At 67.1% G+C, this 115,343-nt stretch carries 92 protein-coding genes and 2 pseudogenes (2 of these 94 only partly in view); 46 read left to right on the top strand and 48 right to left on the bottom strand.

All coding sequences use genetic code 11. From position 1 onward, the window contains the following. Both CJ010_RS11630 and CJ010_RS11625 read right to left on the bottom strand, forming a co-directional pair. Positions 1–1,211, bottom strand: partial view of a DUF1329 domain-containing protein gene (locus tag CJ010_RS11630; RefSeq protein WP_141018180.1) — the 5' portion only. The gene continues 151 nt to the left of window position 1, outside the view; only the first 1,211 of its 1,362 coding nucleotides appear in the window; its start codon is at positions 1,209–1,211; its stop codon lies beyond the left edge, outside the window. Between the two features lie 12 nt (positions 1,212–1,223). Then, the gene (locus CJ010_RS11625; RefSeq protein WP_141018179.1) at positions 1,224–2,900 is read right to left on the bottom strand and encodes a DUF1302 domain-containing protein; all 1,677 of its coding nucleotides are present in this window, start codon (positions 2,898–2,900) and stop codon (positions 1,224–1,226) included. 469 nt (positions 2,901–3,369) lie between these two features. Here CJ010_RS11625 and CJ010_RS11620 point away from each other — a divergent pair, with 469 nt between their 5' ends. The 3 genes from CJ010_RS11620 (at position 3,370) to CJ010_RS11610 (ending at position 7,427) form a co-directional block, all read left to right on the top strand. Continuing rightward, on the top strand, positions 3,370–4,551 hold the full coding sequence (locus tag CJ010_RS11620; protein ID WP_141018178.1) for an acetyl-CoA C-acyltransferase: 1,182 nt from the start codon (positions 3,370–3,372) through the stop codon (positions 4,549–4,551). A gap of 7 nt (positions 4,552–4,558) precedes the next feature. Beyond that, complete coding sequence (locus CJ010_RS11615) at positions 4,559–6,583, top strand: acetoacetate--CoA ligase (protein ID WP_141018177.1); 2,025 nt, start codon at positions 4,559–4,561, stop codon at positions 6,581–6,583. A 136-nt stretch (positions 6,584–6,719) separates the two neighbouring features. After that, positions 6,720–7,427 carry a GntR family transcriptional regulator gene (locus CJ010_RS11610; RefSeq protein WP_141018176.1) on the top strand — a complete coding sequence of 236 codons (708 nt, stop codon included), beginning with the start codon at positions 6,720–6,722 and terminating at the stop codon, positions 7,425–7,427. A 265-nt stretch (positions 7,428–7,692) separates the two neighbouring features. Here CJ010_RS11610 and CJ010_RS11605 read toward each other — a convergent pair whose 3' ends face one another. From CJ010_RS11605 to CJ010_RS11595, 3 genes are all read right to left on the bottom strand, one after another. Then, on the bottom strand, positions 7,693–10,770 hold the full coding sequence (locus CJ010_RS11605; protein WP_141018175.1) for an efflux RND transporter permease subunit: 3,078 nt from the start codon (positions 10,768–10,770) through the stop codon (positions 7,693–7,695). Continuing rightward, positions 10,767–11,975 (bottom strand): efflux RND transporter periplasmic adaptor subunit, encoded by a 1,209-nt coding sequence (locus CJ010_RS11600; protein WP_141018174.1) that lies wholly within the window; start codon positions 11,973–11,975, stop codon positions 10,767–10,769. The genes CJ010_RS11605 and CJ010_RS11600 overlap by 4 nt, the downstream gene beginning before the upstream one ends. A gap of 343 nt (positions 11,976–12,318) precedes the next feature. Beyond that, on the bottom strand, positions 12,319–13,722 hold the full coding sequence (locus CJ010_RS11595) for an efflux transporter outer membrane subunit (RefSeq protein WP_205754943.1): 1,404 nt from the start codon (positions 13,720–13,722) through the stop codon (positions 12,319–12,321). Between the two features lie 159 nt (positions 13,723–13,881). On the opposite strand from CJ010_RS11595, the gene CJ010_RS11590 reads away from it, so the two are divergent. From CJ010_RS11590 to CJ010_RS11525, 14 genes are all read left to right on the top strand, one after another. Next, a complete protein-coding gene (locus tag CJ010_RS11590; protein ID WP_141018173.1) occupies positions 13,882–14,577 on the top strand; it encodes a response regulator transcription factor in 696 nt (231 codons plus the stop codon). Further along, on the top strand, positions 14,577–15,638 hold the full coding sequence (locus CJ010_RS11585) for an ATP-binding protein (RefSeq protein ID WP_141018172.1): 1,062 nt from the start codon (positions 14,577–14,579) through the stop codon (positions 15,636–15,638). Before CJ010_RS11590 ends, CJ010_RS11585 begins: the two co-directional genes overlap by 1 nt. A gap of 186 nt (positions 15,639–15,824) precedes the next feature. After that, complete coding sequence (locus CJ010_RS11580; RefSeq protein ID WP_141018171.1) at positions 15,825–17,399, top strand: methyl-accepting chemotaxis protein; 1,575 nt, start codon at positions 15,825–15,827, stop codon at positions 17,397–17,399. Between the two features lie 521 nt (positions 17,400–17,920). Then, positions 17,921–19,426, top strand: coding sequence for an aromatic/alkene/methane monooxygenase hydroxylase/oxygenase subunit alpha (locus CJ010_RS11575; RefSeq protein ID WP_141018170.1), 1,506 nt, complete (start codon positions 17,921–17,923; stop codon positions 19,424–19,426). Positions 19,427–19,492: 66 nt separating this feature from the next. Continuing rightward, positions 19,493–19,753, top strand: a complete 261-nt coding sequence (locus CJ010_RS11570; RefSeq protein WP_141018169.1) for a toluene-4-monooxygenase system B family protein — start codon at positions 19,493–19,495, stop codon at positions 19,751–19,753. Positions 19,754–19,798: 45 nt separating this feature from the next. Continuing rightward, positions 19,799–20,134, top strand: a complete 336-nt coding sequence (locus CJ010_RS11565) for a Rieske 2Fe-2S domain-containing protein (protein WP_141018168.1) — start codon at positions 19,799–19,801, stop codon at positions 20,132–20,134. A gap of 28 nt (positions 20,135–20,162) precedes the next feature. Beyond that, a complete protein-coding gene (locus CJ010_RS11560) occupies positions 20,163–20,576 on the top strand; it encodes an MmoB/DmpM family protein (protein ID WP_240794572.1) in 414 nt (137 codons plus the stop codon). A gap of 59 nt (positions 20,577–20,635) precedes the next feature. Further along, on the top strand, positions 20,636–21,622 hold the full coding sequence (locus CJ010_RS11555) for an aromatic/alkene monooxygenase hydroxylase subunit beta (protein WP_141018167.1): 987 nt from the start codon (positions 20,636–20,638) through the stop codon (positions 21,620–21,622). Positions 21,623–21,777: 155 nt separating this feature from the next. Further along, positions 21,778–22,797 (top strand): 2Fe-2S iron-sulfur cluster-binding protein, encoded by a 1,020-nt coding sequence (locus CJ010_RS11550; RefSeq protein ID WP_141018166.1) that lies wholly within the window; start codon positions 21,778–21,780, stop codon positions 22,795–22,797. A gap of 57 nt (positions 22,798–22,854) precedes the next feature. After that, the gene (locus CJ010_RS11545; protein WP_168224941.1) at positions 22,855–24,231 is read left to right on the top strand and encodes an OmpP1/FadL family transporter; all 1,377 of its coding nucleotides are present in this window, start codon (positions 22,855–22,857) and stop codon (positions 24,229–24,231) included. A gap of 108 nt (positions 24,232–24,339) precedes the next feature. After that, on the top strand, positions 24,340–27,228 hold the full coding sequence (locus tag CJ010_RS11540) for an ATP-binding protein (protein ID WP_240794571.1): 2,889 nt from the start codon (positions 24,340–24,342) through the stop codon (positions 27,226–27,228). Next, positions 27,225–27,851, top strand: a complete 627-nt coding sequence (locus tag CJ010_RS11535) for a response regulator transcription factor (RefSeq protein WP_141018165.1) — start codon at positions 27,225–27,227, stop codon at positions 27,849–27,851. The genes CJ010_RS11540 and CJ010_RS11535 overlap by 4 nt, the downstream gene beginning before the upstream one ends. A gap of 100 nt (positions 27,852–27,951) precedes the next feature. Beyond that, on the top strand, positions 27,952–29,478 hold the full coding sequence (locus CJ010_RS11530) for an NYN domain-containing protein (protein WP_141018164.1): 1,527 nt from the start codon (positions 27,952–27,954) through the stop codon (positions 29,476–29,478). A 254-nt stretch (positions 29,479–29,732) separates the two neighbouring features. Continuing rightward, a complete protein-coding gene (locus tag CJ010_RS11525; protein WP_141018163.1) occupies positions 29,733–30,179 on the top strand; it encodes a DUF1178 family protein in 447 nt (148 codons plus the stop codon). 6 nt (positions 30,180–30,185) lie between these two features. Here the strand turns inward: CJ010_RS11525 and CJ010_RS11520 are convergent, their stop codons facing one another. The 3 genes from CJ010_RS11520 to CJ010_RS11510 form a co-directional block, all read right to left on the bottom strand. Then, complete coding sequence (locus tag CJ010_RS11520) at positions 30,186–30,377, bottom strand: hypothetical protein (protein WP_141018162.1); 192 nt, start codon at positions 30,375–30,377, stop codon at positions 30,186–30,188. Positions 30,378–30,468: 91 nt separating this feature from the next. Then, positions 30,469–31,755 carry an alkaline phosphatase family protein gene (locus CJ010_RS11515; protein ID WP_371415697.1) on the bottom strand — a complete coding sequence of 429 codons (1,287 nt, stop codon included), beginning with the start codon at positions 31,753–31,755 and terminating at the stop codon, positions 30,469–30,471. A gap of 358 nt (positions 31,756–32,113) precedes the next feature. Then, positions 32,114–40,852, bottom strand: coding sequence for a GH36-type glycosyl hydrolase domain-containing protein (locus tag CJ010_RS11510; RefSeq protein WP_371415696.1), 8,739 nt, complete (start codon positions 40,850–40,852; stop codon positions 32,114–32,116). A 212-nt stretch (positions 40,853–41,064) separates the two neighbouring features. Between CJ010_RS11510 and CJ010_RS11505 the strand changes: the two genes are divergently transcribed. Next, entirely contained in the window at positions 41,065–42,117 is a 1,053-nt protein-coding gene (locus CJ010_RS11505; protein ID WP_141018161.1) for an AI-2E family transporter, read from the top strand. Positions 42,118–42,135: 18 nt separating this feature from the next. Next, entirely contained in the window at positions 42,136–43,587 is a 1,452-nt protein-coding gene (gene cls, locus CJ010_RS11500) for a cardiolipin synthase (RefSeq protein WP_240794570.1), read from the top strand. 93 nt (positions 43,588–43,680) lie between these two features. Here cls and CJ010_RS11495 read toward each other — a convergent pair whose 3' ends face one another. The 3 genes from CJ010_RS11495 to CJ010_RS11485 all read right to left on the bottom strand — a co-directional run bounded on the left by CJ010_RS11495 (position 43,681) and on the right by CJ010_RS11485 (position 44,859). Beyond that, the gene (locus tag CJ010_RS11495; RefSeq protein WP_141018160.1) at positions 43,681–43,995 is read right to left on the bottom strand and encodes a BON domain-containing protein; all 315 of its coding nucleotides are present in this window, start codon (positions 43,993–43,995) and stop codon (positions 43,681–43,683) included. A gap of 225 nt (positions 43,996–44,220) precedes the next feature. Continuing rightward, positions 44,221–44,427, bottom strand: a complete 207-nt coding sequence (locus CJ010_RS11490) for a hypothetical protein (RefSeq protein ID WP_141018159.1) — start codon at positions 44,425–44,427, stop codon at positions 44,221–44,223. Between the two features lie 99 nt (positions 44,428–44,526). Further along, positions 44,527–44,859 carry a YqjD family protein gene (locus tag CJ010_RS11485; protein WP_168224940.1) on the bottom strand — a complete coding sequence of 111 codons (333 nt, stop codon included), beginning with the start codon at positions 44,857–44,859 and terminating at the stop codon, positions 44,527–44,529. Positions 44,860–45,147: 288 nt separating this feature from the next. On the opposite strand from CJ010_RS11485, the gene CJ010_RS11480 reads away from it, so the two are divergent. After that, positions 45,148–45,306 (top strand): DUF3309 family protein, encoded by a 159-nt coding sequence (locus CJ010_RS11480; protein WP_141018157.1) that lies wholly within the window; start codon positions 45,148–45,150, stop codon positions 45,304–45,306. Positions 45,307–45,325: 19 nt separating this feature from the next. Then, positions 45,326–45,490 (top strand): DUF1328 domain-containing protein, encoded by a 165-nt coding sequence (locus tag CJ010_RS11475; RefSeq protein WP_141018156.1) that lies wholly within the window; start codon positions 45,326–45,328, stop codon positions 45,488–45,490. 136 nt (positions 45,491–45,626) lie between these two features. Here CJ010_RS11475 and CJ010_RS11470 read toward each other — a convergent pair whose 3' ends face one another. From CJ010_RS11470 to CJ010_RS11450, 5 genes are all read right to left on the bottom strand, one after another. After that, positions 45,627–46,019: a PRC-barrel domain-containing protein gene (locus tag CJ010_RS11470; RefSeq protein WP_141018155.1), complete on the bottom strand. Its 393-nt coding sequence runs from the start codon at positions 46,017–46,019 to the stop codon at positions 45,627–45,629. Between the two features lie 88 nt (positions 46,020–46,107). Beyond that, positions 46,108–46,293 (bottom strand): CsbD family protein, encoded by a 186-nt coding sequence (locus tag CJ010_RS11465; RefSeq protein WP_141018154.1) that lies wholly within the window; start codon positions 46,291–46,293, stop codon positions 46,108–46,110. 74 nt (positions 46,294–46,367) lie between these two features. Further along, positions 46,368–46,586 (bottom strand): glycine zipper 2TM domain-containing protein, encoded by a 219-nt coding sequence (locus tag CJ010_RS11460; protein ID WP_141018153.1) that lies wholly within the window; start codon positions 46,584–46,586, stop codon positions 46,368–46,370. Positions 46,587–46,647: 61 nt separating this feature from the next. Next, complete coding sequence (locus CJ010_RS11455; protein WP_141018152.1) at positions 46,648–46,971, bottom strand: hypothetical protein; 324 nt, start codon at positions 46,969–46,971, stop codon at positions 46,648–46,650. 135 nt (positions 46,972–47,106) lie between these two features. Next, positions 47,107–47,301 carry a hypothetical protein gene (locus tag CJ010_RS11450; protein ID WP_141018151.1) on the bottom strand — a complete coding sequence of 65 codons (195 nt, stop codon included), beginning with the start codon at positions 47,299–47,301 and terminating at the stop codon, positions 47,107–47,109. A 245-nt stretch (positions 47,302–47,546) separates the two neighbouring features. Between CJ010_RS11450 and CJ010_RS11445 the strand changes: the two genes are divergently transcribed. Both CJ010_RS11445 and CJ010_RS11440 read left to right on the top strand, forming a co-directional pair. Then, on the top strand, positions 47,547–48,281 hold the full coding sequence (locus CJ010_RS11445; protein ID WP_141018150.1) for a Crp/Fnr family transcriptional regulator: 735 nt from the start codon (positions 47,547–47,549) through the stop codon (positions 48,279–48,281). A 185-nt stretch (positions 48,282–48,466) separates the two neighbouring features. Beyond that, positions 48,467–49,174 (top strand): Crp/Fnr family transcriptional regulator, encoded by a 708-nt coding sequence (locus CJ010_RS11440; RefSeq protein ID WP_240794569.1) that lies wholly within the window; start codon positions 48,467–48,469, stop codon positions 49,172–49,174. Here CJ010_RS11440 and CJ010_RS11435 read toward each other — a convergent pair. From CJ010_RS11435 to CJ010_RS11425, 3 genes and pseudogenes are all read right to left on the bottom strand, one after another. Beyond that, positions 49,164–51,431 (bottom strand): bifunctional diguanylate cyclase/phosphodiesterase, encoded by a 2,268-nt coding sequence (locus tag CJ010_RS11435; protein ID WP_141018148.1) that lies wholly within the window; start codon positions 51,429–51,431, stop codon positions 49,164–49,166. The genes CJ010_RS11440 and CJ010_RS11435 overlap by 11 nt on opposite strands. A 12-nt stretch (positions 51,432–51,443) precedes the next feature. Then, complete coding sequence (locus tag CJ010_RS11430; protein ID WP_205754942.1) at positions 51,444–54,401, bottom strand: chemotaxis protein CheB; 2,958 nt, start codon at positions 54,399–54,401, stop codon at positions 51,444–51,446. Between the two features lie 154 nt (positions 54,402–54,555). Continuing rightward, a pseudogene (locus CJ010_RS11425) lies at positions 54,556–54,741 on the bottom strand (NAD(P)(+) transhydrogenase (Re/Si-specific) subunit beta); the annotation flags it as partial. 293 nt (positions 54,742–55,034) lie between these two features. On the opposite strand from CJ010_RS11425, the gene CJ010_RS11420 reads away from it, so the two are divergent. From CJ010_RS11420 to CJ010_RS11410, 3 genes are read left to right on the top strand one after another with little or no spacing between them, the layout of a single operon-like run. Then, the gene (locus CJ010_RS11420) at positions 55,035–55,529 is read left to right on the top strand and encodes a rhodanese-like domain-containing protein (RefSeq protein ID WP_141018146.1); all 495 of its coding nucleotides are present in this window, start codon (positions 55,035–55,037) and stop codon (positions 55,527–55,529) included. Positions 55,530–55,542: 13 nt separating this feature from the next. Beyond that, positions 55,543–56,493 carry a serine O-acetyltransferase EpsC gene (epsC, locus tag CJ010_RS11415; protein ID WP_141018145.1) on the top strand — a complete coding sequence of 317 codons (951 nt, stop codon included), beginning with the start codon at positions 55,543–55,545 and terminating at the stop codon, positions 56,491–56,493. 2 nt (positions 56,494–56,495) lie between these two features. Then, positions 56,496–57,143, top strand: coding sequence for a helix-turn-helix domain-containing protein (locus CJ010_RS11410; RefSeq protein WP_141018144.1), 648 nt, complete (start codon positions 56,496–56,498; stop codon positions 57,141–57,143). A 26-nt stretch (positions 57,144–57,169) separates the two neighbouring features. Here the strand turns inward: CJ010_RS11410 and CJ010_RS11405 are convergent, their stop codons facing one another. Beyond that, positions 57,170–58,114, bottom strand: coding sequence for a LysR substrate-binding domain-containing protein (locus CJ010_RS11405; protein WP_141018143.1), 945 nt, complete (start codon positions 58,112–58,114; stop codon positions 57,170–57,172). 505 nt (positions 58,115–58,619) lie between these two features. On the opposite strand from CJ010_RS11405, the gene CJ010_RS11400 reads away from it, so the two are divergent. The 10 genes and pseudogenes from CJ010_RS11400 (at position 58,620) to CJ010_RS11355 (ending at position 72,576) form a co-directional block, all read left to right on the top strand. Beyond that, the gene (locus CJ010_RS11400; RefSeq protein ID WP_305764636.1) at positions 58,620–59,627 is read left to right on the top strand and encodes a sigma-54-dependent Fis family transcriptional regulator; all 1,008 of its coding nucleotides are present in this window, start codon (positions 58,620–58,622) and stop codon (positions 59,625–59,627) included. Between the two features lie 586 nt (positions 59,628–60,213). Continuing rightward, complete coding sequence (locus tag CJ010_RS11395; RefSeq protein WP_141018141.1) at positions 60,214–60,858, top strand: TonB family protein; 645 nt, start codon at positions 60,214–60,216, stop codon at positions 60,856–60,858. A gap of 47 nt (positions 60,859–60,905) precedes the next feature. Next, positions 60,906–61,566 (top strand): annotated as a pseudogene (locus CJ010_RS11390) (MotA/TolQ/ExbB proton channel family protein); the annotation flags it as partial. 251 nt (positions 61,567–61,817) lie between these two features. Further along, a complete protein-coding gene (locus tag CJ010_RS11385; RefSeq protein WP_371415695.1) occupies positions 61,818–62,231 on the top strand; it encodes an ExbD/TolR family protein in 414 nt (137 codons plus the stop codon). Positions 62,232–62,252: 21 nt separating this feature from the next. After that, positions 62,253–62,681 (top strand): biopolymer transporter ExbD, encoded by a 429-nt coding sequence (locus CJ010_RS11380; RefSeq protein WP_141018139.1) that lies wholly within the window; start codon positions 62,253–62,255, stop codon positions 62,679–62,681. 67 nt (positions 62,682–62,748) lie between these two features. Beyond that, on the top strand, positions 62,749–64,098 hold the full coding sequence (locus CJ010_RS11375) for an MdtA/MuxA family multidrug efflux RND transporter periplasmic adaptor subunit (RefSeq protein WP_141018138.1): 1,350 nt from the start codon (positions 62,749–62,751) through the stop codon (positions 64,096–64,098). Then, positions 64,095–67,199 carry an MdtB/MuxB family multidrug efflux RND transporter permease subunit gene (locus tag CJ010_RS11370; protein WP_141018137.1) on the top strand — a complete coding sequence of 1,035 codons (3,105 nt, stop codon included), beginning with the start codon at positions 64,095–64,097 and terminating at the stop codon, positions 67,197–67,199. The genes CJ010_RS11375 and CJ010_RS11370 overlap by 4 nt, the downstream gene beginning before the upstream one ends. Next, positions 67,199–70,357: an efflux RND transporter permease subunit gene (locus CJ010_RS11365; RefSeq protein WP_141018136.1), complete on the top strand. Its 3,159-nt coding sequence runs from the start codon at positions 67,199–67,201 to the stop codon at positions 70,355–70,357. Before CJ010_RS11370 ends, CJ010_RS11365 begins: the two co-directional genes overlap by 1 nt. A gap of 20 nt (positions 70,358–70,377) precedes the next feature. After that, positions 70,378–71,850, top strand: a complete 1,473-nt coding sequence (locus tag CJ010_RS11360; RefSeq protein WP_141018135.1) for an efflux transporter outer membrane subunit — start codon at positions 70,378–70,380, stop codon at positions 71,848–71,850. 12 nt (positions 71,851–71,862) lie between these two features. Further along, positions 71,863–72,576, top strand: a complete 714-nt coding sequence (locus tag CJ010_RS11355; protein ID WP_141018134.1) for a cytochrome b/b6 domain-containing protein — start codon at positions 71,863–71,865, stop codon at positions 72,574–72,576. A gap of 323 nt (positions 72,577–72,899) precedes the next feature. Here CJ010_RS11355 and CJ010_RS11350 read toward each other — a convergent pair whose 3' ends face one another. From CJ010_RS11350 to CJ010_RS11310, 9 genes are all read right to left on the bottom strand, one after another. Further along, the gene (locus CJ010_RS11350; protein WP_141018133.1) at positions 72,900–73,814 is read right to left on the bottom strand and encodes a hypothetical protein; all 915 of its coding nucleotides are present in this window, start codon (positions 73,812–73,814) and stop codon (positions 72,900–72,902) included. 709 nt (positions 73,815–74,523) lie between these two features. Further along, positions 74,524–74,988: a cytochrome c gene (locus CJ010_RS11345; RefSeq protein WP_141018132.1), complete on the bottom strand. Its 465-nt coding sequence runs from the start codon at positions 74,986–74,988 to the stop codon at positions 74,524–74,526. 46 nt (positions 74,989–75,034) lie between these two features. Beyond that, complete coding sequence (locus tag CJ010_RS11340) at positions 75,035–76,030, bottom strand: dienelactone hydrolase family protein (RefSeq protein WP_205754940.1); 996 nt, start codon at positions 76,028–76,030, stop codon at positions 75,035–75,037. 44 nt (positions 76,031–76,074) lie between these two features. After that, positions 76,075–77,052 (bottom strand): SMP-30/gluconolactonase/LRE family protein, encoded by a 978-nt coding sequence (locus tag CJ010_RS11335; RefSeq protein ID WP_141018131.1) that lies wholly within the window; start codon positions 77,050–77,052, stop codon positions 76,075–76,077. Between the two features lie 216 nt (positions 77,053–77,268). Next, positions 77,269–77,949: a cytochrome c gene (locus CJ010_RS11330; RefSeq protein ID WP_141018130.1), complete on the bottom strand. Its 681-nt coding sequence runs from the start codon at positions 77,947–77,949 to the stop codon at positions 77,269–77,271. An 83-nt stretch (positions 77,950–78,032) separates the two neighbouring features. Then, positions 78,033–78,611, bottom strand: coding sequence for a peroxiredoxin (locus CJ010_RS11325; protein WP_141018129.1), 579 nt, complete (start codon positions 78,609–78,611; stop codon positions 78,033–78,035). A gap of 11 nt (positions 78,612–78,622) precedes the next feature. Continuing rightward, positions 78,623–79,003, bottom strand: coding sequence for a hypothetical protein (locus CJ010_RS11320; protein ID WP_141018128.1), 381 nt, complete (start codon positions 79,001–79,003; stop codon positions 78,623–78,625). Positions 79,004–79,112: 109 nt separating this feature from the next. Next, positions 79,113–80,570: a DUF1501 domain-containing protein gene (locus tag CJ010_RS11315; RefSeq protein WP_141018127.1), complete on the bottom strand. Its 1,458-nt coding sequence runs from the start codon at positions 80,568–80,570 to the stop codon at positions 79,113–79,115. Between the two features lie 26 nt (positions 80,571–80,596). Beyond that, positions 80,597–82,909: a DUF1549 and DUF1553 domain-containing protein gene (locus CJ010_RS11310; protein WP_141018126.1), complete on the bottom strand. Its 2,313-nt coding sequence runs from the start codon at positions 82,907–82,909 to the stop codon at positions 80,597–80,599. 640 nt (positions 82,910–83,549) lie between these two features. On the opposite strand from CJ010_RS11310, the gene CJ010_RS11305 reads away from it, so the two are divergent. Further along, entirely contained in the window at positions 83,550–86,318 is a 2,769-nt protein-coding gene (locus CJ010_RS11305; protein WP_141018125.1) for a TonB-dependent receptor, read from the top strand. A gap of 39 nt (positions 86,319–86,357) precedes the next feature. Here the strand turns inward: CJ010_RS11305 and CJ010_RS11300 are convergent, their stop codons facing one another. Further along, entirely contained in the window at positions 86,358–86,834 is a 477-nt protein-coding gene (locus tag CJ010_RS11300) for a rhodanese-like domain-containing protein (protein ID WP_141018124.1), read from the bottom strand. Between the two features lie 330 nt (positions 86,835–87,164). Here CJ010_RS11300 and CJ010_RS11295 point away from each other — a divergent pair, with 330 nt between their 5' ends. Beyond that, on the top strand, positions 87,165–88,727 hold the full coding sequence (locus CJ010_RS11295) for a PepSY-associated TM helix domain-containing protein (protein WP_141018123.1): 1,563 nt from the start codon (positions 87,165–87,167) through the stop codon (positions 88,725–88,727). Positions 88,728–88,778: 51 nt separating this feature from the next. Here the strand turns inward: CJ010_RS11295 and CJ010_RS11290 are convergent, their stop codons facing one another. After that, on the bottom strand, positions 88,779–89,213 hold the full coding sequence (locus CJ010_RS11290) for a DUF2703 domain-containing protein (protein ID WP_240794567.1): 435 nt from the start codon (positions 89,211–89,213) through the stop codon (positions 88,779–88,781). A gap of 95 nt (positions 89,214–89,308) precedes the next feature. Here CJ010_RS11290 and CJ010_RS11285 point away from each other — a divergent pair, with 95 nt between their 5' ends. The 3 genes from CJ010_RS11285 to arsA all read left to right on the top strand — a co-directional run bounded on the left by CJ010_RS11285 (position 89,309) and on the right by arsA (position 91,920). Beyond that, positions 89,309–89,668 carry a helix-turn-helix transcriptional regulator gene (locus tag CJ010_RS11285; protein WP_141018121.1) on the top strand — a complete coding sequence of 120 codons (360 nt, stop codon included), beginning with the start codon at positions 89,309–89,311 and terminating at the stop codon, positions 89,666–89,668. Between the two features lie 118 nt (positions 89,669–89,786). Continuing rightward, positions 89,787–90,158, top strand: coding sequence for an arsenite efflux transporter metallochaperone ArsD (gene arsD / locus CJ010_RS11280; protein WP_141018120.1), 372 nt, complete (start codon positions 89,787–89,789; stop codon positions 90,156–90,158). 13 nt (positions 90,159–90,171) lie between these two features. After that, positions 90,172–91,920: an arsenical pump-driving ATPase gene (gene arsA, locus CJ010_RS11275; protein WP_141018119.1), complete on the top strand. Its 1,749-nt coding sequence runs from the start codon at positions 90,172–90,174 to the stop codon at positions 91,918–91,920. Positions 91,921–91,981: 61 nt separating this feature from the next. Here arsA and CJ010_RS11270 read toward each other — a convergent pair whose 3' ends face one another. From CJ010_RS11270 to CJ010_RS11255, 4 genes are all read right to left on the bottom strand, one after another. After that, positions 91,982–93,223, bottom strand: coding sequence for an amidase (locus tag CJ010_RS11270; RefSeq protein WP_141018118.1), 1,242 nt, complete (start codon positions 93,221–93,223; stop codon positions 91,982–91,984). A 115-nt stretch (positions 93,224–93,338) separates the two neighbouring features. After that, positions 93,339–94,196, bottom strand: a complete 858-nt coding sequence (locus tag CJ010_RS11265) for a helix-turn-helix domain-containing protein (protein WP_141018117.1) — start codon at positions 94,194–94,196, stop codon at positions 93,339–93,341. A 375-nt stretch (positions 94,197–94,571) separates the two neighbouring features. Further along, complete coding sequence (locus CJ010_RS11260; RefSeq protein ID WP_205754939.1) at positions 94,572–95,582, bottom strand: sulfate ABC transporter substrate-binding protein; 1,011 nt, start codon at positions 95,580–95,582, stop codon at positions 94,572–94,574. 59 nt (positions 95,583–95,641) lie between these two features. Then, positions 95,642–96,325 carry a lectin gene (locus CJ010_RS11255; protein ID WP_141018116.1) on the bottom strand — a complete coding sequence of 228 codons (684 nt, stop codon included), beginning with the start codon at positions 96,323–96,325 and terminating at the stop codon, positions 95,642–95,644. 502 nt (positions 96,326–96,827) lie between these two features. On the opposite strand from CJ010_RS11255, the gene CJ010_RS11250 reads away from it, so the two are divergent. The 3 genes from CJ010_RS11250 (at position 96,828) to CJ010_RS11240 (ending at position 100,491) form a co-directional block, all read left to right on the top strand. After that, positions 96,828–97,115: a co-chaperone GroES gene (locus tag CJ010_RS11250; RefSeq protein WP_065340648.1), complete on the top strand. Its 288-nt coding sequence runs from the start codon at positions 96,828–96,830 to the stop codon at positions 97,113–97,115. Positions 97,116–97,167: 52 nt separating this feature from the next. Continuing rightward, entirely contained in the window at positions 97,168–98,811 is a 1,644-nt protein-coding gene (gene groL / locus CJ010_RS11245) for a chaperonin GroEL (RefSeq protein WP_141018115.1), read from the top strand. A gap of 270 nt (positions 98,812–99,081) precedes the next feature. Beyond that, positions 99,082–100,491, top strand: a complete 1,410-nt coding sequence (locus CJ010_RS11240) for a hypothetical protein (RefSeq protein ID WP_141018114.1) — start codon at positions 99,082–99,084, stop codon at positions 100,489–100,491. Here the strand turns inward: CJ010_RS11240 and CJ010_RS11235 are convergent. The 7 genes from CJ010_RS11235 to CJ010_RS11205 all read right to left on the bottom strand — a co-directional run bounded on the left by CJ010_RS11235 (position 100,464) and on the right by CJ010_RS11205 (position 107,606). Further along, entirely contained in the window at positions 100,464–100,934 is a 471-nt protein-coding gene (locus tag CJ010_RS11235) for a rhodanese-like domain-containing protein (protein ID WP_141018113.1), read from the bottom strand. The genes CJ010_RS11240 and CJ010_RS11235 overlap by 28 nt on opposite strands. A 159-nt stretch (positions 100,935–101,093) precedes the next feature. Then, positions 101,094–102,779 (bottom strand): family 2A encapsulin nanocompartment cargo protein cysteine desulfurase, encoded by a 1,686-nt coding sequence (locus CJ010_RS11230; RefSeq protein WP_205754938.1) that lies wholly within the window; start codon positions 102,777–102,779, stop codon positions 101,094–101,096. Further along, positions 102,754–103,683 carry a family 2A encapsulin nanocompartment shell protein gene (locus tag CJ010_RS11225; RefSeq protein WP_141018111.1) on the bottom strand — a complete coding sequence of 310 codons (930 nt, stop codon included), beginning with the start codon at positions 103,681–103,683 and terminating at the stop codon, positions 102,754–102,756. The genes CJ010_RS11230 and CJ010_RS11225 overlap by 26 nt, the downstream gene beginning before the upstream one ends. A gap of 183 nt (positions 103,684–103,866) precedes the next feature. Next, entirely contained in the window at positions 103,867–105,030 is a 1,164-nt protein-coding gene (locus tag CJ010_RS11220; protein ID WP_141018110.1) for a YeeE/YedE family protein, read from the bottom strand. A gap of 112 nt (positions 105,031–105,142) precedes the next feature. Next, entirely contained in the window at positions 105,143–106,078 is a 936-nt protein-coding gene (locus CJ010_RS11215; protein ID WP_141018109.1) for a sulfurtransferase, read from the bottom strand. A gap of 152 nt (positions 106,079–106,230) precedes the next feature. Further along, positions 106,231–106,695, bottom strand: coding sequence for a GNAT family N-acetyltransferase (locus CJ010_RS11210; RefSeq protein ID WP_141018108.1), 465 nt, complete (start codon positions 106,693–106,695; stop codon positions 106,231–106,233). Positions 106,696–106,709: 14 nt separating this feature from the next. After that, a complete protein-coding gene (locus CJ010_RS11205; protein WP_141018107.1) occupies positions 106,710–107,606 on the bottom strand; it encodes a LysR family transcriptional regulator in 897 nt (298 codons plus the stop codon). 133 nt (positions 107,607–107,739) lie between these two features. Between CJ010_RS11205 and CJ010_RS11200 the strand changes: the two genes are divergently transcribed. Together CJ010_RS11200 and CJ010_RS11195 are read left to right on the top strand one after the other, a co-directional pair. Then, positions 107,740–108,177, top strand: coding sequence for a DoxX family protein (locus tag CJ010_RS11200; RefSeq protein ID WP_141018106.1), 438 nt, complete (start codon positions 107,740–107,742; stop codon positions 108,175–108,177). Positions 108,178–108,194: 17 nt separating this feature from the next. Next, the gene (locus CJ010_RS11195; RefSeq protein WP_141018105.1) at positions 108,195–108,773 is read left to right on the top strand and encodes a ricin-type beta-trefoil lectin domain protein; all 579 of its coding nucleotides are present in this window, start codon (positions 108,195–108,197) and stop codon (positions 108,771–108,773) included. 34 nt (positions 108,774–108,807) lie between these two features. On the opposite strand, the gene CJ010_RS11190 is transcribed toward CJ010_RS11195, so the two are convergent. From CJ010_RS11190 to CJ010_RS11165, 6 genes are all read right to left on the bottom strand, one after another. After that, positions 108,808–110,424 (bottom strand): rhodanese-related sulfurtransferase, encoded by a 1,617-nt coding sequence (locus tag CJ010_RS11190; RefSeq protein WP_141018104.1) that lies wholly within the window; start codon positions 110,422–110,424, stop codon positions 108,808–108,810. Positions 110,425–110,606: 182 nt separating this feature from the next. Continuing rightward, on the bottom strand, positions 110,607–111,179 hold the full coding sequence (locus CJ010_RS11185) for a cysteine dioxygenase (protein WP_141018103.1): 573 nt from the start codon (positions 111,177–111,179) through the stop codon (positions 110,607–110,609). 38 nt (positions 111,180–111,217) lie between these two features. Then, complete coding sequence (locus tag CJ010_RS11180; protein WP_141018102.1) at positions 111,218–112,222, bottom strand: tripartite tricarboxylate transporter substrate binding protein; 1,005 nt, start codon at positions 112,220–112,222, stop codon at positions 111,218–111,220. Between the two features lie 61 nt (positions 112,223–112,283). After that, positions 112,284–113,039 carry an enoyl-CoA hydratase/isomerase family protein gene (locus tag CJ010_RS11175; protein ID WP_141018101.1) on the bottom strand — a complete coding sequence of 252 codons (756 nt, stop codon included), beginning with the start codon at positions 113,037–113,039 and terminating at the stop codon, positions 112,284–112,286. Then, positions 113,036–115,195, bottom strand: a complete 2,160-nt coding sequence (locus CJ010_RS11170; protein ID WP_168224938.1) for an acetate--CoA ligase family protein — start codon at positions 115,193–115,195, stop codon at positions 113,036–113,038. Before CJ010_RS11170 ends, CJ010_RS11175 begins: the two co-directional genes overlap by 4 nt. Then, a protein-coding gene (locus CJ010_RS11165; protein WP_141018099.1) for a ketopantoate reductase family protein crosses the window boundary here: on the bottom strand, positions 115,182–115,343 show its end. The gene runs 801 nt beyond the window's last position; 162 of the gene's 963 nt are visible here — the last part of the coding sequence; its start codon lies beyond the right edge, outside the window — the gene reads right to left on this strand; the stop codon is at positions 115,182–115,184. Before CJ010_RS11165 ends, CJ010_RS11170 begins: the two co-directional genes overlap by 14 nt.

The following is a 115,343-nucleotide window of genomic DNA, read 5'->3' as shown; positions in this document are numbered from 1 at the left end:
ATTACCGCCGGCACCTCGGGCATCACGATCGGCAGCATGAAAGGCACCCGCCAGAGCGCGCCGTTGGCATCCCAGCGGTCGGCCAGCACGGCGGTCCAGGTGTCTTCGTCCAGGTAGTAGCGGCTCTTCGGCGAGGTGTGGCGCTCGCCCTCCTTCAGCGTCGCCTCCACCACCCACACGCGGTGCAACTCCCAGCGCACATGGTCGGGGTTGAGGAAGTGGGCGCCGACAACGTCCGCATCCTTGGCCGGCACCAGGGTGCGATTGCTGTTGTACGGGATGTACATCTCCTGCTTGCCCACCAGCTTCCAGTTGAAGCGGTCCTTGCGCGCATTGAAGACGGTGACCTCGTCAAAGCTCACGATCCCCGCCGAGAAAGGCGTCGGCGTGTCGCAGCAGGAGTTCGGCAGCTTGCGGACCCGGCGCTGGCCGGTGAGATACACCCAGGTGCTGGTCTTGCTCTCGTCGAGGTTCTGGCGGCCGACGATGCCCTCGCCGGCACGGATCGGCGGCCCGGAGTTGAACGAGCGAACCAGCCAGTACTCGCCGTTGAACTGCTTCTCCCCATCCTTGAGGTAGTACGCGGTCTGCTCCTCGTTGGTCGATTCCAGCACCTGAACGGGACGCCCTTCCGCCGTCACCATGTAGCCGTGGAAGCGGTCGACCTGGAAGGACGGCGGTCGCCAGCGAAGCTCGTGATTCCAGACGGCTTCGATGCCGGACGACGGAATGGGAAAGGGAACGCCACCATACACGTTGGCCGGCTGCGGCCCCGCGCCGCCATCGACCAGCTTGCCTTCGGCCGCATTGCGTGCGGTGTTGTCATAGACCCACTGGGGGGCGGCCGCGGTACGCCGGGTCGGATAGACATCGAGCCGGAAGTCGGGGTACTTCTGCAGCATCGCCTTGATGCCTTCGGACAGCTTGCCTTCGTACTGCGCCATGTTCTTCGCGGAGATGGCGTAGAGCGGCTTGTCGGACGCGAAGGGGTCGATACGGCGCCCGGCGGCATTGATGCCCTCCTTGGAATTGCTGTAACCGCCTTCCCAGGCCGGAATGCTGCCGTCCTTGTTGCCCGCGCGTTCCGCGCCGAAAGGGGTCAGCGTGGCCTTGAGCTTCGCTGCGTCGGCGCCGTGTGCGACCGGCATTCCGATCGCCAGCCCCACTGCAGCTGCCACCGATACAAACGCGATGCGTGCCTTGCGTGTCATGTCTCCGTCTCCTCAGAAGCTGCGGTTCACCGAGAACGTGACGAAGTCGCGATCCTTCATGTACTGCTTGTAGCTGAAGGTGCTCGCGTCCGTCAGGAACTGGTCTGCCGCGCCGTAGTAATGGGTGTAGTTGAGGCTGATGCGCCACTGATCGAGATAGATGCCGTTGATGCCGAGCGAGATGTCGCCGCCACCGTCGGCCGGCATCACCCCGGGCCCCAGCGCCATCGAACGCGACCCTCTGGGCGAGTAACCGATACCGACAGGAACGCTGATGTCCAGACCGGGCAGCACCTGCCGATAGGTGGGTTCGAAGGTCATCCGCAAGGCAACCGCATCCCTCGTTGCGTTGGGGTCCAGCGCCGACTTGTTCTTGGTGACCTCGAGAACCCGGTTCCATGCGATCTCGCCGACGAAAGTCGCCTCGGGGAACAATTCGCTGGGCGGTACCGACCACAAGGCCGAAAGGTTTACATGGGCAGTCTTGCCCACCGCGTAGGCGGGATTGCTGCTGTTGTTGGTGGCCGCCCCACCGAGCGCGCTGGTATCGACGGCCTGGCTGCTCGCCAGGTCTTGATTACGGCGGACGGACGCCTCGCCGGCCAGGTTGAGGTCTCCGAATGTCCGGCTGAAACTCGCACCGAGTGCGGTGATGCCCTCGTGGTAATTCAGCCGGTACGAAACCGGCGTGACCGCCGGCCCCATCAGACCGAGATTGACGACCTGCTGAAAACTCTTGCTATGGAAGCGGACCAGATAGAAACCGAGGTCGGTCTCGCCCGCCCTCAATTTCAGTTGTACGCCGCCCTGCCCGGAATCCTTGGCCTCCTCGTCGGCAAGCTGCCGCGCATCGGCCGCGGCGAACGGGGGCACCGGCAGCCCAAGCAGCAGGCGCTCCCCACCGGTCGGCGCGGTATCGACGCCGGAAAAATAGCTGCCCGCCGCCGGCAGCCGGTTGGCCTCCCAGCGCAACTGGTAGTAGGCGCCGAGCGACACGTCGGACGACAGCTGGACCTGCCCGGACAGCTGGCTGACCGGGCGGATGGCCTCCTTGAACTGCGTGCTCGGCACCGAGGACAGCTTGACCACGTCGACCGGAGCCATGGCGCCGGCGATCGCGTTGGCCCCGAAGAAGAGGCTCTCGCCCCACACCTGGGCATGTCGGCCGAGCCGGACCGTTGTCGGTTTGTCGGCCAGATCGAATCGACCGAACACGAAGGCGTCGAGCAGCTCCGCCCTGCGCCCGTGAATGCGACGTGCACGATCGGTGAACTCGTCGTAATCAACCGAACCGGGGTTGTTGGTGCCGTCGTTGGGACGATCGTTATGCCCCATATAGACACTGTCGTACCACGCAGCGCCGGACAGACGCAGGCCGAAGTTGCGGTACACGACGTCGAGTTCGGACAGCAGGTCCAGTCGGTTGCTGATCAAGCCTCGATCGAAATTCAGATTTCCGTCATTGGCGTTCACCTGGTCCACCAAGCCGGCGTCCTGGCCCTTGACGCGCCACCCGGCGGTGTACTTCACCGTGTTGTCCCAACGTATTTGCAGATCGGGATCAGCCGTGTCGAGCTGGAAAGCGTGCGATGTAGGCACGCCTGCGCCGAACGACAGCACCCCCATCGCGACCGCCGTCAATACGCCCGACGACCGCGCGGCAAACCTCGTCTTCCTTCTTTCGTACATCTGTCTCCACCTCCACTGGTGCGCAGCCAGTTACAGCGCTGCGACGTGACGTGTTCGGGGCACAGTCAAGACAGGCGCGATGAATTGCTACCAACTGTCTTCCCTGCCCTGCCTCGTAGATGCGATCTCGCAGATCACACTTTTTTATCGATAATTTAGTTTTTTTTAACTTTTACACGATTTTTTACTTATAGCAAGACATCTAGCGACAATAATTGGCAAACACGGTCACTCGTGGACGAAGACGGCCTTCGCCGAGTCCTGTCATCCCCACTGGACAGCGGAACAGGGAGACCCAGGAACTCATCACTTCATGGGTTTCTATCCGGAAAGTTGACATGAGACATTTTTTATCGATAAATAAAAAATAACTATTATTTTATCGATCTTAAGTGCAACACCACCCACACCGCCGCGGCCGTTCCACCCCGGCACCATCAACGCGAGTCCCCAGTAACGGAGCTTCCGCATGACCGACGCCGTCATCGTTTCCTACGCGCGAACTGCGCTTACCAAGTCCTTTCGTGGAGGGTTCAATGCGACGCACGGCGCGACACTCGCCGCCGCCCCCATCCGGGCAGCCCTCGCCGCCGCGCGCATTGCCGCCGACGAAGTCGAGGACCTCATCCTCGGTTGCGGCTTTCCGGAAGGCGCAACCGGTCTCAACATCGCGCGCCAGGCCGTACATGCCGCCGGACTGCCGGATGGCGTTCCCGGCCTGACCGTCAACCGCTTCTGCGCCAGCGGCCTGCAGTCGGTGGCGCTCGCTGCGCAACGCATCGCCAGTGGTGAAGGCGAAACCTTCATCGCCGGCGGCGTCGAATCCATCAGTGCGATCGCGCCCCACATGAACCGCCACCTGCTCGAGGACAGTGCGTTGCGCGCGGCTCGCCCGGCGGTGTACTGGGGGATGCTCGAAACGGCGGAGGAAGTCGCGCGCCGCTATCGAATGAGCCGCGAGCGGCAGGACGAATACGGCGTGCGCAGCCAGCAGTTGGCCGCGGCCGCGCAGGCAAGCGGCCGGCTGGCCGAAGAGATCGTGCCGGTGCACACCCGCATGGACGTCTTCGATCCGAAGACCCGCGAGCCGGTCGGCCAGCGCGACCTCACCGTGACCGCGGACGAAGGCATCCGCGCCGACACGACACTGGCCGGCGTCAGCGACATCCGCCCGGCGATCGAAGGCGGCACCGTCGCCGCCGGCAACGCCAGCCAGTTGTCCGACGGCGCCGCGGCCGTGGTCGTCATGAGCAGCCGCCGCGCCGAGCAGCTCGGGCTGGAACCGCTGGGCCGCTTCCGCGCATTCGCCGTCGCCGGCTGCGAACCGGAAGTGATGGGGATCGGGCCGGTCCACGCGGTTCCCAAGCTCCTCGCCCGCACCGGACTCAAGGTGGAAGACATCGATCTGTGGGAGCTGAACGAAGCCTTCGCCGTCCAGGTACTGCACTGCGCCGACGTGCTGGGCATCCCGCTGGATCGGCTCAACGTGAATGGCGGCGCCATCGCGCTCGGGCACCCGTATGGCGTTTCCGGCGCCCGCCTGATTGGTTCCGGCCTGCTTGAAGCCCGGCGCCGGCAGGTAAAGCGCGTGGTGGTGACCATGTGCATCGGCGGCGGCATGGGTGCCGCCGGTCTGTTCGAAACGCTGTGAGCAAACCATGACCTCTACCATTCCTGCCCCCGCCGCCCAGGCACTCTGGCAACCCTCCGCGGAGCGCGTCGCCAGCTCCCGACTTACCGCCTTCCAGAACTGGCTGAGGACGAATCGGGGTCTGGCCTTCGCGGACTACGAAAGCCTGTGGCAATGGTCGGTGACCGACCTCGACGCGTTCTGGGGCGCGCTCTGGGACTACTACGACATCCAGGCCAGTCATCCCTACGAGCGCGTACTGCAAGACGAGCGCATGCCCGGCGCGCGCTGGTTCGAAGGCGCGCAACTCAATCTGGCGGACCAGGTCTTCCGCCATCGCGACCTGCAGACCCCTGCAATCCTGTTTGACAGCGAATCCGCCGGACAGGGCGAAATCAGCTGGTCGGAGCTCGAACGCCAGGTCGGCGCGTTGGCGGCGACGCTGCGGGCCCACGGCGTGGGCCCCGGTGACCGCGTGTGCGCGTACTTGCCCAACGTGCCGCACGCCGTCATCGCCTTCCTTGCCGTGGCCAGCCTCGGCGCGATCTGGTCGATCTCGTCGCCCGACATGGGGGTGGCCAACATCATCAACCGCTTTGCACAGATCGAACCCAAGGTCCTGATCGCCTGCGATGGTTATCGGCACGGCGGCAAGCCCTACGCGCGGCACGCCGAAGCGACCCGCCTGATCGAAGCGCTACCCAGTCTGCAGGCCGTGATTCACATACCGCTGCTGGCGGCCGGGCTGGCAGTGCCCCCGGCGCTGGCGGCCTTGGACTGGAGCACAGCGATCGCAGCCGCCGCCCCGCTGCAGACAGTCCAGCTTCCCTTCGATCATCCGCTGTGGATCCTCTACTCGTCAGGCACCACCGGCCTGCCCAAGGCCATCGTCTATGGGCACGGCGGCATCCTGATGAACATGCTGCTGTCGTGCGACATACATACCGACCTGTCGCCCGGTGATCGCTTCTTCTGGATTTCGAGCACAGGCTGGATGGTCTGGAACGTCCAGCTCAGCGGCCTGCTGGTGGGTGCGACGATCTGCCTTTATGACGGTAGCGTCACCGGCAGCGCCGCTACGCCGGACTGGCAGCACATGTGGCGCTTTGTCGAACGCAACCGGATCACAACCTTCTGCGCCGGCGCTGCGTTCTACGCCAACTGTCTCAAGAACGACATCCGCCCCGGCGACGCTTTCGAGCTCGATGCATTGCGCACCCTCGGCTCCACCGGTTCGCCACTGTCGCCCGACTGCTATCGGTGGATCTACGACGCGGTGAAGCGTGACATCTGGCTGTGCTGCGTTTCCGGCGGCACCGATGTGGCGGGCGCCTTCCTCAACGGCACCCCGACGCTCCCGGTCTTCGAAGGCGAGATGCAGTGCCGCAACCTCGGCGCCGCGGTCTACGCGTTCGATGATGCGGGCAAGCCGGTGTACGACCAGGTCGGCGAACTGGTCTGCACCCGGCCCCTTCCCTCCATGCCCCTGTACTTCTGGGGCGACAAGAACAACGCACGCTACCTCGAAAGCTATTTCGACACCTTCTGTGGCGATGACGGAAGCCGCATCTGGCGCCATGGAGACTGGCTCAGGCTGGTGCCGCGCCCAACTGCGACCGGCGGCGTGATCTACGGCCGCTCCGACTCCACCATCAACCGCCACGGCATCCGCATGGGAACGGCGGAGATCTATGCCGCGGTCGAGGCCGTCCCGGAGATCATCGACAGCATGGTGGTCGACCTCGAGTATCTCGGCCGGGAGTCCTACATGGCCCTGTTCGTCCACTTGCGGCCCGGCGCGATCCTGGACGATGCGCTCGACAGCAGCATCCGCAGCGCGATTCGCACCGGAGCATCCGCCCGCATGGTTCCCAACGAGATCTTCGCGGTTCCCGAGATTCCCCGCACGCTGACCGGCAAGAAACTGGAGTTGCCGGTGAAGAAGCTTCTGCTCGGACAACCCGAGCAGAAGGTCACCAACCGGGACACGATGGCGAACCCCCAGTCGCTGGACTGGTTCATCGACTTCGCTCAACGGTTGAATCAGGGCTGAGCGCGTCCGAAGTTTCCTCCCTTGGCACCGGACGACCCCAGGGTCGATCCGGTGATTTTTTTGTTCTCATGCACGTCACACTTTGAAAAGCGTCCCTCACGGGTAGAATATCGATAATTTCACGATCGAGAGCGCCATGGCGAAATGGGCGATCAAGGACATCGAAGACCAGGGGCACAGCACGCTGACCTCCTCGGTTTTCGAGCGTCTGCGTAACGACATCCTCGAAGGCAAACTGCCACCCAACGAGAAGCTCCGTATCGAGGCCCTACGCGAACGCTACCAGGTCGGCGCCAGTCCGATCCGCGAAGCGCTCAACCGCCTTTCCTCGCTTCGTTTGGTCGAGCAATCCGATCAGCGCGGGTTCCGCGTTACCGAAGTGACACAGGAGAGTCTCCTGGAACTGGCGCGCACGCGCTGCTGGATCAGCGAGATCGCCATCCGCGAAGCCATCCTGAATGGCGACACGGCCTGGGAGGAAGACATCGCGCTCGCCTTCCATCGCCTGTGGCGCCACCCGCTCGACCTCGACAAGCAGGGTCCCGACCGCGAATGGGAACAGTTGCATCGCAAATTCCATTCGGCGCTGATCGCGGCGTGCCCCTCCCACTGGATCCGCGATTTCCACGAGCAGCTCTTCGACTACGCCGATCGCCACCGCCATCTCGCCGCGACCATGGGCGGCCCGCGCCGGGATCCGACCGCAGAGCACCGGGAGATCATGGAGGCGGTGGTGAAGCGCGACATACCACGTTCGATTGAGCTGCTGAACACGCACTTCATGCTGACGACCGAATTGGCCAGCAGAGCCACCGACTCGGCACCGCAGCACGCGCGGGCATAGTCACCGCCTTCGGGCGCCGCACGCCGCCGCGAGGACGCGCTCCCCGCGCACGGCTGACAGTCACGCCCCAACGGCACCGTCACATCCACCGCTGCTTCCCGAGCGCTCATCGATGCATCGCGGCGTCCGCCTCGCGCAGGAGCCGCGAACTGTGCGGGCCTGCATTCCGGTCGGCGCGGCACGCGGCTTTCGCCCATAGTGGACCGCGGCTCGTCACCGGATCCATTCCTGCAGCTTGCCAACGCGGGGCCGTCTCCCCGACCGTTCAGGCGCAATCCGGCACCGCCCTGGCCTGCAGGAATTGCTTCCTCATCCACTGCAGCAGGTCGTCCACATAGGTGAACACCACCGGCACCACCAGGAGACTGAGCACCGTTGAGGTGATCAGCCCGCCGATCACCACGATCGCCATCGGCTGGCGGAAGCTGGGTTCGGCGCCTAGCCCCAGCGCATTGGGCAGCATCCCGCCTCCCATGGCGATGGTGGTCATGACTATGGGCCGGGCGCGCTTGTGGCAGGCGTCGATCAGGGCCTCGAACCGGGCTATGCCCTTGCGACGGGACACGATGGCGTACTCGACGAGCAGGATGGAGTTCTTGGTGACGATGCCCATCAGCATCAGCACGCCGATCACCACCGGCATGGAGAAGGACTGTCCCACCGCCCACAGCGCAAACAGCGCCCCCGCCAGCGCCAGCGGCAGCGCCGACAGGATGGTGGCCGGCTGCATGAAATCATGGAACAGCAGCACCAGCACGGCGTAGATGCAGAACACGCCGATCGCCATCGCCAGCCCGAAGCTCTGGAACAGTTCCGACATGCGCTGCAACTCGCCCTGGTCGACCTGGCGCACGGCATCGGGCAGTTGCGCCATCGCCGGCAGGGCCATGGCTTCACGCTGGACCTCGCCGATCGGCCGGCCGTTCAGTTCAACGCTCAGCGTCACGTTACGCAGGCGGTCAATGCGGTCGATCTGCGACGGCCCGCTGCCCAGCGACACCTCGGCGACGCTGCCCAGGCTGACCAGGCCGTCGCGCCCCTTGACGCGAAGCTGGGCGATGGCTTCGAGGTCGCCGCGGATCCCGGGGGCCATGCGTGCCCGGATGTTGATCTGGCGTTGCGGCAGATTCAGCTTGGGCAAGACGGTCGCGTAATCGCCGTAGGTGGCCAGACGCACGGCATCGCCCAGCGCCTCGGAGGTCACGCCCAGGTGCGCGGCCGTCGCATAGTCCGGCCGGATCTGGATTTCCGGTCGCTGCAAGGCGGCACTCGAGGTCACATTGCCGATGCCCTGCAAGGTCCTGAGCTGGGATTCCACCTTGGCCGCCGCACTGGCCAGCACATCGGGATCGTCGCTGGCCAGGGTCAGTTCCAGCGTCTCGCCGTTGCCGCCTCCGCCGACAGACACCCGCACCGCGGGCAAGGTGCGCAGCAAGTTCCGCATGCGGGCCTCCACCTCCGACTGCTTGAGATCGCGATCGCCCCGCGGCACCAGGTCCACGGTAAGGGTCGCGCTGGTCAGGTCGGCGGTGGAGGAACCGCCCATGTCGCCGCTGGCCGCCGTTCCCGCCGAGACGAACACGCTCCTGACCTCGGCCAGCTCCTCCAGCATGGCGGCGGCCTGCTTCGCCACGCGGGTCGTGTCGTCGAGCGTGCTGCCCGGGGCCAGCTTGAGGGTGATCGTGCTGTGCGCCTTGTCCTGCGCCGGCATGAAGGCAGTCGGAATGAACGCGGCCAGCGCGATGCAGAGGACGAAGAAGGCCGTCGCCGCCGCCACGGCGGTCTTGCGCCGGCGCAGCGCCGTTCTTGCCGACCCCAGATATCGGGTCATGAGCGGACCGTCCGCGCTGTCGTGATCGGCGCCCTGCGTGCGCGGCTTGAGCATGTAGGCCGCCATCATGGGCGTCAGCAGGCGCGCCACCAGCAGCGAGGCCAGCACCGCCACCGAGGCGGTCACGCCGAACTGCCGGAAGAACTTGCCGGGGATCCCGCCCATGAAAGCCGTGGGCAGGAACACCGCGACCAGCGTGAAGGTGGTCGCGATGACGGCCAGGCCGATCTCGTCGGCTGCCTCCATCGCCGCCTGGTAGGGCGTCTTGCCCATCAGCAGGTGGCGCTCGATGTTCTCGATCTCGACGATGGCGTCGTCCACCAGGATGCCCACCACCAGCGCCAGCGACAGCAGGGTGACCACGTTCAGCGTGTAGCCGGCCAGCCACATGTAGGCGAAGGTCGGCAGGACCGACAGCGGCAGCGCGATCGCGGCGATGAAGGTGGCGCGCCAGTCGCGCAGGAACCACCAGACCACGGCGATGGCCAGCAGCGCCCCTTCGAGCAGCAGCAGCATCGAGCCGTGGTAGTTGTCCACAACCGGTTCGATGGTGTTGCTGACCTCGGTGATCGTCGCCTGCGGGTTCTCCTTGGCGAACCGGGCGATGGCAGCGCGCACGTCCGTCGTCACGCCTACGTCCGAATAGCCGAGCGAGCGGGTGACCTGGAAGGCGACGACCCGCCGGCCATCGTGCAGCGCATCGCTGCTGCGTTCAGCATGGCCGTCCGAAATCCGCGCGATCTGGTCCAGCCGCAGCCAGCGACCATCCGCGAGCGGAAGGGTGATGCGGCCGATCTCGTCGATCGACTCTACCGTCGCGATCGTGCGCGCCGACTGGCGCTGCCCGCCGACATCGCCCACGCCACCCGAGCTTTCCTTCTGCACGGCCTTCAACTGGGCCGACACATCCGAGGGGGTGACCCCGAGGCCGGCCATCAGCACGGGGTCGAGGTCGATGTGCACTTCGCGATCGACGCCCCCCACACGCTGGACGGAGGACACGCCGCGCACCGCCAGCAAGGCCTTGGTGACGTCGTTGTCGACGAACCAGGACAGATCCTGCTCGTCCAGACGGTCCGATTCGACCACATAGGTCACCAGCGCGGAAGACGCCGCCGTCATCTTGGTGACGGTCGGCGCGTTCATGTCGGCCGGCAGTTCGGCGCGCGCGCTGTCCACCGCATTGCGGACCTCGTTTACCGCCACCTCGCTGTCCTTGTCCAGCGTGAAACTGACCGTGATGCTGACCGAGCCATCGGTGATCGTGGTGGTGATGTGGTCGAGCTCCGTCAGGGATGCGAGCTTGTCCTCGATCTTGCGCGCGACCTCGGTTTCGAGCTGCGAAGGCGCAGCGCCTTCCAGCGTCGCCGAGATGGTCACGCTGGGCAAGTCGGTGTCCGGAAAGTCCTGGACCTGCAGCTTGGAGAAGCCGATCAGGCCGAAGACGGACAGCAGGATGAAGACCAGTACCGCCGGAACCGGGTTGCGAATGGACCACGAGGAGACGTTCATCGCCCGTTCCCCGCCGTGCCGGCCGCGCGGTCGGGCGCCGGGCCGCTCGTGCCAGCATCCGAACCATTGCGCGCTGCCTTTGCGCTTGGGTCGTTTGCTGCCCCCGCCCGGGCGATCGTCACCCTCGCCCCTTCGGACAGGAAGGCGCCGCCGCTCAGCACCACCCGCTCCTGCGGCGTGACACCGGAGAGGATCTCGATGCGCTCCCCCAGTTGCCGCCCGGTCTGCACGGCACGGCCGGCGACGTGCTCGCCCTCCTGCAGCAGCCACACATAAGCCCGGCCGTCGCGCCGCGTGATGGCCGACTGCGGCAGCGTGAGCGCGGCGCTATCGCCCGAGCGCAGGATGCCGCTGGCGAACATCCCGCGCCGGGCGCCGCTGGCCTCGTCCAGCGTGACATAGACGGTGGCGCGTCCGGTGCCGTCATTGAGCGTCGGCCCGGTCAACCGGACCTTGCCCTCCACGCGACGTCCGTCCGGCAGGGTGAGCTGCGCGGTGTCACCCACGCCGATGGCGGCGAGCTGGCGCGCATCGACTTCCGGGCGCCACTCCAGGCGCCCCCGGCGGATCACCCGGTACAGTTCGGCCCCGGCTGCCGCCACGTTCCCGAGGACGCCCGACTTCGACACCACCACGCCGTCATCGACCGCGGTGATGCGCGTCTGCGCCAGCTTGAGCCGGGCGCTGTCGCGGTCCGCGGCGGCAGCATCGAGCGTGGCCTTCGCCGTCTGCTCGGCGATACGGTAGGCCTCGATCTGCTGATCGGAGAGTGCACCGCTGTTCTCCGTCGCCCTGGCGCGCCGGTAGTTCGAGCGGGCCTCCTCGTAGGACGCCCGGGCCTGCGCCACCGTGGCCTCCTGCTTGCGCAGTTCTGCGCGCACCGTGTCATCGGCCAGGCGCGCGAGCAGGTCCCCGCGCTTCACCACGGCACCGACATCGACCCGCAGTTCGGCGATGCGCAAACCGCCGGTCTCCGGGCTGACGATGATTTCCTGCCAAGCCTCGATCGCGCCATTGGCCTGCACCGTCTGCGGCCAGAGCTGCGCCTGCGCCTGCACCACCTCCACCGTCAGCAGGCTGGCCTCCTCGTGCGCGGGGGCGGCACCGGGCGGGCCGCCCTTACCGCAGCCGACGAGGGCTGCGGCCACGCCGACCAACAGTACGGTACGAAGTGCGGGGGTGTCGAAGAGACGTGTTCTTTCCATATTCTGACGGCAAGCTCATGGGCAAGGCGCCGCGGACCGACGGTAGCGATCGGCGGCAGTGGATCGCGCAGCGAATCCACAGGGGACATGCTAGGAAAACGGAGCGTCAAGCGCCGTTCGGAAGTGTCAAGTTGGGAAAAGAGAGCCCCATGTGGAGCCTGCTTTTCCCGGTCGGCGGCCACGTCGAACCGGATGCGCGCACCTGGCGCGACCACCGGCAAAGACCAGGCTCGGGGGAATGGGTCCTGGTCGCTCGTGCCATCAGCGCCAGTACCGAAACCAGACTGCCTTTGTCAGGAGGCGGTCACGAGGGGGCACGCCGTTGCCGCGTCTGTCCTTCGTGCTACACGGCGGATCCGGCAGCCAGGTCGTCCGCGGTCCAGCCGCCGCCGACCGCCTTGTAGAGCGCGATCCAGTACTGCACCTGGTTACGCAGCAGGCCGAGATATTCGATCTCCGCCGACAGGGCCGAACGGCGGGCCTCCTCGAGATTCAGCAGGCTGACGCTACCGGCCCGCCATTTGACCTCGGTGGCCTCGAAATAGGCCCGGTACTCGGTGGCGGCCAGCGCCGCACGCTCCGAGCGGAACGCCGCGCCATTGAGATTCACCAGCGCCTGCTCGACCTCCTTGACCGCGTTGCGAACCCCTTCGCGCCACTGCGCCAGCGCAGACTGGTAATCCGCCTCGGCACTGGTAACGGCCGCGCGCCGTCGTCCGCCATCGAACAGGGGAATCGACAGTGCCGGCCCGAACGACCAGGTCGTGGCACCGGCGGCAAGGCTGGAGGACGAAATCGCGATCGAACCCGACAGCGACAGGCTGGGGTACAGATCCGCCTGAGCCGCGCCGATGGCCGCGCTGGCCGCGGCCAACTCGCGCTCCAGCCCCGCGACGTCGGGGCGCTGACGCAACACGTCCGCCGGGACGGCCCCGATACGAAACGCTTTCGGCTTGGGCAGCCCGCTCCCGCCCTCCCCCAGCCGTGCCAGCAGGCCGGCTTCCTGCAGTCCGGTCAGGGCGACCAGCGCCTTGACCAGCAGCTCGCACTCCACGCGTTGCGCCTGCAGCGACGACTGCGTGCTGGCAAGGCTGGCGCGCGCCAGCGAACCGTCCGCAGGCGCGGTGAAGCCGGCCCTGACCGAGACCGCAGTGGTCTCGGCGGTCGTTTCCATCGACAGCAGTTCCTGTTCGTAAGCGTCGACCAGCAGCCGGCAGCCACGATACCGGACATAGGTGTCGGCGACTTCCGCGGCCAGGCTCACGCTGGCCTCGTGCCACTCGCCGACCCGCGCCTGCAGGCGCGCCTGGGCCGCCTCGGCGCTGCGCCGTACCTTGCCGAACAGATCCAGCTCCCACGAGGCGTCGAATCCGGCGGAGCGGCTCGTCAGCGTGTCGATCGCTCCGCCCTGCTGCTGCCGCGAACGTGTGACGCTCGCGCCGCCATCGACCGACGGCGCCAGGCCGGACCTGACCGAGGCCAGGTTGGCGCGAGCACTCTCGATGCTCGCCCACGCCTTGTCCAGACTGGGGCTGTCCGCCGCAGCGGTCTTGATCAGGCCCGCCAGCACGGGATCGACGAACTGCTCCCACCAATCCTCCAGGGCAGCCCCGCTGCCGCTGTGCGGCGTGGGTGCCTGCCACTGCAAGGGGACCGCGATCGCCGGCGCCTTGTAGTCGGGCCCCACTGTCGTGCACGCCGACAGCCCCAGACCCAGAATGAAAAATACGCTCATGCCGCGCCGCATCACCGCGATTCCGCTACTTTTCCCATACGGCGCATGCTACGCAGACACAGCGTCAAGCACCGTTCAGAAGTGTCAAGTTGGGAAAAGTTCGCGCTGAATGTTGGACCACGCCGTCCGGGAGTGCGACACTTTTGACTCTCCCAAAGGTGTTCCCGGAAGATGCGCATCCTGCTGATAGACGATGACGTCGAGCTGACGAATATGCTATCCCAGTACCTTGCACACGAGGGCTTCGACGTCCATGCCGTGCATGATGGCGACAGCGGAATCGCGGCGCTGATGCGCCAGCATTACACGATCGCGGTGCTGGACATCATGATGCCGGGCTTGTCCGGACTGGAGACGCTGCAGCGCATCCGCCAGCAGAGCCGGATTCCGGTACTGATGCTCACCGCACGTGGTGACGACATCGACAAGGTCACCGGCCTGAACCTGGGCGCCGACGACTACGTCGCCAAGCCCTGCACGCCCGCCGAACTGCTGGCACGCATCCGGGCCATCCTGCGCCGCACGCAGAACGCCAGTCCACCCGACGCCCCGGCGAGTGCGCCGCGCAAGCTCCAGACCGGACCGCTGGCGCTATGGCCGGGAAGCCGCCAGGCCACCTGGCATGGCACACCGCTCGAACTCACCGGCACCGAATTCATGTTGCTCGAAGTCCTGGCGCGCCATATGGGCAGTCTCGTCAGCAAGCAGGACATCTCGATGGAAGCCTTCAATCGGCCCCTGACCCGATTCGACCGCCGCATCGACGTCCATATCAGCGCCATCAGGCAAAAGCTGGGCAATCGTCCGGACGGACAGCCATGGATACGGAACGTCCGTGGCCTGGGCTATCAGTTCCTGGAGGACTGATGCGGCTCTTTCCCCGGCCCGGCAGGTTGTTCTGGAAGCTCGTGCTCGCGCTCTTTCTGAGCATGCTGCTTTCCATGCTCGGCACTTTCGCCTATGTCGCATTCGTCGGCGGCCCCTCTCCCCCGCCACCGGAAGGTGTGCTGATGCTGGGCCCGATTCCCGCTGTTCCGTTCCTTGCCGGGCTGATCGCGATCTTCGCCATCGGGCTTCTTTTCGCCTGGTATCTGTCGCGGCCCATTCAGAAGTTGAGCTGGGCATTGCACCGGATTGCCCAAGGGAATTTCGAGACCCGCGTATCGCCGTTGATGACGAAGAACTGGCGCGATGAAATCATCGATCTGGGGCAGGATTTCGACCGCATGGCGGAACAGTTGCAGCGCGCCTTAGACTCCCAGCGCGCACTGCTGCACGACGTCTCGCACGAGCTGCGCTCGCCGCTGACGCGCATGCAGGCGGCAATCGGCCTGCTGCGGCAGAACCCCGAACTGACCATGACGATGGTTTCCCGCATCGAAGCCGAGAGCGAGAAGCTGGATGCGCTGATCGAAGAACTGCTGACCCTGCATCGCCTCGACGCCGGGGCCGTGCAGAGCCAGCGCGAGCGGGTCGATCTGATCGATCTGCTCCAGGCCATCGTGGAGGACGCGGAGTTCGAAGCCGCGGCATCCGGCAAGACCATCACGCTCGAAGCCGGCGAGCCGTTCATCTCGGAGGTTCACGGGGAACTGATCTACCGGGCCTTCGAAAACGTGATCCGCAATGCCGTGAAATACAGCCCGGCGGGCACCACGACGGAAGTCAATGCGCGGGTGACCCCGGACGACAGGCTAGAGGTCAGCGTGGCCGATCGCGGCCCCGGCGTGCCGCCCGAACTTCAAAAGCGGATATTCGATCCCTTCTTCCGCATCGAAGCACCGGGACGCAGCAGGGGAACCGGTCTGGGGCTGGCCATCGCCCACAGAACGATCACCGCGCATGACGGCATCATCCAGGTCGTGTCGCGCGAACAGGGCGGGCTGATCTTCACGATCACGCTGCCCAAGCGTTCGGGTCCCCCCTGATCGATCCGAAGAGCTCGACTGCAGCCCGCCTAAACCAAAGTCTAATGGATCGTCCTCACCCCGCGGGCTAGCCTCGGCGGCTCCGTGCTCGGTGTGCTCCTGCCCGCTGGCCTCGGTAGACGCACACCACACGCCTGGCAAGGCATATCCGCGAGGAAGAAGATGACTTTCGAACGTTTCAGCACAATGTCCGCTTTCAGACATTGGACCCTGCGCCGGCGATTCTCCCTGGCGATCTGGACCATCGTCGTCGTCATCGTGGTATCGATGTACGGCACCCGGCTGCTCGGCAAGGCGGCAACTTTTCATTTTCTCGAGCGTAACCACATGGAACTCGCCTTGCGCATCGATGCGGCGCTGGGCAATGTCGAGCAGGCGGCCAGGAATGCAGGGGGAACGCGCATCGAGGACATCGTCGGCATGCTGCACGAAGCGCGCGATCTGGCGGTTCGCGCCGGCGAGGAAACCTTCGGCTTCGAAAAGACACTGCTGTCGCTGCTCGGCTTCGGTCCGCTGATCGAGCTGCCGGCCAAGGATATTGCCGATGTGGACGCCATGCTGGCGACCATCGCCAGCGGATCCGCCGGCAGGGGGGCGTTGCCGCCGGAACTGGCCGTCCGCTTGCGCCCGGGCATGGATGCGGTGATGCAGAACTCCCGCGATTTCGCTCCGCTGACCTTCGCGGCCTCCCGCTTCATCAAGATCAACGTTGCCGTGCTGTCGCTGCTCTGCGCGCTGGCCCTGATCCTGACGGCGACCGGCTTGCGTCATCGCACCCTGCGGCCGCTGGCAACCGCCGTCGCCTCGGCGCAACGGGTGGCCGGAGGCGACCTGACTGAAACCCTGACCGCCGTCGGGCACGACGAGGCTGCCCAGCTGACGCAGGCGCTGGCCGACATGAACGCCAGCCTGGGGCGCCTGGTCAAGGCTGCCCGCGAGAACGCCGACCGGATTGCCGAGAGTGCGGTAACTGTACGCGAGCAGTCCGAAGCGGGTGCGGCCGGGATGCACCAGCAGAGCGGCGCGGTAACGCATATTTCGAGCACCGTCGAGGAACTGGCGGTCAGCATCGCGGCTGTGGCCGACCGGGCCGGCGAGGTCAAGCAGCTGTCAACAGAGAGCCTTGCCAGCTCCCGCAAGGGCTGGGATCACATGCAGCATCTGGCGGGCAATGCGGAGGAAATCCGCCAGGCGGTCGAGGACATCCGGCAGACCACCGCGGCCTTCATGCGCAACACGGGCTCGATCTCGGCGCTGACCCAGCAGGTCAAGGCGATCGCCGAGCAGACCAACCTTCTTGCTCTCAATGCCGCCATCGAGGCGGCTCGGGCCGGCGAATCGGGCCGCGGCTTCGCGGTGGTGGCCGACGAGGTGCGCAAGCTCGCCGAGCAGTCGCGGCGCGCCGGGGAAGATATCGAGACCCTGACGCGCCTGCTGTCCGAGAACTCGCAGTCTGTCGCCCGTTCCGTCGAGCGCGGAGTGGATACCCTGCACCGCGGGCAGGCGTACATGGCCAATACTGTACAGGCGCTGGAAACCGCCATCAGCCACGTCGAGGAGGCCAATCGCGGCATCGACGAGATCGGCCTGTCGGTCAAGGAGCAGGCTGTCGCCGGCAACGACATCGCACGCAATATGGAGAACATCTCGGCGGCCATGGAAGCGACCAGCGCCAGCCTGGCCGTCAGCCTGCGGACCGCACGGGGGCTGGATCAGTTGGCCGAGCGCCTGCAGGAAGCGGTGGGTTCCTTCCGCGTCTGAGCCCCGGCCACTCCGTTTCGGCGGACGGGCGTCCGGGCCCGGCCGGCCATCTCTTGCCCTGGCCATTCGGCCAAGTCCTTCGGCGCTTCGAGGCGCCGGATCGCCCTGCCGATCTCCCCCAACCGCCTCGGCTGGCCGGACATGCATCGACATATTCAGGCTATCGAGCCGATCCATCAGGCCGGCCAGCGTGTCGATGATGCCCTGCAGGCTGTGCCCCGTGGCTTGATCAGGCGGCTCCGCCGAGCGTCGACCGCATCCTGCGCAAGGAGCCGCTCTTCCGGTGGCGCCCGCTGGGCGATGGTCCGCGCGCCCGGCCCCTGTGCATGGACGACGGCCAATGGCCATCCCCGGCTCGCGCTTCTAAACCAAAGTCTAATTGGCGCCCTATGACTATCCGAATAACTTTGGGTTAACACGAAATCTCGAGAAAGTCGGGATTTTCGCTGAAGTCCGGTGCCCCAGACCGCCCGGATTCGGAGATCGCAGGCCTTCAAGCCCGCTACATAGAGGAGACATAAATGGCTGTACTCAACAGAATGGATTGGTACGACCTGGCCAGGAGTACGAACTGGACACCGTCGTACGTCACCGAAGACGAATTGTTCCCGCCCAAGCTTTCCGGCGATTTCGGCCTGCCGCAGAACGCCTGGGAAAAGTACGACGAGCCGTACAAGCAGACCTACCCGGAATACGTGAAGGTCCAGCGCGACAAGGATGCGGGCGCCTACTCGGTGAAGGCCGCGCTGGAGCGCAGCCGCATCTTCGAGAACGCCGACCCTGGCTGGAAGTCGGTGATGAAGGCGCACTACGGCGCCATTGCCCGCGGCGAATACGCGGCGGCCAGCGCCGAAGCCCGCATGATGCGTTTCTCCAAGGCGCCGGGCATGCGCAACATGGCGACGCTCGGCTGCCTGGATGAAATCCGCCACGGCCAGATGCAGCTCTACTTCCCGCACGAGCACGTATCGAAGGACCGCCAGATGGATTGGGCCTTCAAGGCCTACGACACCAACGAGTGGGCGATGATCGCGGCGCGCCACTTCTTCGACGACATCATGATGACGCGCGACGCCATCAGCGTGTCGATCATGCTGACCTTCAGCTTCGAGACCGGCTTCACCAACATGCAGTTCCTCGGTCTGGCCGCCGACGCCGCCGAAGCCGGCGACCACACCTTCGCCAACCTGATCTCCAGCATCCAGACCGACGAGTCGCGCCATGCGCAGATCGGCGGCCCGGCGCTCAAGGTGCTGATCGAGAACGGCCAGAAGGCCGAGGCGCAGAAGCGCGTGGACATCGCCGTGTGGGGAGCCTGGAAGCTGTTCTCGGTGCTGACTGGCCCGATCATGGACTACTACACGCCGCTCGAGCACCGCAAACAGTCCTTCAAGGAGTTCATGGAGGAATGGATCGTCGCCCAGTTCGAGCGGGCACTGACCGACATGGGCCTCGACCTGCCCTGGTACTGGGACATCTTCCTCAAGGATCTGTCGCAGACCCACCACGGCATGCACCTCGGGGCCTACTACTGGCGTCCAACCCTGTGGTGGAACCCGGCAGCCGGCATCACGCCCGACGAGCGTGCCTGGCTGGAAGAGAAGTACCCCGGCTGGAACGACACCTGGGGCCAGTGCTGGGACGTCTTCATCGACAACGTTGTCGACGGCAACATGGCCAAGGCCTATCCGGAAACGCTGCCCTACGTCTGCAACATGTGCCAGCTGCCGATCCTCGGTACGCCGGGCAAGGGCTGGAACGTCAAGGACTACCCGCTCGAATACAAGGGCCGCCTCTACCACTTCGGCTCGGAGGTCGACCGCTGGGTCTTCCAGCAGGAACCCGAGCGCTACGCCGGCCACCTCTCCATCGTCGACCGTTTCCTGGCCGGCATGATCCAGCCGATGGATCTGGGCGGGGCGCTGCAGTACATGGGCCTGGCCCCGGGCGAGATCGGCGACGACGCCCACAACTACGCATGGGCCGAGGTGTACCGCGCCATGCGTGCCGCCAAGAAGGCGAGTTGATCGACACGCACAAGCACGGACGGGCGCTGCGGGCGCCCTGTCCGGCCCAAAGAGGAGACTGAACAAATGGCCCTATTTCCGCTGACCTCGAATTTCGAGGGCGATTTCGTGCTGCAACTGTTGCCGGTCGATACCGAAAACACCATGGATGAAGTGGCCGCCGCCGCCGCCGTGCATTCGGTCGGCCGCCGGGTTCGCGCCCGCCCCGACTGCATCCTGCGGGTCCGCCGTCAGGATGCGAAGGAGTTCTTCCCACGCACGATGAAGGTGGCCGAAGCCGGTCTGAAGCCGACGGAAACCGTCGAAATCATCTGGGAAGCAGCGTAGCGGACACGGACGCTGCACTCACTCATGACGATATCGGAGACAAGCATGAGTTTTACCAAAGTCTGCACGGTCGATGACCTGTGGGAAGGGGAGATGGAGTCGTTCTCGGTCAATGGCCACGACATTCTGCTGGTCTGTGCCGAAGGCGGCGACGTCAGGGCCTTCCAGGGGATTTGCCCGCACCAGGACATCCCGCTCTCGGAAGGCAAATTCGACGGTCAGAGAATCATCTGTCGCGCCCACCTGTGGCAGTTCGACGCCTGCTCCGGCAAGGGCATCAATCCGGACGACTGTGCGCTGGCGGAGTACCCGGTCAAGTTGAACGGCGACGACATCCTGGTCGAGACCGAGGGCGTGACCCCTTTGTTTGCCCATAGCTGAACGTTCCGCGGGAAAACGGATGCAATTCATGAACTGGTTCAAGAGCGTGTTCGGCCCACGGACGACAGTCTTCGCACCCACGGGCGCCGCCGGGGAGGCGGTAAAGGAACAGGAGGAGGAGAAAGCGATGAGCACGTCGAATGCAGGACAGGCCTTCCACAACAACATGGTCGGCCCGGTGATGCGGGCCGGCGACCTGGCCATGGCGGTGATCGAGGCGGCCAGGCTGGACAACCCGGGCAAGGAAATCTTCGTCGAGGATAAACGGGCCTACATCCGTATCCACGCCGAACAGGAAATGATCCTGCGCCAGGAAACCATCGCGGAAGAGCTGGGGCGCCCGTTCAGGATCAACGAACTGGAAGTGGACCTGAGTTCCTTCGCCGGGCAGATCGAGAGTCAGCCCAACGCCGTCCGCTTCTACTTCACCAAGACCTTGTAGACCGCCGTCCCGGCAATCGCCCGGCCACGCCCCATACAAAAAATCGAGGAGACAAAGACATGTCCGAAATCCAGCCGCTGAAGCCGCTGAAGACCTGGAGTCATCTGGCCGCCCGCCGCCGCAAGCCGAGTGAGTACGAGATCGTAAGCGCCAATCTGCACTACAACGATCGCGACCCGGACTCGCCCTACGAGCTCGACCCCAACATGTTCATGAACCAGTGGTACAAGAAGAACACCTTCGGTACCTCGCTCGTGCACGAGGACTGGAACGCCTTCCGCGACCCGGATGAAGTGGTCTACCGTACCTACAACCTGATGCAGGACGGCCAGGAGACCTACGTCTTCAGCCTGTTCGACCAGTTCAACCAACGCGAGCACGACAAGGCGCTCGATCCGCGCTGGGCGGGTACGCTGGCCCGCTTCTACACGCCGGCCCGCTACCTCTTCCACACCATCCAGATGGCCTCGGCCTACGTCGGCCAGGTGTCGCCGGCCAGCACCATCACCAACTGCAACTACTTCCAGATGGCCGACAGCCTGCGCTGGCTCAGCCACACTGCTTACCGCACCAAGGAGCTGTCGACGCAGTTCGCCGACAAGGGCTTTGGTGCCGACGAGCGCAAGTACTGGGAACAGGATCCAGTCTGGCAAGGTTTCCGTGAGCTGATGGAAAAAACGCTGACGGTCTGGGATTGGGGCGAAGCCATCGTCGTCCTCAGCCTCATCGCCAAGCCGGCCATCGAGGAGAGCGTCCTGCGCAAGCTCGGGGAGTCGGCCCGCCACAACGGCGACACCCTGCTTGGCCTGATCACCGATGCACAGCTGATCGACTCGGCCCGCCATCGTCGCTGGGTGAGCGCCTTCGTCAGGATGGCGCTGGAAACCCCGGCCAACCTCGGGATCGTCCGTGGCTGGATCGCCAAGTGGGAGCCACTGGCCGACAAGGCGATCGACGCTTACTGCGCGCAGCTGCCCGACGTCGCCGATGCGGCCGCTGCGGCCAAGGCAGCGACGCGCGAATTCCGCCGCTCGCTCGGCCTTTAATCCGGCACAGCCCGTTGCCTTGTCCGGGGCGCTCTGGCGCCCCGCGGGCAACTGTTTCCGCAAGCGAGGCGCCATGGGCGCCCCGCCCGGCCACTCGCAGGGGGTGCTCATCCTCCCGCGGGTAGGACGTCGCGTAGCGACAGGAGGGTAGTCCAGTGAGCAATCAGGCAAGAATCACCAATCGGAAGGACGGCAGCGGCTTTACGCAGGCTGCCGGGGACAGCATCCTGCGCGCCGCCTTGCGCGCCGGGGTCGGGTTAGCCTACGAATGCAATTCCGGCGGTTGCGGCGGCTGCAAGTTCGAGCTGCTCGAAGGCGAGATCGAGACCCTGTGGCCCGAGGCCCCGGGGCTGAGCGAACGCGACAGGCGGCGCGGCCGGCATCTGGCCTGCCAGTGCCGGGCCCGCGGCGACATCACCATCGCCGCCCCGAGCGCCGGCGAATATGTGCCGCACATGTCGCCGCGCCGCCAGTCGGCCCAGTTGGCCGCGGTGCGGGAGATCACCCACGACATCCGTGAATTCCGCTTCGTGGCTGCGCAGGGCGCCGATTTCCTGCCCGGCCAGTACGCCATGCTCGATCTGCCGGGTGTGGTCGGTTCGCGTGCCTACTCCCTGGCCAACACTCCGAACGGACAGCGCGAATGGCATTTCCAGATCCGTCGCGTGCCCCACGGACAGGGTACCCACACCTTGTTCGACCGGCTGACGGTGGGCGACGAGATCGGTCTCGACGGCCCCTACGGCGTGGCCTACCTGCGCACCGGCAGTCCGCGCGACATCGTCTGCGTCGCCGGCGGTTCGGGCCTGGCACCGATGCTCTCGATCGCCCGCGGGGCAGTCGAAGCCGGCATGCTGGGCGAGCGCACGCTGTATTTCCTGTACGGCGCCCGCAGCCCGCGCGACGTCTGCGGCGAAGACATGCTGCGGGCGCTGCCGGGCTTCGGCGAGCGCATCCGCTTCATTCCGGTTGTCTCGCTGTCCGGCGAGGATGGCCAGTGGTCCGGCGCCACCGGCTACGTGCATGACCAGCTGGAGCGCGTCCTGCCGGGCAGCCTGGCGTCCTACGAGTTCTATTTCGCCGGTCCGCCGCCGATGACCCAGGCCTTGCAGGAGCTGCTGATGATCGGTCATCAGGTGCCGTTCGGCCAGATCCATTTCGACCGCTTCTTCTGAGGCGGCGCGGCGTTGCCGCCACAAGGTACAACGCCCCATAACGGGAGGAGATAACACATGATGAAAAAGAAAATGGCGGTCGGTCTGGCCTTCGCCGCGCTGTCGGTGTCCAGCCCTGTCGCCCTGGCAACCGATGTCTTCCAGCTCGAAGGCATCGGAGCCGTGTCACGCGCCATGGGCGGTACCGCGGTGGCGCACGACGTTGGCCCCGGCGGCATGCTGACCAATCCGGCCAACCTGTCCTTCAGTCCGAACAGCCGCGAAGTGATGGTCGGTTTCGATCTGGTGACGACGGATATCACCGTCAAGAACAAGGCGACCGGGGAATCCGTCGATTCCGATACCCACAGCAGGAACCGCGGCCCCTATTTCGCGCCCGAACTGGCCTACACCCACCGCATCGGCAGCCTCACCCTCGGCATCGGCGCCTTCGCGCAGGGCGGCCTGGGGACCGAATACGGGCGCTCCGGCTTCCTCTCGCGCAGCACCGGCGGCGCCGACACCGGGCTGGAAAACTCCAGCCGTCTGCTGGTGCTGGATATCCCTCTGGCGGCCAGCTACAAGGTGAACGACGCACTGACCATCGGCGGCAGCATCGACGCGCTGTGGCAGGGCCTGAACCTCGATCTGCTGCTCGGCGCCGACCAGGTCGGCAGCCTGATCGGTTCCGGGCGGGTCACGGGTTCGCTGTTGCCGGCGCTGGGCGGCATCCCCGGCCTGCAGGGGGCGCATTTCAGCCTGACCAAGAACAGGATGCTGGGCAGCGGCGTCGATGCCTGGGGTTACGCCGGACGCCTCGGCCTCGCCTGGCAGGTGACGTCCGACACCCGGCTTGGCGCGGCCTACAACCTCCGCAGTCGGGTCAGCGACATGGAAGGCGACGCCACCCTGACCGCGATCTCCGGCGTGCTCGGCCACATTCCCCTGGAAGGCAGGATCAAGATCCGCGACTTCCAGATGCCGGCCAAGCTGATCATCGGCGGCAGCCACCGCGTAACGCCGCAGTGGATGCTGACGGCGGATGTCTCGCGGGTCTTCTGGAAAGAGGTCATGAAGGACATCAAGGTCACGTTCGAAGCGGATGCCGGTGGCAACCTGAACATCCGGCTACCGCAGGACTATCGCGATCAGACCATCGTCGCCCTTGGCACCTCCTACGCGCTGACAGCCGAATGGACCCTGCGCGCCGGCGCCCGCTACGCGACTCAGGCATTGCGCAAGGAAACCCTGTTCGCGGTGATTCCGGCGACGCCGACCAAGCACCTGTCAGTGGGCTTCTCCTATGCCGTATCGCCGACCGACCACATCGACTTCGCCTTCTCGCACGCCCTGCGCGAAAAGATGGACAACAACAGCCTGCCCAACACGTCGGCGCCGATCGAGGTCAAGCATACGCAGAACAATGCGACGCTCAGTTACACGCTCAGTTTTTGATCCGGCATCGGCACCGTCCTCTGTTTGGTGCTCTTCGAGCGAGGTTCGCCTCGCTTTTGTTCGCCGGGTATCGGATGCTCCGAGTTCGTCAGTTCCTGTAGTGCATTCATGGAAACCAACTCAGGCAACAGCCCCGGCGAGCGGAGTACGGCCGTGAAGGGCGTCGAACTCCTCGCCGACGATCCGCTGGATGTCCGGCGGCAGAAGCTCGCCCGCATCATCCTCGATTCGATGTACCAGTTCCTCGGCCTGCTCGACATCGAGGGTAAGGTCATCGAGATCAACCAGGCGGCGCTCGACGGCGCCGGCGTGGCCCTCGACGAAGTCGTCGGCAAGCCCTTCTGGGATGCGCGCTGGTGGGCACTGTCGGAGGCAACGCGGGCGCGCGTCCGCAGCATGGTCGAGGAGGCGGCGGCCGGGCGCTTCGTGCGCTGCGACATCGAGATCTACGGCGAGTCCCGCGGCCGGCAGACCATCGTCGTCGACTTCTCGCTGACCCCGATCTTCGACGACAGCGGCCGTGTCGCCTTCCTGCTGCCGGAAGGGCGCAACATCTCGGAAAAGATCGCCATCGAGGCCGAATTGACCCGGCGCAACAACGAGGTCCATGCGGCGCTGGAGAAACTGCGCGAGATCGACGGCTTCAAGACCAAGTTCTTCGCCAACGTCAGCCACGAACTGCGCACGCCGCTGACCCTGATCCTCGGCCCGGTCAACCAGCTGCTGCAGTCTTCCGGCGACCTGGCCGAACGCGAGCGCTTCCGACTGCTCACCATCAAGCGCAACGCCCAGGCCTTGCTCGAACAGGTCAACGACCTGCTCGATCTGGCCCGCATCGATGCCGGAGAGATGCCGCTGGTGTATGTCTGCGCCGATATCGTCGCCCTCGTCCGTGCGGTGGCCGACAGCTTCGAGGCGGCGGCCGACGAGCGCGGCATCGCCCTGTCCTTCGCCGGCGAAAGCGAGCTCTACGCCGATGTCGACCGGGCCAAGTTCATCCGCGTGGTAACCAATCTGTTGTCCAACGCCTTCAAGTTCACGCCTCACGGCGGGCGCATTCGCTGCTCATTCGAGCGCCGGCCCGGCGAGCGCGTACTGATCAGCGTCCAGGACAGCGGCCCCGGCGTACCCGACAGTCTGAAGGCGTCGATCTTCGACCGCTACGCCCAGGGTGCCGACGAGCATTCGGCCAAGGGCAGCGGCCTGGGACTCAACATCGTCAAGGAATTCGTGGTCTTGCACCACGGCACGATCACGCTGCTCGACGCGCCCGAGCATGGCGCCCTGTTCCAGGTCGAGTTGCCGCTACGTGCTCCGGCAGGTTCCTTCGTCCGCGCCCGCGACAACATCTGGCAGCCGGTCATCGAGCCGCTGGAAGCGCTGCCCCCGGCCGATGCGCCTAAGCTGCCGGAGAACGCCGCGCATGCGCGCATCCTTGTTGCCGAGGACAATCCCGACCTGCGCCAGTTTCTCCACGACGTGCTCGCCGACGACTACCGCGTGACACTGGCGGAGCACGGCGCCCAGGCGCTCGCCCTCGCCTGCGCCGATCCACCCGACCTGATCATCACCGACCTGATGATGCCGCAGATGGACGGCGAGCGTTTCGTCCACGAACTGCGCCGGCGGCAGATCTCGCACGTGCCGGTGCTGGTGCTCTCCGCCCGCGCCGACGATGCGCTGCGCCAGACCCTGCTCGAAGAATTCGTCCAGGATTACCTGACCAAACCCTTCTCGCCGCAGGAGCTGCGAGCGCGTGTGCGCAACCTGATCACCGTCAAGCGCACCGTCGATATCCTGCAGAAGGAGCTCAACTCGCAGGCTTCCGACATCACCGAGCTGACCAACGGCCTGATCGCAAGCCGCAAGTCGCTGCAGGAAGGCCTGCGCGCCTTGCAGATTTCCGAGCGCCGCTGGCAGGGCTTCTACGAGAACACAGCGGTCGGCATTGCGCTGGTCGACGCCGACGGCAAGATCATGAAGGCCAACCCGGCGCTGCAGCAGATGCTCGGCTACGGCCCGCAGGAGATTCTCGACGTATCGCTGGTCGACATCAGCGAGGCCTCGCAGCGCGCCAGCACGCGCGACAACGTGTACAGCCTGCTCGAAGGGCGGCGCGGCAGCTACCAGGTGCAGAAACGCTACGAGCGGCGCGACGGCAGCTACCTTTGGGCCAAGGTCTGCGCCTCGGTGATCCCGGCGGTCGACCGCGAAGGGCCGCGCATCGCCGTCATCGTCGAGGACCTCAGCGCCCAGAAAAGCGCCGAGGACGCGCTGGCCAAGACCCAGGCCGACCTGGCGCGCGTTTCGCGGCTGACCACGATGGGCGAACTGGTCGCCTCCATCGCCCACGAGGTCAATCAGCCGCTGGCCGCCATCGTCACCAACAGCCACGCCGCACTGCGCTGGCTGGAGCGTGACGAGCCCGACTATCCCGAAGTGGTGGCGGCGCTGCAACGCGTGCATCGCGATGCCGCGCACGCCGGCAACGTGATCACCCGCATTCGCGGCTTTCTCAAGAAGGAAGGGCTGAAACGCGAGCGGGTAGACGTCCCCGGCATGATCGATGCCCTGCTGCAGATGCTGCGGCGGACGCTCGACGAAGCCGGCGTCGCCATCGAGCTTCGCCTGGCGCCGGTCTTGCCCGACCTGCTCGGCGATCAGGTGCAGCTGCAGCAGGTCATCCTCAACCTGCTGGTCAACGCCGTCGATGCCATGCGCCAGCAGGAGGGGCGGCCCCGTCGCATCGTCGTCGACGTCCGGGAAAACCCGGCCTGCGGCCTGCTGTTCACCGTCGAGGACAGCGGGCCAGGCATCCCCGCCGACATGGCCAACACCATCTTCGAAGCCTTCTGCTCGACCAAGAGCGATGGTCTGGGCATGGGACTGGCGATCAGCAAATCGATCATCGAGCACCATGGTGGTTCACTGTGGCTCGACGCCACCGGCGCCGAGGGCTCGCGCTTCGCCTTCTGTCTTCCCGTGAGTTCGCCATGAATGCGACAGCTTCCCTCTCGCCAACGGTCTACGTCGTCGACGACGACATTTCCATCCGCGAATCCCTGAGCAGCCTGATCCGCGCCGAAGGCATGCAGGTCGAGGTCTTCGCCTCGCCGCTGGATTTCCTGGCGCTCGAACGGCTCAAGGACTTCTCCTGCGTGGTACTCGACGTCCGCATGCCCGGACTCGACGGACTCGCGCTGCAGGACGAACTGACGCGCCGCGGCTGGCAACCGCCCATCATCTTCATCACCGGCCACGGCGACGTGCCTGATGCCGTGCGCGCGATGAAGGCCGGGGCCATCGATTTCCTCAAGAAGCCGTTCGAGGACTTCGCCCTGCTCAACGCCATCACCGCCGCACTGTCACGCGTCAGCAGCGAATTCCACAAGAAGCTGGAAAGCGCCGAACTGCAGGCCCGCTACGAGCAGCTGACGCCGCGCGAGAAGGAGGTCCTGGCCATGGTCACGCAGGGTCGGCCGAACAAGGTCATTGCCTACGAACTGGGCGTTTCGGAAAGCACGATCAAGGTGCACCGCCACAACGTCATGAACAAGATGCACTTCCGTTCGCTACCCGAACTGGCCCTGGCCATGCAGCGACTGAAGGAGGGCGGCTGAATCCCGTTTCCAGCACTTCGACAACGACACGGGAACGGCGCGCGGCGTCACCAACCCACCCTGCTATGCTGTCCGAACCGGAAAAACGACGGACATCATTTTGAAAAGCGCTCTCTTCGTCGACTTTGACAATGTTTACTCGGGCCTGCGAAAGCTCGATCCCAAGCTGGCCGATCAGTTTGCCCAGCGTCCGCAGGACTGGCTGCAGTGGCTCATCTCGTCACTCGGGACCCCAGACGACGCACCCGCAAACGCCAAGCGGCGCATTCTCGTGCGTCGCTGCTACCTCAACCCGCAGGCCTACCAGCGGTTTCGCTGGTCGTTCAACCTGGCAGGGTTCGAGATCATCGATTGCCCCGCGCTGACCAGCGAAGGAAAAACGAGCACCGACATCCACATGGTGCTCGATACGATCGACCTCCTGCAGCATGAAGCGCACTACGACGAGTTCATCATCTTCTCGGCCGATGCGGACTTCACCCCGGTCCTGCGCAAGCTGCGCCGTTGGGACCGCCGGACGACCGTCCTCGCGATCGGCTTCCCCTCGGCAGCTTACCGCGCCTCCGCGGATCTCCTGATCGACGTCGACACCTTTGTACGGGATGCCCTTGGCTATCGCGCGGACGAAAGCAGTACTGCTGCTGCGAAGACAAGCCAGGAGCCGGTCGCCTCACCTTCCAGGCAGCAAGCACTTGCCCATGCGGCATGCGAAGTCACCTTGCGCATGGTTGCCGATTCGAACGAACCGATTCCACTCGCACGGATTGCATCCACGATCCTGAGTCAGGTCGGGGGCATCGATGCCGAGTCGTGGGCAGGTTTCGGCAGCTTTCGGAAACTCGTCGAAAGCTGGGCCCCGGATGCCGTGTCGATAGACTGGAACGGCGGCGGTGCCATTTTTGACCCTAAACGCCACCGCCCGACAGTCGCAGCAACCGAAGCTGCTCCGACTACCCTGGGCGAGCTCCCTGACCTCATCAAGCAAGAAGTGGCCCGCTCCCCCGAACCGGTACCCTGTGCGCGTCTCGCCCAGATACTGATGGCACGTAACGCTGGCATGACAGCCGACTGGAATGGCACCGGCTCATTCCGGCGGTTTGTCGAATCGCTCGATCTCGCACCACTGCGGTTCGACTGGAGCGGTTCGGGTGGCCGTTGCTACGATCCTTCACGTCATGGGAACGCGGCCGCGCCCGCCGTGGAGCCCACAATCAGAACGGGGCCTGCCTCTTGGGGCAGCAACGAAGACCTGTTGCCCCTGGCGACTCAGATCCACGACGCAACCGGTGCCCCGCTACTCCCGCCCCCCACCTACCAAGCGCTTTTCCAACACATCGCCGGCGACGTCGCCGCCTCCGAATTCGAGCTGAACGACACCGGAAAGCGGGTTCGCGATCAGATGCGAACGGCCGGGCACGTCATCAGCCGTGCCGATGTCACGTGGATATTGCGAGGACTTCTTTTCCGAAGCCACGTTTTTGGACGAGACGACGACTCACCTGAAAACCTCGCGAAGAAAACCGCCAACAATATCCGCTCGCTCTGCTTGCGGGAGCAACTCATGCTCGACCAGGCGGTTGAACGAGCCATTGCCCGCTGGATCCGTAACGAACCCTACCCCGCCTGACCTCAAAGGCCGGCGTCGTCGGGCAATTCGGAGGGTTTGCAGCCGATGGCCGGAGAAGGATCGGGTGTTATCCTAAGGGCGCGTCAAACTAGGGCAGTGACGGTAGCTATTGTGGAACCTCGAGAAAATTGCATTCGCAATCCTGGACATGCATTGAAGGATGTAGTGATTTTTCGAGTCTCGTCCCGGCACCATCCTCGACGCGTCCTGTCCATGGAACAACCGCCCCGCCCCCCTATCTCAGGCAGACCATCTTGATCGTCATGGACCTTTGCTGCGAGCGCGACCATCGCTTCGAAGGCTGGTTCGCATCAACCGACGCCTTCGACAGCCAATGCGCAAGCGGGCTGTTGAGCTGTCCGGTTTGCGGTACCGGCAAGATCCAGCGCCTTCCCAGCGCGCCCTATGTGCAAACACGCAGCGCAGCCCGCGAACTTCCCGCACCGGCGAGCAACTCCACTCCGGCGGCCGAGGCCCCGCTCCCGGCCGCCGCAGTGGAGATGCTGAAGTCCGTGTTGCGCCAGGCGGCACGCAAGGCCGAGGACGTCGGCGACCGCTTTCCCGACGAGGCGCGGCGCATGCATTACGGCGAGACCGGGACCCGCAGTATTCGCGGCGCCGCTTCACGCGACGAGCTTGGCGAGCTGATAGAGGAAGGCATCATGGTGCTCCCCGTGCCGCCGGAAGACGATCTGCACTGAAAACCCTCAGCGCGGCGGTTCGACGGCCAGCGTCAGCGCCTCCGGACAGGCCTCGACCACAAAGCACAAGGGGCCGGAGAGCTTCTCCAGCCATTCCGTCGTCGCCACCTGTGCGAGCGTACGCCCTCCGACCACGTTCTGTAGCGTGCTGCGGCACAGCCAGCCGGCAGCTACGATGGCTTTCCTTGTTCCCGACATACCGAGGCGCTCCGCTAAAGACAGGCGCGAGCTTAGGCAGCGGCCGTGACGCGACGATGATCGCGAGGTGACCGGACAATGACAGGACGCTTCAGGCGCGTGCCTGAATCAGCGGCACCCACATTTCGTCGGGGGACAAGCCTCCGTGGACACCTATCATCGTCGGTGGCACCTCGCCGGCCACCCGGTCGCTGATCGTCCACCCCGCCTCCAGCAGCAGGGCGTGCGTGCCGACCCGCTCCGGCAGGCGGCGATGCATGCGCCCCGGTCCGAACAGCCCGGCGCGCAGCAGTCGCTCGGACGGCAGCAACACGGCCTTGCCGGCGAAATGCTCGCGCGCATACGTGGCCACGTCGGCCTCGGCCCCGGGCCGCACATTACAGAACGCCGTCCTGCGCTCGCCAAACAAGGGGGATGCAAGCATGGACTGGAAAGCGGGATGGCGTTCCAGCCGTATGCGTTTCTCGTCCGGGGCATCGATGAAGCCATGGTCTGCCGTCACGATGATGTCCGCCCCACTTCCAGCCAGACGATCCAGCACGTCGGCGAAGAACACATCCAGCGCAACGAAGCGCCTGCGGGCCTCGTCCGAGTGGCAACCGTACCGATGGCAGACCCCGTCGAAAGTGGCGTAGTAAGCGTGCACCAGCCCACCCGTTGCCTTGAGCAGGCCGACCTCGTCTTCGATCGCACCCGCCAGTTGAGCCAGCCCGTGGTACGGCCGGATGCGGGCCCCGCGCGCATGGCGGAGCGAAAAGGGTGAAAAGGCGATGTCCTCGGGCGACACCATCACCGACGGGCGCAAGGCCCGGGCGTGCATGGACGCATAGGGAAAAAGTCGTTGCAGCAGGAAGGCGCCATGCAGGGAGCCACCGCCGCGACGGTGCAGCGGTAAGGGTGCAAGCACGCCACCAAAGCGCCGGTCGTGGATATGCCAGCCGGTCAAGCCGTGCTCCGCAGGCGACAGACCGGTGAGCAGCGAAGTGACCGCACTTGCCGTCGTACTCGGAAACACGGAAGTCAGCCGCCGGGCGCGATGGGCGAGCAAGACACTGCTGCGGTCGGCAAAACGATGCAGGAGCATGTCGCCCAGACCGTCGATCACCAACAGCACCACGACGCCGGAACCGCCCGGGGGGACAAAGGGCGGCGCCACGTCGCGGACATTGAGCCAGTTGCGTATGCCGCGTGCCAGTGCGAACACGCCGCCGTCGCCGTAATCGGGCAGGACAGCATCGCGCGGCAAGGGAATGGAGAGCGGGCTCATGCGGATCGCGACCCAAAGAAAAAACCGGATGAGCGCAATGCACTCATTCCGTTCAGTTTGGAGCAGTAAACGGGACTTTAACCAACATGTATCCCAAGCCCAAGCACGCAAGGCGCGGCCGAACGCGAGATCGCCAAACCGGCGTTCGAGCCGGGCAGCCCAGAAGCCGGGAAACGCCCGGCCCGCGGCGATTTGGGCAGAATCAGGGCCGCGACGGCGAACAGCAGCAGGATCGCACCGTCAGCCGCCTCGATGTACAGAAATCTGGCGAACGGCGGCGCTACCCGGTCGATCGAACCCAAGGTAGCTGGACGGGCGTCGAAGGTTCGTCGTGAAGATCGGTCATGGTTCGGTTCAGGGGTGCCAGTCTCCGTGCCGGCTGCTCGTTGCTGCTGCGTCGGCCTGTTTCAGGATGGCAAAGCGACGCGGCGTTGTCGGCCATTTCATGTCGCCGATCAGCCTCACCTCGCTACGTGGTCTGCTGCCTGTTGCCGGTGGCCTGCGGTTCGTTTGCCAGGCATACCGTCACCTCGACTTCATGTTCCCGGCGGTCATCGACCAGAAGAACCTCCGCCCCGGTACATGGAATGCCATCAAGCCTCACCGACACGGCTCGCAGCCCGCCGTCGCCGTCGCGCGTTTGCGAAATCGTGATGCGGTAAGGCGTCTCCCCGTAACGGTAACGGATCCCGCACCCCGCCCAGGCCGCGGGCAGGCAGGGCTGCAGTTGCAGGGTGTCCCCAACACGCCGCAGGCCCAGCAGCGACTCGACGATGAGGCGGTACATCCAGCCGGCCGAGCCGGTGTACCAGGTCCAGCCGCCACGGCCGATGTGCGGCGCCAGCGCATAGACATCGGCCGCGGCGACATAGGGTTCGACCTTGTAGGTGGCAACGCCGGCCGCGGACAGCCCATGGTTCACCGGGTTGATCAGGTCGAACAGGCGCCAGGCGCGCTCGCCCTCCCCCAGCGCGGCGAAGGCCATCGCCGCCCATACCGCCGCATGGGTGTACTGACCGCCGTTTTCGCGCACGCCCGGCACATAGCCGCGAATGTAACCGGGGTCGAGGTCGGCGCTGTCGAAAGGCGGATCGAGCAGTTGCATCAGCCCATCGTCGCGGCGTACCAGGTGCGCATCGACCGCGTTCATCGCCATGCGCGCACGTGCCGCGCCGCCCGCGCCGGACAGCACCGACCAGCTTTGCGAGATCGAGTCGATGCGGCATTCGGCATTGCTCGCCGAACCGAGCACCGCGCCATCGTCGAAGTAGGCGCGGCGATACCAGCCGCCGTCCCAGCCATGCCGCTCGATGTCGGCGCGCAGCCGCTCGGCCTCATCGCGGCAGCGCTGGGCGAAGGCGCTGTCGCCATGGCGCTGCGCCACCTCGGTGAAGACGCGCAGCACTTCGCACAGGAAGAAGCCGAGCCACACGCTCTCGCCCTTGCCCTGAATTCCGACCAGATTCATGCCGTCGTTCCAGTCGCCGGAGCCGATCAGCGGCAGGCCGTGCCGGCCGAACTGCAGGCTGCGCAGGATGGCACGCACGCAGTGCTGGTACAGGCTGGCCACCTCGGCGGAATGGCCGGGCAGATCGTAGTAGGAGTCCTCCTCCGGATTGACCGGGCGGCCTTCGAGAAAGCCCGCCGGCTCGTCCAGCACGGCGGTGTCGCCGGTGCTCGTCACGTAGCGGCACACCGCCAGCGGCAGCCACAGGTAGTCGTCCGAACAATGGGTGCGCACGCCCCGACCGGCCGGCGGATGCCACCAGTGCTGCACGTCGCCCTCGAGGAACTGGCGACCGGCGCAGCGCAGCAGGTGATCTCGCACCAGGCCGGGCCGGGTATGGACCAGAGCCATGACGTCCTGCAGCTGGTCGCGAAAACCGAAGGCTCCGCCGGACTGGTAGTAACCACTGCGCGCCCACAGCCGGCACGCCAGGGTCTGGTACACCAGCCAGCCGTTGGCCAGCACATTCACCGCCGGGTCGGGGGTGTCGACCTGCACCGCGCCCAGCGTATCGCGCCAGTAGCGCCTTACGGCATCGAGCGCGGCGCGCGCCGCCGCCGGCCCGCGGAAACGCTGCAGCAGCCGGCCGGCGTCCCCGCTGTCGCGGCCGACGCCAAGCCGGAAGACGATCTCGCGCGCCTGGCCGTCGTCGAAGTCGAAATACACCTGGATCGCGGCGCACGGATCGAGCCCCGCGCCCACCTTGCCGGACAGGCGCGCGCGTTTCAGTGCCGCCGGATCGTCCGGCGTGCCGTTGCGCCCGAGGAATTCGCCGCGATCGCCGCTCAGGCTGCGCCCGGCCTCATCCACATCGAAGAAGGCCACCCGCTCGGCGAACTCGGTGTTGTAGGGGTTACGGGCCTGGAGCGCACCGCTCTGGGGCGCGATCTCGGTCACCACATGCATGGCCGATTTCGGCCGCAGGTCGCCGAGCACCCACTCCACATAGCCGGTGGCGGAAAGCCGGCGCAGGCGGCCCGATTCGTTCCTCACCTTCAGCACCGAGAACTTGATGGCGGCGTCGATCGCGACATAGACCCACAGCTCGGTCGCGATGCCGTCGTGCTGCATCTCGAACACGCTGTAGCCGAAGCCGTGGCGGATGGTACAGGCGGCCTCTCCGCGCATCGGCAGCGGCGTGGGCGACCACACTTCGCCGCTGTCCTCGTCGCGCAGATAGAGCGCCTCCCCGCCGGGGTCGCTCACCGGGTCGTTGTGCCAGGGCGTCAGGCGGAACTCGTGGGCGTTCTCGCTCCAGGTGTAGGCGGCGCCGCTCTCGGAGATCACCGTGCCGAAGTCCGGGTTGGCCAGCACGTTGGACCACGGCGCCGGCGTCGTGCGGCCGGCTTCGAGCACCACCACGTATTCGCTGCCATCGGGGCGGAAGCCGCCCAGGCCGTTGGCGAGCATCAAGGTCGGCCACGCCGGCTCGCGCGGCGGCAAGGCTGCCGGCGCGAGGCCGAACGGGCCGGCGCGGCCCGGCGCAAAGGGCGGCGTGCGCGGTTCGGCAAAATTGCGCCGGTCGAGCTGCTCGGCCAGGGTGCCGCGGCCGTCGGTGAGGACGGCACGCGCCGCCGCTTGCAGCAGGATGCGGTCCTCGCTGGAGATCTGCTCGGCCAGGCGCACGAAGATGCCGCCCGGCCGGTCGATCACGCTGGCTTCGATGCCCGAGGCGATCAAGCCCATGATCTGCTCGTGCAGGCGTTGCCGGTAGCCGGCGTGCTCCTCGTTCCAGATCACCAGATCCACCGCCAGGCCCTTGAGCCGCCAGTAGGCGTGGGCCTGCACGAGCTGGCGCACCAGTTCGATGTTGGCGGCGTCCCTGACCTGCAGCAGCACGATGGGCAGATCGCCGGAGATGGCGTAGCCCCACAGGCCCGACTGCCCGCGCCGGTTGCCCAGCAGCACCGCGGCCTCGGCACGCAGCGAGGGGTGGGCGTAGAGCACGGCGCTGGCGAGACGGGCGTGGAGCTGGGCGTCGGCCTCGCTGGCATTGAGCTGCTGCAGCACCACCTGGCTGTGCGTCCAGGTCAGATCGAAGACGCGGTCGGCCAGGTGGCGGTCGTGGTACTTGTCGACCAGGCACACCGCCATCTCGCGGCTGTCGGCGATGCCCGACACGATGTCGACCGTGACCGTCTGCTCCGGATCGAGCACGCAGGCGACGCGGATCGCGACGACAGGGTCCAGCACCGGCCCGGCGCTGCCCGACAGCGGTGCCGGATCGAGCATCGCCGCCGGCGCGGCGGCGTTTCTGCCGCGGCCGATGAAGCGCGCGCGGTCGGTTTCGAACGACACGGCACGGGTTTCCGCGCCATGCACCGCCATCAGGTGCAGCAGCCAGGGCGGCTGTTCGCCGCGCGAGCGCGGCCGGCGCCGGCACAGGATGGCATGCTGCGCCGGCAGGATCTCGGTCTGCACGAACAGGTTGCTGAAGGCCGGGTGCAGCGCATCCGTGGCCGGCGGCGCAATCACCGCTTCGGCATAGCTGGTGAGGTCGATCTCGCGGCGCTGCTGCGTGCGGTTGGTGATGCGCACCCGGCGCAGCTCGATGTCGTCCTCGGGCGAGACGACGATCTCGGTATAGGTTTCGACGCCGCCATCACCGGCGTCGCCATCCGGCGCGTCGCTGCGGCGGAATTCGGCGCGCCCCTCGGAAAACACCGCCTCATAGCTGAGCGGCGACTTGAGCGTGGGTTGATAAGCGGTCGACCAGAACTGTCCGCTGCGCACGTCGCGGACGTAGCAGAAACTGCCCCAGTTGTCGCGGGTGCCGTCTTCGCGCCAGCGGGTGATCGCCAGATCCCGCCACCGGCTGTAGCCGCCCCCGGCGTTGGTGACCATCACGTGGTAGCGGCCGTTGGACAACAACTGCACCTCGGGGATGGGCGTATCCGCATTGCCGAACACCCGGATCGGCGCCTGCTCGGCCGCCGCACCGGCCCGCACGTCGGACAACTGGGCGGTGTGCGAGAACAGGATCGCCGCCTTGGGAACGCGCTCCTGCAGCAGCAGCATGACGGACTGGAACTGCCGGTCCGACTCGAAGCGCCGCTGCATCGGGCGGTCCAGCAGCAGGTAGGCGAGCGCGAGCAGGCTCATGCCCTGGTGGTGAGCCATGAAGGAGCGCACCACCACCCGCGTCTGGCCGCGCCGCTGTCGCGCCGGCGTGTAGTCGATGGCCTCGAAAAAGCCGAAACGGCCGACGAAGCCCTCGGCGGCGAGCCGCTGCAGGTTCAGGCAGGCCGCTTCCGGCGCCACCATCAGGGCCAGCGCCGAGGCGTAGGGCGCAACGACCAGGTCCTCCGCCAGCCCGCGCTTGAGCCCCAGGCCCGGCACGCCGAAGGCGCGGTACTGGTAGTTGAGGTGCACATCCACCGTGTTGTAGCCGGATTCGGAAATGCCCCAGGGGACACCGCGCTGGCGCCCGTATTCGATCTGCCGCGCGACCGCCGCGCGGCAGGTCTGGTCGAGCAGGGTGTGCTCGTAGCTCGGCATCACCAGCAGCGGCATCAAGTACTCGAACATCGAGCCGCTCCACGACAGCAGCACCGCGTCGCCGCCATTGCTGGTGAGCAGGCGGCCGAGCGCGAACCAGTTCTCCTGCGGCAGTTCGCCCTGCGCGATCCCCACGAAGCTGCTCAGGCGCGCTTCCGATGCGAGCAGATCGTAGTAGCTGGCGTCGGCGCGGCACTCGGTCACGTTGAAGCCGATGCACAGCAGGTGCCGATTGCGGTCGTAGAGGAAGTCGTAGCGCATGCGCGCGAACTCGGCGCACTGCGCCGCGAGGCCTTCGATCGCCGCCAGCCGCGCGCCGGCCGGGGTGCTGGCGTCCGCATCGCGTGCCGCCAGTTGACGCAGGGTCGGCAGCCCGGCGCGACCGGCTGGCGAATCTGCCAGCGACAGCGCAGGCGCCAGCAGGTGCAGCTCGTCCAGCGCCTCGCCGCACTGGCGGGACAGGGCCTGCGCCCACTCGCCGGCTTCGTTGGCCGGCGCCGTCTCCCTGCTGACGCTGGCCGCGCGCTCCACCACGAATGCGGCAGCCAGCGCGGCCGCGCCGTCGCGCAGGCGCAGCAGGCTCGCGTGCGCGGCGGCGAGGCTGTCCGGCGGTGCCAGCGCGGCCGCCTCCAGCGCCTCGCCGAACGCCGCCAGCGCCTGTGCCGCCGCGCCGTCGGCCAGCTCGCGGAGGATGCCCAGGGTGTCGCCGAGGCCGGCGAAGAACTGCGGCGCGAGTATCCGCTCATCGGCCAGCGCGAGCAGACCGGCCCGCAAGGTCAGCAGATGGCCGGCGAGGTTGCCGCTGTCGACCGTTGACACGTACAGGGGCGGCAGCGGCTGCAGGGTCTGGGTGTCGTACCAGTTGTAGAAGTGGCCGTGGTGGCGCGCCAGCCCGTCCATCGTGCGCAAGGTGTTGGCGCTGCGTTCGACGAGTCGTCCGGCGGTGATGTAGCCGAAGTCGTAGGCAGAGAGGTTGGCCAGCAGCGCCATGCCGATGTTGGTCGGCGAGGTACGGTGCGCCACCGAGGCGACGCGGTACTCCTGGTAGTTGTCCGGCGGCAGCCAGTGGTCGTCGGCCCCGACGAAGGTGTCGAAGAAGGCCCAGGTCCGGCGCGCAATCCGGCGCAGGAACTGCGTCTGCGCCGTGCTCAGCCTCGCCTCGCGGCGCGCCAGCGGACGGCTGATCCACCATGCGATCGCCGGCGACACGAACCACAGCAGCAGCACCGGCGCCGCCGCCACCAGCGCCGCGGGCTGCGCCAGCGCCAGCAGCAGCGCCGCGCCGGCGCCGACGGCGGGCGCGCTCCACATCGCGCGCAGGCTGGTAGCGAGTTCGCTGCGGCCGCGGCGGCTCAGGTCGCGCTCGACCTCGCTCGACGGCCGCCATTCGAGCAGGCCGCGACGAGTCACGCGCATCCGCCAGACGGTGCGCACGATGGCATCCAGGCTGAAATACGCCTCGTAGGGCAGACAGGCGAATTCGAACGCGGTCTGCAGCAGATGCCGGCGCAGCGAACGTTCGGTGCCGGCAAGATGCTGGCGCAGCCGGACCTCGGCCGGTTTGCGCAGCAGCTCGAACAAAGTGGCGCCCAGGCGCGGTAGCAGCAGGATGCCGATCACCGACAGCGTCCACAGCCAGGGCGACGGCGACATCGCCCAGCCCGCCAGCAACAGCAGCGTCAGCGCGGCCGGAACGAGGCTGCGCCGCAGGTTGTCGATCAGCTTCCATTGCGACAGCGTCGACAACGGGTTGCGCTGGCGATGCTTGCCCTCGCCGGCGCAATTGCACGGCACATGGCGCAGCAGCCAGCCGGCCAGCTGCCAGTCGCCGCGGATCCAGCGGTGGCGGCGGCTGACGTCGACGCAGTAACGCGCCGGGTAATCCTCGAACAGGGTCACGTCGCTCAGCAGGCCGGCGCGCGCGTAGCAGCCCTCCAGCAGGTCGTGGCTGAGGATGCGGTTGTCCGGGAAGCGGTCGCCGAGCGCCTGCTCGAAGGCCTCGACATCGTAGATGCCCTTGCCGATGAAGGAGCCTTCGCCGAACACGTCCTGATAGACATTCGAAACTGCGCGCGTATAGGGATCGATGCCGGGCTCGCCGCCATAGAGCCGCGCGTAGTGCGAGCGGTTGGTGCCCGGCAGGCTGACCGCCACGCAGGGCTGCAGGATGCCGTAGCCCTCGACCACCAGCCCTCGCGCCGGATCGTAGCGCGGGCGGTTGAGCGGGTGCGCCATGGCGCCGACGAACTGGCGCGCGGCGTCGCGCGGCAGCTGGGTATCGGTGTCCAGGGTGATGACGTAGCTCACGCCCATGAGGGTGGCGGCATCGCCGGTGATCTCCGCAAAGCCGTCGCGCACCCCGCTGCGCAGCAGCGCATTGAGCGCCGCCAGCTTGCCGCGCTTGCGCTCCTGCCCCATCCACACCCTCTCCTGCGGGTTCCAGCGCCGTGCCCGGTGGAAGAGGAAGAAGATGTCGCCGGCGCTGCGGATACCGACACCGCCGTACTTCTCGTTCAGCGCCGCGATGCGGGTCCGCGCCAGCGCCACCAGCGGCCCGTCCTCCGGCAGCGTCTCCTGCGGTGCGTCGAGCAGATCGGTCAGCAGGCCGAAATACAGGTTGTCGTCCTGGTTGGCGAGGAAGCGCACTTCCAGCGCCTCCACCAGATCCTCGACGCCCTCGGCGCTGGCCAGCATGGTCGGGATCACCACCAGGGTGCGCGACTGCGCTGGAATGCCGGAGGAGAAGTCCAGCCGGGGCAGCGGCTGCGGCATCACCAGCACCGTCGCCAGCCAGTTCGCCAGCGCCACCGCCAGCTGGCTGGCCGCCAGCAGCGCGAGGATGGCGAGCGGCACCCGCACGCTGCCGGCAGCGGGCAGCTCCATGAGCAGCGCGCCGCCGACCGTCGCGGTGATGAGCGCGATCGCGCCCAGGTACAGCCCCAGCGGATGGCGGCCCGCCCAGGCGCGCAGGGCGTCGGCGCCGGAACGGCGGACCCCGGCCGCCTGCGCGAGTTGCGGCAATCCCTTGTCGATCAGGTAGTAGCCAACGTGACCGCTGCGGTCGGCGGCGCCCTCGCCGGCCAGCGCGATTGCTTTGCGGGCGACCTCGCCCTCCGACAGCGGGCTCGACTTCGCCAGGCGTTCGACCACATGCCGGTAGCGGTCGCGGGTGGCGAAATCCATCGCGGGGTAGACGCCGGCAGGGTCCTCGCGCAGGGTGTGCTCGACCACGCTCATCGATTCGACGAAGTCGCGCCAGTCGATCGCACCCAGCACCCGCAGGCTGCCGATGCTGTTGCTCACCGAAACCTGGTCGGCCGCCTGCAGCTGGCTTTCCAGCTGCACCATGTGCTCTATCGTCAGGCTGGACTCCGACAGCCGCTGTTCTATCCAGCTCAGCGGCAAGGCCAGCGCCGGCCCGCGCCCCTGCAGGCTGCGCGCCAGCTCGGCGACGAAGGCGCTGACCATGGGCGGGTTCGAGCGCGCCATGTCGGCGATCACCAGGATCAGGCTCTTGGGATCGTGCTCGGCCGTCTCCAGCATCTGCCCGGCCCAGGCGGCGGCGAGGTCGCGCTCGCCGCAACCGGCGGCGATGCGCATGCCGACGCGGCGCAGGTTCTCGATCACCGCCAGCCGCAGCATGATGGGGATCGCCCACAGCTCGCCGAGCTTGAGCGGCGTCACCGTCTGGTAGGCGACGACGAAGCGGCTGAGGCTTTCGATATCCACCCGGCCGTCGCCGTGCGAGATCGCCTCGAGCGCGATGTCGTACACCCGCGGCCGACCGGCCAGCTCGCCCGATGCACCGCCCTCGAGGCGCGGCAGCTCCCGGTTGTAGCCCTTGGGCAGGTGCCGCCGCGCGGTGCGGATCTGCTCTTCGATGAGATAGAAGTTGTCGAGCAGCCAGTCGCCGGCCGGCGTGATGCGGCGATTCTCGCTGACCGCCGCGGTCAGCAGGCCGCACACGCTTACCAGAGCGTCTTCGTTGTCGGCCAGCCGCGCCAGCAGCGGATCGGGCGCGCGCGCCGACGCCAGCCGGTGCGTGCTCGCCAGCGTGCGCCCGTGCCCTTCCATCTGGTCCGCGCTGAAGAGCTCCGAGCGCAGCGGCAGTTCCTCGTCGGACAAAGCCGGCCGCGCGCCGCCGCGACGAAGCCGGGTCGTCAGCGCTTGCAGGTAGGCGGAGAGCGGCATGGGGGCATTCAATTCGGCATGTCCTTGTTGCCCGGATGCGGTGCGGGACGATGGGAAGGGATAAGGGCTTGCAGCAGCACACCCTAGTCGCGGCCGCCGAGCGGGTCTGTGCGCTGCCAGACATAGGCCGGCCGGCGGGCGGACCTGTTTGGTGCGCAAGCGCACCGACCGCACGCGCCTGCAGGCGTACGCTTCCTTATCTCGGACATGCGCAAGGAGCGGGCGTGGACGTCTATCGCAAGGTCTTCCTGATGGTCGTCACGGCGCTCTTCGCGCTTGCGCTTTACTGGATGCTGGCGCCGTTCTGGGGTGCACTCGCGTGGGGCATCTGCCTCGCCTTCCTGCTCGCGCCGGCGCATCGCGCACTGATGCGCAGGCTGAAGGGGCGCGCCGATTTGGCGGCCGGGATCATCACCGTGCTGGTGCCCGCCGTGCTCGCCGGCCCGCTGGTGAGCCTCGGCGTGGCCTTCGCGAATCAGGTCGCGGAGCTGGTGACGCGGCTGCAGGAGGAGGAGCTGCGCTTCGACGGCCAGCTGCTCGCGCAGCTGGAGCAGTACCCCTTCATCGGTGGCGTGGTCGAATGGCTGCGCCAGAACCTCACCGCCACCACCGAGCAGCTGCAGGACTGGCTGATCGGTGGCGCCAAGATGCTGGCGCAGACGCTGGCGGCCGGCGGCGGGAACTTCGTCCTCGGGGCGCTCGGCACCGTCGTGCACTTCTTCATGATGCTGTTCCTGCTCTTCTTCCTGCTGCGCGACGGGCCCGGGATGCTCGGCCGCGCCGTGCGCCTGGTGCCGATGGAGGCGCAGCGCAAGGCAGCGCTGCTCAAACTGATCGGCAGCACGACGCGCGCCGTGGTCTACGGCACCGGCCTGACCGCCCTCGCCCAGGGAACGCTGGTGGGAATCGGTTTCGCCATCGCCGGGCTGCCGTCGGCGGTGGTGTTCGGCGTGCTGGCGGCGTTGCTGGCGCTGCTGCCCTTTGGCGGTGCCGCGCTCGTCTGGATACCGGCGGTGCTTTTCCTGGCCGCCGATTCGCAATGGGGCTGGGCGATCTTCATGCTGATCTGGGGCAGCTGCGTCTCCCTCTCGGACAACCTGCTGCGGCCCTTCCTGATTGCGCGCCAGGAGCCGGTGTCGATGCTCGCCGTCTTCGTCGGCGTCATCGGTGGCGTATCGGCCTTCGGCATCATCGGCATCATCATCGGCCCGGTGTTGCTGACGGTGCTCGCCGCGCTGCTGCGCTTCGTCGACGATGCGCTGTCGCAGGAACCCTGATTGCCGGAGAGCGCACCCATGCCCACCCCGAACCGGTCGCACTCCCCTGGCGCAGCCGCACGCCGCCGGCCCGGCGTCCGGACAACGACGATCATGCGCACGGCGGCGCTCGCCTGCGCCCTGCAGCTCGGCCTCGGCTGCGCCAGCCTCCCCGATGCGGCGCGCGAGTTACAGATGCGCCCTGCGCGGCCGGTCGAGTTCGACAGCGCACGCGGGCCCGTTTCCACGCGCCGGGCGGCGGCGATCATGGATGAGCTCAAGCGCAGGTCGGGCGACATCGACATCCTCGACAAGCACCTGGCGGTGGAACAGGCGATCAACGCCGACATCCCGCTGGACCTGGGCAACCGGCTGATACTGCTGCAGGACGGGCCCGCCACCTACGCGGCCATGTTCGCTGCCATACGCGGCGCCAAAGATCACATCAACCTGGAAACCTACATCTTCGAGGACGACGGGATCGGCAGGCAGTTCGCCGACCTGCTGCTGGAACGACAGGCCGCCGGCGTACAGGTGAACCTGATCTACGACAGCGTCGGCTGCCTCGACACGCCCCCCGCATTCTTCGAACGCCTGCGCAGCGGCGGCATTGCGGTGCTCGAGTTCAATCCGGTCAATCCGCTGGCCGGCAACAAGGCGGAATGGCTGCTCAACAACCGCGACCATCGCAAGCTGCTCGTGGTCGACGGCCGCACGGCCTTCATCGGCGGCATCAACATCAGCGAGTCGTATTCCAGCGGTTCAGCGCGCCGCCCCAGCCCGAAGAAGCGCACCCAGGCGGTCGGCTGGCGCGACACCCATCTGCAGCTCGAAGGGCCGGTCGTAGCCCGCTTCCAGCAACTCTTCATCGAAACCTGGACCAGGCAGAAGGGCACGCCACTGGCCGCGAGAACCTACTTTCCGCGGCTGGAGAAACAGGGCGACGAGATCGTGCGCGCCATCGGCAGCGCCTCGGCCGATCCGCACAGCCTGATCTATCTCACGCTGTTGTCGGCCATCGCCAGCGCCGAGCAAAGGGTGTATCTGACCAACGCCTATTTCGCCCCCGATCCGCAACTGCTCGATACCTTGACCGACGCGGCCCGGCGCGGTGTCGACGTGCGCCTGATCCTGCCCGGCCAGACCGACGCCTGGGTGGTATTCCATGCCGGGCGCTCGCACTACGAGGAACTGCTGCGCGCGGGCGTCAGGATCTACGAGCGGAGCCACGCGGTCATGCATTCGAAGACCGCCTCGATCGACGGCGTGTGGTCGACGATCGGTTCGACCAACCTGGACTGGCGCAGCTTCCTGCACAACGACGAATTGAATGCGGCGATCGTGGGCCGCGATTTCGCGCGACAGATGGATGCGATGTTCGCCCGCGACCTGGCGGAATCGGACGAAGTGGACCTCGAACGCTGGGAGCGCCGCCCGCTGCTGCTGCGCCTCAAGGAATGGGCGGCGCGGCTCGCGGAATACTGGCTGTAGACAAGACCACGGAGCCGGCCGCGAATAACGCGCCGGCCCCAGGCAACGGACCGGCCGCGGCGCGGATGCTGCCCGCGCGTGGCCGGCCTGCGATCACTTGAGCCGCATGTCGTTCTTCACCGACTTCACGCCGCGCACGCCGCGCGCGACCTCGACCGCCTTGTTGATGTCGGCCTGCGAATTCACGAAGCCGCTCAACTGCACCACGCCCTTGAAGGTCTCGACGTTGATCTCGGCGACTTTCAGCGAGGCTTCGCCCAGGATGGCCGCCTTCACCTTCGAGGTGATGACGCTGTCGTCGATGTATTCGCCGGTCCCTTCCTGTTTCGGGGTGGACGAGCAGCCCACCGCCGTCAGCAGCGTGAGGGCCAGGAAAAATGCGGATAGATATTTGCCGAGCTGTTTCATGACGGAATCTCCAGAGGTGGTAAGACCGGCTCTTCTTGATGCCGGAGCCCTTCGACGAACGGTTCGCCAGCCGGGCAAACACTGCGGGAGACGGTTGGGTGGCCGCTGCAACCCGGCGGCTGCACCGTTTGGCCCCGGTAACGCCCGTCACCCGAAGATGCCATTCAGGATGGCGGATGACAGCAGCGCCGGTCGGTACGGTAGCGCACACAACCGGCACGGGACTCAGCGTGGCGCGCCGCTGTCGCCGGGCCGCGTGCCGACCGCGGACACGCTGCCGCCCTCGTCCTCCCAGGCGTCCAGTTCTGCCGACTGCGGCACATCCTGTCTGTGCCGCAAGCGCTTCAGCAGGTGGGGCACCAGCAGGCAGGCCAAAGCGGTGCCGCCGATCAGCACCGCCGGCAGGCCGAGATGTCGTCTCTTGATGCGCATGATCAGGCTCCTTTCAGTGTGGCGGCAGCCGGAAGATCGCACCCGCATGACACACGTATACCGCAACGCGCCACCTCCAGCCTCCATCGCGGCGATGCCTTACCGGCGGCTGAGCAGGATGCCGGCGACGAAGCCGATCACCGCAGCCCCGCACAACGCCCTCCAGGGATTCCTGCTTGCATAGTCGTGGGTGGCGTCGACCGAACACCGGAGCTTCTCCGTCAGGGTCGTCTGTGCCTCTGCAAGCCTGGATCTGGCCATCCGCAGCTTTTCTTCCGCCCGGGTGCGCACGGCGGCGAAATCCTCGGCGGTCGATTGGGTGACTTCCTTCAGCAGGTTGTCGACATCGGCGCCGATGCCCTTCAGATCGCTCACGAGCTTTTCCTTCATGCGATCGACAGCGGCGGGGTCTGGGTTCAGTTCGGTATTCATCGTGCCTCCCGGAGCAAATGGAAATGCAGGTCTTGGCGCGACACGGTCTCGATGACCAGCCTGCGAACGCAATGCGCTGAGTCGCATCCTGCCCGGCACCGGACAGGCAGTCTGTGCGCCACCGTACAGACCGGTGCCCGCGCACGCGCGATATTGCGCACAGGAGATGGCAATGACAGCCGAGCTTGGCCGTCATGCAGCGTGGACAGGGGTGATGGTTTCGAAGCTTGGCCTTGTCAGCGTTTTTTCGGACGCGTCTCCACCGGATTCACTACAAGGAGACTTGAGATGTCCATCGGAACAATCCTGCTGATCGTGCTGGTGCTATTGCTGCTCGGCGCAATTCCGGCGTGGCCGCACAGCCGCGGATGGGGCTACGGCCCGAGCGGCGGTCTTGGACTGCTGCTGGTGATCCTGCTCATCCTGTGGTTGATGGGAAAAATCTAGCAAGGAAAGGGGAGCCAACATGCTGTATTACGCCGTCGTGTTTCTCGTCGTCGCACTGATCGCGGGGGTACTCGGTTTCACCGGTATCGCAGCGGGTGCCGTCGAGATTGCCAAGATCCTGTTCTTCATCTTCCTGGTCTTGTTCGTCGTCTCGCTGGTCGCCGGCTTGCTGCGCCGGAAGTAGGGGCGGCGCCGTCGCCAGGCAGTTCGCCGCGGTCGGTCCGCGCATCCACCAATAAAAAAACCGCATCCGGGTAATGTCGGATGCGGGCCGCTGAACTCGACAGTCGGGAAAGTCGGATTCCATCCGGCCGTATCCATCAGATCCCGTAGTAGGTATGGATGGTCTTCGCCCAGGTGGGGTCTGCCATGTTGGGCCAATTATCCTTGTCGAACCCCGGCGCACTCTTCAGGCGCTCCGGGTCCACGTCGAACATGAAGCGTTGCTCCTCGGTATCCACGACCATTGAACTCCACGGCACGGCGAACAGCTTCTCGCCCATGCCCAGGAAGCCGCCGAAGGAGATAACCGCGTAGCACACCTTGCCATTGCGTACGTCCAGCATGATCTCCTTGACGCTGCCCAGCTTCTCGCCCTTGGCGTTATAGACTTCGTCGCCATTGAGCGTGCTGGCACTCAGCACCAGTGGTCCGGGCAATTCGGTAGATGTACCGCGTTCGAAACTGCTGGACTCGGGATATTCATTGCTCATTTCATGCTCCTTGAGAAGGGCGATGACGGCACCGCCCTTCACGCTTGTGCTGAACCCGCATCGGACTTCCTGCGGTCAGTGGTGGCGATCATTCGCCCTTGATGACCTTCTTGATGTCGTCCTTCAAATCGCCGAGCTGGGCCTGGACCTTGCCGCCGATCTTCTGGATCTTTCCTTCCTGCTCCAGCTCCTCATTGCCGACGACCTTGCCGACGACCTCCTTCACCTTGCCTTTCGCTTCCTCGATACGACCTTGGGTCTGATCCTTGTTCATGGTTTTCTCCTTCCAGTGTTCAGCGGGCCGCGACGCGCCGGTGATTCCAGTGGCGCATCGCCGCACCCGCCGCCTTACGGCTTATTGACTTCGTGACCGATGATGCCGCCGACAGCAGCACCGCCGACGGTTCCGGCCGCGCTGCCGCCGGTAAGAACCGCACCGCCGACCGCGCCGACCCCGGCGCCGATCGCCGTGCTCTTGTCCTGCGCCGACATCCCGGCACATCCACCCAGACCGAACAGCATCACTACCGCAACGGCCGTGGGAGAGAACTTCCGACTCGCTTTCATGGCATAGCCTCTCGATCCCCTCGTGATGCCCCCTGCCTGCTGCCCGGCCCCGTGGCGTTTGTTAATTCCCGAGCTCCGCCTTGGCCTTGTCGAGGCAAGCGTGCTTGGTGCTGCCCGACTGGCTGTCGCATTTCTCCTTGGCGACCTTGTAGCGTGCATCGGCCTTGTCGCCGGCCGCCTCCTCGCGCGCATCCGACGCGTGGTCGCTCGCCTTGCTGCGGGCCTCGGACGTTTGTTCCCTTGCCGTCGCATTGGCATCGGTGGTCTTCATCTGCGTCTTCGCGTCCGCCTTGGCCGTCTTGTAGTCGGCCTCGATCCGGGTTTTTGCCGCCCTGTAATCCGCTTGCGACATGTTTTCGGCCAAAGCGCCAGCGCTAAAGGCCATCAGCGCCAGCGCTAACGGCCATACCGATCGCGCACGCCACGGCGCCGATGTTGATTCTGTTCATGATCATTTTTCCTTCGGTTTTGAATGACGACGACCGGGAACGCCCTGGTGGCATTCGCAGCACGGCGCGGCTTACTTCTTTTCACCTTTTGCTGCATCCTGGATTTCCTCGCCGGCCTTCTCGATCTGCTTGCCGGCGGACTCCGTCGCCTTGTCGACCTCTTTTCCGAGCTGCTCCGCCGGCCCTTCCTGCTTCTGGCAACCCGACAATCCGATGAGCAATGCGCCCATGAGGACCGTCGCGCTGATGGTTTCGCCGAGTTTCATGTTCTATCCCTCCTGACTGTTCGAAAGCGTATGCGGATGAAGCTTAGGAAGCCGCATCGCCGCCGTCCGTCTGCTGACGCACATAGGCCCTCGGTAGCTGCAACACAGGTCCCGGCGCCGAATGGCCGGTGTGCGTCAGCGCACATACCCGGACTTCCCTGCCTATACTGGGATCGCCCCACCGCCCTCGATCCACCGGGCCGCTAGCGGCGATCCGGCCCTGACTGACGACGTGGAGATCGCAGATGGCCTTGCTGCACTCGCCCTCACAGAATCACCTGCTCGCTGCCCTTCCGGCCGAAGACTACGCCCGACTCCTTCCTCACCTGGAGCTGGTGGCGATGCCGCTCGGCCATGCGCTGTACGAGTCGGGCAGCAAGCTGCGCCATGTCTATTTCCCCACCACTTCCATCGTGTCCCTGCTGTATGTCATGCACGACGGCGCCTCGGCGGAGATCGCCATGGTCGGCAACGAGGGCATCATCGGCGTGGCCCTGTTCATGGGCGGCGAGACCATGCCCAACCGGGCCATCGTGCAGAGCGCCGGTCACGCCTACCGCCTGGGCGCGCAACACCTGAAGACCGAGTTCGACCGGGCCGGCGGACGCCGTACTGCCGCCCTGCAGCATCTGCTGCTGCGTTACGCGCAGGCGCTGATTACCCAGATGTCGCAGACCGCGGTGTGCAACCGGCATCATTCGATCGACCAGCAGCTGTGCCGCTGGCTGCTGCTGAGCCTCGACCGCCTGTCGACGAACGAGCTCACGATGACGCAGGAACTGATCGCCAACATGCTCGGCGTGCGCCGCGAAGGCGTGACCGAGGCGGCCGGGAAGCTGCAGCGCGCCGGCCTGATCCAGTACGCCCGCGGCAAGATCACGGTGCTCGACCGGCCCGGCCTGGAGGCGCGCGTGTGCGAGTGCTACAAGGTGGTCAAAACCGAGTTCGATCGCCTCCTGCCGCCGGCGACCGCCGAATAGTCCGCCGGATCCGCGCGCCGTCGCCCGACGGCCTTGTGTGCGCTAGCGTCCAGACCGTGCCCCGGTTTCGTTGCAGTCTGTCGGTGTTCCCTTCCTCGGGAAGGCCCGCCTGCCCAGGTCCGCTGATCCCGGCGCCACGACCGCGCATGGAACGGCAGGTCTCCCCCCGCACCAGGAGCGTACCCGTGCCGCGTTCCAGCCCCACCCTCGCCGTCAATCGCCTGCTTGCGGCCCTGCCGCAGGAGGACAGGCAGCGGTTCGTGGCGGGTTGCGAGCGGATCGAGCTGAAGTTCGGCGAGATCCTGGCGAAACCGGGCGCCCCCATTCACCACATCTACTTTCCCACCGACAGCGTCATTTCGCTGGTGACGCCGGCCAACGGCGCCGCCAGCCTGGAAGTGGGGCTGGTGGGCAGCGAAGGCATGCTGGGGCTGTCGCTCATCCTCGGGGTGGACGTTTCGCCGCTGCTCGCCCTGGTGCAGGGCGACGGCCCCGCTCTGCGCATGGACGTTGCCCGCTTTCGCCACGAACTCGAGGTCAGCCCCGCGCTGCAGCGGCTGCTCAAATGCTATCTCTACGTGGTCATCACCCAGCTCGCCCAGACCGCGGCCTGCACCCACTTCCACCTGGTGGAGGCGCGTCTGGCGCGCTGGCTGCTGATGACGCAGGACCGGGCGCATTCGGACGCGTTTCATGTCACCCACGAGTTCCTGGCACACACGCTGGGCGTACGCCGCGTCGGCGTCACCAAGGCCGCCAGTTCGCTGCAGAGCCGCAATCTGATCCGCTATCGCCGCGGCGACATCACCATCCTCGACCGCGCCGGACTCGAAGTCGCATCCTGCGGCTGTTACGCGGCCGACAAGGCGGCCTATGCCCGCATCATGGGCTAACGAGCGACGCGGTGGTGCGCCCTTCGCCGAGCGCACGCCCGCCCGCGCTCACCAGCGCTTCGAAGTCGGCAAGCGGCAAGGGTCCGCCAAACAGGTAGCCCTGGTAGGCGTGGCAACCGCGCGCGAGGAGGAACTCGCGCTGCGCCTCGGTCTCCACCCCTTCCGCCAGCACATCCAGGCCGAGGCTGCGGGCCATGCTGATGATGGCCGAGACGATGATCGCGTCGGCCGGGTGATCCGGCAGCCGCAGCACGAAGGAGCGGTCGATCTTGATCTGGTCGAGCATCAGGCGGGTGAGGTAGGCAAAGGACGAGAACCCGGTGCCGAAGTCGTCGATCGAGAAGTGCACGCCCAGCTGCCGGATCGCCTGCATCTTGCGGATGGTATCGGCCACGTTGTCGAGCACCATGGTTTCGGTCAGCTCCAGCGTCAGGCGCTCCGGGTCGGCCTGGCTGCGTTCGAGCGCATCGCGCACCTGGTCGATGAAGTCCGCCTGGCGGAACTGCCGCGCGCTCACGTTGACCGCCAGCTTCAGCCCGCGGGTGCGCTCCATGCGCGACCACCGCGCCAGCTGCTCGCAGGCCGCCTCCAGCACCCAGTGCCCGATCGGCAGGATGAGTTCGGACTGTTCGCTCACCGGGATGAAGTCGCCCGACGACACCAGCGCCCCCGAGGGATGGCGCCAGCGCAGCAGGATCTCGGCGCCGAAAATGCGGTCGGCATCGTCGAACTGCGGCTGGTAGTGGAGCTGGAACTGATCGAGCTTGAGCGCCTGGCGCAGTTCGCACTCCAGCAGGCTGCGATGATCGAGCGCGGCCTGCATGGAAGGGTCGTAGAAGCGCACGGTGTTGCGCCCGTCGGCCTTGGCCTGGTAGAGCGCGAGGTCGGCGTGCTTCAGCAGTTCATCCACCGTTTCGCGCCCGCTCATCAGGCGCGCACCGATGCTGGTCGTACAGTGGAAATCGGCACTGCCCAGGTCGAACGGCTGCGCAATGGTCTCGTTGAGCTTGTCGCCGATCTGCTGCGCCAGGACCGCCGCTTCCTCCGCATGCGGGCTCAGGCCCTCCACGATCATGACGAATTCGTCGCCGCCGAGGCGCGCCACGGTGTCGCCCTCGCGCAGGTTGGCGCGCACCCGGTTCGCCACCTCGACCAGCAGCAGATCGCCGACGTCGTGGCCGCGGGTGTCGTTGAGCGTCTTGAAATTGTCCAGGTCGAGAAACAGGATGGCGCCGTACAGCCGGCTGCGGGCGGCCGTGGCCAGCGCATGGCCCAGCCTGTCCTGCAGCAGGCGGCGGTTGGGCAGCAGGGTCAGCGGATCGTAGAAGGCCAGGCGGTGGATCTCGGCCGCGGCCTCGCTCTTCGCGGTGGTGTCGGAAAACGCGCCGACGTAGTGCGAGACACGCCCCTCGGGCGTCGTGACCGCCGAAATGGTCAGCCAGGCGACGTAGAGCGAGCCGTCCTTGCGCCGGTTCCAGATTTCGCCCTGCCAGTAGCGCTGCGCTTCGAGGGTCTGCCACAGGTGCTGGTAAAAGCCCTGGTCGTGACGCCCCGAACTCAGCAGCGCCGGCGTCTGGCCGACGGCCTCGTCCACGCTGTAGCCGCTCAGGGTGGTGAAGGCGCGATTGACCCGGATGATGACGCCGCTGGCGTCGGTCACGATCATGCCTTCCTGCGACTCGAAGGCGATCGCCGCGATGCGCTGCTCCTCTTCGAGCCGCCGCCGCTCCGAAATGTCGTTGAAGGCGATGCGCATGACCGGCGCGGCACCGGGCACGGCCTTTACCGCGCACTGCAATTGAGCGGGGAACACGGTGTTGTCCTGGCGCAGCAGGTTCAGCTCCAGGCTGAAGGCCTCGTCGGTCGAGCCCTTCCATGCCGACACGAAGTATCGCCGCCAGCGCTCGAGATCGTCCGGTGCGACGAAGCTCTCGAAGCGACGGCGCCCCAGGGTGGTCCGGACGGCGCCCAGCAGCGTCGCGGCCATGAGATTGGCTTCCACGATCATGCTCTCGCGCGACAGCGTGAGGTAGCCCACCGGGGCGAAGTCGAAGAGGCTCAGGTAGCGGTCGCGCGATTCCTCCAGCACCACATGGGCCTGGCGCAGGGCCTCATTCTGCATCTCCAGTTCGATCTGATGGACCTGGAGTTCATGCAGCAGGGCCTCGGCGGAGCGCAGCGGCGCTGCCGGCGCAGTCGGAAGCTGCGCCTCCGCGGCACTACGCAGGACATCCTTGACGACACGCCGCTTAACCATCGGGTTCGCGCCTCATGGTGGGCTGCCGGTATCCTGCATCGCCAGCAGGATCAGCTGGGTATCGCCTCCCTTGCCGACGATACGGCTGGCATTGAGCAGCATCCTGCGCCGGCCGATGGTGGGGAAGGTGTGCTCGACCGGATAGGTATCGAAACTCTGGTCGCGCGGCAGGATGGTCTCCAGCAGTTCGCGCAGGCTCGGGATGTCCCACTGGCGGTTGCCGAGGTCGTAGATGCGCCGCCCCAGGGTTTCCGCCGGCGTGACCCGGAAAGTCCGGTAGAAGGAGCGGCTGGCGGACACCACCTTCAAGGCCCCGTCCAGCACCAGCAGGGCGTCGCGCACCGTATTGACGATGCCTTCGGCCAGCTCGCGCGCTGCCTGCACGGCCGCTTCCGCTTCGACCCGCTTGCTGATGTCGGTGAAGGTCAAGACCACTCCTTCGATCACGTTGTCCAGCGTTCGATAAGGCTGCATCCGGGTCAGGTACCAGGCGCCATTGCCGGTGCGAAGCTCGGACTCGTAGGGGATGAGGCTGTCGAGGACGTTCTGCGCCTGAGCGAGCAGGTCTTCGTTTTCCAGATCGGACTTGATGTCGCCGAGCGGCCGCCCCACATCGGACGCGATCAGGCGGTAGACCTTGGCCGCCTCGCGCGTGAAGCGACGGATGATCAGATGCTCATCCAGAAAGATCGTCCCGACACTCACGTTGTCGAGCAGATTCTTCATGTCGTTCTGCATACCCGCCAGCTGTTCGATCTTGGCCTGCAGCTCGGTATTGACCGTCACCAGTTCTTCGTTGATCGACTGCAGCTCCTCCCGCGAGGTCTCCAGTTCTTCGTTGGTCGACTGGAGTTCCTCGTTGGTGGCCTGCATCTCTTCGTTGGAGGCCTGCTGGTCTTCTATCGTGGTCTGAAGACTCTCTTGAGTGTAGGCCAGCTCGCGCTCCAGCGCTTCGATCTTTGCCACCTCGGCCGGCGCGCTCTTGCGCCGTCCCCGCCGCGCCGCGCCGGGTTCGGGGCGCGCGGGTTCCTCGAAGCTGATGAGCAGCAGGGTTTCGCCCAGGTCCAGGTCCGGCAGCGGACGCAGATTGAAGCTGACCGGCTGGACGCCGGCGCCGCTGCTGACCAGGACTTCGCGGCCCAGGGTCGGCACGCCCTCGGCCGTGGCATGCAGGATGGCCGCGCGCAGTTCGAGCTGGAGTGCCTCGCGGGCCATCTCCACCACGTTGAGCGTGGCCTGGCCGGGCGCCGGGCGGAGATATTTCCCGGTATCACCGTAGACGTAGAGGATGTTGCCCTTGTGGTCCGTCACCACCGAGGCCGGTGCATAGCACTGCAGCAGCACGCGCCGCGTCAGTTCGGCGAAGTTGGTTTCCCTGGCTTTCTTCATGACGTCCGTGGCCCCTTTAGCACTGTTGTCCGCTGCCCAGGACAGCCCGCCGGTGATGAGCGCGCGGGTGGAAACCGCCGTATGGATAGCGCGGTAGAACTTCCACTTCCTATTCTGTGCCGCGAACAGCTCGGTGTGGTTGCCGATGCTCTCCGACGGCGACAGGAACAGCATGCCGCGGGGCTTGAGGGCGTAGTGGAAGGTGGGGATCAGGCGCGCCTGCAGTTCCGGCTCCAGGTAGATCATCAGGTTGCGGCAGCACAGCAGGTCCAGCTTGGTGAAGGGCGGATCCTTGATGACGTTCTGCACCGCGAACACCACCATCTCGCGGATTTCCTTCTTGACCCGATAGCCCGCATCGTCCTTGACGAAGAAGCGGCGCAGCCGGTCGACCGGGACATCCTGCGCGATGTTGGGCGGGTAGACGCCGGCACGAGCCACCGCGATGGCGTCGTCGTCGAGGTCGGTGGCGTAGAGCTGGATCCTGAACTCGCGCTCGGTCTCGTCCATGAATTCGCGCAGCAGCATGGCCACCGAATAGGCCTCCTCGCCGCTGGCGCAGCCCGCCACCCAGATCCGGAACACGTAGCCCGCCGGCTTGTCGGCGAACAGCAGCGGCAGGATGTCGCGCTTGAACACGACGAAGGCCTCGGGATCGCGGAAGAAGGTGGTGACGTTGATCAGCAGTTCCTTGAACAGCGCCTGCAGCTCGGCCGGATTGTCCTTGAGGAAACGGACATAGACCTCCATGTCGGCGATGTCGTGCTGCGCCATGCGGCGTTCGACGCGGCGTCCGATGGTGCTCTTCTTGTACAGCGAGAAGTCGTTACCGGTCGCGCTGCGCAACAGCATCAGGATGCGCTTGAGCGCGCCCACTGCAGGAGCGGCCCCCGCCTCCGGCCGCGGGCCGTGCAGGTGCCGCCCCGCCGCCAGCGCCTTCGGCATGTGCTCCACGGCGAGCACCTGACCGGCATAGCCCGCGCGGATGGCGCTGTTGGGCATGCCGTCGTAGCGGGCGGTGGCCGGGTCCTGCGCCAGGGTGATGCCGCCCGCGCCGACGATGGCGCGCAGGCCCAGGGTGCCGTCGGTGCCGGTGCCGGACAGGATGATGCCGATGGCCCGCTCGCCCTGATCCTCGGCGAGCGAACGCAGGAACAGGTCGATGGGCATGCGCAGGCCGCGCCGCTGGTCGGGCACGCTCAACTGCAGGGCGCCATGGAAGATCACCATGTCGCGGTTGGGCGGAATCACATACACATGATCCCGCAGCACCGGCAACTGATCGGTCGCTTCGATCACCGGCATCGCGGTGCTGCGCTGCAGGATCTCGGTGAGCAGGCTGGCGTGCTCCGGATCGAGGTGCTGCACGAGCACGAAGGCCATGCCGCTATCGACCGGGACATCGCGGAAGAATTGCTCGAAGGCTTCGAGACCGCCGGCCGAGGCACCGATGCCAACGATGGAGAAGCGGCCGTCGCCCTGTCCATCCCGCGGGGTATCGGTCGATGAGGGTGCGCCGGCCGCCGCCGTCGTGCTCGCACGTTCGCGACCGGACTTTCCTGCTTGCTTGTCGATAGACACAAAGACATCCCGTTCCACGCCACGTGGCGCTGTCGAACGGGATGTTACTCCATGGCGGTTCAAGCCCTGCCTGCGCGGCGCATACCGCCGCAAGGTGGGGCCTCGGGCACGCATCGTCGGCGGCAGACCACCGCCGATGCATACGCCGCCGACATCACACCTCCAGCGCCTTCGAATGCGTGATCACCTCGGCGATCGCCTGCTGCGCACTGCGGTGAGGCATGCGGCAGTTGTCCTTGTCGAACAGCGCATTCTCGATCCCGGAGTAACCCGCGCCCTTGCCGCGTTTGAGCACGACCACGTTCTGCACCCTGTCCGCGTTGAGGATCGGCATGCCATAGAAACGATCGCCCCCGGCCGAACATCTGCACCGAGTAAGGAGCAGGCCACTAGAAGTCCACGCGCCAGGCAAGGAGCCGTCTGACGGTGAGCACCTCGGACACCCTCAACCAGTGCAGCGCACGGACTGGCCGGATGCGCAGCATTTGTGGAATGAATCTGCCTTTTTCTTGGTTCGCCATAACGGAGGCAGTGACTAAGCTCCTACTCACCCGCCGCCTTCCGGACACGACCCGGGCACGTACGGCGGACATCCCAGCCAGCTGTGCAACCGTCATCATGAGGAAGACCATCATGTCCACCGTTTCCACCGTCACGCTCACCCAGTCGAATCCAGCCGAAATCGCGGCCGGCATCCTGCAGCAGGCGCGCGAGCGCGCACGTCGGGAACGCCTGTCGTACGCCGGCGTCGTCCACCCGGAAGACGCCTGGGCGCTTGTTTCGAGCGGCACCGCCATCCTGGTAGACGTGCGTTCCGCCGAAGAGCTGAAGTTCGTCGGACATGTGCCGAATGCCGGCCATGCCGCGTGGCAGATCGGCACGCCGCTCGCACCCAATCCCGATTTCCTCGCCGACCTCGAACGCGCCGCCTCAGCCAAGGATCAGGTCATCCTGCTGCTCTGCCGCAGCGGCAAGCGCTCGGCAGCCGCTGCCCGCGCCGCCACGGCTGCCGGCTACATCAGTGTGTTCAGCGTACTCGAGGGCTTCGAAGGCGATCTCGGCACCGGTAGCCAGCGCGGCAGCGTGAACGGCTGGCGCCACCGCGGCCTGCCCTGGGTCCAGGACTGAGCGTATCGCCGCCATGAATGCACCGGACGTCGACAGCCGGCCGCGCTCCGCTCAAGCGGAGCACTGGGACCTGGAAGAGATCGTCAACGGACTGCGCGCAGTGCGCGACCGTTGGCGCGAGTCGCAGCACCGCCGACGCGAATGGGGCGGGCGCGAATTCCCGTCGCGCGACGCGCTGCGCCAGGTCATGACCGACCTCTCCGGCGCGCTCTTCCCGATGCGCCTCGGCCCCGCGGACCTGCGCCAGGAAAGCGAGGACTTCTACATCGGCCACACGCTGGACCGGGCGCTCTACGCCCTGCTGCTGCAGATCCGGCTGGAACTCCACTACCTTGCGCGTCACGGCGGTGGCGACGACGCCACCGCCGAGCAGGCGGCGCGCCTGATCGTGCGCGACTTCGCCGCCTCGCTGCCGCACATACGCAGCGTGCTCGATACCGACGTGGAGGCGGCCTTCCGCGGCGATCCGGCCGCACGCACGGTCGACGAGGTGGTGCTGTGCTACCCCGGCCTGCTCGCCGTCATCCACCACCGCATCGCCAACCGGCTCTACCAGCTCGGCGTACCGTTGGTGGCGCGCATCATCGCCGAGATCGCCCATTCGGAGACCGGCATCGACATCCATCCCGGTGCAACCATCGGCAACAGCTTCTTCATCGATCACGGTACCGGCGTGGTGATCGGCGAGACCTGCGTGATCGGCGAGCGGGTCCGCCTCTACCAGGCCGTCACCCTCGGCGCCAAACGCTTTCCGGTGGGCGAGGACGGCGGCCTGCAGAAGGGGCTCGCCCGCCATCCCATCGTCGAGGACGATGTCGTCATCTACGCGGGAGCCACCGTGCTCGGACGCATCACCATCGGCCGCGGCTCCAGCATCGGCGGCAACGTCTGGCTCACCCGCAGCGTGCCGGCCGGCAGCCAGGTGACCCAGGCCAACTCGCAACACGAAATCCTCGGGGGCTGAGCATGCTGGAAAGCGCGCCCCCTCTCCTGCAGCACGACGCGGGCCCGACGCTGCCGCCGCTCCCGGCATCGGCGCGCGAGGACGACACCGAGATCACCGCGGTGGTCGGCACCAACCTGCGCCGCATCCGCACTGAGCACAAGCTCTCGCTCGACAACCTCGCCCAGCGTTCCGGCGTCAGCCGCGCGATGCTGAGTCAGGTCGAACTAGGCCGCAGCGTGCCCTCGATCGCGATCCTGTGGAAGGTGGCGCGCGCGCTGGATCTGCCCGTGTCCGCCTTCCTCAATCGCCAGGGCGATGCCGGCACGGTGCTGATCCGCGCCAACGATTCCCGCCTGCTGGTTTCCAATCGCGGGCACTTCAGCGCCCGCAACCTCTTTCCGCCAGATTCGCCCCATCGCACCGAGTTTTACGAGCTGCGACTGGCCCGCCTCGCTGAGGAAAAGGCGCGGCCGCATGCGGCCGGCACCCGTGAAAACCTGGTGGTCGCGCGCGGCTCGGTGGAGGTGATCGTTGCCGAACGCCGCTACACGCTGGCCACCGGCGACGCGATCCACTTCGAAGCGGACGTGCCCCACGGCTACCGCAACCTCGCCGACAGCGATGCGATCATGTACCTGGTGATGATCCACGCCAAACCGCAGAACTGAGTTGCCGGCGCGGCGCGCCCTCCGGTTCAGGCGACGCGCGGCGCCAGATCGCGTTGCAGCACCGCCATGATGTCGTCGAAGCTCTGCTCGGTCGCCAGCATGGCCACCAGTTCCAGCGCAAATTCGCGCAGATAGGCACCCCGCCGCACCGCGACCTTGGACACATTGGCCTCGAACAGATGGCTTGCGTCGATGCGATGGAGACGACCTGCTCGTTGCGCCGCATCGCCGGCCATGTCCGCGACGATACCGACGCCGAATCCCGCCTCGACGTAGGTCACGATCACGTCTGCATCAATTGCGGTGAGCATCACATCGGTCGCCAACTCCGCCGCGGCAAACGCCGCGTCGATGCTGCACCGGCCGGCGAAACCTTCGCCGTACGTCACCAGCGGATAGGAAGCGAGTTCGGCAAGCGACACGGTGTCGCGTCCGGTCAGCGGATGCCCCGTCGGAACGATAACGCAGTGGCGCCACTCGCGCCCCGGAAACGCCTGGAGATCGCGGTGACGGTCGAGCGCTTCGGTCGACACGCCCACATCCGCCTCGCCGCTCGCCACCCAGTCGGCAATCTGTGTCGGGGTGCCCTGCTGCAGGATGAGCCTGACCTTGGGAAAGCGCTGGCGAAAGGTCTGCAGCACCGAAGGCAGCACGTAACGCGCCTGCGTGTGCGTGCTGCCGATGCGCAGCTCGCCATAGTCCTGGATGGCGAAGCGGTCGGCCACCTGCCGGAGATTGCGCACATCGAGCAGGATGCGGTCTATCACCGGCACCAAGACCTCACCCGACGAGGTGAGCCCGATCAAACGCTTCCCACGCCGCTCGAACAGCTCGACGCCGAGTTCATCTTCGAGATCCTTGATCTGCCGGCTGACGCCCGGTTGCGAGATGTAGAGATTGCTGGCGACACCCGACAGATTGAAGTTCTGCCGAATAGTCTCCAGCACCAGGCGTAACTGACTGACGTTCATTTCAACGGGACCACAAAGGCTTGATTGGTGGAGCCCAGGCGATGCCATATGCCGGGCTCGTTCAACCCAATTGACAATCCGCACCCTGAAGCAGCGTCCGACATCCCGTCGGATTCGCAGTTGATTCTGGCGTCGATATCCGAATTTCGATAACCAATATTAATTCATACCCTTATCACACATATGGTGAATATCTTTCTTACTCCTCATTTTTCCGTAAATTCAATTCGCGTCAATTCTGCTATCAACCTCAAATATCTTTTGTTTGCCACCGGGGAACTCGCCCCTAAGCTGCGTGACAGGAACGGCAGACCATTCCACAGGATCAAGCCGTACCGGACGACGACTTTGCAAAAATCATCAGCATGACGCGAGAAGGCTGTCTGCGACTGCGGTCCGCCTCATCGCACCTATTCCAGAGAGAGCGATGCGAGAATCCAGCACGGGAAGACTCCTGACCCTGCCCAATGCGGAACACCAAGCATTGACCATAAGGGCGAAAGCCTTGATCTTTCACGACCTCAAATCACTTGCGCTGCTGCGGCATGTCGAGCGGATTGCACCGAGTGAAGCCAACGTGTTGATCATTGGAGAAACCGGCACCGGCAAGGAATTGATCGCGCGCCACATCCACGCGCAAAGCGGCCGCCGCGGCCCCTTCGTCGCGGTCAATTGCGGCGCCTTTTCCGAAAACCTGGTCGAAGCCGAATTGTTCGGCCATGAAAGCGGCGCCTTCACCGGCGCCCAGCAGGCCCGCGCCGGCTGGTTCGAGGCCGCCAACGGCGGTACCCTGTTCCTCGACGAGATCGGCGATCTGCCGCTGGCGATGCAGGTCAAGCTGCTGCGCGTGCTGCAGGAACGCCAGGTGGTACGGCTCGGCTCGCGCAAGGCGATTCCGGTGGATGTGCGGCTGGTGGCGGCGACCAACGTCGATCTGGAAAAGGCGGTGGAAGCCGGCCATTTCCGCCTCGACCTCTACTACCGGCTGAACGTCGCGCCGGTGACGCTACCGCCGCTGCGCGAACGCGCCAGCGACATCCTGCCGCTGGTCGATTACTTCATCGAGTACTACCGCCACCGCCTCGGCATCGAGCCGCCACAACTCAGCCGCGAAGCCGAAACCCTGCTCACCGGCTACCACTGGCCGGGCAATATCCGCGAACTCGAGAACGTGGTCCATTTCGCGCTCATCGTCTGCCAGGGCGACATCATTACCCCCGCCGACCTGCGCCTGCCCGGCGTCATCGGCCCGGCCGCCGGCGGCGTATCAAGCAGCGGCGATTCGCTGGCGGCACTGCGGGTACACCTGTGCCGCCTGCTTGAGGGTGGCCTGCCCGACCTCTACGAACAGATCGAACGCCTGCTGTTCACGACCGCGTTCGAGTACTGCCACGAAAATCAGGTCCGCACCGCGCGCGAACTGGGCATCTCGCGGAACATCCTGCGCACCCAGCTTAAACGCTTCGGCCTGATCGGCGACGGCACGGTGGAGACAGCCGAAACGCTGGATTGAAGCAGCGTCAGGGCGGTAGCGACAGGCACCGCACCACCTGTCCACCGGCCCAACCGGGCCGCGCGGTGAGGGAACGTGCCTGCTTTTCTCATACCCCCCCTCACACCTCCTCCGTCGATTTCCCGAACCATCGCCCTTCCAGCCGGCGCTACGCGCGATGACGGCGTGCGGGCATGCCACCGCCAGAACGCACGCTCAACGCCACCGCTGCAATTCGGCCCCTGCCGCCCCGTGTCCATCTCCCGCCGCTGCATGCATCACCCTTCACGCTCCGTGGCCGACCCCCAGTCGGTTTCCATGCAACGGCCGCAACGCATCGCTTCGCCGCCGCTGTTGCGCAGCCAGCAGTGCGGTCGTCGCATTGCCGCGCAGGCAGCAGCAGCCGCCCCTCAAGCACTGACCAACACGTCCGAGCAACCAATCCAAGTAATTGATTTAAATAGACAACTTACCTACTTCAGGAAATCGACCGGATCAGGCACGCACCGTGCTCAAGACCATCCATGTCGCGTATCGCGCCACCGCGCTCCGCCCGCCTGAAACGCGCGGCGGACAGGGCCGCGACAGCGTCCAGGGAGAACAAGCAATGAGTTACGCAGAGCAGCAGAAAGACCCACGCGGGCTGATGATAGGCATCACCGCGGTGGTGGGTTTCCACATCATCCTCGGCTACGGCCTGGCCAACGGGCTCGGCCGCAAGGTCATGGAGGTGCTGAAGGCGCCGCTGGACGTGAGCCTGATCGAGCCGGTCAAGCCCGCACCGCCGCCGCCCCCGCCACCGCCGCCCAAGCCGCAGGTGGTGAAGACCGCGCCCAAGGTGGCGCCGCCGCCGCCCGCCTACGTGCCGCCGGTGGAAACGCCGGTTGCGCCGCCGGCCCAGCCGGTGATCACCGCCACCTCGGCAGAACCCGCCGCTCCGGCGCCGCCGGCCCCCGCACCGGTGCCGGCCGCGCCGCCGGTGGTGGACATCGCGGTGACCTGCACCAACCACGTCGCGGTACGCAGCCAGGTCGCCTATCCGCCGCAGGCCGAACGCATGGGCCTGTCGGGCGACGTGGTGGTCGATTTCACCGTCGCGCCCGACGGCTCGATCAAGAACGTGGCGGTGGCGCGCAGCAGCAACGCGGTGTTCAACGCCGCCGCCACCGCCGCGGTCGCCAAGCTCAAGTGCAGCGGCCAGGGCCAGGACGTGCGGGTGCGCGTGCCCTTCGCCTTCCGCCTCGACGCCTGATTTCACCGACTCACCGACTTCCTCGTATCCCCTTCAGGAGAACCCCGATGACCAACACCACCCGCTCCCGGATGCTCGCCCGCCTGCTCCTCGCCGCCGGCCTGCTCGCCGCCCCCTTGGCCTTCGCCGAGGCGCCTGCCACCACCACGGTGGACAACCCCTACGGCCTCGAAGCGCTGTGGTCCGCCGGCGACTTCGTCGCCAAGGGCACGCTCGCCATCCTGGTGCTGATGTCGATCGGCAGCTGGTTCATCATCTTCAGCAAGCTCTACGAGCAGGCCAAGCTCAACCGCCAGGGCGCCAAGGCGGACAAGACCTTCTGGGCCGCCGGCGACGTGCAGAAGGGTCTCGACACCCTCGACGAGAACAGCGCCTATCACTACATCGCCAAGTCGGGCAACGATGCCACCGCCCAGCACGACGGCCTGCTGCAGTTCATCGATGTAAACGAGTGGATCCAGCTTTCCATCCACCGCGCCATCGAGAAGGTGCAGAGCCGGTTGCAGGGCGGCCTCGCCTTCCTCGCCACGGTGGGTTCCACCGCGCCCTTCGTCGGCCTCTTCGGCACGGTGTGGGGCATCTACCACGCGCTCACCGCCATCGGCGTCGCCGGCCAGGCTTCCATCGACAAGGTGGCCGGCCCGGTGGGCGAGGCGCTGATCATGACCGCCATCGGTCTCGCCGTCGCGGTGCCGGCGGTGCTCGGCTACAACTGGCTGGTCCGCCGCAACAAGGCGGCGCTCGACGACGTGCGCAGCTTCGGCGCGGAACTGCATGCGGTGCTGCTCGGCGCCCATGCCGAAAAGGCTGCCAACGGCCCGCGCACCGTCCAGCCGCAGCCCCACCCCGCCGTCCATGCCGCCCCGGCCAACGCCCCCGCGGCGCACGCTCCGGCGGTCCATGTGCCGGCCCATGCCGCGATCCACGCGGTCGCAGTGGCGGGGTAAGCGGCGATGGCGATGACGCTGCCCGCCGAGGAAGACGAGGTCGTCTCGGCGATCAACACCACCCCGCTGGTAGACGTGATGCTGGTGCTGCTGATCATCTTCCTGATCACCATCCCGGTCGTCACCAACACGGTGGCGGTGGAGCTGCCCAAGGAGACCAACCAGCCGCGCGTCACCGCGCCCGAGAACATCAACATCGCGGTCACCCGCGACGGCAAGGTGTTCTGGAACGAGAGCGCGGTGGCCGACAGCGAAGCCCTGGTCGAGCGCCTGAAGGGCATCGCGGTGCAGCAGCCGCAGCCCGAGGTGCAGATCCGCGGCGACGGCGCGGCGCCCTACGAGTTCGTCGGCCGGGTGATCTTCGCCTGCCAGCGCGCCGGCATCCTCAAGGTCGGCTTCATCACCGAACCGCCGCCGCGCGGTTGACCCCCACAGGAGAAACCGACCATGGGAATGAACGTCGCCGCCGCCGGCGGCTCGGGCGATCCGGAAGTGCTGGTGGACATCAACACCACGCCGCTGATCGACGTGCTGCTGGTGCTGCTGATCATGCTGATCATCACCATCCCGATCCAGCTCCACTCGGTGAACATGAACATGCCGCTCGGCAACCCGCCGCCGCCGGACACGCCGCCGGAGGTGGTCCGCATCGACATCGACCCCGCCGGCGTGATCCGCTGGAACGGCGACGCGGTGGCCGATGCCGCCGCGCTCGACGGCCGCCTGAGCGCCGCCGCCGCGCAGGCGGTGCCGCCGGAACTGCATGTAAACCCGGACAAGCGCGTCGCCTACCAGGTGGTGGCCGGCGTCATGGCCGCGGTGCAGCGCAAAGGCCTGACCAAGGTGGGGCTGATAGGCGCCGAACAATTCCTCTGACCCGCAAGGCTCTGCCCCGAGCGCCCCCGCCCCATGGCGGGGGCTTTCGCGCGTGCCGGGCCCACGCATGAATCCACCGCACCTGTCCCGCATCCACCCGCCCCACAGCATCGAGCGCCTCATGGGTTTCCACGCCAAGTCCCTGTTCAACAAGCACGCCATCGCGCTCGCCCTCGGCCTCTTCGCCGGCGGTGCCACCGTCTATGCCTATCTCCAGCCGGGTGCCGGCGCCTCTGCCGCCACCGGCGCCCAGGCCGGCGCCGACGGCCCACGCGGCGAGCGTCCCGGCCGCCGCGGTCCCGGCGGTGCCGGCCCGGTGCATGCGATCCGCGCCACCGCGGCACGCGTCGGCGATCTCGACATCACGCTGTCGGCGCTGGGCACCGTCACCGCCTCCAACACCGCCACGGTCAAGCCGCGCGTCAGCGGCCAGCTGGTCGGCATCCATTTCCGCGAAGGCCAGTTGGTGAAGGCCGGCGAACTGCTCGCCGAGATCGACCCGCGCCCCTTCCGCATCCAGCTCGACCAGACCCGCGCCCAGCGCGTGCGCGACGAGGCCACGCTGGGCGCGGCGCGGGTCGATCTCGAACGCTACCGCGCGCTGCTGGCGCAGGACTCGATCGCCCGCCAGCAGGTGGACGCCCAGGAAGCGCTGGTGCGCCAGCTCGAAGGCACGGTGGCGGCCGACGCCGCGCAGGAGGCGCAGGCCGCGCTGCAGCTCGAATTCACCCGCGTCACCGCACCCGCCGGCGGCCGGCTGGGGCTGAGGGTGGTGGACGTCGGCAACCAGGTCGATGCGCAGAGCGCCGCCGGCCTGGTGGTGATCACCCAGACCCAGCCCATCCACGCGGTGTTCGCGCTGCCCGCCGACGCGCTGGCGCCGCAACTCGGCCAGCTGCAGCACGGCGGCAAGGCGGTGGTGGAAGCCTGGAGCCGCGACGGCCGCACCCGCCTCGCCGAAGGCCGGCTGATCAGCATCGACAACCAGATCGACGTCGCCACCGGCAGCCTCAAGCTCAAGGCGGAATTCGCCAACCAGGACAACAGCCTCTTCCCCAACCAGTTCATCAACGTGCGCCTGCGCGCCGACACCCGCCGCGACAGCGTGCTGCTGCAGTCGGCGGCGGTGCAGCGCAACGCCCAGGGCAGCTACGTCTTCGTGGTCGGTGACGACCAGCGCGTGCAGGCAAAGCAGATCCGCACCGGCCCGGGCGCCAACGACCTGGTGGTGGTGGAGGAAGGCCTGGCCGGCGGCGAACGCATCGCGCTCGACGGCACCGACCAGCTGCGCGACGGCGCGCGGGTGGACGTGCTGAGCGTGGATGGCGTTGCGCTCGCGCTCGCCGCACCGGCACCAGCGCCGGACGCCGCGCCGGCCGAAGGCGGCGAACGCCGCCCGCGCAGGGCCGCGCAATGAATCCCTCGCGGCTCTACATCCTGCGGCCGGTGGCGACCTCGCTGCTGATGCTCGCGATCCTGCTCGCCGGGCTGATCGGCTACCGGCTGCTGCCGGTGGCGGCGCTGCCGGAGGTGGAATACCCGACCATCCAGGTCTCCACCCTCTACCCCGGCGCCAGCCCGGACGTGATCGCCTCGTCGATCACCGCGCCGCTGGAACGCCAGCTCGGCCAGATCGCCGGGCTGCAGCAGATGTCCTCCACCAGCTCCGGCGGCGCCTCGGTCATCACCCTGCAGTTCGCGCTCGGCCTGTCGATGGACGTGTCGCAGCAGGAGGTGCTGGCCGCGATCTCCGCCGCCAACGCCTTCCTGCCCAACGACCTGCCGATGCCGCCGGTGTTCAGCAAGGTGAATCCGGCCGATGCGCCCATCGTCACGCTGGCGATCTCGTCGTCGGCCTTGTCGCTGCCGCAAGTGGCCGACCTGGTCGATACCCGGCTGGCGCAGAAGATCTCGCGCATCGCCGGCGTCGGCCTGGTCAGCATCGGCGGCGGCCAGCGCCCGGCGGTGCGCATCCAGGTCAATCCGCAGGCGCTCGCCGCCCAGGGGCTGAACCTGGAAGACATCCGCGCCGCCATCGGCGAGGCCAACGTCAACATCGCCAAGGGCAGCTTCGACGGCCCGCTGCGCGCCTCCACGCTGGACGCCAACGACCAGCTGCGCTCCGCCGACGAATACCGCCGCCTGATCATCGCCTGGAAGAACGGCGCGCCGATCCGGCTGGGCGACATCGCCGAACTCGTCGACGGCGCCGAGAACATCCGGCTGGCCGCCTGGGCCGACACCCGCCCGGCGGTCATCCTCAACATCCAGCGCCAGCCCGGTGCCAACGTCATCGACACGGTGGACCGCATCAAGGCGCTGCTGCCCACGCTGCAGGCCTCGCTGCCGGCCACGGTGGACCTGCGCCTGCTGTCCGACCGCACCACCACCATCCGCGCCTCGGTGCGCGACGTCGGCCACGAGCTGCTGCTGGCGATCGCGCTGGTGGTGATAGTGATCTTTATCTTCCTGCGCAACCTGCCTGCCACCCTCATCCCCAGCGTGGCAGTGCCGCTGTCGCTGGTCGGCACTTTCGCGGTGATGCACCTCGCCGGCTTCTCGATCAACAACCTGACGCTGATGGCGCTGACCATCGCCACCGGCTTCGTGGTGGACGACGCCATCGTGATGATCGAGAACATCGTCCGCCACCTGGAGGACGGCGAAAGCCCGCTGGAAGCGGCGCTGAAGGGTGCGCAGCAGATCGGCTTCACCATCATCTCGCTGACCTTCTCGCTGATCGCGGTGCTGATTCCGCTGCTGTTCATGGGCGACGTGGTCGGCCGGTTGTTCCGCGAATTCGCGATCACGCTGGCGGTGGCGATCCTGATCTCGGCGGTGGTGTCGCTGACGCTGACGCCGATGATGTGCGCGCGCCTGCTGCACCACGCGCCGGAGGAAAGCCACGGTGCCTTCTTCCGCCTGACCGGCGCCTTCATCGACCGCTGCATCGCGCGCTACGCGGTGGCGCTGCGCTGGGTGCTGGCGCGCCAGGGGCTGACGCTGGCGGTGGCCGGCGCCACCCTGGTGCTGACCGTGCTGCTCTACCTGATCGTGCCCAAGGGCTTCTTCCCGGCGCAGGACACCGGGCTGATCCAGGGCATCACCGATGCGCCGCAGAGCATCTCGTTCGCGGCGATGGCGCAGCGCCAGCAGGCGGCAGTGACGGCCATCCTCGCCGAACCGGCGGTGGAAAGCGTGTCGTCGGTGGTGGGCGTGGACGGGGTGAACGCCACCCTCAACAGCGGCCGCCTGCTGATCAGCCTCAAGCCGCGCGCCGAGCGCGACGCCAGCGCCGCGGAGATCATCCGCCGCCTGCAGGCGCGGCTGGCGGCGCTGCCGGACATCGTGGTGTTCATGCAGCCGGTGCAGGACCTCACCATCGAAAGCCGCGCCAGCCGCACCCAGTACCAGTTCAGCCTGCAGGGCGCCAACGCCGAACAGCTGGGCGAATGGGTGCATCTGCTGCGCGAGCGGCTGGGGCGGGTGCCGGCGCTTGTCGACGTCGCCACCGACTGGCTGGACCAGGGCCGCCAGGCCTATATCGAGATCGACCGCGACAGCGCCGGCCGGCTCGGCATCACCCCGGCCGACATCGACAACGCGCTCTACAACGCCTTCGGCCAGCGCCAGATCTCCACCATCTTCACCCAGACCAACCTCTACCGCGTGGTGCTGGAGGTGAAGCCGGAATTCCAGCGCGGGCTGGCCGGGCTCGACCAGCTCTACCTGGTGTCGGCCGATGGCGCCCAGGTACCGCTCGCCGCGGTGGCGCGCGTCGTCGAGCGTCCGGGGCTGCTGGCGATCAACCACATCGGCCAGTTCCCGGCGGCAACCTTCTCCTTCAACCTTGCGCCGGGTGCCGCGCTCGGCGACGCGGTGGAGGCCATCCGCACGGCCTTCGCCGAACTCGATCCGCCGGCCAGCATCAGCCTGCATTTCCAGGGCGCGGCGCAGGCTTTCCAGTCCTCGCTCACCAGCACGGTGTGGCTGATCGTCGCCGCCGTCGTCACCATGTACATCGTGCTCGGCGTGCTCTACGAGAGCTACATCCACCCGGTGACCATCCTCTCCACCCTGCCCTCGGCCGGCGTCGGCGCGCTGCTGGCGCTGCTGCTGGCGGGGACGGACCTCGGCATCATCGGCATCGTCGGCATCATCCTGCTGATCGGCATCGTCAAGAAGAACGCGATCATGATGATCGACTTCGCCCTGGAGGCCGAACGCGACCACGGCAAGCCGCCCGACGAGGCCATCTTCGAAGCCTGCCTGCTGCGCTTCCGGCCCATCCTGATGACCACGCTGGCCGCCCTGCTCGGCGCGCTGCCGCTGATGCTGTCGACCGGCGTCGGCGCCGAGCTGCGCCAGCCGCTGGGCATCACCATGGTCGGCGGGCTGATCCTGTCGCAGATCCTCACGCTGTTCACCACCCCGGTGATCTACCTTGCCTTCGACCGCCTCGGCCGCCGCCTCGGCGGTCGTTTCGGCGCGGCCGGCCTGCGCCGGCGGAGCGCATGATGTCGCTGTCCGCAACCTTCATCCGCCGCCCGGTGGCCACCGTACTGCTGACGCTGGGCATCGCCCTGCTCGGCGTCGCCGCCTTCTTCCAGCTGCCGGCGGCGCTGCTGCCGCAGGTGGATTACCCGGTGATCTCGGTGCGCGCCAACCTGCCCGGCGCCAGCCCGGAGACCATCGCCTCGAGCGTGGCGATGCCGCTGGAACGCGCGCTCGGCAGCATCGCCGGGGTGAACGAGATCACCTCGCGCAGCACCCTGGGCAGCACCGAAATCGTCCTGCAGTTCGACCTCGACCGCAGCATCGACGGCGCCGCGCGCGACATCCAGGCCGCCATCAACGCGGCGCGCTCGCAGCTGCCTTCGGGCATGGCGGGCAACCCGACGCTGCGCAAGTCCAATCCCAACGACAGCCCGATCATGATCCTGGCGATGACCTCGGACGTGCTGTCGCGCACCCAGATCTACGACGCCGCGGTCACCATCCTGGCGCAGAAGCTGGCGCAGGTCGAAGGCGTCGGCCAGGTCAGCGCCGGCGGCAGTTCGCTGCCGGCGGTGCGGGTGGAACTCAACCCGCTGGCGCTCGCGCGCGCCGGCGTCAGCGCCGAGGCGGTGCGCGGCGCCATCGTCGCCGGCAACGTCAACCGGCCCAAGGGCTATGTCGAGGACGGCGAGCGCCACTGGCAGGTCGCCGCCAACGACCAGGCGCGCACCGCCGCCGACTACCTGCCGATGATCGTGCGCTGGCAGAACGGCGCCGCGCTGCGGCTGGGCGACGTGGCCGAGGTGCGCGACGGCGCCCAGGAACTGCGCAACGCCGGCCTCGCCAACGGCCGCCCGGCGGTACTGCTGATGATCAACCGCCAGCCCAACGCCAACATCATCGCCACGGTGGATCACATCCGCGCGCTGCTGCCCGAGCTGCAGGCGGCGATCCCGGCCGAGATCAAGCTGGAGATCTCGCAGGACCGCAGCACCACGGTGCGCGCCTCGCTGCGCGATGTCGGCACCTGCCTGCTGCTGTCGGTGGTGCTGGTGGTGCTGGTGGTGCGGCTCTTCCTGCGCGACCGCCGCGCCGCGCTGATTCCGGCGGTGACGGTGCCGGTGGCGCTGATCGGCACGCTGGCGCTGATGTACCTCGCCGGCTTCAGCCTCAACAACCTGTCGCTGATGGCGCTGACGGTGGCCGCCGGTTTCGTGGTGGATGACGTGGTGGTGGTGCTGGAGAACACCACCCGCCACATCGAGCAGGGCCTGTCGCCGCTGCAGGCGGCGCTGCGCGGCGCGCGCGAGGTCGGCGCCACGCTGCTGTCGATGACGCTGTCGCTGGCCGCCGCCTTCATCCCCATCATCTTCATGGACGGCATCGTCGGCCGCCTGTTCGGCGAGTTCGCACTCACCCTGGTGGCGGCGATCGCGGTGTCGCTGCTGCTGTCGCTCGCCACCGCGCCGATGCTGTGCGCGCGCTTGCTGCGCCCGACGGCGGAACAGCCGGCGCCGCGCGGTCGCCTCGCCGCGCTCGGCCGGCTGCGCGAGCGCGCCCTCGCCGCCCTGCACCGCGGCTACCGCCGCAGCCTGGCATGGACGCTGGACCATAGCCTGCTGACGCTGGCCGTGCTCGCCGGCGTGGTCGCGCTCAACCTCTACCTCTACGCCATCGTGCCCAAGGGCTTCCTGCCGCAGCAGGACACCGGCCGGCTGATCGCCTACATCGAGGGCGACCAGAGCAGCTCCTTCCAGGCCATGTACGACCGCCTCGCCGAAATCGACGCCATCGTCCGGCAAGACCCGGCGGTGTTACGGGTGTCCGGCTCGGTGGGCGGCAACGGCCCCGGCGGCGGCTCGGCGACCTCGGCGCGGATGTTCATCACCTTGAAGCCGCGCGCCGAACGCCCCAGCGCCAGCGCGGTGATCGAGCGCATGCGCCGGCCGCTTTCGCGCGTTGGCGGCGCCCGGGTGTTCGTGATGGCGGCGCAGGAGATCCGCATCGGCGGCCGCGGCGGCTCGTCCGACTACCTCTACACCCTGCAGAGCGACGACCTCGGCGCGCTGCGCCAGTGGGAACCGAAGATCCGCGAGGCGCTGGCCGCGCTGCCGCAACTCACCGACGTCAACACCGACGCCCGCGACAAGGGCCTGCAGACCAAGCTGGTGGTGGACCGTGAGGCCGCCGCCCGCCTCGGCCTCAGCCAGCGCGCCATCGACCTCGCGCTCAACAACTACTTCGGCGAGCGCCTGGTATCGACCATCCACCATCCGCTCAACCAGTACCGGGTGGTGATGGGCGCTGCGCCGCACTTCTGGCGCAGCCCGGACATCCTTGCCGACATCGTGCTGCTGGCCGCCGACGGCAGCCGGGTACCGCTTTCGGCAGTGGCGCACTGGGCGCCGGGCAACGCGCCGCTGGCGGTGAATCACCAGGCGCAGTTCGCGTCATCGACGGTGAGCTTCGCGCTGGCGCCGGGCGTCTCGCTCGGCGAAGCCAGCGCCGCCATCACCGCCGCGATGGACAGGCTGGGCGTGCCGCCGGCTGTGTTCGGCACCTTCGAGGGCGCGGCGCGCGCCTTCCAGTCGGCCGCGTCCAGCCAGCTGCTGCTGATCCTCGCCGCCATCGTCGCGGTGTATCTGGTGCTCGGCATCCTCTACGAGAGCCTGCTGCATCCGCTCACCATCCTCTCCACCCTGCCCTCGGCCGGGGTCGGCGCACTGCTGGCGCTGCTCGCCTTCCGCACCGAATTCACCGTGATCGCGCTGATCGGGGTGATCCTGCTGGTGGGCATCGTCAAGAAGAACGCGATCATGATGATCGACTTCGCGCTGCACGCGCAGCGCAGCCACGGCCTCAGCCCGCGCGAGGCGATCTTCGACGCCTGCCTGCTGCGCTTCCGGCCGATCATGATGACCAGCGTTGCCGCCATCCTCGGTGCGCTGCCGCTCGCGCTCGGCAGCGGCGACGGCGCCGAGCTGCGCCAGCCGCTCGGCATCGCCATCGTCGGCGGCCTGCTGGTGGGCCAGTTGCTGACGCTCTACACCACGCCGGCGGTGTTCCTCGCGCTCGACCGCCTGCGCCTGAAGCTCGCTCGCCGGCGCGCGCCGCGACCCGCCCCTGCCGCCGTCGCCGAGCCGGCCGCAGTGCCGAAACCCGCCTCCGATTCCGCCTGATCCCGCCCGCATCGATCCGCATGAACACACGCCTGCCTCTGCTCAGCCTCCTTGCCGCCGCCCTGCTCTCCGGCTGCGCGCTCGGCCCCGATTTCCGCCGCCCCGAGGTCGACACCCCGGCGCAGTTCCGCGCCGCCGAAGGCTGGACGGTGGTCGCGCCGCGCGACGCCGCCGCGGTCGGCAACTGGTGGGAGATCTACCGCGATCCGCTGCTCGACGGCCTGGTGGCGCAAGTGGCGCCGGCCAACCAGGGCGTCGCCGCCGCCGCCGCGCGCTACCGCGAGGCGCGCGCGCTGGTCGGCGGCAGCCGTGCCGAAGCGCTGCCGACGCTGGACGCCGGCTTCGCCACCACCCGCAGCCGCAGCGCCGCCGGCGACAGCGGCAACACCACCGGCGTGCGCAACCTGCACCGCTTCACCCTGAGCGCGCGCTGGGAGATCGACCTGTGGGGCCGCATCGCCCGCGGCGTCGAAGCCAGCGAGCACGACGCCGCCGCCAGCGCCGCCGACCTCGCCGCCGTGCGCCTGAGCGCGCAGGCAGCGCTGGTGGAGAACTACCTGGAACTGCGCATCAACGACGCCCACCAGCGCCTCTTCGACCGCACTCTCGACGCCTACCGCCGCTCGCTGGAGATCACCCGCAACCGCCACCGCGCCGGCGTCGCCAGCCTCGCCGAGGTCGCCCAGGCCGAAACCCAGCTGCGCAGCGCCGAGGCCGAGGGCATAGACCTGCGCATCCAGCGCAGCCGCCTGGAAAACGCCATCGCCGTGCTGCTCGGCCGCCCGCCCGCCGCCTTCCGCATCGAAGCGGTGGCGGCGCTGCCCGACCTGCCGCAGATCCCGCCCGCTCTGCCGTCCGAAGTGCTGGCGCGTCGGCCGGATGTCGCCGCCGCGCTGCGCCGCGTCGCCGCCGACAACGCCCGCATCGGCGCCGCCCACGCCGCCTACTTCCCCAGCCTGGTGCTCGGCGCCGGCGGCGGCTACCAGGACAGCCGGTTGGCCGACCTGTTCACGCTGCCGCAGCGCTTCTGGTCCATCGGCCCGACGCTGGCGCAGAGCCTGTTCGACGGCGGCGCCCGCCGCGCCGCCGCCGACCGCGCCGAAGCCGCGTGGGAAGGCAGCGTCGCCGACTACCGCCAGACCGTGCTCGAAGCCTTCCAGGACACCGAGGACAGCCTCGCCAGCCTGCGCATCCTCGCCGAGGAACGCGGCGTGCAGCTGGCCGCCACCCGCGCCGCCGCCGAATTCCTCGCCCAGACCAACAACCAGTACCTCGCCGGCACGGTGAGCTACCTCAACGTCGCCATCGCCCAGGCCGCGGCGCTGAGCGCCGAACGCGCCAGCCTCGACCTGCTCAGCCGCCAGCTCGCCGCCTCGGTCGGGCTGGTGCGAGCGCTCGGCGGCGATCCCTGGGACATCCCGGCCGATGCCGCCGGCACCGCAGCGCCCGCGGCCACCACCGGACGCGCCGCCCCACCCGTTCCGTTTTCCTGACAGGAGCCCCGCATGAACCGACTGCACATCTGGGATCTGCCCACCCGCCTCTTCCACTGGCTGCTGGTGCTCGCCATCCTCACCGCCTACGTCACCGGCCAGATCGGCGGCAACCTCATCGTCTGGCACGGCCGCGCCGGCCTGTTCATCATCGGCCTGGTGGTTTTCCGCGTGGTATGGGGCTTCGTCGGCGCCCCCACCGCGCGCTTCGCCCACTTCGTGCGCGGCCCCGGCGCCATCCGCGCCTACCTGCGCGGCCACTGGCAAGGCATCGGCCACAACCCGCTCGGCGCGCTATCGGTGGTCGCCCTGCTGACGCTGGTCGGCGCGCAGGCGGTTACCGGCCTTTTCACCAACGACGACATCAGCTTCCAGGGCCCGCTCGCCGACCTGGTGAGCAAGGAAGCGTCGGACAGCCTGCTCGGCGTTCATGTGCTGCTGCAGAACGTGCTGCTCGGGCTGGTGGTGGTGCATCTTGCGGCGATCGTGTTCTACGTGCGCTTCAAGCGGGAGAACCTTGTGAAGCCGATGGTGACGGGGTGGAAGGAGGTGGATCCGGCGGTTTCGCAGGCCGCCACACCGCATTCCGCGACGGCACAGCATCGGCTACCGGCCTTGGTGGTGGCGCTGACGCTGGCAGTCGCCGCTGTGTATACCGCGGACGGTGGTTTGTTCGCCGCGCCGCCGGTGATACCGACGGCCGCGCCCGCCGCACCTAGCTGGTAATCCCCCAACCCGCGGCAGCGGAAAAATGCAAAGCGCCGGAGATCGGGAGATCGTCGGCGCTTTCATTTTGTCGAGCTACACAAACAGGACCCAACGGAGGTCGTTCAGAGGGCGGATTCACTCTGAAACCGGTCAGACGGACTACGGAAGCAACTCAGCCTGAGCGGTCGTTAAGAAGGTGCCTATTGACTGGCAGCAATCCGACATATTGCTGCCGCAAAGCGCTCATCCGAACCGAGCGGCAGATCCCCACCGCATCGAACTGACGGTATCGAACCGTTGCGGCTATTCGTGCCGAAGGGAGGTTGTCGTTGAAGGCAAACTTAGGCGTCACTACAAAGCGCCCACTGCCCTGCTGGAAAGAGTTCGGAAGGTGGCCACGCATCGAAGGCTTGTTGGAGAGTTCGCCAGAAGGCCCCCTTCATGTGGATGCCGGTGACGATGCCTCTGTGAGTTTCAATCCTGGAGTAAGGGCCCGGCGCCGGGTAGCACCGCTCTAGCATTGAAAAGGGCTGTACCTTCCCGCCTCGAGCAACAAGAAAGCAGTGGCAGATCCAGCGTGGGTCGTGCTGGAATCGAGATGTGGTTATCGTCTGGTCATATGGCTGATCCCTGTTCATCGATTGAACGACCCCTAGACTATATTCACCGAATTTAAATTTTCCGGGTGCAGTCTGCGTGAGCTCTTGCACTCGCATTAAGAGGTGCCCGTTATCGTAAAGGTGGGAGATTAGGCGCGTCGGGTGGGCAAATCCGTATTGGTCTGGATTCCGGCCATCCCAAAGTATGTACGTGATGGAAGCGTCCTTTGTGAATCGCTCGCCATTCCAAACCGCGGCTTCGTACGCACCACCGAAGTAGCGACGCAGGGTAAACCCAAGCGGGCGTTCGGTGCGAAGCAGCGAACCTCCGGCCAGGATCGCCTTTTCGAATGCACGTTCGGCCGGATGAACAGCCGAGTTTTCGCCCCAGGCGCGAACTACATCGTCGCGAGCCAACGTCTTTTTCAAGTACTCAGCTCCAGTGCCCGAAATCAGCGCCTTAGAGCCATCAGCACGGGTGCACTTGTCAAAGTCGCCAAAGGCAAATTGGAATGGACCATCCGAGTCGACCACGAATCCGAGAAGTGTGGTGTCTAGCGAAGAGAGATCTGCACGCAGAGAAGCAAACAGGTCAGAGACTGTAGATCTTGTGATCCGACCAGACTTTGCACGCTCGCGCATCTTTTCGATCGCCACGCGTGCCCCAAGATGGCTGCCTGACCATGCAATGGCGCATTCGTCAGAGACGATCGTCACTTTCTGTGCGAGACCCGTGATTGTCCAGCCGGATCCCTCTGGAAAGAAGTCAGTAACGCGCCCAATCGTGGGAATCCCGACAGTCCGACTTGGCTCTTCAGGCCCCGAAACGATGAGATCCCCCAAAAGTACGGGGCAGCCCGCTACAGTAAAGATCGCGATTGCTGTCACAGTGTGATGACCCGAATGATGCCGATATCATTGGCGCCTACTCGTTATGGGCCCGAAAGCTGCGGACTCATAGTTAAGTTTAACAGTGGTCCCTCTACTGGCCGGTATGAGCAGCTACCCGTAACAGCCATACCGCCGGTAGCGCGAGGTGCAGTTCAGCCGTTCGGCAGCAGTTGCTGGCATTGCTGTCGGTCAATCTCCACGTCTCAGATGACCGCTGCGGCCGAAGTGCGATCCTTCAGCCTCCAAGCTGAGCGACTGTAATAATCAGGAAGCTGCCACGCATGCGGCCGAACGCCGATTTACTGTTTCAGCCACTCGTGAGTTCAGAGGATCGGAGAGTACTAGTCGCCGCCTGCGATTTGACGGCAAGGCTTACTTATCGAAACGCCAACCACGCTCCCCTTTATGGGCGAGGAATTCCCCTCCCAACTAACTACCCGCGGCCGAGGCCCCGCCCCGACCGCTCCCTCCTCCCTCAATCCTTCTGCCGGTAACTATCGTGGCAGCCCTTGCAACTCTGCCCGACCTTCCCGAACTGCACTTTCACCGCAGCAGCATCACCGGTGGCCGCAACCCGCGCCAGCTCGTTGGCTTCGCGCACGAAGTTGCCGGCGGCTTCGCCCACGCCCTTGCTGTCGCTGAAGAGTTCCGGCTTCGCCGTGGTGTCGCGCCAGCCCTTGCCGGTTTCGCTGCCCGGCAGGAAGAGCGAGCCGAGGCCGGAACTGGCGATCGCGGCCGTCGAGTTCGCCGCGCGGATCACCTCGTCCTTGTTGAACTGACCTTCGACGTTGGCCTTGATGCGGGCCTGGTTCCAGGCGAGCACCTGGTAGACCGACTGCCGCCACTTGATCAGTTGTTCCGGCTTGGCCTGCTGCGCCGCGGCGCTCAGCGACGCGGTGGCGAGCAGGATGGCGACCAGCGGTTTGAAGCACTTCTTCATTACGACTCCTGGATGAAAGGTCGGAAGCGACCGGGATGGGAAAGAATCAGGCGTCCGCCGCCCCGAGGTTCTGGCGGAAGAACGCGATCGTGCGTTGCCAGGCCAGCGATGCCGCGGTGGCATCGAAGCGCGGCGTGGTGTTGTTGTTGAAGCCGTGCTGCGCGCCGGGGTAGAAGTGCGCCTCGTAGCGCACCCGCGCGGCTTTGAGCGCCTGCTCGTAGGCGGGCCAGCCGGCGTTGATGCGTTCATCGACGCCGGCGTAGTGGATCAACAGCGGCGCCTTGATGCGGGCGGCCTCTTCCGCGGTCGGCTGGCCGCCGTAGAACGGCACCGCCGCGGCCAGGTCGGGGATGCGCGTGGCGAGGAAGTTGGCCACGCCGCCGCCGTAGCAGAAGCCGACCACGCCGACCTTGCCGTTGCCCTGCGGCAGCGCGCGCAGGTAGCCGGCGGCGGCGATGAAGTCCTCGCGGGTCTTCGCCTGGTCGAGCTTGGGAAAGAGTTCGCGCGCCTTGTCCTCGTCGCCGGGATAGCCGCCGAGCGGATGCAGCGCATCCGGTGCGAAGGCGATGAAGCCATCCACCGCGAGGCGACGGGCGATGTCCTCGATATGCGGGTTGAGGCCGCGGTTTTCATGCACCACCAGCACCGTGGGCGCGCGGCCGGCGGTCTTGGCCGGGCGCGCCAGGTAGCCCTTCACCGTGCCGTAGCCCTTGGGCGAAGGATGCTCGACGTAGCTGGCGTGGATGCGGGCGTCGTTGCCCTGGATGAACTGGGCTTCGGCGAAGCGCGGCGCGAGCGCGTTGAGCAGGCCTTCCGCGGTCAGGCCCGCGACCGCGTACTTGGCCGCCGAGCGCAGGAATTCGCGGCGCGGGATGGCACCGTGCACGTACTTGTCGAACAGGCTCAGCACCTCCGGAGCGAAGTCGGCGGCGGTCTGGCTGGGTGCGGGCGGCGCGCCGAGCACCGAGCCGGCGAAGATGGCGCCGGCGGAGTCGACCTCGGCGGTGGCAGCGGAAGTGGCGGATCGGGTGTTCTGGGTCATGACGGGATTCCTCGCGATGCGTTGGGCGGATGCCGGAGCGCGGCTCACTTGGCGCGGCCGGGGTTGCCGGCGGCAAGCGTGACGATGCGGTAGGCGGCGCCGCGGCCGACGACGTACAACGTCCGTTTGTCAGCGCCGGCAAAGGCAAGGTTCTGCGGCGGCTTGGGCAGCTCGATGACGCCGAGCGCTTCGCCCTTGGGGCTGAACACCTGCACGCCCACCGTCGACGCCACATACACCCTGCCCTGCGCATCCACGGCGAGACCGTCGGCGCCGCTGGAATAGCCGGTGTCGGTCTTGCGGTAACCGGCGAGGCGGGCGAAGTTGCGGCGCGGGCCGATGCTGCCGTCGTCGGCGATGTCGTAGGCGAGCACATGCTCGCCCCAGGTGTTGGCGACGTAGAGCACCTTCTCGTCCGGGCTCAGCTGGATGCCGTTGGGGCGCTCGATGTCGGCGGCGATGCGCTGCAGCGCGCCGGCGGGGCTGATGCGGTAGACGGCCGGCGGCGCCACCGCGTCGGTGGGCGTGCCGTCGTTCTGCACCGTGCCCTGGGCCGCGTTGATGCCGGAATCGGTGAAATACACGGTGCCGCGCTTGTCCACCACCAGGTCGTTGGGGCGCCCGAAGCGGCGTCCGTCGAAGCGTTCCACCAGGCTGCGGGCACGCTCCGGGGGATGCACCACCCCGACCCGGGTATCGGCCACCTGCACCGCCACCAAGTCGCCATTGGGGGCGAAGCCGAGGCCGTTGGCGCCGTTGCTGTTTTCGAGGAAGGACGAAACGCTGCCGTCGGGCGCGATGCGGGTAATACGCTTGTCCTGCGTTTCGGTGAACAGCAGGCTGCCGTCGGGCAGCCCGATCGGCCCCTCGGTGCCCTTGAAGCCTTCGCGGACGAGTTCGATCGGCGTGCCGGCGGCGACCACGCCGGGGATGGCGGGCGTAGCTGCGGGCTGTTGGGCGAAGGCGGCGGACGCCGCCAGCGCGAAGCCGGCAGCCAGAGCAAGGGCGTGGAAGGTATTCATCGGATAGGGAGCCTGCGGAAATGGGCGACCGTAGGCCCGTTAGCAGCCGGCGTGCCAGCCTTGTCGACTCGCCCGGACGGCCCGCTTTCGCAGCAAGACCGCTTGTTTTTCAGCAACTTGGAAGATCAGCTCAGCGTTACCCGGAGGCTGGCGCCGAACGCCCCTGCTGGCTGCGAGGCAGTGCCGGGGCCGCGGCTGCTGCGGGAGGAACAGCGCCTACAGGCGCGACAGGTATTCCGCCAGTGCCTCGATTTCCTCGGCACTCAGCTTCGCCGCCAGCGCGTTCATCTGCCCGGTGGCGTCGTTGCGCCGCTCGCCGAGCTTCCAGCTCGCCATCTGCCCCCGCAGATAGGCGAGCTGCTGGCCGCGCAGCGCCGGGCTGATCACGTCGCCGGCCACCGCGCCGCGTGCATCCGGCCCATGGCAGGCGGCGCAGGCGGGGATGCCGCGCGCCGCATCGCCCTGTTCAAACAGCGTCCTAGCCACCGCGGGGCTTGCAGCGGGCAGCAGGCCGCTCTCGGCACTCGCATGCGGTCCGGGCGGCGCCTCCTGCCGGGCGAAGTAGGCGGCGATATCGACCAGATCCTCGTCGGCGATGTTGGGGGCGATCACGCTCATCACGCTGTGCTTGCGCGCCCCGCTACGGAAGTCCCATACCTGCTTGATCAGATAGGCGGCGAACTGCCCCGCCAGCCGCGGCGTGGCGGCAGTGGTACCGCGCCCGTCCGCGCCGTGGCACTCCTGGCACAGCTCGGTTTCGCTGATCTGCTTGCCGAGTGCCGGATCGCCACTGCCATGGCGCAGCACCTCGGCGCCTTGCGCCCACGCGCCGCCCGCCGCAAGAGCAAGGGCGAGCGACAAAAAAAGGGGAGCAATGCTCCCCGAATGCCCGTACATCTGGATTTCCTGGAAAGAGATTGACGCGCCCCGGCGTCGCCACCGCGACCCGGGATGCAACGCCGGAGGGCGCGAATCGCCGCTCAGCGCACGGCGGCGAGCGACTGCACCGCCGCCAGCGCCTGCTCCACATTGGTGGCGGGGGCGACGCCGCTGATGGCGGCTGCAATGCGGCCGCTGCGGTCGATCACGAAGGTGGTGCGCTCGACGGAGTCGTGGCCGATCTCGACGCCGCGCACGTCCTTACGGCCCGCGGCCGCCTCGCGCACCTGCAGGTCGTAGGCGCGCGCGATGCGGCCATCGGCATCGGACGCCACCGCGACCTTGCCGGCGCAGAACTCGGGATCGGCCGAAAACTCGGTCAGCCGGCGGATGTTGTCGAGCGACACACCGATGACGGTGGCGCCCGCCGCGGCGAACTGCGCCTGCTTGTCGGCAAAGGTGCGCGCCTGCAGGTTGCAGCCGTTGGTGTAGGCCGCCGGGTAGAAATAGACCACCACCGGGCCGCCGGCGATCGCATCCTTCAGCACGAAGGACTGGGTCTTGCCGGCGAACGCCGCCTGGGCCTCGAACAGCGGCGCCTCGGCACCGGCGGGCAGTGCGGCAATTGCCGCCGAAGACGCGGCGAGCGCCAGCGTGGTGACCAGGGCGTGAGCCTTCATCGCGTGCATCCTCATGATTTCTTGTAGAAGTTGTGGCAGGTCTTGCAGGTGCGGGAGAGTTCGGAAGACAGCGAGACGGCATGGTCGAACTCGCTCGCCTGCACCGACTTCTGGATTTCCGCGGCCAGCGCGCGGCTCTTGCGCGACAGCTCCACCGCATCCACCGCATCGCCCTTGGCGACGTAGTAGCCCTCGATCTCGGCGAACATTGCGTCGAGTTCGCGCACGTCGGTAAGGCTGGCGGTCGCGTTCTTCAGCAGCAGGTTGGACGACAGGCTCTTGTTGGTATCCTCGACCGCCTGCATCAGGTCGGAATCGAGTTCGGCGACCGCCGCCAGCACACCACTGGCGAGCGCCATGAAAAAGGCAAAGACGAGACTGAACTTGCGCATTGTCCGGACTTCCACCGGGCATCGAAGGCCCGGTCCGGCGACCCGCGGGGGCCGCCTTGCGATTGGGAAATGGCCCCGCCCGCGGGCGGGGCCGGGTGCGATCAGGCGATCAGGCGATCAGTTCCTTCACCACCTTGCCGTACACCACGGTGGGGCGTTCGGCGCGGCCGGCATTGAAGAAGTTCACCTTCAGGTGGTCGAGGCCGAGCAGGTGCAGCACCGTGGCATGGAGGTCGTAGGTATCGACCGCCTTCTCCTTGTCCGCCACCTGCAGGCCGATGGCGTCGGTCTCGCCGTAGGTGAAGCCGGCCTTGATGCCGCCGCCCGCCACCCACTGGGTGTAGCCCCACGGGTTGTGGTCGCGGCCGTCGCCGGATTCACCGAAGGAGGTGCGGCCGAACTCCGAGGTCCACACCACCAGGGTGCTCTCCAGCAGGCCGCGCGACTTCAGGTCCGCCAGCAGGCCGGCGATCGGCTTGTCGACCATGCGCGCCATCTTGCCGTGGTTGCCTTCGAGGTCGTTGTGCGCATCCCAGTTGCGGATCTCCTCATCGGCCGGGCCGGACACCACCTGAATGAAACGCACGCCGCGCTCCACCAGCCGGCGCGCGCGCAGCAGATTCACCGCGTAGTCGTTGGTGTCCTTCTCTCCGACGCCGTACAGCGCCTTGGTGGCGGCGGTTTCCTTGCTGATGTCCACTGCTTCCGGCGCAGTGCTCTGCATGCGGTGAGCCAGTTCGTAGGCCTCGATGCGCGCCTTCAGCTCGGTGTCGCCCTTGTGGCGCGCGGCATGGTACTCGTTGATGTTCTTCAGCAGGTCGAGGTTGCTGCGCTGCGCGTTGGCCGCCACCAGCTCGGGGCGGGTGAGGTTGTGGATGGGCACGTCACCCGGCAGGAAGGCGGTGCCCTGATACACCGCCGGCAGGAAGCCGGAGCTCCAGTTCACCGAGCCGCCCGCCGGTTCGTTCTTGCCGTTGTAGAGCACCACGTAGGCCGGCAGGTCGCGGTTGGCCGAGCCCAGCGCGTACTGCACCCAAGCGCCCAGCGACGGGCGGCCCGGAACGAGGTCGCCGGTGTTGAGCTTGAGGATGGAGATGTTGTGGGTGGCACCAACGGTGACGCTGGACTTGATGAAGGCGATGTCGTCCGCACGCTGCGCCAGGTTGGGCAGCAGGTCGGAGAACCAGGCGCCGCTTTCGCCGTACTGCTTCCAGGTGCGCTTCGAGACGAACAGCTTGTTGGCGTCCAGCCCGCGGGTGGCGATCTGGATGCCCTGGGTGAAGGAGTCCGGCGTCGGCGTGCCGGCCAGCTTGACCAGCTCTGGCTTGTGGTCGAAGAGGTCGAGCGAGCTGGGCGCGCCGTCCATGTGCAGCCAGATCACCGACTTGGCCTTGGCGGCGAAGTGGGTGGGCTTGGGCGCGAGCGGATCCTCGATGCCGGCGGCCACCGCGAGGTCGGCCGCGTTGGCCCACGACACCAGTCCGCCGCCCTGCCCCAGCACGCTCGACAGCGAGAGTGCACCCAGACCGTAGCCCGCTTTCTGCAGGAATTCACGACGAGATTTCATGATGCTTTTTTCCTTATCCGATGGGGTTAGTAGCGGTATGCGAACTCGTTGGAGTTGACCAGCGTGTGGGTCAGATCGACGAAGGCTGCCAGACGCAGCGGTTCGGCCGACTGGGCCTGCGTGGTCTTCAGGCCGACCGGCACCGCGACCGCAAACTTGCCGTTGTTGGCGCTGGCAAGCTGCTCACGCAGCACTGCTTCCTGGCGGTCGAGGAAGGCCAGCAGCGTGTTCTTCTCGAACCTGTCCGGGCTGCGCGAATAGACGATCTGGTACAGGCGGTCGAGCTGCTTGGCGGGGTCGGAGCCGGCTTCCTGGATGACACGGCCGGCGAGGTTCTGCGACCACTTGAAGACGAGGTCGTTGTTGAACAGCGTCAGCGCCTGCAACGGCGAAGTCGTGATTGCGCGCTTGCTGTGCACCTTCTGCGACGAGGCCATGTCGAAGGTCTCCAGCATCGGGTACGGCACGCTGCGGCGGGTAAAGACGTAGATGCTGCGTCGGTTGTGCTCGCGCGGGTCCTTGTCCACCGACCAGAAGCGGCCCGGCACCTTCAGCGTGGAGGGCACCGGCGGGAAGACCGCAGGACCGCCCACCGTGTCGTCGAGCTGGCCGGAGGCGGCGAGCAATGAGTCGCGGATCTGCTCGGCATCCAGGCGCTGGCGCGGGAACACCGCCAGCAGCTTGTTCTCCGGGTCAGCCTTCACCACATCCTCGCGCGGCGCGGAATTCTGCCGATAGACGCTGGACAGCAGGATTTCGCGATGCAGCTTCTTCGGGCTCCAGCCGTTACGTACGAAGTTGTCGGCGAGGTAGTCGAGCAGCTCAGGATGGGTGGGCTTGGTGCCGGCGCGGCCGAAGTCGCTGACCGTTTCGATGACCCCCTTGCCGAAGTAATGCGACCACACCCGGTTGGCGAACACCCGCGCGGTCAGCGGGTTGCGTTCGCTCGCCAGCCAGTTGGCCAGCGCCGAGCGGCGGCCGGTGGAGTTGGGCAGCGCGGTAATGTCGAGTTTCTCGCCGGTCGCATTGAACAGCGCAGGGATACCCGGCTGCACCTCTTCCAGCGGACGGTCGTCGATGCCCGAGAACAGCAGATGCGTGGGTGCCGGATCGGCGCCGAGGTCCGTAATGCCGGAGATCTTGTCCGAACCCTTGCCCGGCTTGATGTTGTCCCACTTCTTCAGCTCGTCGGTCAGCGCCTGCAGCTTCTCGCGCGTCTCCTTCAGCGAGGTTTCGTCGCGCAGGTAGGAAGAGGTAACGGCGACGTCGGTGTAATTGGTGGTGAGGTAACGGTTGATCACCCAGCGCTCGGCTGGCGTGGCCTGCTCGGGGTTGTCGCGCTTGGCCAGCGCCTCGCGGGTGGCCGGAGTGAAGCGGCCGAGGTGGTATTCCTCGCCCACCTTCCGGATCGGCGCCAGCAGCGCAGCAATCTTGTCGCGCGTTTCCTTGGTGGCCTCTTCCCACTTCGCGTAGGCCTTCTCGTAGGCGACGTCGTGTTCCGACTTGTCCTTCAGCGCAATGGTGTCGCTGGCCGCAGCGTTGGAGAAGAAAGCCTGCAGCTGGAAGTATTCCTTCTGCGAGATCTTGTCGATCTTGTGGTTGTGGCAGCGTGCGCACTCGACCGAAGAGGCGAGGAACACCGTGCCCACGGTATCCACCATGTCGGTGGTGTTCTGGTACTTCTTCTGCACCAGGTTGCGCGAGTTGCTGTCGTCGGCATAGCTGCGCAGAAAGCCGGTCGCGATCAGCGCGTCCTGGCGCTCGGGCCACAGTTCGTCGCCGGCGATCTGCTCGCGGATGAAGGTGTTGTAGGGCTTGTCCTCGTTGAAGGCCTTGATCACGTAGTCACGGTAGCGCCACATGTTGGCGCGGGTCTCGTCGTTGGTGAAACCGGCGCTGTCGGCGTAGCGGGCCAGGTCCAGCCAGCGGCGCGCCTGACGCTCGCCGTAGCGCGGCGAAGCCAGCAGGCGGTCGACCAGCTTTTCGTAGGCATCGGGCGATTTGTCGTTGACGAAGGCGGCCACCTCGTCCGGCGTCGGGATGACGCCCCACACGTCCAGCGTGGCGCGGCGGATGAAGGTCGCGCGGTCGGTATCGCCCGAAGGCTTGATGCCCGCTGCTTCCAGCTTGGCAAGCACGAAGCGGTCGACCGGGGTACGCGCCCAGCGCGCCTCCTTGACGCTAGGCACCGCCGGCTGCTCCACCTGCTTGTAAGGCGACCACTGCTGTGCGCGCTGCGCACGCGCGCTGGTCGCCGGTGCTTCCGGCTTGTCTTCCGCACCGGCGGGCAGCGTGACCGCAAAGCACGACAGCACCGCGACATAAAGGACTTTTCTCATCGTTTTTTCCCAAGACACCGATTCACACGAATAGCCGCAACAGGCTGCGGTAATTGAAATCCGCTCGCGGCTGACCACTCACCCAATATTGAAAACAACAAAGTAATCGGACTGCTACAGCCCGGACGACCCGGGCGGCATCGGCGACCATTGAGCAGCAAGCGTGCCAAATGAAGCGGTTTCGGATCCGGAGGCAATTCAGCCGCTCTCCTACATCAACAAGCACCTGATTGCATTTCATATTTTCCGGGCAAGAAACCTTATTACCCGGTCAATGCAGAGCAATTGCCCGTTCCAGCGGGTGGCGGAGTGATGAATTTCCAGCACCCGCGACCTGCAAGTGCTTGTTTTTCAGCAGCCTCCCTGCCGGCGGCCGCATGGCTCCGGTGCTGTGCAGCCAACAGCGCGGGCAGCCATCTGCTGCATGCGCCGCAGCATCATCGGCGCGGGCGCCATCCGGCGCATGCGCCCACCGCCGCCCCGTATTTCGGATTCGATACGTAAACGCCTGAATGAAATGCCAAACCCGGTATTTCTCGGACGGGAATTAGCAACGCGCAAATCCCTATATCGATTGGCATAGCGATTGCTGAATTGGCGCCCTGTGTCTGCAGCTTTTCAACCAGGGAGAAGAATCCTCATGACAATCCGCGTGCGCAATCATCCTCCGGCGCAATTGCCCCACCTCCGCCAATTCCGCCTTTCGCCGCTGGCCGCGCTGATCGCCGGCATGGCGATTGCCGGCAGCGGGCCGCTGTACGCCGCCGAGACGCGCTCGGTCGCCGAACTGCAGGCGGAAATTGCCCGCCTGCAGCAGGAACTGGCCGCCAGGACGGCCGCTCAGGGTGGGACCGCCGCAGCGCCCGCCGCCACCGCCGCCGAAACCGCGGCGGATACCTCGCCGCAGGCGCTCGACACCGTCGTGGTCCGCAGCCGTCACCGGCTGGAACGCCTGCAGGACGTGCCGATCTCGGTGGCGGTGGTGACCGGCACCGAACTCGAACGCGAAGGCGCGTCGGACCTCGACGCCATCGCCAAGCGCGTCGGCAACTTCTCTTGGAACCCGGGTAACGCCCGCACCAGCAGCCTGTCGATCCGCGGCCTGGGCAAGCAGTCGCAGACCGATGCGATGGACCCGAGCGTGGGCATCAACGTCGATAACGTCGCCTACTCATACAACCCACTGTCCAGCTTCGACCTCTTCGACGTCGATTCCGTGGAAGTACTGCGCGGCCCGCAGGGCACGCTGTTCGGCAAGAACGCCAACCTCGGCGTGCTCAAGATCACCAACAAGCGACCGAGCTTCAACCCGGAGGCGGACTACTCGCTGACTTTCGGCGAAAACCAGCGCTTCATCGCCCGCGGCGCCGTCGGCGGTGCGGTGGTGGATGAGCTGCTCGCCTGGCGCGGCGCCTTCCAGTTCGACCGCGGCCAGGGTTATGTGAAGAACCTGGAGAAGGGCTATCTGGAAAGCACCTTCGGCAACCACGACCGCGCCGCCGGCCGGGTGCAGTTCCTGCTGACGCCGAGCGCCGACTTCGATGCCCGCCTCAGCATCGAGCTGGCGCCGACCACTGGCGAAGCCTTCAACGGCAAGACCATCTACACGCCGACGCCGACCCGCTACGCCGACGGCAGCGTGAATACGCTCAACACCGACGCATCCACCCGCCTGGCTCGGCGCTGGTTCCGCCAGCTCTCCAGCTACGACTACCAGCGCGATTACCTCTACGGCGGCAACACGGTGAACCTGGACCACCAGACGCCCACCTATACCGATACCAAGGGCATCTCGGCCGAGCTGAACTGGCGCGTCGCCGGCCACACGCTGACCTCAATCACCGCCTACAAGGACTTCCGCTTCCAGGTGCGCAACGACGAGGGCACACCTTTCGACATCACCAAACGGGGTGGCGGCCATGTCGACAAGTTCGAGCAGATCAGCCAGGAATTTCGCCTGACCTCCGAACTCGGAGGCTTCGTCGATTACCAGACCGGCCTGCTGCTGCTGAAGTCGAGCAACCGCTACGACTCCAACGCCGGCTTCGGCAGCGACGCCGGCGCATGGTTTGCGAACGCCTCGCAATACAGCACGCTGGATGCCAACGGCAACGGCCGCTACCTGCTGGAGAACTCGTTGAACGAACTGCAAGTGTCGCCGCTGCAGAAAATCGAGACACAGAGCGCGGCGATCTTCGGCCAGGCCAACTGGCACCTGAGCGAGCCGCTGACTGTGACCACCGGCGTGCGCTTCACCCACGAAGACCGCGACAACCGCAGCAGCCGCCTGATCATCAACAACGGCTATGGCACGGAACTGAATCCGGTGGCGGTGAACGGCGTGCAGTTGGGCGGTTTCTCGTCCAACAACACCAGTGGCGAACTCACCGGCACAAACTCCGCAGCCCAGCTTAGCGTGGCCGACTCCGTTGCCAACAAGTACTTCGGCACCGCGATCACCGCCACACCGGGCCAGGCCTACGCCAGCCTGACCGCGGCGCAAAAGCGCCAGGTGGCTGCGGCCAAGGCGATCCGCCGCAGCAACATCGGCGTGTTGTGGGCCGAGACCAAGGCCCAGGGTTTCCGCGAAACGCAGCCGACGCTGCTGTTCTCGCCGAGCTACAAGGTGAACGACAACCTCACCACCTATTTCTCGGCCCAGTACGGCGAGAAGGCGGGCGTCGCGCAGGTCACCAACGGCTACTCGAACCCGGTCAAGCCGGAACGGACGACCTCGTTCGAACTCGGCTTCAAGTCGTCGCTGCTGGACAACACGCTGGTACTGAACGCCAACGTCTTCCGTACCAACATCCGCGACTACCAGCAGGCGGTGCAGGTGTATGACGAATACACCACCACGCTGAACAACGACGGCACCACCTACTACACCAGCGCCACCGGCAACGTGCCCAAGGTGCGGGTGAACGGGGTGGAGATCGATGCGACCTACTCGGGCATCCGCTACACCACACTGCGCTTCTCCGGCGCCTACAACGACGCGGTGTACAAGTCCTTTCCGAATGCGGGCAAGGCGGCGGAAGTCAATAACATCGCGGCGCCGTATGTCGACCTGAGCGGCGAAAACCTGCCGGGCGCGGCCAAGTTCACCTTCAGCGTCGGCGCGGAATACCGCCGCCCGGTCCTGGGCGACAAGGAGTTCCACACCAGCTTCAACACCTTCTATACCAGCAAGTTCAACTCCGACAACACGCTGTCGAGCTACGGCTGGATCGGTGCCCACAGCACCACCGACTTCTCGATCGGCCTCGGCCGGCGCGACAAGAGCTACGACGTGACGCTGCTGGTGAAGAACCTGTTCGACGACGACACTCCGCTGGCGAAGACGTGGAACACCTATGTTCCGGCACCCCCGCGTTGGGTCGGCATCGTCTTCAGCGGCAAGCTGTAAGTGCGCCATGCAGCCCGCCTCGGCGGGCTGCTTTCCCCTTCAGCGGCGGGCTGCTTCGGCGCCCGCCGCTTCCCTGTTTACGCGCGGTGCGATCTTCGTCAGCGCACCGCCCTCCTCCTCGTAGTTCTGCACCCCGACCGCACCGGCCACCTTGAAGCCCTTGCTCGCAAGCAGGTCGGCCGCGGCGCCTGCACGTCCGGCGTGGTTGGAAAGCGTCACCACCCGGCGTTCGCGCGGGATGTAGGCGAGCTGCTTCTCCAGGTCGCCGGCCTGGATGCTGAGATAGACCGGAAAGCCTCCGATCTTGCTGACTTCGTCCGGCTGGCGGACGTCGATGAACACCACCTTGTCCGGCGTGTGCAGCAGCTTGTCGATCGCCGCGCGATCGAGTTTGGGCGACTTGTATTTCCATGCGGCGGCGGGCGTTCCGGCGGCGGCCGGAGCCGCGTTCTGTGCGAACGCCAACGGGGACGCGACGGCGAGCGCCAGCGCGAGCATGGTGATTTTCGACTTCATGTTTGTTCGACCTCGTAAAGGATGCTGCCCAAATGGACAGGCGGAAATAGCAGGCCGCATGCCAACGGAAACATCCTGCCTGCGCGCAGGATTGGTCCGGCAGCACCGCCCGCCGCTGCTTGTTCCGGAGCAGTGGTGGCAGCGCTTCTGCTGCGCAATCAACGGTTTTCGGCAAGCAGCGCACCAAAACCCCTTGCCCAGCAAGGGCATCCGGAATGGCCTTCTTCTTGCAATGGCGGGCTGCCACCACGGCACACGGAACCGGCTGGCGCAGTCACCGCGCCAGCCCGCACTGCCGCCCGAGAACCCGAAAGTCATGGAGAACCGTCGATGCAGGTCAAACGCCTACTTTTCTTCACCCACCGCTGGCTCGGCGTGGCGCTCGCACTGCTGATGCTGCTGTGGTTCGCCTCCGGCCTGGTCATCGTCTATGCACCCAACACCGTCCAGAGCCGCGACGATCAGCTCGCCCACGGCGAACTGCTGGCCCCGCAGGCCGACTGGTTGCCGCTGGGCAGCGCGTGGACCGGGCGCTGGGGCGCCGGTGATGAAGCCGCACCGCAGCGCATCGCCTCTGCCCGCCTGCTGCGCCAGCTGGACGAACCGCTGTGGCTGGTGGAAGACGTGCAGGGCGAGCGCCACCTGATCTCGGCGCTGGATGGCAGCGCGCGCCAGGCCGATGCCACCCGTGCGGTGGCGCTCACCCGCGCCTGGCTCGGCGATCCCCACGCCGCGGTGGCCCATCTGGAAACCTTCACCCATGACGCCACGGTGCGCAATCTCGAAGCCCTGCGCCCCTTCCATCGCGTCGCTGTCAATGACGGGCGCGGCACGCAGATCACGCTGTCGGCGCGCACCGGCGAAGTCGTACGCGTTGCGGACGCACTGGACCGCGGCCTGTTCTGGGCGGGCAACTGGCTGCACCTGTTCCGCCCGCTCGACTCGGTGGGCTGGGGCGAGGCCCGCCGCGACGTGCTGCTGTGGGTGTCCGGCTTCACCGTGGTGGCGACGCTCACCGGCCTGATCGTGGGCTGGCTGCGCTGGCGCCCGGGCTTCGGCCGCCAGCCGCAATACAGCGGCGGACGCGCCCACCCCTACCGCGCGTTCTGGTTCAGCTGGCATTTCTGGAGCGGCCTCATCGGCGGCATCGTCGCGCTGCTGTGGATAGGCAGCGGCTTCTTCAACAACAACCCGTGGCAGCTGTTCTCGCCGGCCAACGCCAATCGCGGCGAGCTCGGGCGCTTCATCGGCAAGGAGGTTCCCGCGGTGATGCTGCAATGGCAGCCAGGACTCAGCGCGGCGGTGCCGGCCGACACCGTGGAGCTGCGCTGGCAGCGGCTGGGCCGCGAGGCCACGCTGCTTGCGGTCAATGCCGAGGGCAAGTTGCAGGCCCTGCCGGTAGCCGCCCCCGCCTTTGCGGCGGACACCGTACGCGCCGCGGTACTACGTGCCGCCGGCGATGCGACCATCGCCAGCCAGACCCTGCAGACCGAGTACGACAGCTACTATTACCCGCGCCACGGCCGCGCCGCCAGCGACCGGCCGCTGCCGGTGGTGCGCGTGGAACTGGCCGATGCTGCCAACACCCGCTACTACGCCGACCCGCGCGAAGGCCGCCTGCTGCTGCGCCAGGACGACAGCCGCCGCGCCTACCGCTGGATCTTCTCGGCGCTGCATCACTGGGACTTCGGCTGGCTGTACGCACGCCCGCTGTGGGACGGCTGGATGATCGTCTGGATCGGCTTCGGCCTGGTCATGTCGCTGACCTCGGTGGTGCTCGGCTGGAAGCGGCTGCGCGCCAGCTTCCGCCGTCGGCAGGGCCGGGCCCGGGCCCCGTCGCCCGCGCTCGGGCGGCAGCCAGAGCAGCTCGCGACCAGCCGTCAGGCGGGTTGAAACCGCCGCGCGGGCGGCAGCGCCGCCGCCCGCATCTGCGCCATCCGCTACTCAGCGCACGGGGTGGCCCGCCGCAGCGGCGGCGGAAGGCGTCCCGTCATCGACAAGCGTCGGCAGCGCGCTAAAGGCGGCCTGGAGGATCAACCGCTCCGGGATCGCCTCATGCACCGCGCCATCCACCTCCAGCGTGCGGCAATCGGCGTCGCCACATGCAGCGTAACAGCGGCTGCTGCCCGCACGCCCGCCCACCCAGTCTTCCAGCGGACGCCCGGCGACCCAGATCCGGTTCGATTCCATCGGCCCGCCGGCGAAAGCCTCCGGCGCAATCTCGATCTTCTCCAGCCGCACCGCGATGCCCAGCGGCTTCAACGCGGTCTCCAGTTCGGCCCGCGCCCGCTCCATCGCGGCTTCGGAGGCGCCGCAACGGTCGCAGGTCTGGCCGGTCGCAGTCACAAGGCGCTGCCAGCGCAGGTCCAGAGTCTTCATCGCCATGCTCCTCCGGTTGGAAATCGGGCGTGTGGTCGGCAGGAGGACCACGGAATTTTCCTGCCGCGCACCTTTATTTCGATAATATTCGAATTATGGAAACTCTCAACGCTGCCGAACTCCTTGCCGCGCTCGGCCACGAGACGCGCCTGGCCATCTTCCGCCTGCTGGTCGAGGCCGGCCCGGAAGGGCTCTACGCCAGCGCGATCGGCGAACGCCTGGCGCTCGCCCCGGCCACGCTGTCCTTCCATCTCGCCCACCTCAGTCGCGTCGGCCTCATCGTCGGCGAGCGCGAAAGCCGCTTCATCCATTATTCGGCCCGCTTCGACACCATGGACCAACTGATCGCCTTCCTCACCAGCAACTGCTGCCAGGGCGCGGCCTGTCTGCCCCAGACAGCCTGCTGCGATACCACCGCCAAGCGGCGAGCCGCGAACGATTCGAGCGCCACATGAACGGGCTCGACCACTTCCTCCGTCCCCTGCAGCGCCTTCCCCGCGAACGGTGCTGCAGGGGTCCCCGCATGCAACACCACACGGGCCGGCACCAGGCCCGCCGATCCAGGAGACAAAAATGAAAAAGCTCGAAGTGTTCGACCCCGCGATGTGCTGTTCCACCGGCGTGTGCGGAGTGGATGTCGACCCCGTGTTGGTGCAGTTTGCCGCCGACCTGAAGTGGGTGGAGGAGCACGGCATCGCCGTACAGCGCCACAACCTCGGCCAGGAGCCGCAGGCTTTCGCCGCCAACCCGGCGGTGCTGAAGGAGATGGAGGCCGGCATGGACCGCCTGCCGGTGCTCGTCGTGGACGGCCATGTCGTCAGCACCGGCATGTACCCCTCGCGCCTGCAGCTCGCACAGAAGCTCGGCATCACCCTCGCCCGCGAGGAAAAGCCGCACATCAGGATCGGCAGCGCCTGCTGCGACCCCAAGTCCGGCTGCTGCTGAGCGGAGCGCCGCGATGACATTGCCGCGCATCGACACCCGCTACCTGTTCTTCACCGGCAAGGGCGGGGTCGGCAAGACCTCGCTGTCCTGCGCCACCGGCCTTGCGCTCGCCGAGGCCGGCCGGTGCGTGCTGATCGTCAGCACCGACCCGGCCTCCAACCTGGACGAAGTGCTCGGTACCCCGCTCGGCCAGACGCCCACCGCCATCGCCGGCGCGGCCGGGCTGTACGCGCTCAACATCGACCCGGAGGCCGCCGCGGCGGCCTACCGCGAGCGGATGGTCGGCCCCTACCGCGGCATCCTGCCCGCAGCGGCGATCCAGAGCATGGAAGAACAGTTCTCTGGCGCCTGTACGGTGGAGATCGCCGCCTTCGACGAGTTCTCCAAGCTGCTCGGCGAGCCGGCCGCCACCGCCGGCTTCGACCATGTGATCTTCGACACCGCGCCCACCGGCCACACGCTGCGCCTGCTGACGCTGCCGAGCGCCTGGAGCGAGTTCATCTCGTCTTCCACCGGCGGCGCCTCCTGCCTCGGTCCGCTTGCCGGCCTGCAGCAGCAGAAGACGCTCTACGCCGCCACCGTGGAGCGCCTCGCCGACCCGCAGGCCACCACGGTGATCCTGGTGAGCCGTGCCGAATCCGCCGCGCTGCGCGAGGCCGATCGTACCCGCGGCGAGCTGGCGGAACTGGGCATCCGCAACCAAGTGCTGGCGATCAACGGCCTGTTCGCCGACAACGACACCGACGACGCGATCGCCGCCGCGATGTCGCAGCGCGGCGCCACGGCGCTCGCCGCGATGCCGGCCGCCCTGCGCGAACTGTCCGCCACCACCATCCCCTTCCTGCCCGCGGGCACGGTCGGCCTCGACGCGCTGCGGGTGATGGCGCAGCCGGAGCGCATGGCGGCGCCCGCCACCGCAGAATCCGCCGCGCTGCCGCAGGTCACGCTAGGCCTGGCCGCGATGGTCGAAAACATCGCCCGCAACGGCCACGGCGTGGTGATGACGATGGGCAAAGGCGGCGTCGGCAAGACCACCGCGGCGGCGGCCATTGCACTGGCCCTGGCGCAGCGCGGTCACAAGGTCACGCTCTCCACAACCGACCCTGCCGCCCACCTGTCGACCACGCTGGCCGAGGCGGTGCCCGGCCTCAGCCTTGCCCGCATCGACCCCGCGCGCGAAGTCGCCGACTACAGCGCCGAGGTGATGGCACGCGCCGGCCAGGGGCTGGATGCGGCCGCGCGGGCCATGCTGGAGGAAGACCTGCGCTCGCCCTGCACCGAGGAGATCGCGGTGTTCCGCGCCTTCGCCCGCACGGTGGACCAGGGCAAGGACGGTTTCGTGGTGCTGGACACCGCACCCACCGGCCACACCATCCTGCTGCTCGATGCTGCCGAGGCCTATCACCGCGAGGTGAGCCGCACCCAGGGCGAAATGCCGGAGGCGGTACGCCAGCTGCTGCCGCGCCTGCGCGACCCGGAATTCACCCATGTGCTGATCGTCACCCTGCCCGAAGCCACGCCGGTGCATGAAGCCGAGCGCCTGCAGGCCGACCTCGCCCGCGCCGGAATCGCGCCCTACGGCTGGGTAGTCAACCAGTCCCTGCTCGCCAGCGGCACGCACCATCCCCTGCTCGCGCAGCGCGCCCGCCACGAGCTTCCCTTCACCCGCCGGGTCAGCGAGGACCTCGCCCCGCGCTTCGCGCTGCTGCCGTGGCTGGCCGAGGCACCGGTGGGCGTGGAAGGTCTGCGGCAGGTGCTGTAGCGCCGCCCGCAGGCCGGCGACTGCGCTATGGCGCGGAGCGGATCGAAAACGCCCGCTCCGCTCATTCCGCCAGCGGCGGCGGCACGAATCCGCCCAGCACGCTTTCCAGCCGGAGGCCGGTCTGCAGTAGGGTGTGCTCCTGCCAGCGTTTGCCGATGACCTGCACCCCCACAGGCAAACCGGCCTCCAAGCTCACCGGCAGGCTAAGCACCGGGCTGCCCGTCAGGGAGAACGGCGCTGTCATCGGGATGGTGGCTTCCAGATAGGGCAGCGTGGCCTCGCCCACCTTCAGCCGCGGCGGCTTCCTGGTGGGCGGCATCGGTTCGCCCGGATAGGGCCCGGTCGCCGCCACCGGGCAGATGACCGCGTCCCACTCGCCCAGAAAGCGTTCCAGCGACTGGATCAGGGCTTCGCGCTGGTTCAGCGCCTGGTTGTAGCGGCGCAGGTCGAAACGCATGCCCCCGGCGACCGCCCGGGTGATGACGTGGTTGCGCGGCAGGAGATATCGCAGGGCCAGGAAGAGCCGGCGCTGCCAGCCCGGCATGCCGAGTCCGATTTCCGCTCCGCCGATCAGGCCGAAGGTCTCCCACGCAGCGCGCACATCGAAATCCGGCGGTGCGCAGCGCACCACCTCGTGTCCGGCGGCAGAGAGTTTACCCGTCAGGTTCTCCAGACCGCGCCGCGTACGCGGGCACAGCGGCGTGCCGGCGAAGTCGTCCCACACCGCGACGCGCATCGGCGCGGCCCTGTCGGCTGTCGCCGGAACAGATAGCGGTTCCGCCGGAAAGGGCGGCACGCTCCAATCCACCTGGTCAGGTCCGGCCAGCAGGCTGTAGCCCAGATGCAGGTCCTCCACGCTGCGCGCCAGCACGCCGAAAGCCAGCATGTGCCAGACGCTGCGGCCGGGTCCGCCGAGTTCCGGCAGATTGCTCTTGCCCATCAGCACCGCGCCGGCCTCGCGCCAGCGCGCAACCACGGTTGCGTCGGCGGAGGGGAAGTACGCGGCCAGCGGGCGATGGCTGGAGGTGGTGAGCATGTCCCGGGTGGCAAAGGCATCCTTCACCGAAACCGGCACGCCCAGCAAGGCCGGCGCCGCGTCGCCACGCGCAAGACGGCGGTCGGCTTCGCGCGCCGCGAGCAGCGCGCCCTCGCGGTTGGGCGTGACCAGGGCGTTCAGCGTCGGGTTGAAGCGGTCGATGCGCGCCTGGCAGGCAAGCGCGAGTTGCTCGGCCGAATAGCGCCCCGCGCGCAGATCCCGGGCGGCCTGCGTGGCGGTGAGGTGCGAAAGGTCCGGCGCGCTCATGGACGCGACGAGGAAACGGACGAAAGGGGGGTGAACATGGCGCGATACCGGAGTGGAAAAACCGGACCAGTCTAGGAACGCAGCCCGTCGAGGGTCTTGTATCGAAACGACAGGCTCAGTACCCGGCCGCGCCGAACAGCCGGACCATTTCCAGCGGCGAAATCCGGTATGGCCAGAAGGCCGGATCGTCCCCGGCGATGCCGGCAAGCAGTTGGCCCGGAGAATAACCGGTGTAGCGGACCAGATCGCGGTTGAGATGCGATTGATCGAAATAGCCGAAGTTGGCGGCGAGATCCGCCAGCGAGTGCGCCTTCGACTGACCGGAAACGAACGAAGCCAGTACCTGGCTGCAGCGCAATTGCTGGCGCAGGCTGCGAAGCGATTGCCCGTAGCTGGCCCGGAAACGGCGTTCGAACTGGCGCAGGCCAAGGCCAAACTGGGTGGCCAGCGCACATGGCGACAGACCGAGATACGCGGGCGGCACCACGAGATTTCCTTCGCGCTCTCGCCGGCGCTGGCGTAACGCCGACAGGAGTGCAAGGAAAGCGGCTGCCTGACGGGCGGCATCGTCGTGCGCCGTGATTGCGGCCTCGCATCGGGCCGCCTCGCCGCGTTCCTGGCCGCTGAGGAATGCATCGAACGCAACCCAGTCATCCATGATCTCCAGCGCCGGAAAGGCCACCAGCCGCCTAAGCTGTCCCGCCTGCACCGCCAGCGTCAGGATGCGCGTGCCGGGGGCCGCCCAGGCCCGCAGCACGCGACAGGTTCCGCCGCACAGGCAGAGGGTAGCCATGCTGCGCGAACCTTCCGGGTGATCGACCCGGATCTCTCCGCGCAGGATCACCAGGAAGATCGGATGCATGGCTGCCGGCAGCAGATAGCCCCCGCCCGGCAGGGTTTTCACCATGCCGTGCTGCACGCAGCCGGCCAGATCCGGCGGGGGAGAAAAGATGAAGTCCTCTTCGTGAGGCATAGCCCGAGCGCCGGTTGCAATGCCGGAAAGATAACGTCAAACCTTCGGGCGGGGAAATCGCCCGCGCGCCGCGGCGTGCTGAATGACGCCGCCGCGGAGAGACGAGCAGAACTGCGGAAGGGCCGGCTTTCTTGCGCTGCCGGCCGCCGTACGTAGACTGTGACAAAGGCAGACGACAACACCGCCGACCGCGCGTCTTTCTCACGCATATTGCGCACTGCCGTTGCCGAGCGACCAGTTCTCTTTCGCCACCTGTCCAGCGGGTTCAGATCTTCCTCGGCGGCTCCGATTCCTGCATTGAGCCAACAGAAGCAAAAACGGCAGCGGCCCCTTTCGGGACCGCTGCCGTCCTTCGCGGTGGAAGCCGCGGACGACTTACTTGAACACAGCGATCTGGTCGAACACGCCGCCGTCGTCGAAGTGGGCCTTCTGCACCTTGCCCCAGCCGCCGAACACCGCGTCGATGGTGAAGAGGTTCACCTTGCCGAACTGCTTGGCGTACTTGGCCGCGACCTTGGCGTCGGTCGGGCGGTAGTAGTTCTTCGCCGCGATCTCCTGGCCTTCCGGCGAGTAGAGGTAGTTGAGGTACTCGGTGGCGACCTTGCGGGTGCCGCGCTTGTCGACCACCTTGTCGACCACCGCCACCGGCGGTTCGGCCAGGATGGAGACCGACGGGGTGATGATCTCGAACTTGTCGGCACCGAATTCCTTCAGCGCCAGGTAGGCCTCGTTCTCCCACGCGATCAGCACGTCGCCGATGCCGCGTTCGACGAAGGTGGTGGTGGAGCCGCGCGCGCCGGAGTCCAGCACCTTGACGTTGGCGTAGATCTTCTTGACGAAGTCCTTGGCGGTGGCGTCGTTGCCGCCCTGCTGCTTGAGCGCGTAGCCCCAGGCCGCCAGGTAGTTCCAGCGCGCGCCGCCGGAGGTCTTCGGATTCGGGGTGATCACGTCCACGCCGGCCTTGGCGAGGTCGTTCCAGTCCTTGATGCCCTTGGGGTTGCCCTTGCGCACCAGCAGCACGATGGTGGAGGTGTAGGGCGAGGCGTTGAGCGGCAGCTTCTTCTGCCAGCCGGCCGCGACCGCGCCGCCGTTTTCGGTGATGGCGTCGATGTCGCCGGCCAGCGCGAGCGTCACCACGTCGGCTTCCAGGCCGTCGATCACGCCGCGGGCCTGCTTGCCGGAGCCGCCGTGCGACTGCTTGACGACGACGTCCTCGCCGGCCTTGGCCTTCCAGTACTTGGCGAAGGCGGTGTTGTATTCCTGGTAGAGCTCGCGCGTCGGGTCGTAGGACACGTTGAGGAGCGTGGTCTCGGCGAGCGCGTTGCCGGACAGGGCGGCGCCGAGGGCGAGAGCGATGAGGCTGCGACGGAAGGTGTTGATCGTCATGAGTGATTTCCAGTGTTGCTGCGGTGGGAAAGGTGATGCCTGCGGCGGGCGCGGAGCCCTCAATTGACCGCGAAGCAGTACAGGAGGCCGGCGCCGCCGGTCTTGACCAGGTTGTCGTGGCCACAGCCGCGGCTGGCGTGGGCAGAGTTCCACGACACGTTGCCGCCGCCGGTGCGGTCGAAGTGGCCGACCTGGGCGGCGCCGTCCTCGGCCGCGGTGGTGTAGTTGCGGCAGGTGCGGTCGGCGGCGTCGGCGAAGGCGCGGCCGTCGGGCTGGGAGCCGGTGAGGATGTCGTGCTCGTTGGGCGTATCGCCCGAGCCCTTCACGAAGTCGCCCTTCTCGGTGAGCGCGGTGCGGCGGCTGAGGTTGTTGCCGAGGCGCGCGACATCGAGGCTGTCGCCGTGCAGGTGGGCGACATCCTTGGCGATTTCCTGGCCCTTGACGTTGTGCCAGGGGCCGTTGCCGATACGGTCGCGGGCGTTGATGGCCGGCTGGCCGTTGGCGGCCTGGGTGCTGAGGTAGGCGCGCCAGGTCTTGCCGGCGCCGGTGGTGCCCGCGGCAAGCTTCTGGCAATGGGCATCCGCCCCGGCCAGACCGCCGAAATCCGCGCCCTTGCCGGTGCCGACGCTGGTGACGAAGAAGCTCGCGGGCGGCAGCGGCTTGTTCGGGTCGGCCGCCTGCTGCGCGCCGGCGAGCGGCGACATCAGCAGGCAGAGCGCGGCGATGATGGTTTTCTTCTGCATATAGGGATTCCCGTGATGGCCACGCCGGCAGGCGGGCTAGATCCGACAAGGCGCCCCGCGGCGCAGCGTCCGCGGGTAAGCCGAAAGCCCTATAGCAGCCGCCATACCAGCCTTGCCCGGCAAGCCGTAAATTTCCGCAAGCTACTGATTTGGTATTGGAAAACAACCCGACCGGGAACGGCATCCGGGCGCGCTGCCGGCGCCCGCTGCTGCCTGCGCAACAGTCCGCGTGCCGCCGCTGCACCGTGCGCAGCAGCGCCCTGTCCGCACATCTTCGGCAGGGCGTCGACGCGGCACGGGAACTGCCGCGAATTTGCTTACGGCATATCAGAAAAACATCCAGCCAAATCGAAATAATTCGCTACGCATGACCGGGAGGCTGATTCATGATTCGCCGGCCTTGGCACTCTCCCTCGACGAGTGCCAACGGAAAGGCGACGTGCCCGGCGAACGATAACGCGGCGACGTCGCCCCACCCCCCAAGAATCCACTGGAGACCTCAATGGCCATTCGCCCCCTGCACGACCGCGTCATCGTCAAGCGCCTAGAAGCCGAGCGCACCACCGCCAGCGGCATCGTCATTCCCGATTCCGCCGGCGAGAAGCCCGACCAGGGTGAAGTCATCGCCGTCGGCCGCGGCAAGATCCTCGACAACGGCGAACTGCGCGCGCCGCAGCTCAAGGCCGGCGACCGCGTGCTGTTCGGCAAGTACGCCGGCCAGGCGGTGAAGATCGACGGCGAGGAAGTGCTCGTCGTGCGCGAAGAAGACATCTTCGGCGTCATCGAATAAGCCGGCCCCCGCCCGCTTCAACTCATCCAACACACATCCAACGGAGCAATACATGGCCGCCAAACAAGTGCTTTTCGGTGACGACGCCCGCGCCAAGGTCGTGCAAGGCGTCAACATCCTCGCCAACGCCGTCAAGGTGACCCTCGGCCCCAAGGGCCGCAACGTGGTACTGGAGCGCTCCTTCGGCGCCCCCACCGTGACCAAGGACGGCGTCTCGGTCGCCAAGGAAATCGAGCTGAAGGACAAGTTCGAGAACATCGGCGCGCAGCTGGTGAAGGAAGTCGCCTCCAAGACCTCCGACAACGCCGGTGACGGCACCACCACCGCCACCGTGCTGGCCCAGGCCATCGTGCGCGAAGGCTTCAAGTTCGTTGCCGCCGGCTTCAATCCGGCCGACCTCAAGCGCGGCATCGACAAGGCGGTGGCCGCCGTCGTCGCCGAGCTGCAGCAGATCGCCAAGCCGACCACCACCAGCAAGGAAATCGCCCAGGTGGGCGCCATTTCCGCCAACTCGGACGCCGACATCGGCGACATCATCGCCAAGGCCATCGACAAGGTGGGCAAGGAAGGCGTGATCACCGTCGAGGACGGCAAGTCGCTGAATAACGAACTCGACGTGGTCGAGGGCCTGCAGTTCGACCGCGGTTATCTCTCGCCCTACTTCATCAACAACCCGGACAAGCAGGTCGCCGAGCTGGACAACCCCTTCATCCTGCTGTTCGACAAGAAGATCTCCAACATCCGCGAGCTGCTGCCGGTGCTGGAACAGGTGGCCAAGGCCGGCCGCCCGCTGCTGATCGTCGCCGAGGATGTCGACGGCGAAGCGCTGGCCACCCTGGTGGTGAACACCATCCGCGGCATCCTCAAGGTGGTGGCGGTGAAGGCGCCGGGCTTCGGCGACCGCCGCAAAGCCATCCTGGAAGACATCGCCATCCTCACCGGCGGCCAGGTGATCGCCGAGGAAGTCGGCCTCAGCCTGGAAAAGGCCACGCTGGCCGACCTCGGCCAGGCCAAGCGGGTGGAAGTGCAGAAGGAGAACACCACGCTGATCGACGGCGCCGGCAGCGTCGATGCGATCAAGGCGCGCGTGTCCTCCATCGACGCATTGATCGCCGCTGCCACTTCCGACTACGACCGCGAGAAGCTGCAGGAACGCAAGGCCAAGCTGGCCGGCGGCGTGGCGGTCATCAAGGTGGGCGCGGCGACCGAAGTGGAACTGAAGGAGAAGAAGGCGCGCGTCGAGGATGCGCTGCACGCCACCCGCGCCGCGGTGGAAGAAGGCATCGTCCCCGGCGGCGGTGTCGCCCTGCTGCGCGCCCGCGCCGCGATCAAGGACCTCAAGGGCGACAACCACGAGCAGGACGCCGGCATCAAGATCGTGCTGCGCGCGGTGGAAGAGCCGCTGCGCCAGATCGTCGCCAACGCCGGCGACGAGGCCTCGGTGGTGGTCGCCCGCGTGCTCGAAGGCAGCGGCAACTTCGGCTACAACGCCGCCAACGGCCAGTACGGCGATCTGGTGGAACAGGGCGTGCTCGATCCCGCCAAGGTCACCCGCTCCGCGCTGCAGAACGCGGCCTCGGTCGCGGCGCTGATCCTCACCACTGACGCGCTGGTGGCCGAACAGGCGGACGACAAGCCCAGCGCCGCCGGCCTGGCGCACGGCGGGCCGGGCGGGTTCGGCGGGCCGGAGTTCTAAGGCTGCTCAAGTCGGCATAGGGCAGTGTCGGGGCGGTCCCCACGGCGGGGACCGCCCCGATTCGCTTGCCGCCGATGGTACGTCCCCGCGGAGCACGTCTCGCGGGCCCGGCAGTCGGGTCAGATCGCTCCGATGTCGGTGCTTTTTACACCGCCACGCCAGCGCCGATGAGGACCCTTCCACATACCGTCCCCCCGAGGGCGCGGCACATGTCTTGCTCGCTGTCATGACGCATACGCCGGACACATAAGCCACCAAGGGACATCCGCCATGACGAAGTTTCCGCGCAGGCTGTGGAGCAAGACCGTAACGCGGCATTGGGACACGAGCCGCGCACGGAAACACGCACTGTTCAAGGCGACCGCACTGCTTCTGATCACGGCATGCACGGTCGGGCTTCTTATCATGCAGGCAGCAACCAGCGGCGCTCAGACACAGGACGGGCTGCTGAAGGAAATTCTCCCCCTGTTTACCGGCGCCCTGCTGGGCACGGCCGTCTCGCTCTGGGTGAGCAATCTGCTGGCCACCGATCTGGACTTGATAAACATCGTCGCCGAAGGAACTCAGCGGCGAGGACTGATTCCCCAGGACGAGTTGGTGAAATACCAGAGGCTGTGGCACCTGTACCACGTCACCAGAACCTCCATCGGGCATGACACGATAGGCAGAGGATTCTTCTGGATTCACTACAGGCTGGACCTGTCCGCCCCTTGTCCGGGCAAGCTCCTGGGTACGGCACAAACAGTCGATCCCCGAACGGACCCGTCCGGCAAAGAGCGGATCGACGGCGCGCCCCCCAACACTTCCTTCCTCGCCGAGGGTTTTCTCCACGACGGGATGATGACCCTGTACCTGCTTCCCTGCGACGGCAAGGAGGTCATCACCGCCACCTTCACCTTTCCTTATCTCTCGCCTCCAGACTACGTCCAGTATGGAACAGGAACCTACATGACGTTCGCGGGAGCAGGAGATGTCATCAACGGTTCGGGCATATTGAGTCCCGACGCTCTGACGGAGCAGGGCAAGCTCGGCCGGCTCGGCAATGACGATGGCTGCGAACTCGAACGGCTTTGGTGGAAGGGTTACCGCCTCAAGTTTCTACCGGGGATTCAGCCGCAGATATCCAGGACATACGCCAGGATGCCCGAATTGAACGGCCGGTGGAGGGCAAGATATGTTCGCGTCTACGCGGATCGCGACACTTGGTATGAATGCCGGATGGAGATCCGCAGCACCGAAGCGCGCATCCTGATCTGGCCAGTCACCGGACACTATCCCCTGCACGAAGGAGGGCAGGATGCATCAAGCACGCGGCAGAACCGGGGATGGGTCGCCGAATGCACGGCAGTGCACGACTTCGCCCTGCAGGGCCGCTGGTGGGGGGTGGACCTTTCCAGCACGGGAATACCAGACGCCCCCGGCGGAGGCAGCATGGTCGATGTGACACTGGACCAAGCCGAAACGCTGCAGATGACCAAAACGGAAGGAGCCCTCTCGCTGGCGATCTACGAGGACTTTGCCGGTCTGGTGGGCTTCTTCTCAGGGCACATGGGAAGCCGGTCGAGTGCTTTCTCGCCGCTGATACTCGTCCGCGAGGAGACGATGCGGCAGGACAGCTCGAAGATGGACCAACTCGTAGCCTCCTTCCTTTCTCAACTGCCCAAGAGTCCCTCGCCCTGATACCACGGCAGCCCCGCCTGTCGCCAACCATTCACGATCCGCCGCCCATGCGCGTCCTTCTCACCCTCGAACCCCTCCAGCACGATGTAGACATGGCGGAACCCTGCCGCGGCCAACGCCCGCCCCGCCTCATGAGCGCGCCGGGTGGAGCGGCCAAGCAGCAGGATCAGGTCGCCCTTGCCCATGCGCGCCTGCACCGCATCGACAAAATCCGGCACCGGTGACCAATCGGGGAAGCGGCGGAACTCGATTTCGAAGGCACCGGGCACATGGCCGACCAGCGCCCATTCCTGCCATGAGCGGATGTCGAGCAGCTTGGCCTGCGAGCGCGCTTCAAGCACCGCCCAAGCCTCCGCCGGCGTGAGGCTGCCGCAATAACCGTAAGCGCCTTCGCGTGCGCGTCCCTGGGCGCGGCCGAGCACCGCCTCGATGGCCTCGTTCATGACTGTCTCCTCATTCACCTGTTATGCGCGGAGGCTAACAACCGCACCCTGAAACAGGAACCGAGGCTTTTTCACATGCTTATGCCATTGGCGCCGGCAAACAAAGAAAACGGCGCACCGGATCACTCCGGTGCGCCGCTGTCCGGCCGGTGGGTCTGCTCAGGCGCGCAGGGGATTGCGCGCGCCGGTTATCCGGTACAAGGCCGACACCAGCGCATCCACCTCCGCGCAGGTGTTGTAGAACGCCAGCGACGGCCGCACCGTGGCTTCCAGGCCGAAGCGGCGCAGGATGGGCTGGGCGCAGTGGTGGCCGGAGCGCACCGCGATGCCTTCCTTGTTGAGCGCCGCGCCCACTTCCTCGGTCTTGAAGCCGTCCAGCGTGAAAGACAGCACGCTCGCCTTGTCGGCGGCGGTGCCCACCAGGCGCAGGCCGGGCACGTCCTTCAGCAGACGGGTGGCATAGACCAGCAGCTCGTGCTCATAGCGCGCGATGTTGTCCATGCCGAGCGCGGTGACGTAGTCGATCGCCGCGCCCAGGCCCACCGCGTCGGCGATGTTGCCGGTGCCGGCTTCGAAGCGGCCCGGCGCCGGGTGATACTCGGTGCGCTCGAAGGTGACGTCGCGGATCATGTTGCCGCCGCCCTGCCACGGCGGCGTCTCGTTGAGCAGCGCCTCCTTGCCATACACCACGCCGATGCCGGTCGGGGCGAACACCTTGTGGCCGGAGAACACGAAGAAGTCCGCGTCCAGCGCCTGCACGTCCACCGCCATGTGCGACACCGACTGCGCGCCGTCGACCAGCACCGTGGCGCCGGCGACGTGCGCCATCTCGACCATCTTCTTCGCCGGCGTCACCGTGCCGAGCGCGTTCGACACCTGGGTGAAGCTCACCAGCCTGGTCTTCGGCCCCAGCAGCTTCGCGTAGTCGTCGAGCAGGATCTGGCCGCAGTCGTCTACCGGGATCACCCGCAGCTTCGCGCCCTTTTCCGCGCACAACTGCTGCCAGGGCACGATGTTGGCGTGGTGCTCCAGGTGGCTGACGACGATCTCGTCATCCTTGCCGATGTTGGCCCGGCCCCAGCTCTGCGCGACGAGGTTGATCGCCTCGGTGGCGCCGCGCACGAACACCACCTCGTTGACCGAACGCGCGTTGAGGAAGGCGCGCACCTTCTCGCGCGCCGCCTCGTAGGCGTCGGTCGAACGCGCCGCCAGCTCGTGCGCGGCGCGGTGGATGTTGGAGTTCTCGTGGCGGTAGAAATGGGCGATGCGGTCGATCACCGACTGCGGCTTCTGCGTGGTGGCGGCGTTGTCCAGCCACACCAGCTGACGGCCGTTCACCCGCTCCTGCAGGATGGGGAAATCGCGCCGCACCAGGTTCACGTCGAACGGCGGGCGGCCGCTGACGAGTTCCGCCGGCACCGGGTCGAAATGCTGGCCCGGCACCCGGATGCCCGGATTGCCGAAGCGGGCGGTTTCCAGGAAGTAGTAGGGCTGGCTCGGCGCGGTGGCGGAACGCGCCGCGGTGGGCGCGAGCAGGCTGCGCAGCTCGGCTTCGCCCGGCACGCCATAGGCGGACGGATCGAGTGCGGCATAGCCGCGCTGCGCCTGGCCGGCACCGACGACCTGCGGCGCGCTGCCGAAATCGGCCGGCACCGCGGCACCGGCGGCGCCCACGCCCGGCAGCGCCGGCGCCTGCGGCGCGGCAAAGCGCTCCGGCGCGGGCACGTCCGGCGTGGCCGCCGCGCCGGGCAGCGCCGCGAAGAAGGCGTTGGCCAGCTTCGTCAGCGCCGCCACGTCGGGCACGCCTGCACCCAGCGGATCAAGCGTAGGTGTGTTCATAGGCATGGTACTTGTCCACTTCGACGTCATCGAGCACCGCCACCGCATCGTCGGTCAGCACCGCCAGCGAGCAGTACAGCGACACCAGGTAGGACGCGATCGCGCGGTCGTTGATGCCCATGAAGCGCACCGACAGGCCGGGGCTCTGCTCGCCCGGCAGGTTGGGCTGGTAGAGGCCGACCACGCCCTGGCGGCTTTCGCCGGTGCGCAGCAGCAGGATGCTGGACTTGCCGTTGTCGATGCCGACCTTGTCGGACGGGATCAGCGGCACGCCGCGCCAGGTGATGAACTGCGAACCGAACAGCGACACGGTCGGGGGCGGTACGCCGCGGCGGGTGCATTCGCGGCCGAAGGCGGCGATAGTGCGCGGGTGGGCCAGGAAGAAGCCCGGCTCCTTCCACACCTTCGTCAGCAGCTCGTCGAGGTCATCCGGCGTCGGCGCGCCGCTGCGGGTGCTCAGGCGCTGGTCCGGATGCACATTGCTGAGCAGGCCGTATTCCTTGTTGTTGATCAGCTCGCTCTCCTGGCGCTCCTTGATCGTCTCGATGGTGAGGCGGAGCTGTTCGGCGATCTGGTTGTGCGGGCTGCTGTAGAGGTCGGACACGCGGGTATGCACGTCGAGCACGGTGTTCACCGCCGACAGCATGTATTCGCGCGGGTTTTCGACGTAATCGACGAAGGTCTGCGGCAGCTCGCGCTCGTCGCGGCCGGAGCACTCGACTTCGACGCTGTCGGCGTCCTTCACCTTGTTCACCCGGTAGATGCCGGCTTCGACCGGCAGCCATTGCAGCAGGTGAGTCAGCCAGCGCGGCGTGATGCTCGCCATCTGCGGCACGGTCTTGGTGGCATTCGCCAACTGCCGTGCGGCGACGTCGCCAAGCGCGGTATGAACGTAGGATTCCTGGGCCATCTTGTTGCTCCGTGGAGGGTGATCGATTCGATACTCAAAACTAGGGCTTATGAACTTTGATGTAAAGCTTATCTTTTTGTTTTATATACATATTTTCTGCAACAGCAGATCAAATTCCGCAATCACGGAAATGAAGGTGAGGCGGGTGGAATTGCGGTCGTTGCGATGGAGAGGCGCCCTGCCCTACCAGCCGAAATGGCGGCGCAGGCGCCAGCCCAGCCAGGTCGCCGGGAACAGCGCCGCAGCGAACACCCAGCCCGACAGCGCCGCCGCCATCACCCCCGACAACAGCGTGCCGACAGTGCAACCGAGCGCGACCATGGCGCCCCACCCCATCAGGACACCGCCGATAAGGGCACGCAGCGCCTCGCCCGCCTTGGGCAAGCGTGGGCGGAAATCGCCGGCCGACAGTGCGGCGGCGAACGAACCCAGCACCAAGGCAACGACGAAGGCAGCGTTCTCCGACCACAGCGTCTCCTTCAACGTGGTGGCGCAGCCGGCAAAACTGTCCAGGCCCTCCAGCCGCACCGGAAACCAGCTGGTTCCGCTTGCTGCAGTGCGTGCCAGGCTGCCGAGTTCGGCCGTCACACCCAGCGGACCGACGCGCAGGTAGGAAAGCACGGCGACGAAACCCACAAGAATGCCGCCCGTCGTGGCGGGCCAGCGGCGCTGCCACCACCGGGAATCAGCCGGCGGCTCAGGCGCGCGATGGCGCCAGGCCAGCACCAGCGCGAGCACCGCCAGCAAACCCGCCTGCAGCGCCGCGGACCCCGCATATCCCAGGCTGTGCGGCAGCCAGGGCACCGGCGCCGATTGCAGCGTGTCGAGGTAGAGCGTGTTCCACGACAGGAAACCGAGCACGAAGCCGCCAAGCGCGCCAATCAGCGCAATGGGCGAGGTCAGCGCGCCTTCTCCCAACCGGTACAGGTGAGCGCTGATGCAGGAACCGGACAGCGCCATCCCCAGCCCGAAGGCAGTCGCGCCGACGACCAGCACCCAGCTGACTGGTCCGATATGCGCGCCGGGCGGCAGGCGGCCGGCCACCGGCAAGGGCAGGAAGGCGCCGAACAGCACGTGGTAGCCGAATGTGCCCACCGCCAGCGCTGCCACGATGCCGAGCAGGCCGCGCGCATCGCGGCTTTCGAAGAAGTCACGGCTGACGCAGTAGAAGCAAAAGCGCGAACGCTGCAGCACCACACCGAAGGCAAACCCGAACAGAGCGGAAATCGACAGCTCATGCCCGACACCGGGCATCGCCGAGCACCAGGCCGCCAGGCCCAATGCCGCCGCGACCACGGCGAGCCCGGCCAGCAGCGCCCCAGGCCGGGGAAAGGACAACGAAGACATTTACCGATCCGAAAAAAGACGGCGATGCCATGGCACCGCCGAAACCCCGCAGGACAACAAGGTCGGTGAAGCGCGCCGGCGGGTTGCGGTCACCGCCGGCTGCGCGCAGAGGTTACTTGCCGCCCCAGACGGTGCCGGCAAGGTTGGTGATCGGCACGCCAACGGTGTTGCCATACTCGGTCCATGAACCGTCGTAGTTGCGCACCTCGTAGCCAAGCAGCTTGGACAGCGCGAACCAGGTGTGGCTGGAACGTTCGCCGATGCGGCAATAGGTGATCACCGGCTTGCTGCCATCCACGCCCTTGGCTGCGTAGATCTTGCGCAGTTCCTCGACCGGCTTGAAGGTGCCGTCGGCGGCCACGGCCTCGCTCCACGGCACATTCACTGCGCCCGGCACGTGGCCGGCACGGATGGACAGCTCCTGCACACCAGCCGGCGCGAAGACCTTGCCCTGGTATTCGTCGGCGGAGCGGATGTCGACCAGCGCGACGTCGCTCTTCTTCTCTGCAGCTGCGACCACATCGGCCAGCCGCGCGCGCGGCTTGGGATTGGCGTCGGCCACCTTGATGTTGCCCGGCGCCGGCGTCTTGGCCACTGCGGCAAGACCGCGGTTCTCGGCCTCCCACTTCTTGCGGCCGCCGTCGAGCAGTTTGACGTTCTTCACGCCATAGACATCGAACACCCAGGCTCCCCACGCGGCAAACCAGTTGTTGGTGTCGCCGTACAGCACCACGGTAGTGTCGGCCGACACGCCAGCGTTACGCAGCAGCTTCTCGAAGTTGTCCTTGCTGACAATGTCGCGACGCACCGGATCGACCAGGTCGGTATGCCAGACGAAGTTCACCGCGCCCGGCACATGGCCACGCTCGAACTGGCCGGGGTTCACGCTCACCTCGATGACGCGCACCTTGGGATCACTGAGATTCTTCTCCAGCCAGTCGGTGGAGACGAGCACGTCGGACGGCGCGGCAAAGGCACCGGTGGCGGCCAGCGTCAGGCTGGCGGTGAAGGCAAAACGGCGGAAGGGTTTGGTCAGAACGGGCGGCATCGCGTCGGCTCCGGTTGGAATCTGCAGGAGGCCTTACTGTGCCGAATGCGGCGCAGCCCCCGGAACCAAGGAAATCAGATATCCAAATCAGCTTATTCCGCTCGCCCCCGCAAGCCGCGTTAAGGACGCGGCGCTTGCCGTACGAAACGCCGCTACAGGGCCAGCCCGAGAAAGCGCGTGCCCGGCACCGGGTTGTGCGTCACCGGTGGCGCGGGCTGGAAGCCAAGCGCGGCGTAAAGCCGGATCGCCGCATCGAATTCCGGCAGCACATCGAGGCAGATGCGGCGGTAGCCGGCGGCGCGCGCCTCGTCCAGCATGCGCTCGACCAGGCGGCGGCCGAGGGCTTCGCCGCGCGCCGCGGGGCGCACATAGAGCCGCTTCAGTTCGCAGATCACCGCATCCACCGGGCGCAGCGCCACACAGCCGACCGCACGCTCGCCCCGCCAGCCCAGCAGCAGGCGGCCGGCGGGTGCAGCGTAAGCGCCGGGCAAGGCGGCGAACTCCGCCTCGCAGTTCTGGAAGCCGAGGTCTGCCGACACGCTGCCGACGTACTCGCGAAAGATGTCCCGCACGGTGTCGAGCTCGTCGGGGATGCGGACATGACGGATTTCGATCATCGCCGTCCTGCCTCCTACCAGTCGCCCTGGCGGGCGAAGGCCTCGACCAGGAAATCGACGAAGCTGCGCACCTTGGCCGACAGGTGGCGGCGGCTGGGGTACATCGCGTAGATGCCGATCGGCTCCAGCGCGTAGTCGGCCAGCACCTCCACCAGCCGCCCGGCGCGGATGTCCTCGCCGACGATGAAGCGCGGCTGGCACATCAGGCCGTGGCCGTTGAGCACGATCTGGTTGAGCAGGTCGCCATTGTTGGCGCGCACCGTACCGCCCACCTTGACGGTATGCACGCCGTCGGCGCCCGACAGCGTCCATTCGCTGCCGACCGCGGCGTAGCTGTAGAGCACGCAGTCGTGCGCGGCGAGTTCGCGCGGATGGCGCGGCGTGCCGCGGGCGGCGAGGTAGGCGGGCGAAGCGCAGATCGCCAGCCGGTCGCTGGCGAGGCGGCGGGCGATCAGGCTGGACTCGGGCGACGGCCCCACGCGCAGCGCGACGTCGAAGCCTTCCTCCACCAGATGCACGCGGCGGTCGCTGACGTAGGCATCGACGCTGACCTCCGGGTAGCGCGTCATGTACTGCGCGATCATCGGCCCGACATGGCGGATGCTGAACGACACCGGCATCGTCACCCGCAGCACCCCGCTCGGCCGCGCAGTGCCGAGCGCCGCGCCGGCCTCGGCCTCGTCGATCTCGGCGAGGATCTGCGCGCAGCGCTCGTGATAGGCGCTGCCGGCCTCGGTAAGGCCGAGCTTGCGGGTGGTCCGGTGCAGCAGGCGGGTGCCGAGATGGTCTTCGAGATGCTGGACGTGCTTGGAGGTCATCGCCCGCGATATGCCCAGCCGGTCCGCCGCCGCGGTGAAGCCGCCCAGCTCCACCACCGTCGCGAACACCTTCATGCTGGTCAGCGTATCCACCTGGTCTTCTCCGGCTTTATCAACATCGGAGAAACAATCTATTCGCGGAGCGTCAGTTTATCAATGCCGGGGGCAGGGATATCTTGAAACCAACGCAATACCGCTTTCCCACCTGACCTGAAGGAGCACCAAAATGTCTGCCAACAACAGGACCGCCTTCGACTTCACCGACCCGGTCGTCGTCATGCGCATCACGCTCGGCGTGCTCTACATCCCGCATATCCTCTTCAAGCTGAACGGCATGGAAGGCGCGGCGGCCTTCTTCGGCAAGGCGGGCTTCGAGCCGGCGATGCTGTTCGTGGTGCTCGCGCTGATCACCGAAACCCTCTGCGCGGCCGGCCTCATCTTCAACATCCTCACCAAGTGGGTCGGCCTGATGTCGGCAGCGGTAATGGGGGTGGCGGCCTACGCGGTACTGGCCACCAAGGGCGCGCACTGGCTGTGGAATCTCGGCGGCCTCGAGTACATCGCGCTGTGGGGCTTCCTGTCGGTGGTCATCGCGGCACACGCCTGGCGTGAAGAACGCAGGAACTATGGCCACTTCTTCCTGCTCTTTCCGCACGCTGCCTGAAACAAGACACCCATCACATGAAGCATCGCGCGCTCTTCCTCCTGCCCCTGCTCGCCGCCAGCCTCGTCGCTCCGCTGGCCGCCCAGGGGCAGGCGCCTGTCCGGCCCGGCCATCTCCGCCTGATCGATCCGCTCGACCGCCCGGCCGACGGCTACTGCCTCGACATCGTCGGCTCCGGCCGGCATATCCGCTTCGACCTGCCGATGACCGCGCACAACTGCAAGCCCGGCCTCTATGCCGACGAAGCGGTAACGCTGGAGCCCAACGGCTATCTGCGCTTTCCCGCCTACAACGCCTGCGCCACCATCGCCGGGCTGGATGGGCGCGCGCTGCCGGGGGCGGCGGTGGTGCCGCGCGAATGCGGCGAGCGCTCGCCCTTCATGGAGGCGGACGCGCTGCAGCGCTTCGTCCATCGCGCCGATGGCCGCGTCGAACTCGCCGGCAGCGGGCTGTGCCTCACCGTCGGCCCGCAATCGGCCTCCACCTTCGAGGCCAGCCACCGCTGGCGGCCGCTGTATGTCGAAAACTGCGCCGACACCGAGCCGGCGCGTTCGCGCTGGCGCTTCGTGGTGCCGGCGGCGGCGAGCGCGGGCTGATCCCCTCGCCGCCGGGCCGCCGGCTCGACCGCGGTCAGATCACCTTGAAGTGGTGGGTGCCGTCGCGGCCCAGTTGCGCGACCAGGCCGAACTCCCAGTCCAGATAGCCCTGCATCGCCTCGCGCGGATTGTCGGTGCCCTCGTAGGGGCGGCGATAGCGGTCGATGGCCGGCGAGGCCAGCCGGGTCTCACCCTGCTCTTCCGCCAGCCCGGCCGCAAACCACGCCGCATTGCCGCCGTCGAGCAGCCACACCTCGCCATCAACCAGCGCCTGCGCCTCGGCGACCACGTACTGCGCAAGCAGGCTGGTGCCGCAGGTCAGCACGTAGCGCGATGCCTTCGGCACCTGCTTGATCGCCTCCGCCAGCTGCGAGCGCAGCGCCCACCACGCGCCCGGAATATGGCGCTTGCGGTAATTGGCGTGGGTGGTGAAATCGAGGATGACCACGTCCTCACCGGCAGCGAGGCTGCGCGACAGGGTTTCCGGCAGGATGCGGCGTGCCGCCGGCGCCGGCGGCAACGGCGCGCGCCAGCCGCCGCGCTCGCGGAATTCGGCGGCATCGGCGCCATCGACCACGTAGACCTCCCAGCCCATCTGCGCCAGCCACGACGCGCTCATGTTGGCGCGCACGCCGTCGCTGTCGGCCAGCACGATGCGGGCGCCGCGCACCGGCGCCACCATCTCGGTTTCCTGCACCAGCTGGCCGCCCGGCACCGACCGGAAGCCGGGCAGATGGCCGGCCTCGTATTCCTCCGGCGTGCGCACGTCGAAGAAGTAGCTGGTGCGCCCTTCCTGGCGCCCCCAGCCGTCGATGCCGGCAAGCGTGGTACGGCGCACGCCGGCGCGATCGGCCACCGCACGCGCGCTTTCGCCGGCGCGCGCGCGGGTCGCTTCCGACACCTCGCCGAAGCGGCGGTCGGCGCCGTGCTCCAGCTTCTGCCCGGCCAGCGTCCAGCCGATGGTGCCGTTGCGCAGCGCCGCCACCGGGTTGGGAATGCCAGCATTCACCAGTGACTGGGTGCCGATGATGCTGCGGGTGCGGCCGGCGCAATTGACGATCACCCGCGTTTCCGGCCGCGGCGCGAGTTCGGCGATGCGCAGCACCAGTTCGGCGCCGGGCACGCTGGTCGAGCCGGGGATGTTCATGGTCTGGTATTCGTCGAAGCGGCGGGCATCGACGATCACCGCGTCAACCCCGCTGTCGATCAGCGCCTGCACCTCCTCGGCCGCCAGCGACGGCGTGTGGCGCTCGGCTTCGACCAGCTCGCCGAAGGACTTGCTCGGCACGTTCACATCGCGGAACAGCTCGCCGCCCGCCGCCGCCCAGCCCCTCACGCCGCCGGCGAACACCCGCACATCGGCATAGCCGAGCGCGATCAGCCGCCGCGCCGCCAGCTCCGCCAGGCCTTCACCGTCGTCGATGGTGACGATGGGCACGTCGCGGCGCGGCAGCTTGGCGTAGGCGTCGAGCTCGATGCGCGCCAGCGGCAGGTTGGCGGCGAACAGCGGATGCGCCTGGGCATGGGGATCTTCCTCGCGCACGTCGAGCAGCGCGATCTCGCGGCGTTCGAGCAGCGCGGCGCGGACCGCGGCATGGGTGGTCTGCGGAATGTCCGCTCGGGTATCTGATGAAGCAAGGGAGGCGGTCATTGACTGAAGATCCTGTCGGCCAAGAAGTTTGTGACGGGGCATGTTAGAGGGCTCATTCCAGCGCGGATATTTGATTTTCTGCTAAGCATCCGCTCCGAGGAGGCGAAGCCCGGCCGGACCACGACCTGCTTGCAGCATCGTCCTCGGCGCAACGCCCCCATCGCGGTATCCGGAGCGTTCATTCAACTCCAAAGGTTAGGCACCACATCACTCGCATACCCCGACACAAAGGTCTTCGGCGCCCCCGTCTCCGCATCGAACACATGGCGCGAAACGCGCCCGATGTTGCCGCCATACACATGGATGCTGATCGACACCTCATCGGCCAGCGTGTTCTCGACGATGTGCACATCGCCGATGGTGGGCGATACCGCGGTCACTCCGCCGGCGCCGAGCACGCCGACGTGGGCTTCCTCGTAGCCGCCACCGGCGCGCTCGACGTAGCTGCGTTCGCGTTCCTGCCCGCGCAGTACGCCGACGATGCCCCACACCGTGTGGTCGTGCAGCGGCGTTTTCTGGCCGGGGCCCCAGACGAAGGACACCACCGAGAAGCGTTCGCGCGGGTCGGCGTAGAGCAGGTATTGCTGGTAGTACTGCGGATGCGGCTGGGCGAAGGCATCGGGCAGCCAGTCGTCCTTGGCGACCAGCTTGCCGACGAGTTCGCGGCCTTCCTGCAGGATGCGCGGCTCATCGGCGCCGCTTTCGACAAGTTCGGTGAGCGCGACGACGAATTCGCGCAGCGGGGTGACGGACATGGTGGATTCTCCGGAACGGATGGAAAGGATAAGCCGGCTTACTCGACGTGCTCGATCTTTGCGCGCTGCTTGATGTCGGCATAGCGCACCAGATCCTTGCCGACCAGGTCGGCGAAGGCGGCCGGGCCGGTCAGAGTGGGTTCGAGGCCGGCGCGGGTCAGCAGCGCCTTGACCTCGGGGTCGGCGGCGATCTTCTCGGAGGCGGCGGCGAGCTTGTCCAGCACCTCCTTGGGCAGGCCCTTGGGCGCGAACAGGCCGAACCAGCCCTTGAGCTCGAAATCCGGCCCGCCGGCTTCCTTCACCGTCGGGATGTCGGGCTGGCCTGCGGTGCGCTTGTGGGTGAGCGAGGCCAGCACCTTGACCTTGCCGCCGCCGGCCTGCGGCACCACCAGCGGGTCGAACATCGCGTCGATGCGGCCGGCGGCGAGGTCGGTCACCGCCGCTGCGCTGCCGCGGAAGGGCACGTGCACGATGTCGATGCCGGTGCTGACCTTGAACAGCTCGCCGCTGAAGTTGCCGAAGGAGCCGCTGCCGGACGAGCCGTAGTTGAGCTTGCCCGGATCGCGCTTGGCGAGGGCGATCAGCTCGGCCACGTTGTTTACCGGCAGCGCCGCGCTGACGCCGATGAAGTTGGGCGCCTCGGCGAACTTGGCGATGGCGGTGAGATCGCGCGCGGGGTCGTAGGGCGACGGCGACTTCACCACCGACTGCACGATGAGCGCGCCGTTGTTGGCCGACAGCAGGGTGTAGCCGTCGGCCGCCGCGCGGATCACGCTGGTGGTGCCGACGATACCGGAGGCGCCCGGCCGGTTTTCCACCACGAAGGGCTGGCCGAAGATCTGCTGCAGGCGGTCGGCGACCGCACGCGCGACGGTGTCGTTGGTGCCACCCGGCGGATAAGGCGAGACGATGACCACCGGCCGCGACGGCCAGTTGTCGGCGGCGAGCGCCGCCAGCGGCGCGCCGAGCCCGCCGGCGAGCACGGCGCCGCCGACCAGCAGCGCCAGCCGACGCAGGGATTTGAAGGCAGGGGCGGTTTTCATGCTGGGTTCTCCTGTAGGGCGCGGCCCGCGGGCGGCGCCGGTGTCTGTAAGAAGCGGGGGCTCAGCGGCCGGCAAAACGCGGCGGACGCTTGTCTCGGAAGGCGGCCAGGCCCTCCGCGGCGTCAGCGCTGGTGAGTACGTCCTGCACCTCGGCCTGCAGCGCACAGGCGGCTTCGGCCGGGCTGTGCGGCAGCGTGCGGTCGGCCAGGCGCTTGAGCAGGCCGAGCACCAGCGGCGCGGATTTCGCCAGCGTGGCGGCCATCGCCAGTGCGGTATCCAGCACCGCGTCGGCCGGCACCACACGATTGACGAAGCCGGCCTCGTAGGCGCGGCGGGCGGAAACCGGCTCGCCGAGCAGCATCAATTCCATCGCGATCTTGTGCGGGATGCGCGCGGTGATCGCCGAGATCATTCCCTGCGCCACGCCCACCTTCGCTTCCGGGTAGATGAAGCGCGCGTCCTCGGCGGCGACGCAGAGGTCGCAGAAGGTGACCATCGCCACCGCGCCGCCCACCACCGCGCCCTGCACCGCCGCGATCACCGGCTTGTCCAGCGTTACCGCCACCGCCGGCATCGCGCGCCAGAAGTGCGGCGGCGGCGCGCGCAGGTCGGCGCCGGCGCAGAAGGTGTCGCCCTCGGCGGCCAGCACCGCGACGCGGTCTTCCGGGCTGGCCTGGAAGCGCAGCCAGGCGGCGTGGAGCTGGTCGCACATCGCGGCGGTGAGCGCGTTGCGCTTGGCCGGGCGATTGATGGTAATGACGGCGATGCCGTCGGCGGAGCGGTAGTCGATGCGGCCTTCGTCGCTGACGGTACTCATGCTGCTTCCTCCACGATCACGGCGCGGCCATCCACCGCTATCGCGCCCTCGCCGCGCGCGCCGACGATGAGCGGATTCACATCCAGTTCGCGCAGGCGGTCGCCAAGATCGGCCGCCAGCCAGGACAGGCGCACGATGGCATCCACCACCGCCTCCACATCCGCCGCCGGCCGGCCGCGCACGCCGTCGAGCAGCGGCCGCAGGCGCAGGCCATCGAGCAGCGCGCGCGCCGCCGCCGGCGACAGCGGCACCGCGGCGAGGCGGAAGTCCTTCAGCACCTCGACCAGCACGCCGCCAAAGCCCGCAAGCAGCTGCGGGCCGAAGTCGGCATCGACGCGCACGCCGAGGATCAGCTCGGCCACGCCTGCCACCTGCTGCTGCACCGACACGTGCGGCGCCACGTCGCCATCGGCCGCGCGGAGGATGTCGGCGAGCGCGGCCCAGCCGGCGCGCACCGCGTCGGCGTCGGCCAGGTTCAGCCGCACCAGGCCGGCGTCGCTCTTGTGGGTGATGCTGCGGCTGATGCCCTTCAGCACCACCGGGTAGCCGATGCGCGCCGCCGCGGCCACCGCGGCCTCGGCGTCGCCCACGGTGTCGGCGGCGTTCACCGCAATGCCGTAGGCGGCGAGCAGCGCCTTGGTGTCGGGCTCGTTCAGCAGGCCCGCGGGTGGCAACTCAAGCGGCAGCGCGGAAAGCGGCCCGGCTCCTGCCGGCCGCGTGCCGCCGTCGGCGAACACCGCCAGCCGGCGCCGGCGGAACCAGGCCTCCAGCACACGCAGGCCGTCGTCGATGCGGTTGACCAGCGGCAGCCCGGCCGCCACCAGCCGCTGGCGGATGTCGGCGGCGAAGCTGCCGGTGTCGCTCACCACCAGCACCGGCTTGCCGCTGCGGCGATGCGCGGCGATCAGCGCGTCGGCGGTTTCCGCCATCAGCGGCTGCGGCGTCATCAGGTAGAGCAGCACCGCCACGCCATCGTCGTCGGCAATGGCGGCGATGCTGTCCTCGAACACCTGCGGCGTAAGTGCGCCCTTGTGGCCGCCGAGGTCGATCGGGTTGTTGGTGTGGGTGGGCAGGAAGTGCGCCGCCAGCCGCGCGCGGGTGGCCGGCGTCCATTGCGCCAGCGGCAGGCCGGCGGCGGCAAGGCGGTCGGCGGTGACCGCGCAGCCGCCGCCGGAACTGCCGACGAAGCCGATGCCGCCCTCGCCCACCGCCGCGCCGAGGCGGTCAAACACGCCTGCGGCGACGATCATGCCTTCCGGCTCGTCGAACACCAGCACGCCGGCCGATTCGCAGGCGGCAACGAAAGCCTCGTAGGAGCCGGCCAGGCTGGCGGTGTGCGAGCGCGCCGCGGCGGCGCCGGCCTCGGTGCGCCCGGCCTTGACCGCCAGCACCGGCTTGCCGGCGACACGCGCGCGGCGGGCCAGTTCGACGAAGCGGTGCGGCGACTTCAGCGCCTCGACATAGAGCGCGATCACCCGGGTGGCATCGTCCGCGATCAACGCTTCGAGCAGGTCGCACAGTTCCAGATCGGCCTGGTTGCCGATCGAGACCATGTGGCTGAAGCCCACCGCGTGGTCGTCGCCGGTGACGAAGAGCGTACCCATCAGCGCGCCGCTCTGGCTGACGAAGCCGACGCCGCCGCGGCGCAGCGCCGGCGCGTGCTGCAGCGTCATCGTCGAACTCAGTGCCAGACCGGCCGCCGGCGAGATCAGCCCCATGCAGTTGGGGCCGAGCAGGCGCATGCCGTGGCTGCGCGCAAGCGCCACCACCTCGTCCTGCAGCGCCTTGCCGCGTTCGTCGAACTCGGCGAGCTGGGCGGTGATGACCACGCAGGCGCCGACGCCGGCGCGGGCGCATTCGCCCACGGTTTCCAGCAGCTGGCTGCCGGGCACCGCGATCACCGCGAGGTCCACCGGCCCCGGCGCCGTGCCGATGGCGGGCCAGGCCGGCAGGCCGCCGACCTCGGCGCGCTTGGGGTTGATCGGCAGCAGGCGGCCGGGAAAGCCGTGGCGCTGCACGTTGGCGAGGATGCGGCCGCCGAACTTGTCGAGGCTGTCGGAGGCGCCGACGATGGCCACCGATTGCGGGTGCAGCACCCGCGCCACCGGAATGCGCCAGACGGGCTCGGCCGCCGGCAGGTTTTCACGTGCGGACATTCGGATCCTTGTCATGAAGGGGAACGCTCAGGCAGCCGAGCAAGGTTTGCAGCACCGGCACCGCGATGCCGTGGCGTTCGGCAAGCGCGATCGGCGCCGCCAGCAGCGCCCCGGTTTCCAGCCGGCGGCCGGCGAGGCGGTCCTGCAG

Origin of the sequence: Azoarcus sp. DD4 (assembly GCF_006496635.1) — a bacterium.
Lineage (GTDB): Bacteria > Pseudomonadota > Gammaproteobacteria > Burkholderiales > Rhodocyclaceae > Azoarcus.
The sequence above is the reverse complement of the archived record's forward strand: the minus strand, read 5'-3'. Positions and strand labels throughout refer to the sequence as shown.

Bases quoted from the DNA above. Each gene is read 5' to 3' on its own strand.
- groL (WP_141018115.1), top strand. From the start codon at position 97,168: ATGGCCGCCAAACAAGTGCTTTTCGGTGACGACGCCCGCGCCAAGGTC.
- CJ010_RS11545 (WP_168224941.1), top strand. From the start codon at position 22,855: ATGATGAAAAAGAAAATGGCGGTCGGTCTGGCCTTCGCCGCGCTGTCG.
- CJ010_RS11405 (WP_141018143.1), bottom strand. From the start codon at position 58,114: ATGAACGTCAGTCAGTTACGCCTGGTGCTGGAGACTATTCGGCAGAAC.
- CJ010_RS11235 (WP_141018113.1), bottom strand. From the start codon at position 100,934: ATGAACGAGGCCATCGAGGCGGTGCTCGGCCGCGCCCAGGGACGCGCA.
- CJ010_RS11615 (WP_141018177.1), top strand. From the start codon at position 4,559: ATGACCTCTACCATTCCTGCCCCCGCCGCCCAGGCACTCTGGCAACCC.
- CJ010_RS11365 (WP_141018136.1), top strand. From the start codon at position 67,199: ATGTCGCTGTCCGCAACCTTCATCCGCCGCCCGGTGGCCACCGTACTG.
- CJ010_RS11200 (WP_141018106.1), top strand. From the start codon at position 107,740: ATGTCTGCCAACAACAGGACCGCCTTCGACTTCACCGACCCGGTCGTC.
- CJ010_RS11575 (WP_141018170.1), top strand. From the start codon at position 17,921: ATGGCTGTACTCAACAGAATGGATTGGTACGACCTGGCCAGGAGTACG.
- CJ010_RS11540 (WP_240794571.1), top strand. From the start codon at position 24,340: ATGGAAACCAACTCAGGCAACAGCCCCGGCGAGCGGAGTACGGCCGTG.
- CJ010_RS11340 (WP_205754940.1), bottom strand. From the start codon at position 76,030: ATGACCCAGAACACCCGATCCGCCACTTCCGCTGCCACCGCCGAGGTC.
- CJ010_RS11610 (WP_141018176.1), top strand. From the start codon at position 6,720: ATGGCGAAATGGGCGATCAAGGACATCGAAGACCAGGGGCACAGCACG.
- CJ010_RS11335 (WP_141018131.1), bottom strand. From the start codon at position 77,052: ATGAATACCTTCCACGCCCTTGCTCTGGCTGCCGGCTTCGCGCTGGCG.
- CJ010_RS11475 (WP_141018156.1), top strand. From the start codon at position 45,326: ATGCTGTATTACGCCGTCGTGTTTCTCGTCGTCGCACTGATCGCGGGG.
- CJ010_RS11330 (WP_141018130.1), bottom strand. From the start codon at position 77,949: ATGTACGGGCATTCGGGGAGCATTGCTCCCCTTTTTTTGTCGCTCGCC.
- CJ010_RS11600 (WP_141018174.1), bottom strand. From the start codon at position 11,975: ATGGAAAGAACACGTCTCTTCGACACCCCCGCACTTCGTACCGTACTG.
- CJ010_RS11190 (WP_141018104.1), bottom strand. From the start codon at position 110,424: ATGACCGCCTCCCTTGCTTCATCAGATACCCGAGCGGACATTCCGCAG.
- CJ010_RS11560 (WP_240794572.1), top strand. From the start codon at position 20,163: ATGAACTGGTTCAAGAGCGTGTTCGGCCCACGGACGACAGTCTTCGCA.
- CJ010_RS11470 (WP_141018155.1), bottom strand. From the start codon at position 46,019: ATGAGCAATGAATATCCCGAGTCCAGCAGTTTCGAACGCGGTACATCT.
- CJ010_RS11210 (WP_141018108.1), bottom strand. From the start codon at position 106,695: ATGATCGAAATCCGTCATGTCCGCATCCCCGACGAGCTCGACACCGTG.
- CJ010_RS11345 (WP_141018132.1), bottom strand. From the start codon at position 74,988: ATGAAGAAGTGCTTCAAACCGCTGGTCGCCATCCTGCTCGCCACCGCG.
- CJ010_RS11320 (WP_141018128.1), bottom strand. From the start codon at position 79,003: ATGCGCAAGTTCAGTCTCGTCTTTGCCTTTTTCATGGCGCTCGCCAGT.
- CJ010_RS11455 (WP_141018152.1), bottom strand. From the start codon at position 46,971: ATGGCCTTTAGCGCTGGCGCTTTGGCCGAAAACATGTCGCAAGCGGAT.
- CJ010_RS11605 (WP_141018175.1), bottom strand. From the start codon at position 10,770: ATGAACGTCTCCTCGTGGTCCATTCGCAACCCGGTTCCGGCGGTACTG.
- CJ010_RS11295 (WP_141018123.1), top strand. From the start codon at position 87,165: ATGCAGGTCAAACGCCTACTTTTCTTCACCCACCGCTGGCTCGGCGTG.
- CJ010_RS11215 (WP_141018109.1), bottom strand. From the start codon at position 106,078: ATGCCGCCCGTTCTGACCAAACCCTTCCGCCGTTTTGCCTTCACCGCC.
- CJ010_RS11325 (WP_141018129.1), bottom strand. From the start codon at position 78,611: ATGAAGGCTCACGCCCTGGTCACCACGCTGGCGCTCGCCGCGTCTTCG.
- CJ010_RS11260 (WP_205754939.1), bottom strand. From the start codon at position 95,582: ATGACGATCAACACCTTCCGTCGCAGCCTCATCGCTCTCGCCCTCGGC.
- CJ010_RS11230 (WP_205754938.1), bottom strand. From the start codon at position 102,779: ATGCCTATGAACACACCTACGCTTGATCCGCTGGGTGCAGGCGTGCCC.
- CJ010_RS11580 (WP_141018171.1), top strand. From the start codon at position 15,825: ATGTCCGCTTTCAGACATTGGACCCTGCGCCGGCGATTCTCCCTGGCG.
- CJ010_RS11535 (WP_141018165.1), top strand. From the start codon at position 27,225: ATGAATGCGACAGCTTCCCTCTCGCCAACGGTCTACGTCGTCGACGAC.
- CJ010_RS11620 (WP_141018178.1), top strand. From the start codon at position 3,370: ATGACCGACGCCGTCATCGTTTCCTACGCGCGAACTGCGCTTACCAAG.
- CJ010_RS11565 (WP_141018168.1), top strand. From the start codon at position 19,799: ATGAGTTTTACCAAAGTCTGCACGGTCGATGACCTGTGGGAAGGGGAG.
- arsD (WP_141018120.1), top strand. From the start codon at position 89,787: ATGAAAAAGCTCGAAGTGTTCGACCCCGCGATGTGCTGTTCCACCGGC.
- CJ010_RS11370 (WP_141018137.1), top strand. From the start codon at position 64,095: ATGAATCCCTCGCGGCTCTACATCCTGCGGCCGGTGGCGACCTCGCTG.
- CJ010_RS11265 (WP_141018117.1), bottom strand. From the start codon at position 94,196: ATGCCTCACGAAGAGGACTTCATCTTTTCTCCCCCGCCGGATCTGGCC.
- CJ010_RS11570 (WP_141018169.1), top strand. From the start codon at position 19,493: ATGGCCCTATTTCCGCTGACCTCGAATTTCGAGGGCGATTTCGTGCTG.
- CJ010_RS11555 (WP_141018167.1), top strand. From the start codon at position 20,636: ATGTCCGAAATCCAGCCGCTGAAGCCGCTGAAGACCTGGAGTCATCTG.
- CJ010_RS11355 (WP_141018134.1), top strand. From the start codon at position 71,863: ATGAACCGACTGCACATCTGGGATCTGCCCACCCGCCTCTTCCACTGG.
- CJ010_RS11290 (WP_240794567.1), bottom strand. From the start codon at position 89,213: ATGAAGACTCTGGACCTGCGCTGGCAGCGCCTTGTGACTGCGACCGGC.
- CJ010_RS11625 (WP_141018179.1), bottom strand. From the start codon at position 2,900: ATGTACGAAAGAAGGAAGACGAGGTTTGCCGCGCGGTCGTCGGGCGTA.
- CJ010_RS11300 (WP_141018124.1), bottom strand. From the start codon at position 86,834: ATGAAGTCGAAAATCACCATGCTCGCGCTGGCGCTCGCCGTCGCGTCC.
- CJ010_RS11595 (WP_205754943.1), bottom strand. From the start codon at position 13,722: ATGCGGCGCGGCATGAGCGTATTTTTCATTCTGGGTCTGGGGCTGTCG.
- CJ010_RS11385 (WP_371415695.1), top strand. From the start codon at position 61,818: ATGACGCTGCCCGCCGAGGAAGACGAGGTCGTCTCGGCGATCAACACC.
- CJ010_RS11225 (WP_141018111.1), bottom strand. From the start codon at position 103,683: ATGGCCCAGGAATCCTACGTTCATACCGCGCTTGGCGACGTCGCCGCA.
- CJ010_RS11585 (WP_141018172.1), top strand. From the start codon at position 14,577: ATGCGGCTCTTTCCCCGGCCCGGCAGGTTGTTCTGGAAGCTCGTGCTC.
- CJ010_RS11310 (WP_141018126.1), bottom strand. From the start codon at position 82,909: ATGAGAAAAGTCCTTTATGTCGCGGTGCTGTCGTGCTTTGCGGTCACG.
- CJ010_RS11255 (WP_141018116.1), bottom strand. From the start codon at position 96,325: ATGCAGAAGAAAACCATCATCGCCGCGCTCTGCCTGCTGATGTCGCCG.
- CJ010_RS11590 (WP_141018173.1), top strand. From the start codon at position 13,882: ATGCGCATCCTGCTGATAGACGATGACGTCGAGCTGACGAATATGCTA.
- CJ010_RS11180 (WP_141018102.1), bottom strand. From the start codon at position 112,222: ATGAAAACCGCCCCTGCCTTCAAATCCCTGCGTCGGCTGGCGCTGCTG.
- CJ010_RS11195 (WP_141018105.1), top strand. From the start codon at position 108,195: ATGAAGCATCGCGCGCTCTTCCTCCTGCCCCTGCTCGCCGCCAGCCTC.
- CJ010_RS11460 (WP_141018153.1), bottom strand. From the start codon at position 46,586: ATGAAAGCGAGTCGGAAGTTCTCTCCCACGGCCGTTGCGGTAGTGATG.
- CJ010_RS11480 (WP_141018157.1), top strand. From the start codon at position 45,148: ATGTCCATCGGAACAATCCTGCTGATCGTGCTGGTGCTATTGCTGCTC.
- CJ010_RS11420 (WP_141018146.1), top strand. From the start codon at position 55,035: ATGTCCACCGTTTCCACCGTCACGCTCACCCAGTCGAATCCAGCCGAA.
- CJ010_RS11220 (WP_141018110.1), bottom strand. From the start codon at position 105,030: ATGTCTTCGTTGTCCTTTCCCCGGCCTGGGGCGCTGCTGGCCGGGCTC.
- cls (WP_240794570.1), top strand. From the start codon at position 42,136: ATGCCCACCCCGAACCGGTCGCACTCCCCTGGCGCAGCCGCACGCCGC.
- CJ010_RS11250 (WP_065340648.1), top strand. From the start codon at position 96,828: ATGGCCATTCGCCCCCTGCACGACCGCGTCATCGTCAAGCGCCTAGAA.
- CJ010_RS11450 (WP_141018151.1), bottom strand. From the start codon at position 47,301: ATGAAACTCGGCGAAACCATCAGCGCGACGGTCCTCATGGGCGCATTG.
- epsC (WP_141018145.1), top strand. From the start codon at position 55,543: ATGAATGCACCGGACGTCGACAGCCGGCCGCGCTCCGCTCAAGCGGAG.
- CJ010_RS11305 (WP_141018125.1), top strand. From the start codon at position 83,550: ATGACAATCCGCGTGCGCAATCATCCTCCGGCGCAATTGCCCCACCTC.
- CJ010_RS11445 (WP_141018150.1), top strand. From the start codon at position 47,547: ATGGCCTTGCTGCACTCGCCCTCACAGAATCACCTGCTCGCTGCCCTT.
- CJ010_RS11170 (WP_168224938.1), bottom strand. From the start codon at position 115,195: ATGTCCGCACGTGAAAACCTGCCGGCGGCCGAGCCCGTCTGGCGCATT.
- CJ010_RS11520 (WP_141018162.1), bottom strand. From the start codon at position 30,377: ATGTCGGGAACAAGGAAAGCCATCGTAGCTGCCGGCTGGCTGTGCCGC.
- CJ010_RS11185 (WP_141018103.1), bottom strand. From the start codon at position 111,179: ATGTCCGTCACCCCGCTGCGCGAATTCGTCGTCGCGCTCACCGAACTT.
- CJ010_RS11240 (WP_141018114.1), top strand. From the start codon at position 99,082: ATGACGAAGTTTCCGCGCAGGCTGTGGAGCAAGACCGTAACGCGGCAT.
- CJ010_RS11490 (WP_141018159.1), bottom strand. From the start codon at position 44,427: ATGCGCATCAAGAGACGACATCTCGGCCTGCCGGCGGTGCTGATCGGC.
- CJ010_RS11495 (WP_141018160.1), bottom strand. From the start codon at position 43,995: ATGAAACAGCTCGGCAAATATCTATCCGCATTTTTCCTGGCCCTCACG.
- CJ010_RS11380 (WP_141018139.1), top strand. From the start codon at position 62,253: ATGGGAATGAACGTCGCCGCCGCCGGCGGCTCGGGCGATCCGGAAGTG.
- CJ010_RS11360 (WP_141018135.1), top strand. From the start codon at position 70,378: ATGAACACACGCCTGCCTCTGCTCAGCCTCCTTGCCGCCGCCCTGCTC.
- CJ010_RS11395 (WP_141018141.1), top strand. From the start codon at position 60,214: ATGAGTTACGCAGAGCAGCAGAAAGACCCACGCGGGCTGATGATAGGC.
- CJ010_RS11285 (WP_141018121.1), top strand. From the start codon at position 89,309: ATGGAAACTCTCAACGCTGCCGAACTCCTTGCCGCGCTCGGCCACGAG.
- CJ010_RS11175 (WP_141018101.1), bottom strand. From the start codon at position 113,039: ATGAGTACCGTCAGCGACGAAGGCCGCATCGACTACCGCTCCGCCGAC.
- CJ010_RS11410 (WP_141018144.1), top strand. From the start codon at position 56,496: ATGCTGGAAAGCGCGCCCCCTCTCCTGCAGCACGACGCGGGCCCGACG.
- CJ010_RS11315 (WP_141018127.1), bottom strand. From the start codon at position 80,570: ATGAAATCTCGTCGTGAATTCCTGCAGAAAGCGGGCTACGGTCTGGGT.
- CJ010_RS11435 (WP_141018148.1), bottom strand. From the start codon at position 51,431: ATGGTTAAGCGGCGTGTCGTCAAGGATGTCCTGCGTAGTGCCGCGGAG.
- CJ010_RS11465 (WP_141018154.1), bottom strand. From the start codon at position 46,293: ATGAACAAGGATCAGACCCAAGGTCGTATCGAGGAAGCGAAAGGCAAG.
- CJ010_RS11485 (WP_168224940.1), bottom strand. From the start codon at position 44,859: ATGAATACCGAACTGAACCCAGACCCCGCCGCTGTCGATCGCATGAAG.
- arsA (WP_141018119.1), top strand. From the start codon at position 90,172: ATGACATTGCCGCGCATCGACACCCGCTACCTGTTCTTCACCGGCAAG.
- CJ010_RS11270 (WP_141018118.1), bottom strand. From the start codon at position 93,223: ATGAGCGCGCCGGACCTTTCGCACCTCACCGCCACGCAGGCCGCCCGG.
- CJ010_RS11375 (WP_141018138.1), top strand. From the start codon at position 62,749: ATGAATCCACCGCACCTGTCCCGCATCCACCCGCCCCACAGCATCGAG.